Annotated in this window: 100 protein-coding genes, 6 tRNA genes, 2 pseudogenes and 1 riboswitch (2 of these 109 running past the window's edge); of the genes and pseudogenes, 78 read left to right on the top strand and 30 right to left on the bottom strand. The window is 46.4% G+C overall.

All coding sequences use genetic code 11. From position 1 onward, the window contains the following. From N774_RS0104190 to tnpC, 6 genes are all read left to right on the top strand, one after another. On the top strand, window positions 1-5 hold the 3' end of the coding sequence (locus N774_RS0104190) for a hypothetical protein (protein WP_024860033.1). The gene continues 337 nt to the left of window position 1, outside the view; the window shows 5 of its 342 coding nt (coding positions 338-342); its start codon lies beyond the left edge, outside the window; it ends in the stop codon at window positions 3-5. Further along, window positions 2-709 carry a hypothetical protein gene (locus N774_RS0104185; protein ID WP_024860032.1) on the top strand — a complete coding sequence of 236 codons (708 nt, stop codon included), beginning with the start codon at window positions 2-4 and terminating at the stop codon, window positions 707-709. The genes N774_RS0104190 and N774_RS0104185 overlap by 4 nt, the downstream gene beginning before the upstream one ends. A gap of 106 nt (window positions 710-815) precedes the next feature. Then, the gene (locus N774_RS19095; RefSeq protein ID WP_155250342.1) at window positions 816-959 is read left to right on the top strand and encodes a hypothetical protein; all 144 of its coding nucleotides are present in this window, start codon (window positions 816-818) and stop codon (window positions 957-959) included. A gap of 85 nt (window positions 960-1,044) precedes the next feature. Further along, complete coding sequence (gene tnpA / locus N774_RS0104175; RefSeq protein ID WP_024860031.1) at window positions 1,045-1,440, top strand: IS66 family insertion sequence element accessory protein TnpA; 396 nt, start codon at window positions 1,045-1,047, stop codon at window positions 1,438-1,440. Continuing rightward, a complete protein-coding gene (tnpB, locus tag N774_RS0104170) occupies window positions 1,434-1,790 on the top strand; it encodes an IS66 family insertion sequence element accessory protein TnpB (RefSeq protein ID WP_024860030.1) in 357 nt (118 codons plus the stop codon). The genes tnpA and tnpB overlap by 7 nt, the downstream gene beginning before the upstream one ends. A gap of 139 nt (window positions 1,791-1,929) precedes the next feature. Further along, a complete protein-coding gene (gene tnpC, locus N774_RS0104165; RefSeq protein WP_024860029.1) occupies window positions 1,930-3,543 on the top strand; it encodes an IS66 family transposase in 1,614 nt (537 codons plus the stop codon). Between the two features lie 127 nt (window positions 3,544-3,670). Here the strand turns inward: tnpC and N774_RS0104160 are convergent, their stop codons facing one another. Beyond that, complete coding sequence (locus N774_RS0104160) at window positions 3,671-4,930, bottom strand: ABC transporter substrate-binding protein (RefSeq protein WP_024860028.1); 1,260 nt, start codon at window positions 4,928-4,930, stop codon at window positions 3,671-3,673. A gap of 19 nt (window positions 4,931-4,949) precedes the next feature. After that, window positions 4,950-6,422, bottom strand: a complete 1,473-nt coding sequence (locus N774_RS0104155; RefSeq protein WP_024860027.1) for a diguanylate cyclase domain-containing protein — start codon at window positions 6,420-6,422, stop codon at window positions 4,950-4,952. An 804-nt stretch (window positions 6,423-7,226) separates the two neighbouring features. Between N774_RS0104155 and N774_RS0104150 the strand changes: the two genes are divergently transcribed. Both N774_RS0104150 and N774_RS19090 read left to right on the top strand, forming a co-directional pair. Then, window positions 7,227-8,873 carry a sensor domain-containing diguanylate cyclase gene (locus tag N774_RS0104150; RefSeq protein WP_024860026.1) on the top strand — a complete coding sequence of 549 codons (1,647 nt, stop codon included), beginning with the start codon at window positions 7,227-7,229 and terminating at the stop codon, window positions 8,871-8,873. Next, on the top strand, window positions 8,839-9,003 hold the full coding sequence (locus N774_RS19090; protein ID WP_155250341.1) for a hypothetical protein: 165 nt from the start codon (window positions 8,839-8,841) through the stop codon (window positions 9,001-9,003). Before N774_RS0104150 ends, N774_RS19090 begins: the two co-directional genes overlap by 35 nt. Window positions 9,004-9,499: 496 nt before the next feature. Here the strand turns inward: N774_RS19090 and N774_RS0104135 are convergent, their stop codons facing one another. Beyond that, complete coding sequence (locus tag N774_RS0104135) at window positions 9,500-9,955, bottom strand: hypothetical protein (protein WP_207640546.1); 456 nt, start codon at window positions 9,953-9,955, stop codon at window positions 9,500-9,502. Between N774_RS0104135 and N774_RS16785 the strand changes: the two genes are divergently transcribed. Next, window positions 9,950-10,684 (top strand): tyrosine-type recombinase/integrase, encoded by a 735-nt coding sequence (locus tag N774_RS16785; protein ID WP_051463368.1) that lies wholly within the window; start codon window positions 9,950-9,952, stop codon window positions 10,682-10,684. The genes N774_RS0104135 and N774_RS16785 overlap by 6 nt on opposite strands. Before the next feature lie 359 nt (window positions 10,685-11,043). After that, entirely contained in the window at window positions 11,044-13,098 is a 2,055-nt protein-coding gene (locus N774_RS0104125; RefSeq protein WP_196231523.1) for a glycoside hydrolase family 11 protein, read from the top strand. Between the two features lie 199 nt (window positions 13,099-13,297). On the opposite strand, the pseudogene N774_RS0104120 reads toward N774_RS0104125, so the two are convergent. Together N774_RS0104120 and N774_RS0104115 are read right to left on the bottom strand one after the other, a co-directional pair. Further along, window positions 13,298-13,597, bottom strand: a pseudogene (locus N774_RS0104120) (DUF4368 domain-containing protein); the annotation flags it as partial. Between the two features lie 256 nt (window positions 13,598-13,853). Further along, complete coding sequence (locus tag N774_RS0104115) at window positions 13,854-14,174, bottom strand: MBL fold metallo-hydrolase (protein ID WP_024860021.1); 321 nt, start codon at window positions 14,172-14,174, stop codon at window positions 13,854-13,856. Between the two features lie 1,159 nt (window positions 14,175-15,333). On the opposite strand from N774_RS0104115, the gene N774_RS0104110 reads away from it, so the two are divergent. From N774_RS0104110 to N774_RS0104100, 3 genes are all read left to right on the top strand, one after another. Continuing rightward, window positions 15,334-17,328, top strand: a complete 1,995-nt coding sequence (locus N774_RS0104110) for a calcium-binding protein (RefSeq protein WP_207640545.1) — start codon at window positions 15,334-15,336, stop codon at window positions 17,326-17,328. 566 nt (window positions 17,329-17,894) lie between these two features. After that, a complete protein-coding gene (locus tag N774_RS0104105; protein WP_024860019.1) occupies window positions 17,895-19,076 on the top strand; it encodes a hypothetical protein in 1,182 nt (393 codons plus the stop codon). Between the two features lie 747 nt (window positions 19,077-19,823). Continuing rightward, on the top strand, window positions 19,824-21,071 hold the full coding sequence (locus N774_RS0104100) for an IS4 family transposase (protein ID WP_155250330.1): 1,248 nt from the start codon (window positions 19,824-19,826) through the stop codon (window positions 21,069-21,071). A gap of 321 nt (window positions 21,072-21,392) precedes the next feature. Here the strand turns inward: N774_RS0104100 and N774_RS0104095 are convergent, their stop codons facing one another. After that, complete coding sequence (locus tag N774_RS0104095; protein ID WP_024860018.1) at window positions 21,393-21,812, bottom strand: pyridoxamine 5'-phosphate oxidase family protein; 420 nt, start codon at window positions 21,810-21,812, stop codon at window positions 21,393-21,395. A gap of 52 nt (window positions 21,813-21,864) precedes the next feature. Next, complete coding sequence (locus tag N774_RS0104090; protein ID WP_024860017.1) at window positions 21,865-22,485, bottom strand: MBL fold metallo-hydrolase; 621 nt, start codon at window positions 22,483-22,485, stop codon at window positions 21,865-21,867. Between the two features lie 193 nt (window positions 22,486-22,678). Between N774_RS0104090 and N774_RS0104085 the strand changes: the two genes are divergently transcribed. Continuing rightward, entirely contained in the window at window positions 22,679-23,152 is a 474-nt protein-coding gene (locus N774_RS0104085; RefSeq protein WP_024860016.1) for a GNAT family N-acetyltransferase, read from the top strand. Between the two features lie 62 nt (window positions 23,153-23,214). On the opposite strand, the gene N774_RS0104080 is transcribed toward N774_RS0104085, so the two are convergent. The 5 genes from N774_RS0104080 to N774_RS0104055 form a co-directional block, all read right to left on the bottom strand. Then, window positions 23,215-24,084: an AraC family transcriptional regulator gene (locus N774_RS0104080; RefSeq protein WP_024860015.1), complete on the bottom strand. Its 870-nt coding sequence runs from the start codon at window positions 24,082-24,084 to the stop codon at window positions 23,215-23,217. Between the two features lie 126 nt (window positions 24,085-24,210). Further along, window positions 24,211-24,669 carry an SMI1/KNR4 family protein gene (locus N774_RS0104075; protein ID WP_024860014.1) on the bottom strand — a complete coding sequence of 153 codons (459 nt, stop codon included), beginning with the start codon at window positions 24,667-24,669 and terminating at the stop codon, window positions 24,211-24,213. Window positions 24,670-24,727: 58 nt separating this feature from the next. Continuing rightward, window positions 24,728-25,453, bottom strand: coding sequence for an AAA family ATPase (locus N774_RS0104070; RefSeq protein WP_024860013.1), 726 nt, complete (start codon window positions 25,451-25,453; stop codon window positions 24,728-24,730). A 467-nt stretch (window positions 25,454-25,920) separates the two neighbouring features. Then, window positions 25,921-26,556, bottom strand: coding sequence for a hypothetical protein (locus N774_RS0104060; RefSeq protein WP_024860011.1), 636 nt, complete (start codon window positions 26,554-26,556; stop codon window positions 25,921-25,923). Then, window positions 26,553-27,065 (bottom strand): AAA family ATPase, encoded by a 513-nt coding sequence (locus tag N774_RS0104055; RefSeq protein WP_024860010.1) that lies wholly within the window; start codon window positions 27,063-27,065, stop codon window positions 26,553-26,555. Before N774_RS0104055 ends, N774_RS0104060 begins: the two co-directional genes overlap by 4 nt. 132 nt (window positions 27,066-27,197) lie before the next feature. On the opposite strand from N774_RS0104055, the gene N774_RS0104050 reads away from it, so the two are divergent. From N774_RS0104050 to N774_RS0104015, 7 genes are all read left to right on the top strand, one after another. Next, on the top strand, window positions 27,198-27,386 hold the full coding sequence (locus tag N774_RS0104050; protein WP_024860009.1) for a hypothetical protein: 189 nt from the start codon (window positions 27,198-27,200) through the stop codon (window positions 27,384-27,386). A 399-nt stretch (window positions 27,387-27,785) separates the two neighbouring features. Beyond that, a complete protein-coding gene (locus tag N774_RS0104040) occupies window positions 27,786-28,010 on the top strand; it encodes a helix-turn-helix domain-containing protein (protein ID WP_024860008.1) in 225 nt (74 codons plus the stop codon). A gap of 12 nt (window positions 28,011-28,022) precedes the next feature. Continuing rightward, window positions 28,023-28,099 (top strand) — tRNA-Glu (locus N774_RS0104035). A 1-nt stretch (window position 28,100) separates the two neighbouring features. Next, window positions 28,101-28,174 (top strand) — tRNA-His (locus N774_RS0104030). Between the two features lie 3 nt (window positions 28,175-28,177). Continuing rightward, window positions 28,178-28,263, top strand: a tRNA-Tyr gene (locus N774_RS0104025). A 4-nt stretch (window positions 28,264-28,267) separates the two neighbouring features. Continuing rightward, window positions 28,268-28,344: transfer RNA gene (locus N774_RS0104020), tRNA-Glu, on the top strand. 2 nt (window positions 28,345-28,346) lie between these two features. Continuing rightward, window positions 28,347-28,441, top strand: a tRNA-Ser gene (locus N774_RS0104015). 487 nt (window positions 28,442-28,928) lie between these two features. Here the strand turns inward: N774_RS0104015 and N774_RS0104010 are convergent. Next, the gene (locus N774_RS0104010) at window positions 28,929-30,401 is read right to left on the bottom strand and encodes an EAL domain-containing protein (protein ID WP_196231521.1); all 1,473 of its coding nucleotides are present in this window, start codon (window positions 30,399-30,401) and stop codon (window positions 28,929-28,931) included. A gap of 1,150 nt (window positions 30,402-31,551) precedes the next feature. On the opposite strand from N774_RS0104010, the gene N774_RS0104005 reads away from it, so the two are divergent. The 39 genes and pseudogenes from N774_RS0104005 to N774_RS0103810 all read left to right on the top strand — a co-directional run bounded on the left by N774_RS0104005 (window position 31,552) and on the right by N774_RS0103810 (window position 81,643). Next, on the top strand, window positions 31,552-31,830 hold the full coding sequence (locus tag N774_RS0104005) for a hypothetical protein (RefSeq protein WP_037280123.1): 279 nt from the start codon (window positions 31,552-31,554) through the stop codon (window positions 31,828-31,830). A gap of 72 nt (window positions 31,831-31,902) precedes the next feature. Next, complete coding sequence (locus N774_RS0104000) at window positions 31,903-33,396, top strand: recombinase family protein (protein ID WP_024860005.1); 1,494 nt, start codon at window positions 31,903-31,905, stop codon at window positions 33,394-33,396. A 573-nt stretch (window positions 33,397-33,969) separates the two neighbouring features. Then, window positions 33,970-34,833, top strand: a complete 864-nt coding sequence (locus tag N774_RS0103990; protein WP_024860003.1) for a leucine-rich repeat domain-containing protein — start codon at window positions 33,970-33,972, stop codon at window positions 34,831-34,833. A gap of 267 nt (window positions 34,834-35,100) precedes the next feature. Next, on the top strand, window positions 35,101-37,044 hold the full coding sequence (locus tag N774_RS16780) for a glycosyl hydrolase (RefSeq protein ID WP_080770546.1): 1,944 nt from the start codon (window positions 35,101-35,103) through the stop codon (window positions 37,042-37,044). A 41-nt stretch (window positions 37,045-37,085) separates the two neighbouring features. Beyond that, entirely contained in the window at window positions 37,086-39,815 is a 2,730-nt protein-coding gene (locus tag N774_RS0103980) for a glycoside hydrolase family 9 protein (RefSeq protein ID WP_024860001.1), read from the top strand. A 117-nt stretch (window positions 39,816-39,932) separates the two neighbouring features. Continuing rightward, window positions 39,933-41,375, top strand: coding sequence for an ATP-dependent zinc metalloprotease FtsH (ftsH, locus tag N774_RS0103975; protein WP_024860000.1), 1,443 nt, complete (start codon window positions 39,933-39,935; stop codon window positions 41,373-41,375). A 12-nt stretch (window positions 41,376-41,387) separates the two neighbouring features. Further along, window positions 41,388-42,086: a stage II sporulation protein R gene (locus N774_RS0103970; protein ID WP_051463367.1), complete on the top strand. Its 699-nt coding sequence runs from the start codon at window positions 41,388-41,390 to the stop codon at window positions 42,084-42,086. 201 nt (window positions 42,087-42,287) lie between these two features. Next, window positions 42,288-42,812, top strand: coding sequence for a translation initiation factor IF-3 (gene infC, locus N774_RS0103965; protein WP_024859998.1), 525 nt, complete (start codon window positions 42,288-42,290; stop codon window positions 42,810-42,812). Between the two features lie 13 nt (window positions 42,813-42,825). Further along, complete coding sequence (rpmI, locus tag N774_RS0103960; protein ID WP_019678115.1) at window positions 42,826-43,029, top strand: 50S ribosomal protein L35; 204 nt, start codon at window positions 42,826-42,828, stop codon at window positions 43,027-43,029. A 67-nt stretch (window positions 43,030-43,096) separates the two neighbouring features. Continuing rightward, on the top strand, window positions 43,097-43,450 hold the full coding sequence (gene rplT, locus N774_RS0103955) for a 50S ribosomal protein L20 (RefSeq protein WP_019678114.1): 354 nt from the start codon (window positions 43,097-43,099) through the stop codon (window positions 43,448-43,450). 127 nt (window positions 43,451-43,577) lie between these two features. Beyond that, window positions 43,578-44,366 (top strand): TrmH family RNA methyltransferase, encoded by a 789-nt coding sequence (locus tag N774_RS0103950; RefSeq protein WP_024859997.1) that lies wholly within the window; start codon window positions 43,578-43,580, stop codon window positions 44,364-44,366. A 36-nt stretch (window positions 44,367-44,402) separates the two neighbouring features. Next, the gene (gene dprA / locus N774_RS0103945; RefSeq protein WP_024859996.1) at window positions 44,403-45,617 is read left to right on the top strand and encodes a DNA-processing protein DprA; all 1,215 of its coding nucleotides are present in this window, start codon (window positions 44,403-44,405) and stop codon (window positions 45,615-45,617) included. A 12-nt stretch (window positions 45,618-45,629) separates the two neighbouring features. After that, the gene (gene topA / locus N774_RS0103940; protein ID WP_024859995.1) at window positions 45,630-47,711 is read left to right on the top strand and encodes a type I DNA topoisomerase; all 2,082 of its coding nucleotides are present in this window, start codon (window positions 45,630-45,632) and stop codon (window positions 47,709-47,711) included. Further along, window positions 47,708-49,030, top strand: coding sequence for a methylenetetrahydrofolate--tRNA-(uracil(54)-C(5))-methyltransferase (FADH(2)-oxidizing) TrmFO (gene trmFO / locus N774_RS0103935; RefSeq protein WP_024859994.1), 1,323 nt, complete (start codon window positions 47,708-47,710; stop codon window positions 49,028-49,030). Before topA ends, trmFO begins: the two co-directional genes overlap by 4 nt. Further along, window positions 49,008-50,015, top strand: coding sequence for a phosphate acyltransferase PlsX (gene plsX / locus N774_RS0103930; protein ID WP_024859993.1), 1,008 nt, complete (start codon window positions 49,008-49,010; stop codon window positions 50,013-50,015). Before trmFO ends, plsX begins: the two co-directional genes overlap by 23 nt. A gap of 5 nt (window positions 50,016-50,020) precedes the next feature. Continuing rightward, complete coding sequence (gene rnc, locus N774_RS0103925) at window positions 50,021-50,710, top strand: ribonuclease III (RefSeq protein ID WP_024859992.1); 690 nt, start codon at window positions 50,021-50,023, stop codon at window positions 50,708-50,710. Then, window positions 50,697-51,695, top strand: coding sequence for an elongator complex protein 3 (locus tag N774_RS0103920; RefSeq protein WP_024859991.1), 999 nt, complete (start codon window positions 50,697-50,699; stop codon window positions 51,693-51,695). Before rnc ends, N774_RS0103920 begins: the two co-directional genes overlap by 14 nt. 4 nt (window positions 51,696-51,699) lie before the next feature. After that, entirely contained in the window at window positions 51,700-55,272 is a 3,573-nt protein-coding gene (gene smc / locus N774_RS0103915; protein WP_024859990.1) for a chromosome segregation protein SMC, read from the top strand. Between the two features lie 60 nt (window positions 55,273-55,332). Then, window positions 55,333-56,232 (top strand): annotated as a pseudogene (gene ftsY, locus N774_RS16775) (signal recognition particle-docking protein FtsY); the annotation flags it as partial. 472 nt (window positions 56,233-56,704) lie between these two features. Further along, complete coding sequence (rdgB, locus tag N774_RS0103905; RefSeq protein WP_037280118.1) at window positions 56,705-57,283, top strand: RdgB/HAM1 family non-canonical purine NTP pyrophosphatase; 579 nt, start codon at window positions 56,705-56,707, stop codon at window positions 57,281-57,283. A gap of 116 nt (window positions 57,284-57,399) precedes the next feature. After that, window positions 57,400-57,702, top strand: a complete 303-nt coding sequence (locus N774_RS0103900) for a YhbY family RNA-binding protein (RefSeq protein WP_024859987.1) — start codon at window positions 57,400-57,402, stop codon at window positions 57,700-57,702. Beyond that, window positions 57,703-58,398, top strand: coding sequence for an NAD(P)H-dependent oxidoreductase (locus N774_RS0103895; protein ID WP_024859986.1), 696 nt, complete (start codon window positions 57,703-57,705; stop codon window positions 58,396-58,398). Window positions 58,399-58,411: 13 nt separating this feature from the next. After that, entirely contained in the window at window positions 58,412-59,602 is a 1,191-nt protein-coding gene (locus tag N774_RS18690; protein WP_024859985.1) for a nicotinate-nucleotide adenylyltransferase, read from the top strand. 30 nt (window positions 59,603-59,632) lie between these two features. Further along, on the top strand, window positions 59,633-61,120 hold the full coding sequence (locus N774_RS0103885; protein ID WP_024859984.1) for an LCP family protein: 1,488 nt from the start codon (window positions 59,633-59,635) through the stop codon (window positions 61,118-61,120). Further along, the gene (gene rsfS / locus N774_RS0103880; protein WP_024859983.1) at window positions 61,121-61,480 is read left to right on the top strand and encodes a ribosome silencing factor; all 360 of its coding nucleotides are present in this window, start codon (window positions 61,121-61,123) and stop codon (window positions 61,478-61,480) included. A gap of 5 nt (window positions 61,481-61,485) precedes the next feature. Beyond that, entirely contained in the window at window positions 61,486-61,830 is a 345-nt protein-coding gene (locus N774_RS0103875) for a hypothetical protein (protein ID WP_024859982.1), read from the top strand. Window positions 61,831-61,851: 21 nt separating this feature from the next. Further along, on the top strand, window positions 61,852-64,284 hold the full coding sequence (gene leuS, locus N774_RS0103870; protein WP_024859981.1) for a leucine--tRNA ligase: 2,433 nt from the start codon (window positions 61,852-61,854) through the stop codon (window positions 64,282-64,284). A 192-nt stretch (window positions 64,285-64,476) separates the two neighbouring features. After that, window positions 64,477-64,650, top strand: coding sequence for a 30S ribosomal protein S21 (rpsU, locus tag N774_RS0103865; protein ID WP_009984057.1), 174 nt, complete (start codon window positions 64,477-64,479; stop codon window positions 64,648-64,650). Between the two features lie 77 nt (window positions 64,651-64,727). Continuing rightward, entirely contained in the window at window positions 64,728-65,261 is a 534-nt protein-coding gene (locus N774_RS0103860) for a YqeG family HAD IIIA-type phosphatase (protein ID WP_024859980.1), read from the top strand. Then, window positions 65,258-65,689 carry a type II 3-dehydroquinate dehydratase gene (aroQ, locus tag N774_RS0103855; protein WP_037280116.1) on the top strand — a complete coding sequence of 144 codons (432 nt, stop codon included), beginning with the start codon at window positions 65,258-65,260 and terminating at the stop codon, window positions 65,687-65,689. The genes N774_RS0103860 and aroQ overlap by 4 nt, the downstream gene beginning before the upstream one ends. A gap of 10 nt (window positions 65,690-65,699) precedes the next feature. Continuing rightward, window positions 65,700-66,764, top strand: coding sequence for an aminopeptidase P family protein (locus N774_RS0103850; protein WP_024859978.1), 1,065 nt, complete (start codon window positions 65,700-65,702; stop codon window positions 66,762-66,764). 87 nt (window positions 66,765-66,851) lie between these two features. Then, window positions 66,852-67,409, top strand: coding sequence for an elongation factor P (efp, locus tag N774_RS0103845; protein WP_024859977.1), 558 nt, complete (start codon window positions 66,852-66,854; stop codon window positions 67,407-67,409). A gap of 48 nt (window positions 67,410-67,457) precedes the next feature. Then, entirely contained in the window at window positions 67,458-67,943 is a 486-nt protein-coding gene (locus tag N774_RS0103840; RefSeq protein ID WP_024859976.1) for a CD1247 N-terminal domain-containing protein, read from the top strand. A 357-nt stretch (window positions 67,944-68,300) separates the two neighbouring features. Further along, entirely contained in the window at window positions 68,301-71,756 is a 3,456-nt protein-coding gene (locus tag N774_RS17985) for a family 43 glycosylhydrolase (protein ID WP_024859975.1), read from the top strand. Between the two features lie 277 nt (window positions 71,757-72,033). Continuing rightward, complete coding sequence (locus N774_RS0103830) at window positions 72,034-74,877, top strand: carbohydrate-binding protein (protein WP_155250433.1); 2,844 nt, start codon at window positions 72,034-72,036, stop codon at window positions 74,875-74,877. 157 nt (window positions 74,878-75,034) lie between these two features. Beyond that, a complete protein-coding gene (locus N774_RS0103825; protein WP_080770418.1) occupies window positions 75,035-76,171 on the top strand; it encodes an SLC13 family permease in 1,137 nt (378 codons plus the stop codon). A 212-nt stretch (window positions 76,172-76,383) separates the two neighbouring features. Next, window positions 76,384-78,426, top strand: a complete 2,043-nt coding sequence (locus N774_RS0103820; RefSeq protein ID WP_024859972.1) for a M13 family metallopeptidase — start codon at window positions 76,384-76,386, stop codon at window positions 78,424-78,426. 3 nt (window positions 78,427-78,429) lie between these two features. Next, complete coding sequence (locus tag N774_RS0103815; RefSeq protein WP_024859971.1) at window positions 78,430-80,883, top strand: ABC transporter permease; 2,454 nt, start codon at window positions 78,430-78,432, stop codon at window positions 80,881-80,883. Between the two features lie 13 nt (window positions 80,884-80,896). Continuing rightward, complete coding sequence (locus tag N774_RS0103810; protein WP_024859970.1) at window positions 80,897-81,643, top strand: ABC transporter ATP-binding protein; 747 nt, start codon at window positions 80,897-80,899, stop codon at window positions 81,641-81,643. A 36-nt stretch (window positions 81,644-81,679) separates the two neighbouring features. Here N774_RS0103810 and N774_RS0103805 read toward each other — a convergent pair whose 3' ends face one another. Further along, a complete protein-coding gene (locus N774_RS0103805; protein WP_024859969.1) occupies window positions 81,680-82,231 on the bottom strand; it encodes a TetR/AcrR family transcriptional regulator in 552 nt (183 codons plus the stop codon). Between the two features lie 125 nt (window positions 82,232-82,356). Between N774_RS0103805 and N774_RS0103800 the strand changes: the two genes are divergently transcribed. Further along, window positions 82,357-82,557 (top strand): DUF1858 domain-containing protein, encoded by a 201-nt coding sequence (locus N774_RS0103800; RefSeq protein ID WP_024859968.1) that lies wholly within the window; start codon window positions 82,357-82,359, stop codon window positions 82,555-82,557. 44 nt (window positions 82,558-82,601) lie between these two features. Here N774_RS0103800 and N774_RS0103795 read toward each other — a convergent pair whose 3' ends face one another. The 6 genes from N774_RS0103795 to thiD form a co-directional block, all read right to left on the bottom strand. Next, window positions 82,602-84,599 carry a hypothetical protein gene (locus N774_RS0103795; protein WP_024859967.1) on the bottom strand — a complete coding sequence of 666 codons (1,998 nt, stop codon included), beginning with the start codon at window positions 84,597-84,599 and terminating at the stop codon, window positions 82,602-82,604. A 61-nt stretch (window positions 84,600-84,660) separates the two neighbouring features. Further along, the gene (locus N774_RS0103790) at window positions 84,661-85,137 is read right to left on the bottom strand and encodes a GtrA family protein (RefSeq protein ID WP_024859966.1); all 477 of its coding nucleotides are present in this window, start codon (window positions 85,135-85,137) and stop codon (window positions 84,661-84,663) included. Next, entirely contained in the window at window positions 85,137-86,696 is a 1,560-nt protein-coding gene (locus tag N774_RS0103785; RefSeq protein ID WP_024859965.1) for an NAD(P)/FAD-dependent oxidoreductase, read from the bottom strand. Before N774_RS0103785 ends, N774_RS0103790 begins: the two co-directional genes overlap by 1 nt. Window positions 86,697-87,182: 486 nt before the next feature. Next, window positions 87,183-88,496 (bottom strand): phosphomethylpyrimidine synthase ThiC, encoded by a 1,314-nt coding sequence (gene thiC / locus N774_RS0103780; RefSeq protein WP_024859964.1) that lies wholly within the window; start codon window positions 88,494-88,496, stop codon window positions 87,183-87,185. Between the two features lie 21 nt (window positions 88,497-88,517). Further along, entirely contained in the window at window positions 88,518-89,711 is a 1,194-nt protein-coding gene (gene cytX / locus N774_RS0103775) for a putative hydroxymethylpyrimidine transporter CytX (protein ID WP_024859963.1), read from the bottom strand. Beyond that, the gene (gene thiD, locus N774_RS0103770; RefSeq protein WP_024859962.1) at window positions 89,711-90,517 is read right to left on the bottom strand and encodes a bifunctional hydroxymethylpyrimidine kinase/phosphomethylpyrimidine kinase; all 807 of its coding nucleotides are present in this window, start codon (window positions 90,515-90,517) and stop codon (window positions 89,711-89,713) included. The genes cytX and thiD overlap by 1 nt, the downstream gene beginning before the upstream one ends. A 295-nt stretch (window positions 90,518-90,812) precedes the next feature. Beyond that, a riboswitch (TPP riboswitch) is annotated at window positions 90,813-90,916 on the bottom strand. A 192-nt stretch (window positions 90,917-91,108) separates the two neighbouring features. Between thiD and rbr the strand changes: the two genes are divergently transcribed. The 4 genes from rbr to N774_RS18685 all read left to right on the top strand — a co-directional run bounded on the left by rbr (window position 91,109) and on the right by N774_RS18685 (window position 94,230). Continuing rightward, on the top strand, window positions 91,109-92,440 hold the full coding sequence (gene rbr / locus N774_RS19915) for a rubrerythrin (RefSeq protein WP_024859961.1): 1,332 nt from the start codon (window positions 91,109-91,111) through the stop codon (window positions 92,438-92,440). 32 nt (window positions 92,441-92,472) lie between these two features. Further along, window positions 92,473-93,225 carry an EFR1 family ferrodoxin gene (locus N774_RS0103760; RefSeq protein ID WP_024859960.1) on the top strand — a complete coding sequence of 251 codons (753 nt, stop codon included), beginning with the start codon at window positions 92,473-92,475 and terminating at the stop codon, window positions 93,223-93,225. A 297-nt stretch (window positions 93,226-93,522) separates the two neighbouring features. Further along, the gene (locus N774_RS0103755; RefSeq protein WP_024859959.1) at window positions 93,523-93,798 is read left to right on the top strand and encodes an HU family DNA-binding protein; all 276 of its coding nucleotides are present in this window, start codon (window positions 93,523-93,525) and stop codon (window positions 93,796-93,798) included. Between the two features lie 18 nt (window positions 93,799-93,816). Then, window positions 93,817-94,230 carry a DUF6465 family protein gene (locus N774_RS18685; protein ID WP_024859958.1) on the top strand — a complete coding sequence of 138 codons (414 nt, stop codon included), beginning with the start codon at window positions 93,817-93,819 and terminating at the stop codon, window positions 94,228-94,230. Window positions 94,231-94,319: 89 nt separating this feature from the next. Here the strand turns inward: N774_RS18685 and N774_RS0103745 are convergent, their stop codons facing one another. Continuing rightward, window positions 94,320-95,327 carry a dockerin type I repeat-containing protein gene (locus N774_RS0103745; RefSeq protein ID WP_024859957.1) on the bottom strand — a complete coding sequence of 336 codons (1,008 nt, stop codon included), beginning with the start codon at window positions 95,325-95,327 and terminating at the stop codon, window positions 94,320-94,322. A gap of 315 nt (window positions 95,328-95,642) precedes the next feature. On the opposite strand from N774_RS0103745, the gene N774_RS17975 reads away from it, so the two are divergent. Both N774_RS17975 and N774_RS0103735 read left to right on the top strand, forming a co-directional pair. Next, window positions 95,643-99,068: a dockerin type I domain-containing protein gene (locus tag N774_RS17975; protein ID WP_024859956.1), complete on the top strand. Its 3,426-nt coding sequence runs from the start codon at window positions 95,643-95,645 to the stop codon at window positions 99,066-99,068. Between the two features lie 205 nt (window positions 99,069-99,273). After that, window positions 99,274-101,427 carry a glycosyl hydrolase gene (locus N774_RS0103735; RefSeq protein WP_024859955.1) on the top strand — a complete coding sequence of 718 codons (2,154 nt, stop codon included), beginning with the start codon at window positions 99,274-99,276 and terminating at the stop codon, window positions 101,425-101,427. Window positions 101,428-101,604: 177 nt separating this feature from the next. Here N774_RS0103735 and N774_RS0103730 read toward each other — a convergent pair whose 3' ends face one another. From N774_RS0103730 to rpmB, 8 genes are all read right to left on the bottom strand, one after another. Further along, the gene (locus N774_RS0103730) at window positions 101,605-102,357 is read right to left on the bottom strand and encodes a radical SAM protein (RefSeq protein ID WP_024859954.1); all 753 of its coding nucleotides are present in this window, start codon (window positions 102,355-102,357) and stop codon (window positions 101,605-101,607) included. 125 nt (window positions 102,358-102,482) lie between these two features. Next, entirely contained in the window at window positions 102,483-102,965 is a 483-nt protein-coding gene (locus tag N774_RS0103725; RefSeq protein WP_024859953.1) for a deoxycytidylate deaminase, read from the bottom strand. A 191-nt stretch (window positions 102,966-103,156) separates the two neighbouring features. After that, window positions 103,157-103,231, bottom strand: a tRNA-Gln gene (locus tag N774_RS0103720). Between the two features lie 57 nt (window positions 103,232-103,288). Beyond that, a complete protein-coding gene (locus tag N774_RS0103715; protein WP_024859952.1) occupies window positions 103,289-103,759 on the bottom strand; it encodes a GNAT family N-acetyltransferase in 471 nt (156 codons plus the stop codon). After that, on the bottom strand, window positions 103,731-104,516 hold the full coding sequence (locus tag N774_RS0103710; protein ID WP_024859951.1) for a tRNA threonylcarbamoyladenosine dehydratase: 786 nt from the start codon (window positions 104,514-104,516) through the stop codon (window positions 103,731-103,733). Before N774_RS0103710 ends, N774_RS0103715 begins: the two co-directional genes overlap by 29 nt. A gap of 13 nt (window positions 104,517-104,529) precedes the next feature. Next, on the bottom strand, window positions 104,530-105,495 hold the full coding sequence (locus N774_RS19715) for a GNAT family N-acetyltransferase (RefSeq protein ID WP_242836551.1): 966 nt from the start codon (window positions 105,493-105,495) through the stop codon (window positions 104,530-104,532). 1 nt (window position 105,496) lies between these two features. Continuing rightward, entirely contained in the window at window positions 105,497-105,748 is a 252-nt protein-coding gene (locus N774_RS0103695; protein ID WP_024859950.1) for a DUF3781 domain-containing protein, read from the bottom strand. 75 nt (window positions 105,749-105,823) lie between these two features. Beyond that, window positions 105,824-106,009 carry a 50S ribosomal protein L28 gene (gene rpmB / locus N774_RS0103690; protein WP_024859949.1) on the bottom strand — a complete coding sequence of 62 codons (186 nt, stop codon included), beginning with the start codon at window positions 106,007-106,009 and terminating at the stop codon, window positions 105,824-105,826. Window positions 106,010-106,224: 215 nt separating this feature from the next. Here rpmB and N774_RS0103685 point away from each other — a divergent pair, with 215 nt between their 5' ends. From N774_RS0103685 to N774_RS17970, 10 genes are read left to right on the top strand one after another with little or no spacing between them, the layout of a single operon-like run. Further along, a complete protein-coding gene (locus N774_RS0103685) occupies window positions 106,225-106,935 on the top strand; it encodes a site-2 protease family protein (RefSeq protein WP_024859948.1) in 711 nt (236 codons plus the stop codon). Window positions 106,936-106,956: 21 nt separating this feature from the next. Further along, window positions 106,957-107,712 (top strand): segregation and condensation protein A, encoded by a 756-nt coding sequence (locus tag N774_RS0103680; protein ID WP_024859947.1) that lies wholly within the window; start codon window positions 106,957-106,959, stop codon window positions 107,710-107,712. Continuing rightward, a complete protein-coding gene (gene scpB, locus N774_RS0103675) occupies window positions 107,682-108,260 on the top strand; it encodes an SMC-Scp complex subunit ScpB (protein ID WP_024859946.1) in 579 nt (192 codons plus the stop codon). Before N774_RS0103680 ends, scpB begins: the two co-directional genes overlap by 31 nt. Before the next feature lie 24 nt (window positions 108,261-108,284). Then, the gene (locus tag N774_RS0103670) at window positions 108,285-109,235 is read left to right on the top strand and encodes a hypothetical protein (RefSeq protein ID WP_024859945.1); all 951 of its coding nucleotides are present in this window, start codon (window positions 108,285-108,287) and stop codon (window positions 109,233-109,235) included. Window positions 109,236-109,245: 10 nt separating this feature from the next. Then, window positions 109,246-109,683, top strand: coding sequence for a GerW family sporulation protein (locus N774_RS0103665; RefSeq protein ID WP_024859944.1), 438 nt, complete (start codon window positions 109,246-109,248; stop codon window positions 109,681-109,683). A gap of 59 nt (window positions 109,684-109,742) precedes the next feature. Then, window positions 109,743-110,897: a D-alanyl-D-alanine carboxypeptidase family protein gene (locus N774_RS0103660; protein ID WP_024859943.1), complete on the top strand. Its 1,155-nt coding sequence runs from the start codon at window positions 109,743-109,745 to the stop codon at window positions 110,895-110,897. Between the two features lie 13 nt (window positions 110,898-110,910). Beyond that, window positions 110,911-111,642 (top strand): pseudouridine synthase, encoded by a 732-nt coding sequence (locus N774_RS0103655; protein WP_024859942.1) that lies wholly within the window; start codon window positions 110,911-110,913, stop codon window positions 111,640-111,642. A gap of 1 nt (window position 111,643) precedes the next feature. After that, window positions 111,644-112,030, top strand: coding sequence for a hypothetical protein (locus tag N774_RS0103650; protein WP_024859941.1), 387 nt, complete (start codon window positions 111,644-111,646; stop codon window positions 112,028-112,030). A 15-nt stretch (window positions 112,031-112,045) separates the two neighbouring features. Further along, window positions 112,046-112,993, top strand: coding sequence for a homoserine O-acetyltransferase MetA (metA, locus tag N774_RS0103645; RefSeq protein WP_024859940.1), 948 nt, complete (start codon window positions 112,046-112,048; stop codon window positions 112,991-112,993). Window positions 112,994-113,007: 14 nt separating this feature from the next. Continuing rightward, window positions 113,008-113,628, top strand: a complete 621-nt coding sequence (locus N774_RS17970) for a DUF4190 domain-containing protein (protein WP_024859939.1) — start codon at window positions 113,008-113,010, stop codon at window positions 113,626-113,628. 21 nt (window positions 113,629-113,649) lie between these two features. On the opposite strand, the gene N774_RS0103635 is transcribed toward N774_RS17970, so the two are convergent. Further along, window positions 113,650-114,528, bottom strand: coding sequence for a polysaccharide deacetylase family protein (locus N774_RS0103635; protein WP_024859938.1), 879 nt, complete (start codon window positions 114,526-114,528; stop codon window positions 113,650-113,652). 117 nt (window positions 114,529-114,645) lie between these two features. Between N774_RS0103635 and spoIIP the strand changes: the two genes are divergently transcribed. Then, a protein-coding gene (spoIIP, locus tag N774_RS16745) for a stage II sporulation protein P (RefSeq protein ID WP_024859937.1) crosses the window boundary here: on the top strand, window positions 114,646-115,343 show its 5' portion. 466 nt of this gene lie beyond the right edge of the window; the window shows 698 of its 1,164 coding nt (coding positions 1-698); its start codon is at window positions 114,646-114,648; the stop codon falls past the right edge of the window.

The following is a 115,343-nucleotide window of genomic DNA, read 5'->3' as shown; positions in this document are numbered from 1 at the left end:
TATGAAAAATACGGCAACAAAAACAATCGCGCTTCTTATATCCGCAGCGTGTTTCGCAGGTTTCACGGCATGTGGAGTAGGCACGGGCAGTAAGGATAATGAAGAAGATACCGCAGCAGCGATCTGCGCCGAAAATGTCAATAAAAAAGCTGTAAAAGCCTTTAAGGAGGCCAAACTCATCAAGGTCGGCGAGCATACTTATTATCCTGATTATCTTTTTGAATCCGACGACAGAGATAAGAAGTTTAAAGATTATATTCTGTCTGTTCTCGAGAAATGCGACAAGGACCTTCATGATAACATTTTCGTTTACGTCATCATGGAAGCCGAGACAAAGGATGAATTCAGGTTTTCTGCCAAAATTATTATGGACGACGTGATTCTTGAAGAAGGGGAGATGATGAACTGGTACACACCTGAGACAGGCTATGTCTGGGATTACGATTACTCTAAGTTCAGAAGATGCGACTTCACCAAGAGCAATCTCGTTTCGATAGAGGAAGCAAGTACAACAGCTTATGAAGATGCGAAAGCGAATTCCCAAAAGCTCTATAATGGCAACAAAATTTCAGGCACATATCTTCTTAAGGCAGACGCTCAGGGAAACCTTTACTATGAATTCACCGTAAACATCTACAGTTTAGTTACAATTGATGCAAAGACCGGTTCTATAATCAAAGCGCACTACTGGGACGGCGAATACACATAACATAAATAACAAACCATTCATAGAAAAAAGCTCCCTGTGTAAAATAACACAGGGAGCAATGAGTTATGTAAACAGAATTAACATGAAGAAAAGTCGATATAATGTTATGAAAGAATCAGCTCCCTTACAAGGGAGCTGGTTTTCTTATAAAAAATATATTGTTTCCATGTTGACTGCTTGGAGTTCCGCTTCAACTATGTATGAAACAAAATTATTTATTGCTTTATGGAAATTAGCTGTTTTACCGTAAGCGACAACCATTCCCAGCACTTCCGTAGCAATGAATAAAATGCTAAAATAGTTCCAGAGGAAAATATCCGAAAGGAGCTACGAATATGCCAACAGCAAAAGAAGTACAGAGAGAACTGTGCCGCAGAGAATGGGCAGAGCGGATCGCAGAATGCGAAAGCAGTAATATGTCGGTCAGGGAATGGTGTGCAGCTAATGGGTTGAATGTAAATACGTACTATGGACGTGTCGCTGCGCTGAAAAAGGATACAGCTAAAACTAAAAAAACGTCTACGCAGGATATTGTCCCTCTGAGTGCAGTAAAAGAAAAGCCTGATGTGCCAAGTGTTGTCAACTCCGAAACTGTTGCAGTTCCAATACGCAAGCCTGTTCATGAAAAAGAGAGAGTTATTCTCCGCAAGGAAGGTATCGATATCGTACTTCCACCTGATATATCTGAGAGTATGATACTTTTGCTGCTCAGAGGTCTGAAAGAATGCTGAAAAATTTGTCCGCTGATAACATATACATCGTATGCGGTCATACGGATATGCGGAAATCTATCGACGGACTGGCAGCAATAGTGCAGCAGCAATATCAGCTTGATCTTTTCAATAACAGTGCTTTCCTTTTCTGCGGACGGCGCAGAGATCGCCTGAAAGTGCTGTTATGGGAGGATGACGGTTTCCTTTTGCTGTATAAGCGGCTTGAAGGCGGTAAATTCAACTGGCCTCGCAGTAAACAGGAAGTCCGTAATCTGACTCATGAACAATATATATGGCTTATGCAGGGATTATCTATAGATCAGCCCAAAGCAATTAAAAAGCTTGAAGGCGGCGTTGATATATGCTGAGTTTTGCACAGCGGATATGCACATAAACGTGGAAGATATTTCTCAATTGAAATACGCTCTTTTCCTTGAAAAATCGGGCGATTTGTGATATAATCTAAGTATCATAAATCACCTAATACAAGGAAAGGAGCGTTTCATTATGAATTATGCTGAGCTGAAAAAAGCATATGATCTGGTAATACAGAAATGCTCCGCCCTTGAAAAAGAAGTTGATGAATTAAAGAAATCCAATGAGGATAAAGACCTCCGTATCGAACATCTGACCGAGCTTGTTGTGAAGCGCAATAAGATGCTGTTCGGACAAAAGAGTGAGAAATCGAAATTTATCAACAATGGACAGCTTGCTTTTGATGGAGTTTTCAATGAAGCCGAAGCAGAAGCTGATACTTCTGCTCCTGAGCCTACAGCTGAAACAATTGCTCCGAAATCTAAGAAAACAGGACAGCATCGTGGCAGAAAAGAGATAAGAGCTGACCTTGAAACTAAAAAAATAGTATATGAACTTCCGCAGGAACAGCCGATATGTGAAGTGTGCGGAGGATCTCTGACCGAATATGCAGAGGAATACATTACTACAAGACTTGCTGTAATACCAGAAAAGGTGTATAAAATCGAGTATTACCGCAAGGTCTACAAATGCGTAAACTGCGATAAAAACGGTACAAAGGCTAATATCATAGCAGCTGAAAACAAAACCCCTGCCTGTATTATCAAAAAAGGGCTTCCCGACGCAAGCCTTGTTGCAGATATTATGCAGAGAAAATATCAGCTTGGAGAACCGCTTTACCGTCAGGAGCAGTATTGGAAGCTGCGAGGTATTTATCTGAACCGAACATCACTGGCTAATTGGGTAATAAAAGGCGCAGCATGGTTTGAACCTGTTATCAAAAGGCTCAGATACCATGCTTTCTTTGAACCTGTTCTTAATGCTGATGAAACTCCGACACGGGTATTGAAAAAGGATGGTAAGCCTACCAATAAGAAAGGTCAGATGTGGATAGTATGCACGGGTGCATCTGCTTCAAAAAAGATAGCACTGTATACGTATCGTGACAGCCGCAGCAAAACAGTTGCAGAGGAGTTGCTGAAAGGATATACAGGTGTGGTTCAGACGGACGGTTTTCAATCATACGGCAGCGGAGATTATGAAAATGCAGGCTTCTGGGCTCATTATCGCCGTAAATTCTATGATTGTATTCCTGAAGGCGATAATACCTGTCAATCCGCTCAGATTGTTGCCATAATAGATAAGGCAGCTGCATATGAAGCCTGTGCGAGAGAAGCCAAATATACTGATAAACAAATATTGACAATGAGGCAGGATATAATAAAACCTCTGTTGGATGAGGCTTATGAGATAATAATCAGTTTAAGACCGAGCAAGGGCTCTGCCCTTGGCACGGCGGTTACTTATGCCTTAAAGCAGAAAGGGAAACTGTATCTGTTCCTGAGCAATCCTAAAGTCGAAATGACCAATAATCTTGCTGAGCGAACAGTAAAGCCCTATGTTATCAACCGTAAAAACTTCCTGTTCAGCGATACCGAAAAAGGTGCTGATGCAAGTGCAGCAGTAATGAGTATCATAGAAACAGCTAAGAGAAATACCCTCGATGTCTACGGTTATCTGCTATATCTTCTGACAATTCTGCCAGAAATGGGCAATGATCCTACAGAAACACAGCTCGAAGCTGTCATGCCTTGGAGTATGACGTTGCCTGCATATTGCAGGCAGATGTATAGTGAGATACATTAAAAAAATATGTCATTCAAAAATATAATCTTTTATTGTAAAACAATTAAATTACTTAAAACAGTGATATTTGGCGCTTTCGAAAAGGCACTTCCGATTACTCGGAAGTGCCTTTAAACAGCGATCAATGTCAGAAGTACTCCTTCTTCGCCTTTTCAACGAAAGAAGAAGCTGCACTGTCAAGATCGGTCTTATCATAGATATAATCAGTTGCAGCCGCAAAGAAATCGTCTATCAGCTTGCCGTTTTCCAGAACAGGTGAAAGCTGCGGAAGGGTATGCTCTGCCATTTTCTCCGAAGCCTCAAACTGTATGCCCTGAAGCATTCCCTGCTCATTGAGGACTTCCCTTGCAGAGGCGCTTAATGGGATACCCTTTTCTATTCCCTGAAGCTCAGCCATTTCTCTGCTGTTGAGCAGAAAATCAAGGAGCATTCCTGCTTCGGCAGGGCGGTCAGTGGTCTTGCTGACAGCGTACATAGTGGCAGGCTTAGCATACCAGCCCTCACCTGTATTATTTCCGCTGATCGAGGTCTGATCTGCAACTACTATCTCTCTTTCTTTGCTGATAGCATCGCCGAAATAGCTTTCAGCGTCGCTCACCCATGCAACAGAACCTGCGTAATTTTCGTTATCCAGCCTGATACGCTCATAATGCTCAACAAGGGGCATTACCTTGCTGTCTACAAGCTTTTTGTAGAAATCCATCATTACGGCAAAATCTTCCTCATTAAAGTTCAGATTGCCGTCCTGATCAAGGATATTTCTGTCTTGTGCCTGTTCTGCATATGATATGAGATACAGCCACATTGACTTGCTTGAAGCACTGAGCGGATAGATATTTGCAGACTTCATCGCATCTGCTGCTCTGAACAGATCGTCCCATGTTTTGGGCACATCGACACCGTATCTGTCGTATATAGTCTTATTGATATATACCGTCTCGGAATTCATAGCTATGGGAAGGGCATTGAGAACGCCGTTTCTCGTGCCGTAGCTCAGCTGTTCTTCAGTGAAATTCGATAGAGCAATATACTTTGAAAGAGCGTTGAGATCATAATATCCCATACCATCAGCTGAATAATCCGTGAGCCAGCCGTAGTTTATCTGCATAACATCGGCTTCTGTATCCGACGCCATCCAAATCTTATTTCTTTTTTCATAGCCTGACCATTCGGAATAGCTGCACTTGACTCTTATTTCAGGGTGCAGCTCCTCGAACAATTCCACAGCTTTAAGGGTATATCTGTTTCTTGCGTCATTTCCCCACCATGAAAACTCTATTTCAACCTGTGTTTTCTGACTCGACATAGTAGTCTTTTCAGAGCAGCCTGTAGAGAATACCATTGCAGCACCAAGCATGAGCGCTGCTGTTCTTCTGAATATCTTCATAAACATCGTCCCTCCGTTCTCACATCACACTTGATACATTGTGACCGATTTTAACGGAAGCACAAAGCGCCGTATATGCTTTATAGTAGGCCTCGCGGAAATCGCCTTTTCCGATTGCGGCGGCGGAATCCGCAGTAAGCTCAAGAAGTCCCATAGTACTTGTGTACTCGGATTGTCTGAACTTGTCACAGACATCCTTTGCTCTGCTCTCGGAAAGGATACGGAAAGCCTCTTCATCCTTTCCGCTGTTTTTAAGAAGTACGGAAAACGAATTCTCACCGACTCTTCCGATACATTCAGCGTCGCTGAAGACCTCTTTCAATATGGTTATCATTCTGCCCTTCTGCTTTTCCGGGAACGAGGGGTAGAACTTCTCAATGATGTCATCGAAATTATTGATGGCAACAAGCACCACTCCATAGGTCTGGTCGGAATTCTTCTTCATAAGGTTATCCGCCTTGTCGCGGAAAAATCTTCTTCCCAGTATATTCTCGAATCCGTCCTCGCTTATCTCATCGGAAAGGCCTGAGGTAACTGTACCTATAGGATCAGCCATACGCCTTACGAAAAGCGCACCTGCACAGACTGCTATCAGTGCCACCAGTCCTGCAAAGAGATAGATATATTTTCTAATATCTATTGCTTCCTTCAGGATGACCTTTGTAGGTATGGAGCATACGATATACCAGTCGCCGTTTGTGGCATTTACGGTAGAAAGGTTCTCACTTCCGTTTATGACCACCATGTCCTTGTTCTTGATGTCATCGAGAAGATTTTTGGGAATAACCGTGCCGCTGTTATCGCCCTTTACAGATGAGTATATCATCTTGTAATTTCTGTCCGTCAGACGTATCTCCATGTCGCTGAGATTCTCGGGGTTCTCAAAGACTGTGTCAAGCTCTGCGGTGTAGAACGAGATGAGGAAGATAACATTATCGTTCATCTGTTTTACATAGTAGATACGCTCATAGTCTCCCTTGTAGCCCGTGAACCAGCCGTCATGAGTACGGGAACTTGTGATCATCGTGGAAAGCTCGGTGTAAAGCTTGTCGCCGAAAAGCTTTATAGTACCGTTTGATACCTTTCCGATCGTTTTGTTGTTTGCATAAACGATGCCATAGTCAACGAAGTTCTCCATAAGGCACAGACTGCTGAGATCAGAAGCGATCTGCTTTTCTGTATTTATGGCTTCGTATTCATCGTTTGAGGGGTCGGAAGCATCGTAGCTGTAGGCATTATCAACTGAATAAGCCAGAGTACCGATAGTTTCCATTCTGCTGAGATACGCTTCAAGATTCAGCTTGAGCTGAACATTCAGCGTTGAAGTCATCGAGCTGACCTTTTCCTTTGTCAGCTCATCGTATTTTGTGACAATAAAGGCTGTAATGCCAATGATCGCCGCAATAACGATAGCAGCGTAGCCTATTATCATAAGCACGCTCATTTTTTTGATCTTCTCAAGACCAATAGTCTGAATTTGATCTCTTGTCATTTTTTCCTCCTGTTTTTTAATATCCCTTTTTGTCTGTAACGCTCCAAAGCACAAAGGACGTCCGAAAAATCGGCGCATGATCTGGAATCCATTATGTAAGCAGATTTATTTTACCATATATTTTTTACTTTGTCCATACATTTATATAAATAAATCTTTTTTGCACATTATGTTACCTTTTCATCGGGTATTTACTGCAAATCCTTGACATGGATAACTGTCTGGGGTGCGGGCGTGGTGTCCCAACCGGATTCCCGTTAGTCTAATCACTGCTTTCATTATAACTTAGGTTTCGAGTGTGTGTAAACCATGCCTGGCTTGTCATGGATTTATACGACTGTAATTATTATAGTACAGTAACTCACTGCAATTCATTGTGATGAACCGAATACGGGATTTGAGCCGAGGTTGATCTTGGCTCATTTTTTTGCCCGCTGGTCTGGTTGGCGGTTACGAATTATCATGAAGAAAAGTCGATATGATGTTATGAAAGAACCAGCTCCCTTACAAGGGAGCTGGTTTTCTTATAAAAAATATATTGTTTCCATGTTGACTGCTTGGAGTTCCGCTTCAACTATGCATGAAACAAATTATTTATTTAGTGCTTTATGGAAATCGGCTGTTTTACTATATTATATTTATAGGCGTTGACGTTTTGTGTAATATATGGTATGATATATATATCATACATTATATATATAATAATCAGGTGATCCAATGTGACTGCCTGTTTCTGTATATTGGATATTACTTGTATTTTGAGAAAATAGAGAAATAATCAAAACGAAATAGGGAGACTTTTTTATGAAGCTGAATCCCAAAATATTATCACACTCATTAAGGACAAGAATTACTATAACAATGCTTGGTGTGATACTTGCGGCTCTTGCAGTTACCACCCTGCTTAGTGCTGTCTTTATCCGTACAACAGAGAGTCAAAAATCCGATCAATTACTGCGAATGCTTTGTGAGACAGGAGAACGTAGTCTCGATTATTACTTTGACAGCGTACAGAACACGGTGTCAAAGGTAACATCCTATGCAGAAGAAGATCTTGAAGACGTGGACAATGATGAAGAATTTGCGGCACATATGGAGAGAATACGTGAGTATTTCAGCATGATGGCTTCTAAGACCAAAGGTGTCATGACCTATTATTATCGCATTGACCCTTCAGTTTCCGCAGACGTAAAAGGATTCTGGTACACAGATCTGACTGGTGATGGCTTCGTGGAACATGAAGTGACTGATATTACCATGTATGATGTGGAGGATACCTCAAAACTCGTATGGTTTACCGTTCCAAAGCATGAAGGCAAGCCCATCTGGCTGCGGCCATATATCACGGATAATCTCGATGTTCGTGTCATATCCTACGATGCGCCTGTTTACTGGAAGGATAGGTTTATTGGTGTTGTAGGCATCGAAGTAGACTACTCAACAATGGCAGAAGAGATCAACAGTCTTCGTCCATATGATAACGGCTATGCATTCCTGAGCTATGCTGATGGGAATCTGTTCTATCATCCATATCTTGACGTGGCAGATCTGCCATCCGAATCCACATTTGAGATCTCTTTTCATGAGACTGACGAAAACGATGTGATCAGGTATACTTATCACGGAGAGAAAAAAGTAGCAGTCTGGCGCTTGTTGAGCAATGGGATGCGTCTGACTGTCACAGTTCCCGTTTCTGAAACCAAGGGTGATTGGAAAGGTCTCATTCTGAATATTATAAAGGGCGTCGCCGTTGTACTCTTTTTATCAAGTTTGTTTCTGATGTACCACACAAGGCGCATCACCAGACCTCTCGAACAACTTACCAAGGCGGCTGAACAGGTAGATCAGGGAAATTATGATTTTGTCCTGACATACGACAGGGAGGATGAAATTGGTAGGCTCACAAGGTCGTTCAAAATGCTTTCGGGCAATGTAAAGGCGCAGATCAGCAATCTGAACGGACAGGTATTTATTGATGCGCTGACTCATGTAAAAAACAAGAGAGCACTGTCAAATATCTTTGATGAAATGCAGAAAGAGATCGACAGCGGGGCTAAGGAGCAGGAATTTGCAATTGGTGTATTCGACTGCGATAATCTGAAACTTATCAATGACCAATATGGACATGATAAGGGAGACATTTACCTGAAGACAGCTGTCAGCGTTATATGCGAGGTGTTCAAGCACAGTCCTGTTTTCAGAATTGGCGGAGATGAGTTTGCCGTTATTCTGAAAAATGAGGACTACAATAATCGTGATGCACTTTTTGAACAGTTTGACGCAACCGCTTATGAGATTAACGCCGCTGCTGCTGAACCATGGAAACAGGTGCAGATTTCAAAAGGTGGCGCTGTTTTCAATTCATCAGAGGATAGTGCCGTTACAGATGTGATGCGGCGAGCAGATAAGCTCATGTATGAGAATAAACGAATCAGAAAAAATAATACATAAGAGTCACGTTTATCATGTTGCAGATGACGAATTAATTGTTATGATTGAAAATAAATCAAGATTTGACATGGAGGATCTGTTTAAGAAGTTTGACGAAGAGTTAAAGGCTTATAATGCCGAAAACGTTTAGCAGGATAATCTTGCTGTCGCAAAAGTATCCGTCACATTTGAGCCTAAAAAGCACAAGAATTATTGTCAGCTGTTTATTGAAATGGAGAAAGCTTGTTTCAAAGACAAAGATGCTTATTACAACAGATTTACATCTACTCACTAAATTAAACGAATAAGTTTTAAAGCAAATACCATAGTTGCAGAGGTATAGTATGTTTAGTCATATTATTAATGTACTTATCATAATTGGAAGTGTGCTGATGATTGTTAATATCAGCGGTTTTGTAAAATACGCCGTCTTTATAAAGGGAAGGCAGAAACTGAACAAAGAAAGGGGTATCTTGTACGCGCCAATAATTCTTCTTTGTTTGTTCTTTTGCGGATATGTAACTGTAGGTTTCATGGATATGTCACTAATTCAATGACTATTGAAATTACAAAAAGCTCCGACCGAATCGGCGGAGCTTTTATGTTAGAAATTACTTTACGAGACCAATGCCACAGATAGTAAAGCTTCAGCTTCCGCTTATGGAAACATTAAGTTCGCCTGAGGTCTCCGGATAGTAGCCAAGCTCTGCATCGGGACCGCCCCATGTGTACTGCTTGTTGCCGTTTACCTTAGTAGTTTTGCCGTTTACAGTAACATCGATGCTGCCCATACCTGAGCTGTTAGCCTTGAATACGATGATAAGTCCCTTGCCCTCTGTCTTGAATGTCATCGTGCTACCGCCATTGAGTGTGTATGAGTAGTTGAGACAGGGGGTATTGTTGTAACCGCCGCCTGACTTCCATGAGTCTGCGTTGAAGTTTGTGAGGTTCTTAGGATCAACATTCACACAGTTAGCGTACTCAGCGCCGTAAACATACTTGGTAGGCTGTGTATAGCTTGCTGACTGGTTCTCGCTCTTGAGTGCCTGACGTACATAGTATACGGTATTCTCCGCAGGAATCGCTTGTAGAGTCTTATGCACCTCGATATTCACGAAGTTAACAGCTTCAATGTCCAGCAAGCTATAAGTGAAGATGCTGCAAAGGTTGGAGCCAAAACGATCAAAGAAGGCGTACATCTTGTGTGTGCAGCACTAAAGCTCTATGACATAAGACCTGTTCTTAGTGTCACTTTCCCGGCAAGAAAGCCTAAGTTGAAGGAGCTTCCCACAGCGGAGCAGGTAATGAATATGGTTCGCGGTACAGATATTGAGCTGCCGTGCCTGCTTGCGATGTGGCTTTCACTTCGCATGAGTGAAGTAAGGGGATTGCAGTTCCGTGACCTAAAGGGAAATGTACTTACTGTCTGCCGCAGTAATATCTACTTCGACGGCAGCAACAACGTCCGAGATATGAATAAGACCTTCAAGTCAGCTCGAAGGCTGACCATACCCGACTACATAAAGAGCCTCATAGAAGCCGATCCTCATGAGAAGGACGATGACTTTATTGTTCAGATGGAATACCAGACACTACGTAGCAAGTTCTATAAGCTTCTCGCTGTGTACGGCTATCATATGACCTTCCATGATCTGCGTCTTTTATCAGCGAGCGTTATGCTCATGCTCAATATCCCTGATAAATATGCAATGGAGAGGGGAGGGTGGTCCACAAGCTCAACGTTGAAGTCGGTATATCAGCATGCATTTTCAGATGAGCGTAAGAAGGTAGATGAGTACTTCAATAGTATACTTGATGATATTGATAAATAATAGAGTATCATGGCAGTATCACTTTTATTACTTATACAGGTTATATATCGAAGTTAAGCTGGCTCTTAACATAGAGAGATGATAAGTCGGCTAATTTTATGTATAATATTCGCAATAAAGGCTTTGACTTATGATGAAATAAATGATAGTATTAATACAGGAGATGTTATATCCGCTTTTAGATGTTATGTTTTGTTTGCGGCAGTTATACTGCCGACATGAGGTTTCAGTGAGGAGGAAAAATTATGCCAAAGTTGTTCACAAAAACACTATCCGCTCTGACGGCCGGACTTTGTATGCTCAGTGCCGTTAGCCTGCCGTCCGTGATCCCATCGGCTCAGGTATATGCAGTTGATTTTATGGAGAGTGATACTGTAGACGGTTATTACTACGAATTTTGGAATCAGAATTGCACAGGAGAGTTTGAATACGAAAACACTGAAAATAACGGTTTTACTATGAACTGGAGTGGTATTGAGAACTCTTTAGCGATGAAAGGCGATAAATTTGAAAGAAAAAATGTATATGCTTCGCAGATAAAAGAATATACCGTTACATATGACGAAGATGTTGACTATATGGACGGTAACGGCTTTTCAGGCGTTTATGGCTGGATGGAGGACTCCAATGCCTATTATGAGTTTTATATAGTAGACAGCTGGGGCAGCTGGCGCCCTGTCATGGAAAATGCTCTCGGTTCATTTGAATCCAATGGTATAACTTATGATATCTACAATGGCAGGTTATCTTCGATGACGGACTATTGGGGGGGGAATATACCTCCCACTACATATATCTATTACAGTGTGGCACGTGATAATCTTGCTGAAAAGACAAATGGTGTCTGCAATATAAAGAATACTATCAATGTCGCAGATCACTTTAGGAAATGGCAGAATTCAGGCCTTAATTTGGGATTTGTGTACGATGTGGGATTCAGCGTTCATGCGTACAGAAGTGCTGGCAGTGCCAGGATAAACTCTATTGAAATAAGCAAGGAGATAACAGAGGAAAACAACTACGGACCGCAGTTTATATATAATAAGCATGATCCTCTTCCGACAGATGAAGAGGGCAGGAAAGTATTCGTGGATTTTGAGACCGAGAACGAAAGGGCGGGAGCGCCTTTCGAGGGGACGGAAGCTTTATATGATACCGATCATTCGTTCAGCGGTGAACATTCTTTGCTGATATCGGGAGAGGATCAAGCCAAACGCGCCTTTGAGTTCAAGATCGATCCATATGACTTTGACGGCCGTGAGCTCCTTGCAGGTTTGAAACTATATCAAAACAGCGGCAAAAATATCAAGTTCATATTTCAGTTAATCGACCTTAACTCCAAATCCAATTATTCCAACGACATGTATTCAAGAATCATCCCATCCGGCGTATGGACGGATGTGGAAGATCTTCAGTTTTTGCTGTTCAACGATAATTTCGCAGATGGTGTCCTTCGCATAGTCCCCGAAGAGCCTGTAGATTTCTGTGTTGACGATTTTTACTTAGCTGACAGCATTGATATCAGGGATAAGCTCGCCAAAAAAGAGCACGCTGTCCCCGGCGATGTGAATGGAGATGGTTCGGTTGATATTTATGACGTGATCGTAGTCAGAAGACTGCTTCTCATGACTGATGAATATAATGTTAACTTTTATCAAGACGTAAACGGCGATTGTAAGCTGAATATCAGCGACCTTGTAGCGCTTACCCAGTTTGTGCTCGGAAAAACAAAACAGCTACCTGAACCCGAAAAAGAGAGAGTATATTTTGCGGATGTTTTTAACGAGACCGTAGGCAACACAGAATTCAATGCACACAGTGTAGAAGACAATGTTGGTGAGATAAAATCAGCATTATGCAGTGATGGCTCATTCATTACTCAGTGGAGTGAGAAGATTTATTACAATTTTGAAAGCCGTCAGAAACTGGAAAACTATGACGAACTCACTTTGAAGTATTCCGGAACTGCTAAGGCTGATTCGTGTTATTTAAACCGGAAAGCAAGCAGTATAGAAATAACCGTTGAGGCAGAATTTAAAAATGATTACGATAAAGTGAGATTCATTATCGAATACGGCGCCAGTGAAAATGAGAGATTAAGGTGGAACACTGATCCCGATGATATGAAGCTTGTTGAAATAGGCGGCAAAGAGTATTATATTGACAAAAATGAGGATCTTCCGGATGAGATAGAAACCGATAGGTTTATATATCTTTATCCAAAGGAGGACAGCATTAAGAACGATGAGGTCTGCAATTTTGACGTAGAGATAGATTTCTCTGAGCTGCTGAAATACTTCGGCAAGGAGGAGTTCAAACCGGATTTAGTAGAATGCTGTCTTAAGACAGAGGCTACCAAAGGCTTTTTTGAGTTAGAAGAGCTATCCTGTACTGATAAGAGCAAAGCCGACTGAAAGCAGATGTCGCCAAGCTCTCGGAAAAAAACAACCGCAAGGAACAGAATAAAAGCGATATAATGAGTTTTATGAGTATCGTCGAAAAGTATTGGATTGTCACACTTAGTTTTGGAAGCAAAAAAAGCCTGCAGCATAAAGACGGGTACTCATAAAGAAGTTTTTATGATTTGAAGATAAGGTTGCGTAACCTTGGTGGTTACGCAGCCTTTCTCTTTTTGTCGTACTTCATGCTGTCAGCAACAGCAGTCGCTACGGCAACATCGAAATGATAGTGAATCTCGATTTCCTGAGTGCGGTGACCGCTGCTTTTGTCAGGAGCATGGACAGCGATCTTTTCAATCAGTTCGTGCATGATTTCAGGTGTAAGCTCCGTGATACGCTCATACTTCTGTACCGCCCTTATGAATGCTGTCACGTCGGCTGACTTTTGCTCTGCATTATCAATATAGACGTACAGCTCGGCAACAGTCGCCCTGAGTTTTTTCTGTTCGTCCTCGTTCTCCCTAACAAAAGAAATCATCTTAAAAGGCAGTAGAAGAATCAGCTCCTGCGAGGGAGCTGGTCTTTTTATATTTGATAAATTGAACATACCCAGTGAGTTGTTGAGCTTTTTAATAATATTCAAAAAACGTAGATATATCGTCATTTAAGGTAATTGTTTGCGTATTGAATTATCGTGTTATTTCATGCTTTTTTGAGATAATAATGAACAAATCAAGAACAAGAAAACGCAGTATACCTTTCCATTATTATTACAAATAACAAAATCGGGAACAGCTACACAAGCCGTTCTCGATATTTTTATTCTTTCCATAGTGTATAGGTATCGCATATTTCGGCCGGATAGTGTTTACAAGCTTGGCTGCCTGTACCGCATCGGTAGTGAACGTGCCACCTGCGGGAATGAGAGCAATGTCGCACTTCACCTGCTTGTTGTCTGGAGTAATGTCTGTATCGCCTGCGATGTAAATACGTCCGTGGTCGGGACTGTCGATGATATATCCAAGCCAGCCGTTGGACTGAGGGTGAAATGGCTTGCCGATATTGTACGCAAAAACAGTCTCGAGTCTCACACCGAGGACTTCAATGAGATTATTGATAATAACAGGAGACCAATATGGAACACCTTGAGAATACGGAAGACAACTCAGTCTGTCAACAAAATCGACCGTATTTTTTCAACCCCCGAACGAAAAAATGTTGCAATAATTGACTTGACATTTTGGAGTGTTTGTGATAAGATGCAATCGTACAAGTTTAAATTGTACCCAAATATACGTTTTGTATATATTAAGCATATCCCGAAAATCGGGAGGCGACATAGAAAGGAATGGCGTATTCATGAAGAAACGATTTTTCAACTGCCTGACTGCTGCGGTCATGCTGTCCACCTCGGTTCTGCCCGCTAATGCGGCGGACATTGTGGACACAGAAACGCAGGAGACACAGGCACCGACTGTGGCAGAGCGTGTTGCGGACGGTCTTGCTGTTTATAAGCGTGAGCTTGCACATTGCGAGAATGTCAAGCAGGTCTCTGTGGACGACACCGTTGCACTCTGGAATGATTACATCAAAACATTCAACGAGCAGTACCGGAATGCATTAGATAAAAATGAGCCTTTGAAAAAGCTGCTGTTTTCGTATCTGGAATCTCCATATCATCCAACCGGTCCTGCCGCATATCCGTTTGAGATGCCGGAAGGAAACTTTTATAAAGGCGTTTACGATGTCGTAGTCAGTGCGGATTATATTAGCGAGGAATCCAGAAAGGAAGTCGAAGGCAAGATGCCGGCTGACAAATTTGCAGAAATGACAAAGGATGAAGGCTGCTATCATTTGTATTATATTGACGGCTCCATTGGCGTAATCCGAAATAATCAGCATACAGGTGATCGTTTTATTGACAATGCGCAGCTTGTGACGGATCTTTTCCAGTTGCAGGGGTCGACCTCGATCGATTTGAACTTAGACGCGCCGATTAATGAGGAAATCAGAGAAAAACTGACCGGTGACCTTTGCGAAACCCTCTTCCTTACCAATGCGAAAAACCATGAATTAGCATACATGGACTATGAGCTAAGTTCGGGCGGCCTCTGGGGAGGCAGTGATGAAGAAGTTTATATTCCGTATTCTGCTGCACCGGCGAAAGTGCAGACCGAGGAGACAGCTGATGAAGATACAAATTCGGGGTATGCGAAGTTTAAGGATGTCGTCAGTGGCTTGTTGGACGACATGCCGTGGCTGATTTATGACCGCGGAATCGGCAATGATACCTATCACGTTGTGGATCAGAAAGAGCCGGTATTCGGCATTGTATCAGAGCAGCCCGGCGGATACCCCGGAGAAGCTGATACATTGTCTCTTGATTATAACGTCAATCCGGATGATCTGGAGTTTATCCGTTTGGACGGCGATCTTCTGCTGAATGATCCCGTGCATGAGGTTTACATCATGCTCAAGAGTGAGTTCTCCGATCCGGGCAAGCGTATTGAATACATCAAATATGGCGATACTACAATGGATTACGAGGCACTCTGCTGCCAGACGAATCTGTTTGTCGGCACAGAAAAACAGGACACCCTGACCGGCTACCCGGAAACCAACTATATGTGGGGCAAGGGCGACAATGACACGATAACAGGAAATGACGCAACTAATTATATGCTTGGCTATGACGGCGACGATACAATAACGCTGACTGATGCGTGCTTCGGGCTGTTTCATGGAAAAGGCGGCGACAACTATGTTTATGGCATGGATGGCAATGATACGATTAGGTTGAGCAGCGGTAATGATTTCATTTGGGGCGGCAAGGGTGACGATGTCATTAAGAGCGGTTCCGGCGATGACATCATTTACTATGAGCTAGGTGATGGCAATGATATCATCGATGATACAAATGGAAAGGGTTTTCAGCCGGCTGATGGCTACGATGTGCTCTGGCTCGGTGAGGGAATTGAGCCGAAGGATGTACACGTCTCGCTTGCTGACGGTTACTATGAATTTGTCCTTACCATTACAAAGACCGGCGAGACAATTTCCATGCCCGGCAACATTTATTCCGTTCGCTCTCCGGTTTTCCCGATTGAAGAGATACATTTTGCAGACGGTACCACATGGAACCGCGTGAGTATGCTGGAGCAGTCCTGCTTCCTCTACGGTACGGACGGAGACGATGAACTTACATTCCGAGCAGACGTTGACGCTCGGTCTAGAAAAGACTATATTGCTAATGCCACGATTTACGGGTATGACGGCAATGATACTCTGATTGGCGGCGACGGCAGTGACAGCATCTATGGCGGCAAAGGGGATGATACCATCCGTGGCGGAAACGGTGATGACACGATTTACTACGGGCTCGGCGACGGAAATGACCTGATTAATATGGGTAACGGCAGATCCTCACAACCACAGGGCGGATACAATGTGCTTGTGCTGGGCGAAGGCATTTTGCCGGATGAAGTAACCGTCGAACGCTCTTCCGACAAATACAGCTTTACACTCCATATCAACAAGACTGGTGAGTCTGTTACGATGACAGGTAATGTCATTTCCGGTGTTTCAAATCTTTTCCCGATCAAGGAGATTCGCTTTGCAGACGGAACCGTCTGGACGATTGACAATCTGTCTGCCAATGCAACAACAACCAAGTCAACGACTGCTACTACAAAAGTGACGACCACTAATTCAACAACTGCTACTACAAAAGTGACGACCACTAATGCAACAACTGCTACTACAAAAGTGACGACCACTAATTCAACAACTGCTACTACAAAAGTCACGACCGCTAATGCAACAACTGCTACTACAAAAGTGACAACGGCTAATGCAACAACTGCTACTACAAAAACGACAACGGCTAATGCAACAACTGCTACTACAAAAGTGACAACCGCTAAGACGACAGCAGCTACCGTGGAAACCACAACAACATCCACGACACACCCCGCTGCCACAACTACAACGACTACAGCACCAGTTACAGCGCTGACTTACGGTGATGCAAACTGCGACGGTGCAGTTGACATGGCAGATGCAGTTCTTATCATGCAGGCTCTCGCAAATCCTAACAAGTACGGTATTAATGGTACCGACAGCAGGCATCTTACAGATCAGGGTTCTATAAATGCAGATGTTGACACATCAACAGCAGGCATTACAGGAAATGACGCGTTAAAAATACAGAAATTTCTTCTTAAGATCATAAGCAGTCTTGATTAAAGCGAATAAACATGTGGAGATTATTAATACTTCAATAATTGAAATAGAACAGCTAAAGCAGAAATTGTTTTTAATCTGAATAATTATATTCCACTTAATTATTCCACACAAAAAATATAAAATGCTATAAATAGACAAAAGCGGGCCATTACAAATATTCGAATCCATCTCTGTCCGCTCTTTTAAAGAAGCCTGTATTTCGAGAAGAACATCGAAATACAGGCTCTTCTGTTACTTACAGAAAGCAGTTTGAAATGCATTTTTGCAGTTCCATGTGCAGAAAAAACAGGTGAAATACACACGAAATGCACATGAAATGCACACGATTGAAAGGTAGTATAACGATACGAAAGAAGCAGCTCCCGTGTGAGGGTAATGTCATTAAGCTAGCGTAAACTGATGAGTCGCAACTTATACTTCCCGAATTTTCGAGAAGTAGTTTTTATTTATTAAAAAAGCTTTCACTGAAAATCAATATAATAACATAGATTTCATGCTTTTTTTATGATATGATTGTATAAGGAAAAGTATATCCGCCTTCTGATTTATATTAAGGGGGAATTTATATGAAAAAAATCCTTTCCGTAATCATTTCATTACTGACATTTATTTCCTTCTCCTCCTTCAGCGTATCTGCCGAAGATAAGCTCTATCCTGATACTTCAGATGATTCTGTATTAAATATCTCGCAAACACGATATTTAGCCGATATAAACAACGATGAAGAACTCAATGTTGGTGATCTGGTAACCATGATGCTGTTTCTTCGCGGTTCCGAAGGATACAAAGATACAATAGTTTATGCTGACGAATTAAATTATCTCGACATCAATTTAGACGGCAACGCAGACATTTTCGACCTTGTAGAGTTAAGGAAAGCAGTTATAGCACCAGATACAGCCTATAAACAAGTAAGCAGCGTTGATATTCTTAAAACAGCAGATAAGACTGAATTAGAATCAGCTTTCATAAGTTCAACTGATGAGCTCACAGCTTACCTTGCAAATATCGGCACAGATAATGATGAGATACAGAAATACACTGATATCTATGATGATAACTTTTTCAAAGGAAGTGACGTTATATTCGGTACACTTGAACAGGAATACGGTGAGGGAGTTCATTTCATACCACCCGTATGTGATTATCTGCAAGGTAAATTCCTTGATATAGTCGAAAGAGAGGAAATCAACGAATATTATGGAATAGATCCGGAGATAATAAGAAAATCTAATATTTACTGTCTTTATACTTATCAGCAGTATAAATCTCACCCTATGGTATATAAAAAGAAAAAGAATATCCTTCTGTTCCAGGTAACTGTTCCCAAAACGGTTAGAGAAACAACAAACGATATATGCTTATTATTTGATTTTGAATTATTCACACCTGATTACTATGCCCATCAATATGATTCTCCCGATGGCAATTACAAGCTATATATCACTGTAGCGGAAGATCATTTTATGGACGATACCTGTCAGTATGTGTTCTATGAGATAGAAAATGATGGTTCTTATGCTTATCTCGGAGAATACTATGACGGATATGCATTTGATGGTGATGCTTTCAAACAAAAATATACTGAGATACGCGAAGGCGAATATAGCACATATGTTTTCAGCGATTTATGTAAAATCATATGGCAAAAAAACAGCTTCGACATTCAATTCAAAACATATGTCTTCAACGAAAAGATTAATGACTGGGAATTTAACTGGGAAAGTATCTTCAAAAACCATAGTTAAGTGTAACGACAAAACAAAGCAAGCTTATCTGGAATATCCTGATGGGTAGAATTGAATATATCAATTAACAATACACTTCAAACTTGAATCCGTTTTATTTTTTAAGAAAAGCTATATCAAGCCATTAATATGAGTAAACCGGTCTACTGTCCTCAGTGCCGGTTTTCTTATATGTGTGCTAATAATATTTCAATAATTGAAAGGAAATAGATATATCAGAAAGAGTTTTGAATAAGAATAATTCGATTCCACTCATTTATTCCACACAAAAAATATAAAATGCTATAAATAGACAAAAGCGGGCCATTACAAATATTCGAATCCATCTCTGTCCGCTCTTTTAAAGAAGCCTGTATTTCGAGAAGAACATCGAAATACAGGCTTTTCCTTTTACCTACACAAAACAGTTTCAAATGAAAAATTGCAGTTCCGTGTGCACAAAAAACAGGTGAAATGCACATGAAATGCACACGGAATGCACACGACTGAAAGGTTGTATAACGATACGAAAGAAGCAGCTCCCTCGCGGGTAATGTCATTAAGCTAAGGAAAAGTAAAATAATCACAGGAATCAAAGATCCTGTGATTATTTTTTATGTATATAATGTAAATTTTTGCAAAAAGGTATTGACAAAAAGCCAAAAATGTGCGGCGCAGCTAATCAGATATACACATCTGATTGGAGGTTTTACCGTGCAAAAATACTGTAATATCGTCAAAAACAAGCTTAATACTCTTATCAGCAACATGGAGAAAAATAACTCTGATTTCGTAGTTGATCCTAAGAGAGATTTTGTTCGTAAAAGTGAGCTATCTTTCTCAAAAACATTGAGATTCATTCTCGGAATGGGCAGCCAGACACTTGGCAAGGAGCTTGTAGAATTCTATGATTATGATTCAAAAATGGTATCTGTGTCTGCTATCGTTCAGAGAAGAGCTAAAATACTTCCTGCTGCTTTTCAGTATCTGTTCCATAAATTCAATGAAACATTTTCTCAAACCAATTTCTTTCACGGCTACAGGCTTTATGCTGTGGACGGTTCTGATATACATATTCCTACTGATCCTGATGATAAGGATACTTTTTATCGTGCAAATAATGATGTAAAAGGCTATAACCTCATGCATCTGAATGCTTTGTATGACATTATGAACCGTAGATATATCGATGCTGTATTACAGGACAGTCGCAATGAAAATGAGCATTCTGCTCTCATAAGTATGCTTGAAAATATCGGACATGAGTCCATTATCGTTGCGGATAGAGGATATGAATCCTACAACACGATCGCTCATCTTGAAAATAACGGCTTGAAATATGTGATGCGCATCAAGACAAGCGGTGGAATTGCTCATAAATTCAACATTCCCCATAATGAGGAAGCTGATTTTGCTGCAAATATTATTATTACAAGAAGACAAACTAATGAAGTTAAGGCTAATCCTGAACTTTATCGTTATCTTCCGCACTCTTCAAATTTCGACTTCCTTCCGAAAGAATCGAAAGATACATATCCTCTTAAATTCAGGATAATAAGGCTCAAGATATCTGAAGATAACTATGAAACCATTGTTACCAATCTCTGTGATGATGAGTTCTCTGCCGAAGATATAAAGATGATATACAAAATGCGCTGGGGGATCGAGACTTCATTCAGAGAACTGAAGTACCAGGTTGGTCTTATTGCTTTCCATTCAAAGAAAAAGGACTGCGTGATACAGGAAATCTTTGCAAGTCTTATCATGTATAACTTATCTATGCTGATTACCGAAAATATCACCATAGATGACGATAAGCATAATGATTACCGCTATAAAATCAATTATGCTTTTGCTATACATATCTGCATCAAATTCTTTCGCTCTGCACACGCAAATCCTTTTCTTTTGGAAGAGCTGATAGCAAGAAACAAGTGCCCTGTCAGACCTGATCGTATTGCTGATAGGAAAACTCGATATCATTCTGCTATTCCCTTCAACTACAGACTATCATAATTCTTCGATTATGTCAATCTTTTTTCAGGCAGATCTCGGATCTGTCTTTTCGTCATGCATTTTTTGCGAATGTAACAGCAGGAGTATGTCTGGTCATATTCCAAACATACTCCTGTTCTTTTTCGTATTTGATTAGCTTAATGACATTACCCTCGCGGGAGCTGTTGTTCTCTTTTAAGATTGCTTATAATCAGATATTGAACCCAAAGTATTGGTCAATTGAACAAATAAAGAACAAGAAAACGTAGGATACCTTTCCGTTATTATTACAAATAGCAAAATCGAGAACAGCTACACAAGCCGTTCTCGATATTTTTATTCTTAGCAGAGCTTTATAGGTTGCTTTGGCTCAAAATTAGTTGCCATAGTCCATGTAACGGCGGTGCAGTTCTTCATCACGAACACCTTCAGAAGGTTGTCGATGCCGTTGTCCTTCCATGCTTGCAGAAACTTTCTGGACGGGTGGTTGAATATCTCCTCACGGAGCGTAGGATCCTCGTTGAGTTCAAGTGTTCCTGTAACTCTGATCTGAACATCACCGCAGGCGAAGCACATCTCTGCCTTTGGGTTAGCCATTATCTGGCTGAAAACGTCCTTCGTGGAGGCTGTGTGGAACACAAAACCGTTCTCGTCGGCGCGGAACATGAGCATACCTCTTACTCGCGGCTGGTCGCCGTCCATAGTAGCAAGGTGGAATACGGGGTGTTTGTTGATAAGGTCAAAAATCTCATTGGCTGTCATTTTCATCATCCTTTCTGAATTTATGTTATCCCTTTCAGGATATAAGCTTGAATCATAGTTTTATAACTACCTCAATACCATTGTCAACAGCCTTGCGGAACTTCTCTCCGTCATCGGGTGAGCCTGCGACTGTTCCGTAATGTATCGGGATAGCGTACTTGGGACGGATAGTATTTGCAAGCTCCGCCGCCTGCACCGCATCGGTTGTGAACGTGCCGCCCGCGGGAATGAGGGCAATGTCGCACTTCACCTGCTTGTTGTCGGGAGTAATATCCGTATCCCCTGCGATGTAAATGCGTCCGTGGTCGGGACTGTCGATGATATAGCCCAGCCAGCCGCTGGACTGAGGGTGGAATGGCTTGCCGATGTTGTACGCAGGGACAGCCTCAAATCTCACACCGAGGACTTCAAGCTTCTCGCCTGCGGTGACCTGCTTCACGGTCAGACCAAGCTCCTGCGGCTCGATCATGGAGGACGGACAGACGATAACAGTGTCTGACTTCGTCACCTTGCGTATATCATCAGGGGAGTAGTGGTCGAAGTGGCTGTGTGTGATGAGGATAATGTCAGCGTCGTGAGCAGAGTTCTTGATGTTATACGGATCGGAGTATATGATCTTTCCATCTTCAATGCGGATACTGCTGTGTTCGTTTATGGTTATGAAATCAAGCATGGTGTGACCTCCCTATCGTTTTTTTAAATTATAGCACATTTCATAGTGAATAGCAAGTGATTTCCTGATGTTCATATAAACCTGTGCTCTCAGGAATTCTGCGCTGTCTAAGTAATTGCGTTTTATTGACATGGCAGTGATGCTATGCTATAATTGTTATTAATACAATCGTAGTTTGAGGAGCTGACAAACTGTGACAATAGAATACAGAAAAGCTGAAACAGAAGATGCAGAAATGCTGATAAATATCTACAATGCTTCATTTTACAGTGATTACAGGAGATTTGGCAAGTGTCCCGGTTATGGTAAAACGATAGAAATGATGGAAGCTTCAATAAGAGATAATCCGAAATATATCATACTATGCGATAATAAACCTGTTGGATGTGTTTCTTGTAAAATGCAGGAAAAGAGAGTGTATGAGATCACTTGCCTGTGCATTGTTCCTGAGTATCAGGACAAAGGAATAGGTACACAAGCAGTTCAGTTTGTAAAGGCTCTTTATGAGGATTGGGAGAAGATAACTTTAGTAACCCCTGTGGATAAGAAAGAGAATGTTAAGTTCTACACTGAAAAATGCGGATTTCATATAGTATCCACTGAAACAGACGGTAATGTTGAGCTTGCTCGGTTCGTTCTGGAAAAGCAGATATTAACAGCAGAATAAAACACAATGCCCCTGAGCGTTTATTGAAACGTTCAGGGGCAAAACCGTATGGGTATGTTTTTTTACTCACTCACAATGGGTATCCATATCTGGCTCTTGTAGTCAGGCGAAGTCATATCGCCGTCGGGATAAGCCTCGATGTCCATTTCGTAGGTGGGAGTATAGTCCGAGGTGGGGAAGAACTCCGAACAGAGCTCGTGCCAGAGCTGCTGTATAGCGTCGGGCATTGCGCCTGTACACTCGGCAACTACCCACTTTCTTGCAGGGATAGTGTTCACACGGAAGCCCTCTGGAGCCACCGTATCGGGAGCGCACTCCACGGCGATACCATAGTCAAATGTCTCGGAGTTTGTGTGACCGTTGCCGTAGCAGGTACCGTAGATAAACGTCTTGTCCGAGGCATATCTGAGTAATGTGTCAATAGTGCCGTCGGAGTGGGCTCTGCCCCAGAATTTGGGGATAGAATTCAGATTTTGCTCGCCTACAACAGTGTGCTGCTCAACCTTTTCGAGAACTGTAAACGCCTCTTTAGTAACGATGTTATAATTCATAGAATTACCGCCTTTCAAAATGATCTGCACCTTGAAACGAGAAAATGAACGGAGCCTGCCGCCCTCGCGCTTAGCCTCCGTAGGGGTTACGCCGTGGAAGCGCGTAAACGCTCTTGTGAAGCTCTCGGGCGACTCGTAGCCGTATTTCAGAGCCGTGTCGATGACCTTGACGTCCGCCTTCATCAGCTCACTGCCGGCAAGTGTGAGCCGTCTGCTGCGGATATATTCGCCTACGGTGATACCGCAAAGTATGCCGAATATCTTCTGGAAATAGTACGGTGAGCACGCCGCCTGCCTTGCGACCTCGGAGAGATCGAGCTCGTCTGTGATGTGCTCCTCGATGTAGTCGATAGCTTTCTGAATACCTGTGGCTAAGTTCATTTGTTTTCACTTCCTTTTCTTGGTGTAATTCTATTATAGCATTTGAAAGACACGGTGTCCTGATATTTTGTGGCTTTTTGTGTCAGATTTTTTCTTGTGCTCGTTTATATATTAATATTTTAGTATTTAAAATGCCCCTATTATTTCTTCAGTATTAATACGAATTTTTTTTATAGGTCGCTTAAAAAATTCTTTTAAATCGATATAACGCCGTTCTTTACCTTCAAATAATCGAATAAATTGTTGATCTTTTTTTGAGATGCATAATACTTCGCCATCACCTATTATTTTACCTATGATAATATAATCATCAGGGAATGTAGAAATTTGAAGTGACTTTACTTCTGAAATATTAAAGAAAACAATGTATTCATCTGCAATATCTGCGCCATTTGAAAAACGCATAAAGTCTTTGTATGATTCCGGAAAAGTAGTGTTGAAGTATTTTTCTAAATCTAATAGTTCGTCATCAGTTGCAGGCTGATTAAATTCAAAAAACATTTTATGTTCAGTTTTCTTTGCAATATAAACTATTTCATTGATTTCGTCAGATAAGCTATTATTCGGTATTTCTGGTATGTACATAAAATCATCCTTTCTTTTGAAAATACGACCTCACAGGTGGCTTGTTGTGTCAGGTGGTTTATTCTTCAAATAAGTGCCGCAATATCTGCCTGCGGTCATTGATGAACATCTTTGTTATCTGGTAGCTCTGCGTATCCTCATAGCTTATGGACTGAATTCTTTCATCGTCAAAGCTGAGAATATCTGCGTTCGGATAGCCGAGCAGTATGGGCGAATGTGTAACTATGATGAACTGCGAATCGTTCTTCACACATTTGGATATTTCAAGCAGCAGTGTCAGCTGTCTCTGTGGAGACAGAGCAGCTTCGGGCTCATCGAGGATATATAGACCGTTCTGATCGAAGTTCTTTTGTATGACCGAAAGGAAGCTCTCGCCGTGGGACTTTTCATGGTAGTGCTGAGGTATACCTTGTATTTTAGAATACTCTTCCTCGGCAGTCGCCACATTGTAAAAGCTCTCCGCTCTGAGAAAATATCCCCACTTGGCTTTGTTGAAGCTCCTTATCAGCCTGACAGCGTCGTGAAGCTCGGAATGAGAGTCGTAGGTGGAGAAGCTGTAATTCAGCGTACCGCCCTCGGGATTGAAGCCATAAGCGACAGCGATAGCCTCTAAAAGAGTGGACTTTCCGCTGCCGTTTTCGCCTACAAAAAAGGTCACAGGCGATTTGATGGTCAGCTCGTCAAGAGATTTGATAGCGGATATTTTTCGGAGATAGCTATCGCGCCCTATCTTGTCCCATTTTATTTTCAGTCCTGTGAGATATAATTCGTTGGGTTCAAGCATTGCTGCACCTCGTTTTTCTTAAACATTTATTACTATGTTTTATCATCATGATCAGTACAGATGTATCCCATGAATAGTTTCTTCTAGATTCTGAATGATCAATTTTTCGTAGTTACGGCTTATCATTCCTAATTCTGAATTATCATATATCCTGATATGACGTGCTGACTCTAAAACAAGAGATATCATTTTCTTGATCTCGTCAGAGTCGGTGATTACAGTTTCTATTATGTCTATATTCCATATTATACGAGAGTAGATACATCCTCCACGCAGACAATATCTGTGATCATTATAATCTGCAATCAAACAAAACATCCAATGTGGTCCCGGTGTATTCAGAACATATATAGTCAGTTCATCAGTGTACAAGATACCCCAAAGACTACATCTTCTTTTGTTACTTTGCGCTCCGAGTTGTTCTAAGATTCTTTTTCGTTCTTTATCATCTGTGACTTTGACATATCTCATTGTATCACCTCGGTTTTCCTGTAATCCAACCTCACCAACGCCTTACCGTTTGGCAGTGGACAGGACTCCTGCAAAATCAGCGAGTAGCCTGTCTCGTTTATGGCAGCCGTCAGTGCCGCTTCTTCCATTTGGTGGTGAATCTCGTCCAGCCTGTCGAAAGCGTGGAGATACGGTGACTCCGACACCCACAGTTCCGCGTCTGTGTTTATCTGTATCACGCAGGACACATATTCGGGAGCGGTCTGCAAAACGGCTCGCTGAAACGCTCCGTAGCCGATGTACTCGATAAGCAGGTTTGCTATCAGGAGCTGTGACTTCGGGAGCTTTTCCGCCTCGTTTATAAGGTCAAGTTGCAGGCAATCCAGTACGCCCGAAAGCTCAGTATATCGCTGAGCAACTGCACGAAGATAGTCCGCATTTATGTCCACGCCGTAGACCTTGCGGAACTTATCGGGACTGACGTGTTCAAGACCATTTCCGCCTGCGATACCGAGCACCGTTGCTGTATCGACAGGATACGCCGCAAACTGCTCCTTCATTATGGCGTTCATCGCCTGAAGCTGCCGTACGGAGTCAAGGCTCATGTGTTTTTCGTAGTCGTCAAGACTTATTTCTTCCCATGGGTTGCTCATATGCAGTACCTTTCCAAGTCGTACTCATCATCTATCAGGAAATAATCAAGTCCGTACCTGAGACAGCCGCGGAGATATTCCTGATTGTCCTGTATTATTTCATCCATATTGGGGGCGTTGGAGAGCCTTTTCTCGATAACGTTCCCGAAGTTAACAATATCGCTGAAATGGCTGTTTATGTACTTTTCACTCATTATAAGGCAGATGTATTTTATCTGCGCCAGGTAGTCGGCGTCAAAGCTGTTCTTCCAGTCAAAGGGGATATAACAGCCCTCGACAATGAGGTTTTGATCGTTCTCAATGGCAGTCTTTATCATCTCTTTCAGAATGTCCCAGAGATATGCTGTCAGTTTATCGTCATCATAAGGAGTCAGCTCGGTTTGACCGCTTCTTATCAGCCCCATTTTCAGTTGGTCGATAGACAGGTAAGGGTACTTGTATTTTTCGAGCAGTTTCTGTGCGAGAAGTGTCTTCCCCGTGTGTGAAGCGCCTGTTATCAGTATTATCATAGACAGCCGCAGCTCCTTTCCGATGTTTTTCATTATTATACCATATTAGGAGAGCTTTTTCAATCAGAATAGTGGACAAAGCGGCTAAGGTGTGATATACTCAAATTATAAATATCGCAAGGAGTGATTAACATGGATAATCTGACAAAAACTAAATTAGAAGCGATAGATCTTTTCCTTAAAGAATTGCATAAAAAAGGATCGTCAAATGTTACATGTCCAATTTGCAAGACAAAACTTGAATTCGTTGAAAATGGCAGTTCCTATACGGTAAAATGTCAGACACAAAATTGTCTTGAAGAATACTTCAGGGGAATATAATTACATTGCAAAATGAACAATTTTTAATTGTGATTTTTCTGAGCACAGAAATAATATACCTGTGGTTTACTTGATTTTTGCAAAAAGCTATGATATAATACAGATAAAGTCAGAACAGGAACGGTCGAAAAAGACCTCTGTAACAAGAATAATTACGAAAGGAGCTACCCGAAATGAAACAGTTTACTATGATCTATCTGTATAGCGAACACTATGAAGAAAGTTTCTATCACGAGAGTGAAGAGGCTCTATTTGTGCTGCATACAGATAAACGTAGTGGATAGTCATTTCGGAGAACACTTTCTTTGTGTTGTGATCCATACAAATGATAAACACCGTCTGTATGTAAGCAGGCGGTGTTTTTGTTTTATCATAATATAGAGAAAGGAGTTGCTCACGATGCCTATAATCGATGTGAAAGCAACAGGTAATAACATAAAGAATATCATCAAATCCAAAGGCTTCAAGATATCCGATGTACAGGCAAGATGCGGTTTCAATACTCCGCAGGCTATATTCAAGTGGATGCGCGGTGACGCTGTGCCTACTATCGACAATCTGATAATACTGGCAGATATGTTTGATATTCCGATAGATAAAATAATAATCGTCACTCGAATATGAGTGACGAAATATGGCGGATTCGTCTAATAGGTCAGGACAAGAGGCTTTCAATCTCTAAATAGTGGGTTCGATCCCCCTATCCGTCACCAGGTAGTCGTCGTCTAATGGAAGGACATCAGATTGTGGCTCTGAGAATAAGAGTTCGATTCTCTTCGATTACCCCACATGGGCAAGTATGCATAGTGGCGATTGCAGCGGACTGTAAATCCGTGACTTTGATACACCGTAGGTTCGACTCCTACCTTGCCCACCAATATGGCGGATTCGTCTAACAGGTCAGGACGAGAGGCTCTCAATCTCTAAATGTCGGGTTCGAATCCCACATCCGTCACCAATGGTCGCATAAGCCTAACTGGTAAGGCAGCAGTTTGCTAAACTGTGAGTAATCGGAATATTCCGATGTCTGAGTTCAAGTCTCAGTACGACCGCCAAAAAGAATGCTCCGTCTGATAATTGGTCAGGCGGAGCTTTTTTGCATAAGAAAAGAATCAGCTCCCGTAAGGGAGCTGTTCGTCCTTTCCGTGATAGATCAAAGCTTATGAAAATGATACAGAAAGTCCCCGCGAGTGCGGGGACTTATAGTTTTACGTTTTAACATTAATCTTGTGGCAGTAGAGTTATCAGCCCGATGAAAGATAGAACTTTATATTTCTTTTTATATGAAATTGATATGCAGTTGATTTTGCAAGTATCGTCAAAAAGTGTAGGAAAAGTGTAGGAAAATACCGAAAAAAGCACTTCCGATTTCTCGAAAGTGCCTATTTCATGAGGGTGGGAGATGGGATTCGAACCCACGGTCTTCGGGACCACAATCCGAAATCACCGAGATTTCAGTATAATTGAGATGTTTAATCAAATTCCTGAAATGGCTTGATTTCACTGAATAGTCATTATATGATATTAGAATTCCTTGGATGATCATCCTACAAATCTCTTACAATAGGCAATAAACTCAATGTCAGAGAGCGGCTTTGAGAAGTAGTAGCCTTGTATCAGATTACCGCCGAAGGACGTAATAATATCCAGTTGTTCCTTAGTCTCAACGCCCTCCTGAAGCACTTGGAGCTTAATGGATTTGAGCTGATTGACCGTGATCATCAGAAAATCCATGCCAGCCTTGTCAGTTGCCTTCCAGAGCAATGACTTGTCTATCTTCACAGTCTTGTAGTTATTGGACATAAGGTTAGCTAAATTAGAATAACCAGTACCATAATCATCCATGGAAAATGTAAAGCCAAAATCTTTCAGCTGTTTCAGCGTATCATTAAATATGCTATTACGGAATACATCCACTGTTTCTGTCAGCTCCAGATTGATGAAAGAGACAGGGACATTATATTTATGTAGTAATCCGGCAAATTTCTGTACAATATTCGCATCTCCGAGCTGATAAGGCGAAACATTCAGTTCAATCCACTCGATGCCATACTGTTCGGGGTGATGGTTTGCATAGAACTCACAGACCTTTTCAAGTACGATCTCGCCAAGATTTGAAATCAGACCATATTCTTCTGCTGCGCTGATAAACTCATCTGGAGGGATAAATCCAAGCTCGTCATCATCCATTCTGACAAGTGCCTCAGCAGAAACAAACGACTGTGAATCTACTGACCATATCGGCTGATAGTACACAAGGAATGACCTGTTTTCACAGGCTCGACGTACAGCGTTGAGCATTCTTGTGCGCTTGCGGATAATATCTACATCCTTGTTATTGCGCAGGATCATATTTGAATCGATAAAGTTAAGATCTCTGCCTCTGTGAAATGCGGAATCAAGAGTAACATTCTCCGTATCTTCAGGGAGATGGAGCACAGTCACAAGTGCATTTAAATAGATTTTCTTATTCCCAATCGTCCAACTCTGATTAAACATTGCTTCCAGTGCTATAAGGTAATCGTTTTCGGCAATATTATAGTTTTCTATTTTGTTCCTGTCCAGCATGATCGCATATTTTTCCGTAGTATAGGCATAAACATTGTTTTGTCCAACCATTTTTGAAATCTTTTCGCAGACAGTGCGGAATGCGACAGTCTTTTCTTCGGAAGAAAGAGTGCTGAGTAGCTGTTCTGTATTTACAAGTGAAACTGCGATAAGTGTCATTTTACTCTTCATATCGCAGGCCGTTTTATAAAATTCAAGGAACACTTTACGTTTATATATATTCAGGTCATTATCGACTTCTAAGCTGGCATTTTCAAATACTATCGTCATCAATGAGAGCATGACTGCTTCTGTAAAAAGCTGTATCTGCAACTGGCGGAACAGTATCTGTATGACTATGCCTGTAATAACGAACCCAAATCCTGAGAACAGATAAAGGATCTTTTGCTTTTGTATGAACGCAGCATTCCTGAGAAGTACATAGATCGTATATCCGAGATAGATCATTACAAGAGCATGAAAAATAAGGAATAATTCTTTTCGGATATAATTGCAGTCAGCATCGTAATAGAACAAGAAATGTAAGAAAAAGTTGGATGCTATCAGGAAAAATGCAATTGCTGCAGGAATGCTGTACAGCACATAAAACTTTTTACGTCGGTTTATAAGATGTCCGCTTATACATTGGACATACAATCCGAATACATACATTGTCAGCACATTGACAAGAAAGTATAAACTGATAGATATGTTTGCCGCCAGATTGATTTTTGATTCAGCAAAATAACCTGCCGAAATATTGCTGAGACCGCCGGAAAGAACACAAGCACAGAGGGCTGCATACAGCATGTGCTTCAAGTGACGTATACGTTTGGACATTATGAAGTAAAATATACAGCATACGCAAAGCATAACAGCAGCAATATCGTAAGAATTATTATAGATCGTGCTCGTCATGTTTATCATCCCCTTTGATAAAATGCGAAACGGCATAACAACAAGCTTTTTGTACTAATATTTTCCGAATATCTATGTGTGAGTGAACAGCTACCTATTTACTTTAATTATATAAGATAAGTTCGAATTATTCAATAGATAAAATGTAAAGTTTTGAATTGATTTAGTCAAGTTCAAAGCTTAGGATTACTATATAAACCAAACATTTAATTATGTAATTGGAGCGTAGACAATTAATATATCAATAATGGAAATGGAACGGCTAAAAACGGTCAAAAACAATGCATAACAAATATCCGAATTTCTCTCTGATCGTTCTTTAAAAAAGCCTGTATTTCGAGAAAGATTCCGGGATACAGGCTTTTTTGTTACCTACAGAAAGCAGTTTTAACTGCAATTTCTCAGTCGCGTGTGACCAATTTACAGTTAAAAATCACACGAAAATTATAGGTAGTACAAAGCTATGAAAATAAACAGCTCCCGTGAGGAAGCTGTTGTTCTTATATATCATAATTCTTATCATGTGTCAACTGTTATTGCAGATCAAATCTGTATTTTTTTCTATGTGTCAGTTAATAAATTTGCCTTAATTAATATAGAAGAGGTTTCGTTTTTAGGGCTATTTTATGAAAACCTTTAATATATGTAGTGATTAGTAATTAAAGGAAAAGCTTTTTGCTGAAAAGCTAATCATTAGTTGTTGGATTCTAAATATAAAATTGAACAAAAGCTTACTGAAAATGCTTTTGCAGTATTTAGACAAGCAATGACCGATAGAATATATTTGGAGGTGAAGCACATGAATGAGTTCAGTAAAGCAGGTTATCATTCAGCGCAAAAGACGGTTGCGATAGGGAAGAGTCATTTTATTATTGAAAATCTTTCTCCTGACAAAACGGATGAGTGTGTTATAAAAGCTGCTGAAGAGGAGCTGTATGATGTATTTTCAAAATACAAAAAACATCTAGACAAAGAATGAAATATATGATATACTGTTTACGGTGGAGTGTGATGCACTCTGCCGTCGGCAGCTCTGAAAGGAGCTGATATTGTGATTGCGATTTACGCAAGACAGTCTGTTGATCGTGCGGACAGTATCTCAATCGAGCAACAGATAGAATTATGCAAATATGAAACGAGAGGGGAACCTTTCAAGACCTACATCGACAAAGGCTACAGTGGAAAGAATACAAACCGTCCTGAGTTCACACAGATGATGAGCGACATCAGGGAAGGCTTCATAAATACGGTCATCGTTTACAAGCTGGACAGAATAAGCCGTTCCATACTGGATTTTTCAAACATGATTGAGATGTTCAGTAAACGCAAAGTGCAGTTTATTTCTGCCACTGAAAAGTTTGACACCTCGTCGCCTATGGGAAATGCAATGCTCAACATCTGTATAGTGTTTGCTCAGCTTGAGCGTGAGACTATACAGAAGCGAGTAGCGGACGCATACTTCTCGAGAAGTCATAGGAGCTTTTTCATGGGCGGAAGTATACCGTATGGCTATCGGACAGTACCTACCGTTATAGACGGTATACATACTTCGATGTACGAGCCTGTTCCCGAGGAAGCAAATGTCGTTCGTATGATCTATGAGATGTATTCTCAGCCGCAGACATCTTACGGAGATATCATTGACAGGATAAATGAACTCGGTATAAAGAAGCGCGGTAAAGTCTGGGTAAGGCAAAGAATAAGGGAGATAATCAGTAATCCCATATATGTTAAGGCTGACCTTGATGTGTATAATTTCTTCAAGGATCACGATGCTGAACTTGTTAATCCGCCATCGGACTTCATAGGTGAGAATGGCTGCTATAGTTACAAGAGCCGTGAAGCTGAAAGGAAAGACATTTCTAAGATCGAAGGAACTCAGATAGTGCTTGCACCTCACAAAGGAATAATCGAGTCTTCTGTATGGCTCAGATGCCGTGAGAAATGTCTGGGCAGGAAGCAGATGATACCTGTGCAGAAAGCCAAACATACATGGCTCAGCGGTAAGATCAAGTGCGGAGTATGCGGATATGCAGTTACTGCTAAAGAGTTTGACGGCGGGCGGAGACGTTATCTCAGGTGTTCTAACAGGCTCAATTCAAAGACCTGCAAGGGTACGGGAACTCTGTATACAAATGAAGTCGAAAGCGTTGTATATAATGAAATGAAAGAAAAGCTGGCGCAGTTTCGTCACCTGTCTCCTTCGGAGAATGAAGTCCCGAATATTGAGCAGACTCAGCTTGAAAACGAGCTGGCTGTGATAGATAAGGAGATATCGGAGCTTCTCAAAAAGGTGAAAGATTCGGACAATGCTCTGTTTCGGTACATAAATGAGAGGATAAATGCTCTTGATGTCAGGAAGGACGAGATAAATGAGCGCATCAAGGAACTCAGCCGCAAGAATGAAATCCCTGTTGATGAGATTGACAATCACCTTACTATGTGGGAAGAACTGAGTTTTGATGACAAGCGCAGAGTGGTCGATACGCTGATAAAAGTCATATATGCAACAAGTGAAAAAATAACCATTAAATGGCGATTTTAAGCCATCTTGCATGATGTGGTGAAGCGCTTAGGATAGCACAGGAAAAGCTTAACTCCAAGAACTTCTATGCCTGCAATCCCTCTTTTGATAAAAAATGCGGTAAAGCATGATAGCAAAATGTAATACTCAGCAGTCGGTTTACTTGAAGTATAAAAGCTTATTTTTTGTTTCGTTATAATATCTAAAAAGCAGAGCACAAATTAGTTGAAACAGCGGAATAATGCAAAAATCTCCGATTTGTGCTTGACTTACTGAGAGTAATATGCTATAATGTATACAAGAAAAGTACTTGATTTATCCGATACCTGAACATCGGAGTGAAAAGTATAGATGGGGAATCGAAAGAGGATATCGAAGCTGTCGGCGTATGTCGGCAGCTTCGTGCGTTTACGACGGCTTTCTCGGAAATATTTCGGGAGAAGCCGTCTTTTTGCGTCAGAAAAAGCTGTTTCGGACTGCCGAGAAAGAGAGAATCCTCAAAAATCAAAAGAAAAAACAGCGGAAAATGTCGAGAAAAAACTCTTTGCGCAAGGTCTCAGGGCTGATATACTTGCTTTAAAAGGAGTGAACGCAATGTTTAGAGCGGTTTGCGGCGTTATTGCCGCTGTTTTTTTATTTTTTGCGGCAGCTTTCAGCGCTTTCGGAGCAGAAAAGACTGACCTGAAATATTCCATTATCGACGGCGAAGCGGTCATAACAGGCTTTACGGGTGAGCCGACGGAGCTTGAAATCCCCGAATTTATCAGCTGCTACCCCGTTACTGAGATACGTGACAACGCATTCTGTAATTGCAGCACTTTGAAGTGCATCAGTCTGCCGAGCACGCTCGCAAAGCTGGGACACCACAGCTTCTACGCCTGCGATTCTCTGGAGAACATAGCTCTTCCCGAGGGACTTGCCGAGATAGGCGAAGGCAGCTTCTGCGGCTGTTCAGAGCTTGCCGCCGCGGAGCTTCCCGATACTTTGGAGCAGCTTCCCGATTCCTGTTTCCGTGCCTGTACAACGCTGAAAGAGATAACGCTGCCGAGCAGTCTTAAAACCATGGGAGCATTCTGCTTTGCAGGCTGCACAGACCTTGAAATGGCGGAGACAGGGGAGCTTCTTGAGTCAATGGGAGACAGAGCTTTTTTTATGTGTGACAGACTGAACAGCTTTGATGTGCCGTCAGCCTGCACGGCGATAGGTACACAGGCGCTTGGATATACCTGTGACGGCAATATGGAACTGTGTAAGCGGGATATGGTCATTAAGGGCACCAAGGGTTCAGCGGCAGAGCTTTACGCAGCGGACAACGGTCTGCGATTTTATATGTCAGAGAACGCTGCGGACGGTAACGGAAGTAAAGCAGCTTTTCTGGGACTGACAGTATTTCTGATACTCACATTGTTACTTCTGAGAATTGTTTTGACTGATTGGTCTGACCAAAAGCTTAAATAATTAACACTGTTTTCAACGCTGACCATAAATTGCGCTTTGTAAAATGCTTACCAATTTGAGGAATATTTGCAGAAACAGCTTGCTTTTTCTGTAAAAATATGCTATGATATATATGTGTGTATGCGTTAAGTCCGATGATTAAGATTAGGCACTTAAATTATCGGTTTAATAAATATTATACAATGATCTGGAGGGATCAAATTGAAGAAAGAAATACTAAAGCGGTCCGCGAGCACTGTAGCGGCTGCTGTCATCGCCGCGGCGGCGATGAGCCTTCCCTCTGCTGCACCGAGATCTCTTTCGGGAGTATCGGCTGCCGACAATGTCCTCAAATACGAATTCGAGGACGGCAAGACAAGTGGAGGAAAGATCCACGCAAACGGAGTTTCAGACGTGAAGCTTGGCGACTTCCCCGAAGATACCGACCTCAGCGGATACTCGGGAAAGGGCTTTGCTTACCTCGACCAGAAGGGCACTACCCTCAGCGTTGAGGTCGATGTGCCCCAGGACGGTCTCTATGAGCTGACCATATGCTACTGTGAGCCCAGCGACCCCAACAAGAAGGTGCAGTACCTCAACGTCAACGGCGTCAATCAGGGAGAGCTGACCTGTCCCTACACCAACAAGTTCGCGGAGACCTCGGGTGGCGTGGTGAATCTGAAAAAGGGCAGGAACACCATTGAGCTGAAAGCTTACTGGGGCTATACCTTTTTCGATTACCTTACTCTGAAGCCTGCTTCCGAGAAGCTCACCAATCTCTCGCCAACGAGAGAGCTTTGCAATCCAAAGGCTTCCGAGACCACAAAGAGGCTTTACAGCTATCTCTGTGACGTCTACGGAGAGCATGTCATCTCAGGTCAGCAGGAATACTGCGGCGACCACAACTACAATTTATGGAACAGTCCCGATGTGTTCATCAAGGACAACGAGGCGGAGTTCGAGTACATACTTGAAAAGACAGGCAAGCAGCCTGCTATCCGCGGTATCGACTTCCTTGCCTACAACACTTCCTCGGACTGGCGAGACCACGCTCCCGAGCGCGTTATCGAGTGGGTAAACAAGTACCACGGTATCGCAACAGTATCATGGCACTGGAATGTGCCCTGTGAAAAGGGAAGCGAAGATGTTGCGTTCTACGTTGAGTCGGCAAATCCCAAGTTTACCACATTCAGTATTTCCAAGGCTCTTGAGGAGGGCACATGGGAAAACGAGGTCATAATGAAGGATATCGAGCTCATCGCAGGCGAGTTCAAAAAGCTCAAGGACGCCGATGTACCTGTTCTGTTCAGACCTCTCCATGAGGCTGAGGGAGCATGGTTCTGGTGGGGAGCTGAGGGTGCCGAGCCCTGCAAGAAGCTCTACCGTCTGCTCTATGACAAGCTGACCAACGAGTACGGTCTGGACAATATCATCTGGGTGTGGACGAGCTCCACTTCACCTGCCGCAAAGGATTGGTATCCCGGCGACGATGTTGTTGATATACTGGGCTGCGACAAGTACAACTGTGCGGACGGCGTGGCAAATCTAAGCTCCATAGCGTCCACATTCTACAGCATGGTTCAGATAACCGACGGTCAGAAAATGGTGACCATGTCCGAGAACGACTCCATACCCTCACTTGAAAACCTCGTAAATGACAAGGCTGCATGGCTTTACTTCTGTCCGTGGTATATGAACTACCTCACAAGCGAGCAGAACAACCCTGTGGACAACCTTATTGAGATATATCAGAGCGACTACTGCATAACTCTCGACGAGCTTCCCGACCTGAAAACATACCCCATAAACGGCGGCGGTGAGACAGTTGTGACAGGCACTACCACAAAGCCTGCCGTTACAACAACGACGGCTGCGACAACAACTACAACTGCTGTCAGTAGTACAACAACTGCAGCAACTTCTTCCTCAACAACTTCTAAGCCTGCTGCAACAACTTCTGTTACGACTTCCGTTACAACAGTGAAGCCCCCTGACGGCAAGAACAAAAAGGGCGACGCCAACTGCGACGGCTCAGTTGATATGGCAGATGTGGTGCTGATAATGCAGGCTCTTGCAAATCCAAATAAATACGGCACAAGCGGTTCCGACCCCAAGCACATCACTGCACAGGGCTCGGAAAACGCAGATGTGGACACTTCAAGCAAAGGACTCACTTCAAACGACGCACTGGAGATACAGAAGCATCTCCTCGGTCTTTCAAAGTGGGATTAAAAAAAATATAAAGATTCACATTATAAAAGGGAGGAATTATGATGAATCACAAAAAACTGACCGCAGCGATTGTGAGTATGGTCACTGCGGCAACTTCAATGTGTACGATGCTGTCGCCTGTACAGGCGGTAGACGCCGACACTGAGGAGCAGCAGTTCTGCGCTCCCATAAGCGAGGTCGTAAATGACTCGGGTCTTGATATCGACTACGCCCGTGCACTTCAGTATTCACTTTATTTCTATGACGCAAATATGTGCGGAGATACTGTTGATCGGGACAGCCGTCTCTCATGGCGCGGAAACTGTCATACCTATGACGCTCACGTTCCTATGATACCATGGGACAAGGAGACCAACAAGCAGAGCAAGGGCGGTACTAACCTTTCTGCTTCATTCATGGAAAAGTACAAGGATGTCCTCGACCCTGACGGCGACGGCACTATCGACGTTGCAGGCGGCTTCCACGACGCAGGTGACCACGTTGAGTTCGGTATGCCCGAGAACTACTCGGCAGCTACCCTCGGCTGGGATTACTATGAGTTCCGCGATGTATTCAAGAAGCTGGAACAGGACGACCATATGGAGACTATTCTCCGTCACTTCAACGATTACCTCATGAAATGTACCTTCCTTGATGACAGCGGCAAGGTAGTTGCTCACTGCTATCAGGTCGGTGACGGTAATATAGATCACGCTATCTGGAACAGCCCCGAGGTAGATACAATGCCTCGTCCCGCTTTCTTCCTTACTGCTGACAAGCCGCAGATCGACTACGCTGTTTCAGCCTGTGCTGCACTGTCTATCAACTACCTTAACTTCAAGGATACAGATGAGGAATATGCAGCAAAGTCACTGAAATACGCAAAGGCTCTCTGGGACTTCACAAACGACGCTATCGACCGTATCGGCGATTCAACTGAGCTCCTTTCTGATAACGCAGACGGTCCGGGTGCATTCTACGGCTCTACAAAGTGGGAGGACGACTATTGCTGGGCTGCTGCATGGATGTATCTTGCAACAGGCGACGAGAAGTCCTTTGACTACGCTGTAAAGATATTCGATTACTATGCTCCTTCGGGCTGGTGCTACTGCTGGAACGATATGTGGAGCGGCGCAGGCGTTATGTGGGCTGCTATCAATCAGGAGCACCCCGATCTCGACCTTGTCCAGAAGATAAGAGACGCACAGGGCAAGAACCAGTACGTATTTGACGATTTCTGGGACAATGACTGTGTGGGCAAGTGCCTTAAAACATGGCAGCAGCTTGAGACAAAGGGCGGCTTTGCATACCTCAATCAGTGGGGCAGCTGCCGTTACAATACCGCTATGCAGATGATATGCCTTGTTTACGACAAGTACAAGAACAACGGCAAGCCAAGCGAGTGGAGTGAATGGGCTAAGAAGCAGATGGACTACGTTCTCGGTAAGAACGAGATAACCTATAAGGAAAACTCCAAGCAGACCGTTCTTGCAGGCAAAAACGGCTCAAGCGGTCCGAGAGCGTTCATCGTTGGCTATAACGATAACGCTGTAAAGAATCCTCATCACCGTGCTGCATCAGGACTCCTTATGGCTGAGGATCCCCGTGAGCAGAAGCACATCCTCTGGGGCGCTCTTGCAGGCGGTCCTGACGGAAGCGACGGCCACAGCGACAGCACAAACGACTGGGTAGAGAACGAGGTAACTATCGACTATAACGCTTGTCTCCCGGGCGCAGCAGCAGGTCTCTACGCACTTTACGGCACACCTGAAATGGCTGTTACTCCTGACTTCCCGCCTGCTGACGAGAAGAGAGTTTACGGCAGCGGTGCAGGCGGCGAAGGCGGCAGCGGCTACTGGATCGAGGCTGTGGCAGTTGACAAGCCTAACAAGAACGGTGACGGCGCAGGTACTACACAGGTATCCTTCAAGGTACTCTCAGGCGAGAGCAAGCCTTCAAAGAAGATATCAGTACGTTACTTCTTCAATATAAGCGAAATGTCCAAGGGCATAGACGGCCTCGGCGAGGTTCGTGAGCTCTATGACCAGTCAAGCACAGAGGACGGCGCTGTAGGCGCTGACGGTGTTCTCACAGGCCCATTCAAGTATGACAAGGCAGCTGATACCTACTATGTAGAGGTCACATGGGACGGCTATGTAATAGCAAACTCAGGCAAGAAGTATCAGTTCGACCTCGGTATGTACTACGGTGACGTATGGGATCCGAGCAACGACTGGAGCTATCAGGATCTCAAGATCGGTGACAGCAACGACTTCTTTGCAGTTGATGATCCGCCCGAGCAGCGTACAGATTACATCTGTATCTACGATGACGGCGTGCTCGTAGGCGGTATCGAGCCTGACGGCACAAAGCCTGAACCCAAGGAGGACGACAAGACAACAACTACTACCAAGCCTGTTACAACAACCACAAAGAAAACCACAACTGTGACAACAATGGTAGATCCTTCCAAGAGAACTACAACTACTACAGCAGGTCCGACTACAGTAACAGCTACAGGAACCGGCGATCCGTTCTCACATGGCAGTGCGAACACTGTCACAAAGGCAGGCGACGCTAACTGCGACGGTCAGGTAGATATGTCTGATGTTGTTCTCATAATGCAGTCACTTGCAAATCCAAACAAGTACGGCATCGGCGGTACTGATAAGAAGGCGCTTACCGAGCAGGGCTCTGCAAATGCAGATGTTGATACAAAGGTAAAGGGCGTTACATCAAACGACGCACTTATGATACAGGAATTCCTTCTCGGCAAGGTAAAGTCACTTTAATAACAATGAAAAGCTGCACTGAAAAGTGCAGCTTTTTTTATGCCATTATTTACTTGTTGTTTTCGCATTTTTGCTGTGTTATAATTTTATCGTACTTGAAAAAGGAGATGAAACTTCATGGGCAATAAAAGGTTCGGAATGTTCAAGGGCTTCGGGAGGGCCATGTCTTTCGGGAAAAGCAGTGCGAAAGTATACGTAAAGGCGCTTACGGGCAAGACCTTTGCCGACGTTGCGGGACAGGACGAAGCAAAGGAGGCTCTTGCGGAAATAGTGGACTTTCTGCACTGTCCCGAGAAGTATGCTGAAATAGGCGCCAAGCTGCCAAAGGGAGCTCTCCTTGTGGGACCGCCCGGGACGGGAAAAACTCTCCTTGCACAGGCTGTGGCGGGTGAGGCAGATGTACCCTTTTTCTCCATATCAGGCTCTGAGTTCGTGGAGATGTTTGTAGGAGTAGGAGCCGCAAAGGTTCGGGACTTATTCAGACAGGCTGCGGAAAAGGCTCCCTGCATAGTCTTTATTGACGAGATAGACACCATAGGCAAGAAGCGCGAGGGACAGACGGGAAGCAGCGACGAACGGGAGCAGACTCTGAATCAGCTCCTGACAGAAATGGACGGCTTCGACGGGAACAAGGGCGTTGTGATACTTGCAGCCACCAACCGTCCCGACTCTCTTGACCCTGCGCTGCTTCGTCCCGGGCGTTTCGACAGGCGCATCCCTGTGGAGCTCCCCGACCTTTCAGGCAGGGAAGCCATACTTCATGTTCACGCCCAAAAGGTAAAGCTGGACAGCGATATCGACTTCAATGCAATTGCAAGGGCTACGGCGGGGGCGTCGGGAGCGGAGCTTGCAAACATTATAAATGAAGCGGCACTGATAGCTGTCCGTGACGGGCGCAGCTTCGTGGAGCAAAAGGATATAGAGGAGAGTGTTGAGGTAGTCATCGCGGGCTATCAGCGCAGGAATGCGGTCATTTCGCCGAAAGAAAAGGAGCTCATAGCCTACCACGAGATAGGACACGCTCTTGTGGCAGCTGTACAGGCTGATTCTGCACCTATACATAAGATAACCATAGTGCCCCGCACGTCGGGAGCTCTCGGCTATACCATGCAGATAGACGAGAACGAGAAGCACCTGCTCTCAAAGGAAGAAGTCCTTGCAAAAATAACAGTCCTTACAGGGGGACGCTCCGCAGAGGAGCTGGTTTTCGGCACCTGCACTACGGGAGCTGCAAACGACATCGAAAAGGCGACCAAGCTTGCCCGTGCAATGGTGACCCGCTACGGAATGAGCAGCAGCTTTGACATGACAGCTCTTGAAACGGTGAACAACAGGTATCTGGGCGGAGATGCGTCCCTTATCTGCTCGGCGGAAACGGCTGCAAGGGTGGACGAGGAAGTCTGCTGCATAATAAAGAGCGCACACGATAAAGCTTTGAAGATACTGTCCGACAACAGGGATAAGCTTCATGAGCTGGCGTTTTTTCTCCTTGAAAGAGAGACCATAACGGGGGAGGAGTTCAGAGCCATACTTGACAAAAAAGCTGCACATGCTGTATAATTGAGACGATATATGCCAATGATAGCTGCTGAGGTGATGTTTATGAGAAAGCCAAACGGCGTTATCATGGCGGCAGGTCTTATCCTGACTATACTTATATCCAATATGAGCAGCTTCATCAGCGACGGTCGTAAGCTTGACGACCTCCGCGGCAGTGTACTGCGGCTCCATATCCTTGCAAACTCCGACAGCGACCGCGACCAGCAGCTGAAGCTGAAAGTGCGTGACAGACTGCTTGAAAGCGGTATATTCAAGTCTGCGGAGAGCCTTTCCGAAGCTGAGTCAATAGCCGAAGCGAGTATGGATAAGATAACGGATATAGCGGAGGGAGTTCTCCGCGAGAACGGCTGCGCGGACAAAGTCACTGCGGAGCTTGCTGACGTGGATTTCGGCGACAGGACATACGGGGACATCACTATGCCCTCGGGAAGGTACCGCGCTCTGCGCATTAAAATAGGAAGCGCCGAGGGCCATAACTGGTGGTGCGTCATGTATCCGCCCCTGTGTCTGCCTGCTGCATGTGATACCGAAGCTGACGGGGGTACAGATGTTGCTGAGGATAAGTCCGCAGAAGAGCATTTTGACGCAAAAGAGCTTGATATGCTGCGGAAACCGAGAAAATACAAGGTGAGATTTGCAATTTGGGACAAAATAAAAAGCGTTATCAGCGATGATGATGTGCAAAATGACAAAAATGCTCAGGCGGCTTGACAATTACAGGAAAATCGTATATAATATTTGAGTAAACAAAGCAGAACTATGCGTTCTCACCGTCGGGCTATGCTGAAACGGTCAATATGTATCGGTTTATCGTGCTGTTCTTGCGGCAGTGTGGTATTTTCAGAGACTATTGGTGAGTGCGGATAATTTCTGCACTCATTTTTGTTTTTAAATTATATTGCTTGGAGGTGCTTGACTATTAGCAAACAGGAACTGCAGATCAACGAAGAGATAAGAGACAAGGAAGTACTCGTAATCGACGCTGACGGAAAAAAGCTCGGCGTATTGTCCGCCAAAGAAGCTCAGCAGATAGCTTTCGATCAGGATCTGGATCTCGTAAAGATCGCTCCGCAGGCAACACCGCCCGTATGCCGAATCATGGACTACGGTAAGTATTGCTTCGAGCAGGCTAAGCGTGAGAAGGAAGCAAGAAAAAATCAGAAGGTCGTTTCGATCAAGGAGATCAGAATGTTCTCCACTATCGACACTCACGATTTTGAGACGAAGGTAAATCAGGCTGTCAAATTTTTAGAGGGCGGCGACAAGCTCAAGGTATCGGTAAGATTCCGTAAAAGAGCTATTGCACATCCCGAACTTGGCAACGAACTTCTTGATCGTTTCAAGGAAGCAGTTTCTGCGGCAGGCACTGTGGATAAGCCGGCTAAAATGGAGGGACGCAGCATAGTAATGTTCGTTTCCCCAAAGGCCGCTAAGTAAGGAGGATAATATAATGGCAAAGGTAAAGGTTAAAACTCACTCTGGCGCTAAGAAGCGTTTTAAGATTACAGGAAGCGGTAAGGTAAAGTACCAGCACACCAACAAGAGACACAGACTTACTCAGAAGGATACAAAGCGCAAGAGAATCGCTCGTAACGCAGGTGTGGCTGACTGCACAAATGCACCTACAATCAAGAAGCTCGTTCCTTATATGTGATCTGAGCGGATCACCGCAAAGCTTTTGAACGAATTCCCGTAATTTTAATATTTGGAGGTAAAAGACTATGGCACGTATTAAAGGTGCAATGATGACTCGTAAGAGAAGAAACAAGACTTTAAAGCTTGCTAAGGGCTACTGGGGTTCAAAGAGCAAGCACTTCAAGATGGCTAAGCAGGCCGTAATGAAGTCAGGCAACTATGCATACATCGGCAGAAAGCAGAAGAAGAGACAGTTCAGACAGCTCTGGATCACAAGAATCTCTGCTGCTGCTAAGCTCAACGGCATGAATTATTCTACATTCATGAACGGCTGCAAGAAGGCTGGTATCTCTCTCAACAGAAAGATGCTCTCCGAGATCGCTATCAACGATGCAGCAGGTTTCACAGCAATTGCTGACAAGGCAAAGGCTGCTCTTTAATCAAGAAAATAAACACGCTTCTTATTAATTTAAGAGCGTGTTTTTGTTAATTCGTAATTCGTAATGCGCAGTCATAGGCTCAGCCTTACATTGCGCATTATGGATATATACAGGCGGTGTTGTGCTATTGGAAAACATCATCACTTCAAAAGATAATCCAACTGTCAAGCTGTATCAGAAGCTTTCCAACTCGAAAAAAGAGAGGCTTCAGTACGGCTTATTCGTGTTGGAGGGACTCAGGATAGTTACTGACGCTCTCAGTGAGGACAGCGGCATTACTCAGCTGATACTTACCCAGAAAGCGCAGGAGCGCTTCGGGGAGGAGCTTTTGCAGGCTGATTTGAGAAACACAAGGACGATTGTCATTTCAAATGAGCTTGGCAACAAAATCGCTTCAACCGATACGACTCAGGGAGTATTTGCCATGTGCAGGATACCTGCACAGCGAAGCGTGAGGAGTATAATGAAAAGCGGCGGAAAGTATCTGGTGCTTTTCGGACTTCAGGACCCCGGCAATGTGGGAATGATGATAAGAACAGCCGACGCTCTCGGCATTGACGGAGTTATAATGTCGGGCAGCTGCGACCTTTACAGTCCAAAGGTAATACGCTCAACTATGGGCTCGGTGTTCAGAATGGATATCGCAATTGAAAACGACGCAGATGTGCTCTTTGCACAGCTTGACGAAGCAGGAGCGCTTACATCTGCCGCAGTAATAGACAAGGACGCACAGCCTGTTACGGAGTGCAGCTTTGACGGCACTCAGGCAGTATTCATCGGCAACGAGGGCAACGGACTTCCTGCCGATATCGCACAGCGCTGCACTCGCCGTGTCATAATACCAATGCACGGAAATATCAACTCCCTCAACGCGGCAATGGCTGCGGGTATACTTATGTGGGAGCTCAGCAAGTAAAACAACATTGACTTTTGGCTAAAGGGGGGCTTGGCTATGGAGGAGACAAAATACTGGGTGTGGCTGAATATGGTATTCGACACGGGAAATCATCGCATATGGGAGGTAATGAGCTTTTTCAGAACTGCTGAAAAGGCGTACCTTTCCCTTAGCTCGGACAGCTCTGTAGTGAGCCTTAACGAAGCCGAAAACAAAAATGTACATTCGGTACAGCTCCATACTGCAGAGAGCTTTCTTGTCAGCTGCTCAAAGCGCGGTATAGGAGTAATTGCCATAACAAGTCCCGAATATCCCGAGCAGCTGCGGCATATATATAATCCGCCGTCGGTGCTTTATTACAAGGGCAATATCGCCTGCTTGCAGAATGAGCTTACGGTGACTGCTGTGGGAACGCGAAAAGCCACAGCCTACAGCCTGAAAGCCGCAAAGGAGATATGCTCGGAGCTCTCTGCACGGGGAGCTGTCATAATCAGCGGCTTTGCAGTAGGCATTGACCTTGCGTGCAGCATGGCTGCCGTTGATATGGGACGTCCTACGGTCTGCGTAATGGGCTGCGGAGTTGACGTTGACTACCCGAAACAGAACTTCATCTACAGGGACGCTGTCATATCCGCAGGAGGAGTGTTCCTCTCGGAATTCCCGCCTGCAACTCCGCCGAATTCGCCTAATTTCCCCAAGAGGAACCGTATACTCGCTGCTCTCGGAAAGGCTGCTGTAGTCTTTCAGGCAGGAGCCAAAAGCGGCTCGCTCATAACGGCAAATCTTGCCGCAGGACAGGGGAGAGATGTTCTCTGCCTGCCTCCTGCCGACATATTCAGCGGCGAGTTCGCAGGCAATATCAAGCTGCTGCGTGACGGTGCCATACCGATGTATGACGCCTCGGACGTTATGGAATGTATAACGGGCAGAAAAGCTCAGCCCGAGACAGCAGTCAAAAGAGGAAAGGATGTATTTGCCGAGGTGCCAAAGCTTTCCGACGATGAAATACGGTCAGCCTTTATGGTGCTTAACGGCATAGATAACAATGAGCAGGAAAGTCCTGCCCAAAATGATGGATACGAGCTGCCGAATGATCTTTCTGAACAGCAGATGCGCATTTCGGAAGCTCTTCTGGACGGTGCAAAGCATGCCGACGAGCTTGCACAGCATCTTGAAATAGACCCTTCGGAGCTTATGACGGAACTGACCGAGCTTGAGATATTCGGTATAGTGCGTTCACTTCCGGGAAAAATGTATGAACTTATCAGATAAGGGGAACTTTAAATGTCAGATTTAGTCATAGTAGAGTCGCCTGCAAAGGCAAAAACTATTCAGAAATACCTTGGTACAGGCTATGAGGTAATAGCCTCCATGGGACACGTCCGCGATCTTCCGAAGTCAAAAATGGGCGTGGACAAGGATAACGACTTCAAGCCTCAGTATACGGATATGAAAGGCAAGGAGGACGTTATCAGAGAACTGAAAAAGCGCGCCAAGAAGTGCGATAAGATATATCTCGCTACCGACCCCGACCGCGAGGGAGAAGCTATATCATGGCATATAGCTCAGATGCTGAAGCTTGATATGAACGAGGATAACCGCGTGGCGTTCAATGAGATCACCAAGACAGGCGTCAAGAACGGTATGAGCAATCCTCACAAGATCGACGTTGATCTTGTAAACGCTCAGCAGGCACGCCGTATCCTTGACCGTCTTGTGGGTTACGAGCTCAGTCCGTTCCTGTGGAAAAAGGTTAAGAGAGGACTGTCAGCAGGAAGAGTTCAGTCCGTTGCGGTACGCCTTGTAGTTGACCGCGAGAACGAGATAAGAGCATTCGTGCCAAAGGAGTACTGGTCTATCGATGCCAAGTTCACAGCTCCGTCGTCAAGAAAGGTTTTCGACGCAGCTCTTGTAGCCGTTGACGGCGAAAAGCTTGAAATAGCAAATCAGGCAGAGGCAGACGGACTTCTGAAAAGACTGGAGAACGCCGAGTATACAGTTACATCTGTAAAGAAGCGCGTTACTAAGAAGCAGCCCGCACCTCCGTTTATTACCTCCACCTTGCAGCAGGAAGCTTCACGCAAGCTCAGCTTCAGTGCAAAGCGCACCATGAAGGCTGCACAGGAGCTTTACGAAGGTGTTGACGTACAGGGCGTGGGCGCAGTAGGTCTTATCACATACATGAGAACAGACAGCCTGCGTATATCCGACGAAGCGAAAAAAGCTGCCGCTGATTATATCGGAACAGTTTACGGCAAGGACTACCTGCCCCCTGAGCCAAGAAACTTCAAGACCAAGAGCAACGCTCAGGACGCTCACGAAGCTATACGTCCGTCAACTCCCGAGCTCACTCCCGAGAGAGTAAAGTCAAGCCTCAGCGCCGACCAGTATAAGCTCTATAAGCTCATATGGGAGCGCTTCATCGCAAGCCAGATGGCAAACGCTCTCCTTGATACCGTTTCCGCTGATATCGACGCAAACGGCTGTACATTCAGAGCTTCGGGCTATTCCGTAAAGTTCGACGGCTTCATGGCTCTTTATGTTGAGTCAACAGATTCCGAGGACGGCACAAAGAAAATGCTTCCCGAGCTTAAAGCTGAGGATAAGCTGAAGCTGAAATCCATTGCAGGCAACCAGCACTTCACACAGCCGCCTCCGCGCTATACGGAAGCTTCCCTTATAAAGGCTCTTGAAGAAAACGGCATAGGCAGACCAAGTACCTATGCTCCTACTATAACCACTATAACCTCACGCCGTTACGTTGAGCATGAGGGCAAGGCTTTGAAGCCCACAAATCTGGGCGAGGTCATCACAGAGCTGATGAAGGACCACTTCAAGAAGATAGTTGACGCAAAGTTCACCGCTGAAATGGAAAACAACCTCGACGAGGTGGAGCACGGTGAAAAGGACTGGGTAAGCACCCTCCGCGAGTTCTACGACGATTTCTCCGAGACGCTCAAAAAGGCAGAGGAAGCTATGGACGGCAAGCGCGTCAAGGTCCCCGACGAGGAGACCGACGTGGTCTGTGAGCTCTGCGGCAGGAATATGGTAATAAAGTACAGCAAGTACGGAAAATTCCTTGCATGTCCGGGCTTCCCGGAGTGCAAGAACACAAAGAAGATAGTTACCGAGACCGAGGGCAGCTGCCCCAGATGCGGCAGGAAAATGCTGCTGAAAAAGTCCAAGAAGGGCAGGAGCTTCTACGGCTGCGAGGGCTTCCCCGAGTGCAGCTTCATGACATGGAACGTCCCCACAAAGGAGCTTTGTCCACAGTGCGGCAAGAGCCTGTTCATGAAGGGCGGCAAGTCGGGCAAGCTGGTCTGCGAGAACGAGGGCTGCGGCTATGAAAGAGAGCTGAAAAAATGATAGTAAACGTTATCGGTGCAGGACTTGCAGGCTGCGAGGCTGCATGGGCTGTTGCCGAAGCAGGCATAAAAGTAAGGCTTTTTGAGATGAAGCCCGAGAAGTTTTCACCTGCTCATAAATACGGCGGATTTGCGGAGCTTGTCTGCTCCAATTCGCTGAAAGCTGCAAGACTTGAATCTGCTGCGGGACTTCTCAAATACGAAATGGAAATGCTTGGCTCACTGACTGTGCCCTGCGCAAAGGCAAATTCCGTTGAAGCAGGCGGCGCTCTTGCAGTTGACCGCGAGAAGTTCTCCGACGCAGTTACGGAAAAGATAAAGAGCCACCCCCTTATCGAGGTCATAGGCGGCGAGGTGACAGAGCTTCCCGAGGGCACGACAATAATCGCCACAGGTCCTCTCACACAGGGAGCTATGGCTGATATCATAAAGGAGTTATGCGGCGAGGGACTGAGCTTTTATGATGCAGCTGCGCCTATTGTGACTGCCGAGAGCATAGATATGGAAAGAGCCTTCTATGCTTCGCGCTATGACAGAGGGGACGCAGATTACGTAAACTGTCCCATGAACAAGGAGGAGTACCTTGCTTTTTACGAAGCGCTCATCGCTGCTGAAAAGGTGCAGCTGAAAGACTTTGAGACCCACCCCTTCAGCGTATACGAGGGCTGTATGCCTATCGAGGAACTTGCCTCCCGAGGTGTGGACACCATGCGCTTCGGACCTATGAAGCCTGTGGGTATCGACAACCCACGCACAGGCAGGCGTCCCTACGCAGTTGTACAGCTCAGAAAAGAGAACCGCGAGGGTACGCTTTTCAACCTTGTGGGCTTCCAGACAAACCTGAAATTCGGCGAGCAGAAGCGTGTATTCTCAATGATAACTGGACTTGAAAATGCCGAGTTCATGCGCTACGGAGTAATGCACAGAAATACCTTTATCAACAGTCCAGAGCTGCTCAACTCCGACTTCTCCATGAGAAGCCGTCCCGAGATATACTTTGCCGGACAGATAACGGGAGTTGAGGGCTATATGGAGTCAGCGGCAAGCGGTCTCATGGCGGGCATTGCTGCTGCAAGAAAAATAAAGGGACTTGAGCCCATGAAGCTGCCATTGGATACCATGACGGGAGCTCTTTCACACTATATAAGCGACCCCTTCAACAGCGGAAGCTTTCAGCCAATGGGCGCAAATATGGGAATACTTCCCGACATCGGTGTTAAGATAAGAGACAAAAAGGAACGCTACGGCGCATATGCGCAGCGTGCGGTAAACTCGCTGAGAGGAGAGCTTGATAGAATTGGCTGTAAAAGTTATAGTTGACGCTTTCGGAGGAGACAATGCTCCTCTGGAGGTGCTCAGAGGATGTGCAAGAGCAGTCAGCGAGCTGGGCGTGAGCATAATCCTCACAGGCAGAGAGCCTGAGATAAAAAGCTGCGCCGAGAAGAACGGCATAAGCCTTGACGGCATGGAGATAGTCCATACCGATGATGTTTTTGATATACATGAGGAACCGAAGGAAATAATCAAGTCAGGGAAGAATACTTCCATGGGGCTTGGTCTGACCATGCTGGCTGAGGGTAAGGGCGACGCCTTTGTATCCGCAGGCAGCACGGGCGCTCTCGTTATGGGAGCTTCCTTCATCGTCAAGCGTATCAAAGGTATCAAGCGTATAGCTCCGTCACCTGTTATGCCTGCTGACAAGGGCAGCTTTGTGCTTGTGGACGCAGGCGCCAATACGGAATGCCGTTCCGAGATGCTGCTCCAGTTTGCAATTATGGGAAGCGCCTACATGGAAAAAGTCATGGGCGTGAAAAGTCCAAAGGTAGCCCTGCTGAATATCGGCGCTGAGGAGACAAAGGGCAGAGAGCTTGAAATAGAAGCATATAAGCTCCTTGAAGCCTCGGAGCTCAACTTCGTTGGCAATATCGAAGCAAGAGATATGCCAAAGGGCGAGGTGCAGGTAGTGGTCACTGACGGCTTCACAGGCAATATCGCACTGAAGCTCTACGAGGGCATGGGCAGCTTCTTCTCAAAGAAGCTCAGATGGTTCTTCTCGGGAGCAGGCAAGATAGGCGCTCTTTTTGCAATGAAGAAGATAAACACATTCCGCAAACAGATGGATTACAAGGAAGTGGGCGGCTCTGCGCTTTTAGGCGTGAGAAAGCCCGTTATAAAAGCACACGGCAGCTCTGACGGAACGGCGTTCTTCAATGCCGTAAGACAGGCTAAACGCTGCGTGGACGGCAATGTCGCAGGCGTCATAGAGGGCTATGTGGCCCGTATGTCAGCCGCAGACAAGGAGTGATTACAATGAAAGACCTTTCAAGTTTTGAAGAAATATTAGGCTATAAATTCAAGGACACAGAACTGCTGAAACAAGCACTCTCTCACTCGTCATACGCAAATGAAAAGAAACGCCCCAACGGCAGCAACGAGCGTCTCGAATTTCTGGGAGACAGCGTGCTGTCAATAGTGGTGTCGGACTTTTTATACAAGAACCTCAACGTGGCAGAGGGGGAGCTCACCAAGATGAGAGCCTCTCTGGTATGCGAGAAATCCCTGCATATATTTGCGCAGCAGATTGGCTTGGGAGATTACCTTCTCCTTGGCAAGGGCGAGGAAAACACAGGCGGACGCCAGCGCCCGTCCATACTTGCCGACGCCTTTGAGGCAGTTATCGCAGCCATATACCTTGACGGCGGTATGGAGCCTGCTGCAAAGCATATACTCCGTTTCATGCCCAAGGATATACAGCATGCAAAGAAGCCTGTTTTCAACGACTTCAAGACTGTTTTACAGGAGATAGTCCAGCAGAATCCTGAGGAAAAGGTAGAGTACGTCCTCATTGGAGAGGAGGGACCAGACCACAACAAGAGCTTTGTAGTTGAGGTCTGTCTCAACGATCAGGTCATAGGCAAGGGCAAGGGCAAGAGCAAGAAAGAAGCCGAGCAGCTTGCTGCAAAGGAAGCACTTGAGCTTATGGGCTATGAAGCACAGTAATATTTCCATATTCATTCCCCATATCGGCTGCCCTCATATGTGCAGTTTCTGCGACCAGCGTACCATCAGCGGAGCGCAGCACGCTCCCACAGGCGATGAGGTCAGGGAGATATGCGAGAGGGCGCTTGCAGAGGTAAGGGAGCCCGAAAATGCCGAGATAGCTTTTTTTGGCGGAAGTTTTACTGCCATATCCCGTGACTATATGACAGAGCTTCTCGAAGCAGCCCATGACTTCGTGGGCGAGGGTAAGTTCAGTGGCATACGCTGCTCTACACGTCCCGACTGCATTGATTTTGAGATATTGCAGCTCCTGAAAGAATACGGCGTTACCGCCATAGAGCTTGGTGCCCAGTCACTGGACGACGAGGTGCTGAAACTCAACGAGCGGGGACACACCGCACAGGACGTTGAGGACGCCTGTGAGCTTATCAGAGCATTCGGCTTTGAGCTTGGCTTGCAGATGATGATAGGGCTTTACGGCAGCACTCCCGAAAAGGAATGGGCGACCATAGAGCGTATGGCAGCTCTGCACCCCGATACCGTGAGGATATACCCAGTGGTGGTTCTGAAAAACACCCGTCTTGGAGAGCTTCTGATGTCGGGAGAATACAAGCCTTTCAGCTTTGATAAGGCTGTGGAGATAGCCGCTTCCGCAATGGCAATGTTCGAGGACAGCGGCATAAGAGTCATAAAGTGCGGACTTCACGCCAGTGAGTTCGTGGAGCGCGACATGGTAGGCGGCTTTTATCACCCTGCATTCCGCGAGCTGTGCGAGGGACTGATATATCGCCATAATATGGAATTTGAGCTGAAAAGCGAGGGCGAAATGCCGCAGACAGCGGTCATTGCGGTACACCCGTCGTGTATCAGCAAGGCAACAGGACAGAAGAGATCAAATATCATCTATTTCAAGGAGCTTGGAACAGATGTGAAAATAATCGGGGACGATAGCGTCCCCAAATACAGATGCATGCTGAGGAGGTGAGCGAATGTACCTGAAATCATTGGAAATACAGGGCTTTAAGTCCTTTCCCGATAGAATAAGTCTGACCTTTGATAAGGGACTTACCGCAGTTGTCGGTCCTAACGGAAGCGGCAAGAGCAATATAGGCGACTCGGTGCGCTGGGTACTGGGCGAGCAGTCCACAAAGACGCTCCGAGGCAACAAAATGGAGGACGTTATATTCTCGGGTACAGTTGCGAGAAAGCCCATGGGCTTTGCGCAGGTAACGCTGAATATCGACAATTCGGATAAGACTCTCCCCGACATGGATGACGAGGTGGCTATCACCCGTAAGCTCTACCGCAGCGGCGAGAGCGAGTACATGATATGCGGCAAGCCATGCCGTCTGAAGGACATCAATGAGCTGTTCATGGACACAGGATTGGGACGTGACGGCTACTCCATTATCGGACAGGGACGTATCGCAGAGATAGTGGGCGCCAAGAGCTCCGAGCGCCGCGATATCTTTGAGGAAGCGGCAGGAATCTCAAAGTTCCGCTACAAGAAATTAGAGGCTGAGAGAAAGCTCACAGCCGCACAGGAAAACCTCCTTCGTCTGACGGATATACTGTCAGAATTAGAGAGCAGAGTAGAGCCCCTGCGCATACAGTCCCAGAAAGCAGAGAAGTTCATAAAGCTTGCCGAGGAGCGCAAAAAGCTGGAGATATCCGTATGGGTGACAAAGCTTGACGAGATGAAGGTAAAGCTCGATGAGATAGAGAGCAAGATACTCGTCAGCAAGAACGAGTACGAGAACATAGAGAACGACATACAGCGCGAGGAGCAGAAGATAGCCGACGGTATCAGAAAGATGCAGGAGAGCACCATGCGTGCTGACGAGCTCCGCCGCAAGATGCTGGAGGAGGAGCAGACCTCATCTGAGATGAAGTCGGGCATCGCCGTTCTTGAAAACGACATAAAGCACTGCAATGAGGCGGTTGAAGCTGCTCAGAAGAACATCGACAGCTCCGAGGAAGCAAAGAAAGCACTGGAGCAGGAGCGCAAGGCAGTTCTTGACGGACTGGCAGAGCTTGAAGCTCAGCAAAAGGCTCTGGAAGCCGATATAAAGGCTGCCGAGGAGAGCTTCGAGAAAGCCGAGAGCGAGAGTTCAAAGCTTGGAGACTCCGTTGACAAGGCTGGCAGCGAGATAAACGCCATGTATATCAGGCAGAGCGAGCACCGCTTCACTATCGAGTCCTCAAAGGCGACCATAGAGGAGCAGACCGCCCGTCTTGCCGAGCTCCGTGAGAGCAGCGGCGATATAAGCCGCAAGCTCAGCGAATATGAAAGTCAGGAAGCCGAGATAAAGGCTGAGTCCGAGAAGAATGCATCAAGAGCAGAGGAGCTCCGCAACAAGCTCAGCGGACTTGAAAGGCTTTACAAATCACGCCGTGAGGGCTTTGAGCAGGCAAAGCAAGACTTCGAGAGAGCTCTCTATGAACTGAAAGACAAGCAGCAGCGCCGAAAGATACTCACCGACCTTGAAAACAACATGGAGGGCTTTGCTGGCAGCGTAAAGCAGGTGCTGAAAGCCTCCAAGCAGGGACGCATCGGCGGAGTTATGGGAACTGTTGCTCAGAATATAGGCGTTGAGCCAAAGTACGCAGTTGCAGTTGAGACTGCACTGGGCGGCGCTATGCAGAATATCATCGTTGAAAACGAGGACATTGCCAAGCGCTGTATCCGATTCCTTAAAGAGCAGAAGGGCGGACGTGCCACATTTCTGCCCATTACATCAGTCAAGGGCAATGAGCTCCGCGAGCAGGGACTTGAAAACTGCGAGGGCTTTGTTGCAAACGCAAACAAGATAGTTACCTACGACCCTAAGTTCAGCGGCATTATCGCTTCGCTTCTGGGACGTATAGTTATAGCCGAGGACATCGACACAGCTACACTTATCGCCAAGAAGTACGGCTACAAGTTCAGGATAGTAACTCTTGACGGACAGGTAATCAACGCAGGCGGTTCATTCACGGGCGGTTCGGCGCAGCGCTCGGGCGGTATCATAACCCGCAAGAATGAGATAGACACTCTTGACGCCGAGATAGTAAAGCTGGAAGCCGAGCGTGATACTCTCCGCGAAAAGGCTGAGAAGCTCCGTGCAGAAGCCGAGAAGCTCCGCTATGACACAGAGGCTGCCAAGGATGAGCAGGCGCAGTGCGAGGCTGACAGAGTCCGCATAGGAGCAGAGCTCAACAGTCTTGCTTCCCTTTCGGAGCAGTTCCGTACACAGTCCGAGAACTCCGAGAAGCTTGCTGCGGAGACCGAGCAGCGCATAGCTGCCGCAAAGCAGAGTATAGCTGACTCCGAAAAAGCACTTGCCGACACCGAAGCCGAGATAAAGGCAGCAGAGGAAAAGCTTGCACAGGGACAGGATACCCGCGACAAGCTGAGAGCACAGCGCGAGGAGCTGTCCGATAAGCTGTCCGAGCTGAAAATAAAGAGCATGGAGCTTGCAAAGGACGTACAGGCTCAGGAGCTTGAACTCACGCGTATCGACCGCAGAGAGGAAGAGCTGAAACACGGCGCTCACCGGTTTGAGGAGGAGATATCCCGTCAGAAGGAGCTCATTTCTCAGAAAGAAGCCGAGATAGCCGAGCTGAAGCAGAAGCTCTCCGAATTCAAGGACAATACAGCATCCTACAATGCAGAGATACAGCGCTGTCATGCAACTCATACAGAGCAGAACCGCCTTGTAAACGAGATGCAGAACGGCTTGAAGACTATCAACGATGCCAAGGAAAAGCTCTCCGCAGAGATAACACGTCTTGAAGAGCGCAAGGAGACTGTCACCCGCGATACGGACAATATCATCAGGCAGCTAATGGAGGTCTATGAGCTTACACGCTCCGAGGCTGTTGCAATGGCTGAGAAGATAGACGACATGATAGCCGCACAGGCAGAGCTCACAACAATCAAGAACAAGATACGCGCTCTCGGAAGCGTAAATGTAGACGCTATCGAGGAGTACAAGGAAGTATCCGAGCGCTATGAGTTCATGTCGGAGCAGATAGCCGACGTGCAGAAGTCCAAGACAGAGCTTGAAAAGATAATCACAGACCTTACGTCGGAGATGTGCAGGATATTCTCAGAGAGCTTTGAGATAATAAACTCAAACTTCAAGAGCATATTCGTGGAGCTCTTCGGCGGCGGAAAGGCTGAGCTCATACTCACAGACCCCGAGAACGTTCTGGAATCGGGTATCGAGATAAGCGTTGCCCCTCCCGGAAAGGTCATCAAGAACCTTATCTCACTGTCAGGCGGCGAGCAGTCATTCGTAGCTATAGCGATATACTTCGCAATACTGAAGCTGAGACCTGCACCGTTTTGTATACTCGATGAGATCGACGCGGCTCTCGATGAAGTCAACGTAAGAAAGTACGCTCAGTACCTGAAAAAATTCACGGATACTACTCAGTTCGTGCTTGTTACCCACAGACGAAGCGCTATGGAGGAAGCAAACGTGCTCTACGGCGTCACCATGCAGGAGGACGGTATTTCCAAGCTTCTCAAAATGGAGCAGGTGGATTTCCAGGAGGACGTTGCTGATATCCAGTAATTATGTCACAGTTTTGCATTTAATTTCGTTTATTAATATGGACCATGTTTGGAGGATATAATGGGACTTTTTTCTAAAATTGCCAGCGGTCTCAAAAAGACCAAGGACTTTCTTTTCGGCGGTATCCAGAGAGTTCTGAACCAGTTTACCGTCATAGATGAAGACCTCTTCGACCAACTCGAGGAGCAGATGATAATGAGCGATATCGGAGTTGAGACCTCCGAGGAGATATGCGACAGGCTCCGCAAGAAGATAAAGGAGCGCGGCATCACCGATCCCAAGGAGATAATGGGACTTATCCATGAGGTGATCTCTGAGATAATGGGCGATGATACAGGACTTGACCTGACAGTATCTCCCGCAGTTATCATGGTCATTGGTGTAAACGGCGCAGGCAAGACCACAACTATAGGAAAGCTCTGCCACCAGTTCAAGCAGGAGGGCAAGAAGGTCCTTGTTGCCGCTGCCGATACATTCCGTGCAGCTGCTATAGACCAGCTTGAGGTATGGACTCAGAGGGCAGGTGTAGAGATAGTAAAGCATGCAGAGGGCTCCGACCCGGGTGCGGTAGTATATGACGCTCTTGAAGCCGCAAAGGCAAGAGACTGCGACGTGGTAGTTATCGACACCGCAGGACGTCTCCACAACAAGAAGAACCTTATGGAGGAGCTAAAAAAGATAAACCGTATCATCGACAGCAAGGCAGGAGAGTGCTCACGTGAGATACTCCTTGTGCTTGATGCCACAACAGGACAGAATGCGGTAAATCAGGCGAAGCTTTTCAGCGAAACAGCGCCTATCACAGGTATAGTTCTCACAAAGCTTGACGGTACGGCAAAGGGCGGTATCGTTATCTCAATAAAGAACGAGCTGGGCATTCCTGTCAAGCTCATTGGCGTAGGCGAGAAGATAGACGACCTCCAGCCATTTGACAGCAATATGTTCGTTGACGCTCTCTTTGCAAGTCCCGAGCAGATCGAGGAGCTTGCCGAGGCTGAGGACGCAGAGGAGGACGAGTCCGAGGGATATGCCGAGGATGCCGAGTACGAAGAGGACGACGATACTGTTGAGGTAGACGGCGTTAAGGGCTATTATAACGAGTACGGCGCATTCGTTGCCTATGAAGAGGAAGAAGAGCCCGAGTACGAGGAAGACGAGGACTACGAGGAAGAGTCCGACGACGAAGAATACGAGGAAGAAGCTGAGACTGACGATGAGTCAGAGGATACTTCCGATGAAGATACAGACACTGAGGACAGTGAGCTGACCGAGGAAGAAAACGAAGACGACTCCGACGAGGAGGACTCAGACGATGAAGAGGCTTCCGACGAGGCTGAGGACGAGGCAGCAGAGGAAGAAACAGAAGCTGCTCCCGAGCCCGAAAAGAAGAAAAAGCGCGGCTTCTTCAGCAGACTGTTCGGAGGTAAGGACGATGATTAAGCAGCTTGTAATGGCTACAAACAATGCAAACAAGCTCCGCGAAGCCCGTGAGATACTTGCACCTCTCGGAATAGAGGTGCTCTCTCAGCGTGAAGCGGGAGCAAACTGCGCCCCCGAGGAAAACGGTACTACCTTTGCCGAGAACGCTCTTATCAAGGCAAAGGCTGTATACGAAGCCGTAAAGCTGCCTACTATCGCCGACGACAGCGGTCTCTGCGTGGACGCTATGGACGGCAGACCGGGAGTATACTCTGCGAGATACGCTCCCGAGGGACAGCACTGTGCCAAGCTCCTTGAGGAGATGAAATACGTTCCCGATGATAAGCGCGGAGCTGCTTTCGAGTGCACTATCGCTTACATCGATGAAAGCGGCAGCCATACCATGACAGGTGAGTGCAGAGGCGCTATCGGATATGAACAGCGGGGCACAAACGGCTTCGGCTACGACCCCGTATTCATGGTGGGAGACCGCACAATGGCTGAACTCACAGCTGATGAAAAGAATGCCATTAGTCACAGAGGTGCGGCTCTCAGAGAGCTGTACAAGTATCTGAAAGAAAAATGCTTTTGAGCCATTAGCGATAGTGTTCGTTTAAATATGTCGCCGAAGGCGACATATTAGCTAAAGGCTAACGGCTAAGGGCTAAAGGCTCCAACGTAAATATTGCAAATATAAAGGAGTAAATTATGCTTACAAGCAAGCAGAGAGCGTACCTGCGCGGTATCGCTTCAAACTATGAGACCATATATCAGGTGGGCAAGGGCGGAGTTACCGAAGCTATGTGCAAGGATATCGAAGCTGCTCTAACAAAGAGAGAGCTCATAAAGCTGAGAGTTCTTGACAATTCGGGATGGACAGCAAGAGAAGCTGCCGACGCTATCGCCGAGCAGACAGGCGCCGATGTGGTACAGGTCATCGGCAGCAAGTTCGTGCTTTTCAAGCGCAATGAGAAAGAGCCTGTTATCGAGAATATCCCCAAGGCAAAGTAAATGAAGGTACTGATGATCAGCGGTACGAACCACAAGGGCTCTACCTACAATATCGGGCGTATAGTTGCTGAGAAGATAACCTCAGCGGAGAATATCAGCGAGGTATTCCTGCCACGAGATTTTGACGAGTTCTGTCTCGGCTGCACAACCTGTTTCAGCAAGTCGGCGGATAAATGTCCCCACTATGAAAAGCTGAAGCCCATAACGGAGCTCATTGACGCGGCAGATGTACTGATACTGACCTCTCCTGTGTACGTTTACCACTGCACGGGACAGATGAAAGCGCTTCTTGACCACTACGGCTGGCGCTGGATGGCGCACCGTCCCGACGAGAGAATGTTCAAAAAGCAGGCGGTAGTAGTGGCAACAGCTGCGGGAGCAGGCATGAAGTCAACTATGAAAGATATGGCTGACAGCTGCTTCTTCTGGGGCATACCTCAGACCTATAAGCTTGGTGCGGCAGTTGCTGCAACCGATTGGCAGAGCGTAAAGCAGAAAAAGAAGGACAGTATCAATGCCAAAGCCGATAGTATCGCAAAAAAGATACTGAAAAGGGAGAAAAATGTCCCTGTGAGCATTAAAACAAAGGCATTTTTCAAGATAATGAGCCTTTTGCAGCGCAACGGCTGGAACAAGGCGGATATGGACTACTGGAAGGAAAAGGGCTGGACAGGCAGCAAGCGCCCGTGGAAATGAATGGAGTGAGATAATGCGGATAGGTATATACGGCGGAAGCTTCAATCCCGTACATAATGGACATATACATCTTGCGCAGACAGCGCTGCGTGAGTTTTCTCTTGACAGGCTGTATATGCTGCCGTCAAAGAAATCTCCCCACCGTTCAATGGCAGAGTACGCTCCTGACGAGGACAGACTGGAAATGCTTCGGCTTGCCTGCAATAAAGACGACAAGCTGTGTGTCAGCGATTTTGAGATAAAAAGCGACCGCGTGAGCTATACTATATACACGGTAGAGCATTTCCGCAGGGAATTTCCCGATGCGGAGCTGTTTCTCCTTGTGGGCAGCGATATGCTGCTGTGCTTTGATACATGGCACCGCTTTGAGGAGATACTTGCGCAGGTGACCTTGTGTGTCGTCTCCCGTGAGAGCGGCGACCTGCCCGCTCTGAGAGCCAAGGCGGAGGAACTGAGCAAATTCGGCAAAATACTGGTGTCCGAGGCGGCTCCCACAGTGATTTCAAGCACGGAGATCAGAAAAAAAATTGCAAAAAATAAGGATTTCGCTTGCTATCTTGACGAAAATGTAGTACAATATATTAGATCGAAAGGATTATATTCTGTCAGAGGTGAAGGTAAATTGCATTACGATGCAGACGACAAAAAGAAATACCTTAAAGCAAATTTATCGGTAAAAAGGTATACACATTCTCTGAATGTTGCCGACGAGTGCAGAAAGCTTGCGGACAAATACGGCGAGGACCCCGAAAAGGCTTATTTTGCAGGGCTTCTCCATGACATCTGCAAGGAAATGCCCGACGATCAGCAGAGAGCTCTTGTAGAGGAGAGCGGCTACACGGTATGCCGCGAGGAGCTTGAAACACGCTCACTGCTGCATGGTATCGCAGGAGCATACTTCATAAAAAAAGAGTTTGGGATCGAGGATATAGATATACTCAATTCCATCAGATTTCATACAGTGGGACGTGCAGGAATGTCCCGTCTCGAGGAAATAGTCTACATCGGCGACCTTATTTCAGCCGAAAGAGACTACAAGGACGTGGATAAAATGCGCAAGCTGGCATATGCCGACCTCAATGCGGCAATGCTGGAGGCTTTTGCATTCTCCATGAAGTCGGTGATAAAAAAGGGCGGAGTAATACCTATTTGTACCGCCGAGGGATATAATTTTTACACACGGCTGACAAAAGAAAAAATATAAAAATACTGGGAATTTGAAAAGAGGACTCAAATGAACCGAGAAGAACGTAACGAGGAGTTAAACAACAGCAATTACGGAGTTCCGAGGCAGGCAAAACCTCTTCGCAAGCTCAAAAGAGTTGATAACAACAGACCAAAAGAGCCCGAGTATCGCGGATTACACGAGGCTCCTTCAATAGATATAAGGATCGAGGGCGAAGAGCCCCCGAGACCTCAGATAAAAGAGCAGCAGTATCACGGACTTCACGAGAAGGGCAGAGACAAGCTGGTAGAATCGGCTGATTACGACGACTTCGATAATGAGCCGAAAAAGAAAAAGAGCGTAAAGGACGGACTCATAAAGCTTACGTCCATACTGCTGAGTATAGCGGCTATCATAGCTCTGTTCCTTAATATGCCCATACTTTGGTATAAAAAGAGCGGTCAGCCCGACGAGAGAGTGTCCATAATGACATATTTCAAGCGCTGGCAGCCTACGGCAGATATTGAGGGCGAGCTTGAAAAGCCCACAATGGATCTTGCTCTGGATACCGATATCGTGAACGATGACTTTACCGACGGACTTGACCTGCCTCAGCTTGTTGAGGGACAGTACACAGTTCTCTTCCTCGGATTTGACGAGGACGTTGAGAATACCGACGTTATATGGATATGCCAGTTCGATATTGCAGGCGGACAGCTCCATATCTTACAGGTGCCCCGTGACTGCGCTGTGCCTAACTATACAAGCAACGAGACCACTAAGATAAACAGCGTTTATATGTGCGGTGATCCCGAGGTCAACAAGATACAGCGTGTGGTAAACTGCGTGCAGGATAATTTCGGGATCCCGATAGATGCATATGTTACCACAGCCTGCTTCGATATCGTTGATATCGTTGACCTTATCGGCGGTATCCCAATACACCTTGACAACGAGATAATCTACGAGGCTGACAAGAGAATACCTGCGGGAGATATTACTCTTACAGGAGAGCAGTCCGAGTGGTTCGTCCGTTTCCGTCACGAATGGCTCCAGGGCGACATCGGACGTGTACAGAACCAGCGCCGCTTTATGCAGGCAGCTATGAAAAAGATACTGGATATCGTCAAGAATGACGGAAAAATGAAGCTTTACAGCTACCTCAATACAATATACAAGAACAAGTGGATAGCTACCAATATGAGCGTCGAGGACCTCAGCAAGCTTGCCGACTTCGGCTCCACCCTCACTAAGGAAAATGTGATCGTAAATATGGTTCCGGGTGAGGACGCGAAGTATTATTACAGCAGCGAAGAGTTCTACTGGATATACTCTATCCACAAGAGAGCTACCATAGATATGCTCAATGAGTATTTCAGACCCTATCAGAGACCTATGCTCCTCTCGGAGAGCAATATCATTGAATATGTAAGCGAATACGAATATCAGTATGAAGACTATGATGATACGGGAGTCACCTTTGAGGAGCTTGAAACAGCTACCGAGCCTCTGAGAGACCCCGAAATGAGACCTGCATGGAAGGAGTATGAAGAATAAATGACCGAACAGGAAAAACTTGAACTTATCATAAAAACTCTCGACAGCAAAAGAGGCGAGGATATTCAGGCAATAAAAATATCCGACCTTACCATACTTGCAGATTATTTCGTAATAGTAAACGGTACCAGCAATACCCATGCAAGGACCCTTGCGGATGAAGTGGAGTTCGTCCTTTCACAGAAGGGCATAGAGCCCCAGCGCCGTGAGGCTGATACGGGCAATACATGGATAATCCTTGATTATGCCGATATAATCGTTCATGTGTTCTACAAGGAAACACGAAACTTCTACAAGCTTGAAGGCTTATGGGCTGACGGCGAGCAGATTGACATCAGCAGCCTTATAACCAAGGAGTGAACAGTTTGTTTGATCAGAAGGAACGAGGAAAAAAGATATGCATAGCCATGGCAGTATACATTATTTTAAAAGCATTGCTGAACATGGCGCTTGCAAAATATTTCGCACTTATCACATTGCTTGTGGCGCTTGCTGAGGCGGCTGTGCTGTTTGTCAAATTCAAGTATGTCAACTACTTGCTTGCCGCAGTCATTGTACTTGTTGCCGTGGCATACCTGCCCCAGAACATAGTAAATATAAGTTCTAACTGGATTTACCTTTTAGAGGGCGTTATTGACATCGGCTGTGCAGCACTGCTCTGCTTTAACCGCGATGTCAAGAGCAGATTTTACAGATCACTAAATTATTAATTATAAAGGAATGATATTACGATGAGCAGATATGATTTCACATCTGTTGAAGCCAAATGGCAGAAATACTGGGAAGAACACGAGACCTTCAAGACCGATGTATGGGATTTCAGCAAGCCTAAGTTCTATGCGCTGGATATGTTCCCTTATCCGTCGGGAGTAGGTCTCCACGCAGGCCACCCCGAGGGCTATACAGCTACTGATATAGTTTCACGTATGAAGCGTATGCAGGGCTATAATGTTCTCCACCCAATGGGCTACGACTCATTCGGACTTCCCGCAGAGCAGTATGCTGTAAATACAGGAAATCACCCCAACGGCTTTACTCAGGAGAATATCAAGACCTTTTCAAAGCAGCTCAAGGAGCTGGGCTTTGACTATGACTGGTCAAAGATGATAGCTACATCAGACCCTGAGTTCTACAAGTGGACTCAGTGGATATTCAAGCAGCTCTACAAGGACGGCTACGCTAAGTACATCGATATGCCCGTTAACTGGTGCGAGGTGCTGGGAACAGTTCTCTCCAACGACGAGGTAATCGACGGCAAGTCCGAGCGCGGCGGCTTCCCCGTAGTAAGAAAGAACATGAAGCAGTGGGTAATCGACCAGCCTGCATTTGCCGAGAAGCTCCTTGAGGGACTTGACGAGATCGACTGGCCAGAGTCCACAAAGGCTATACAGCGCAACTGGATAGGCAAGTCCACAGGTGTTGAGGTAGAATTCGACATTGTAGGCGGCGGAAAGTTCTCTATCTTCACTACATGTATCGAGACTATCTATGGTATCACATTCATGGTTCTCGCTCCCGACGGAGCTATCACAGAGAGCCTTCTCGACCGTGTTCAGAACAGGGAAGAGGTTGAGGCTTATATTGCCGAGACAAAGAAGAAGAACGACATGGACCGCACCGAGCTCAACAAGACCAAGTCAGGCTGCGAGCTCAAGGGCGTAACATGTATAAATCCCGTAAACGGCAAGGAAGTCCGCATGTTCATCGGAGACTTCGTACTTGCGAGCTACGGTACAGGTGCAGTTATGGCAGTTCCAAGCCACGACCAGCGTGACTTTGAGTATGCCGTAGCTCATAACATAGACATGATACAGGTAATCGACGGCAAGGACGGTCACATCGACGTTTCCGAAGCCGCTATGGAAAAGACCGAGTACCTCGGCAAGGGCTATAAGCTCGTAAACTCCGAGGAGTTCACAGGTCTTACCGTTGAGGAAGCAAAGGAAGCTATCACACAGAAGCTTGAAAAAATGGGCAGAGCAAAGCGCACTGTCAACTATCACTTCCGTGAGTGGATATTCGCACGTCAGCGCTACTGGGGCGAGCCCGTTCCGATAGTTCACGGTGAGGACGGCGAGATACATGCTCTCGACGACAGCGAGCTCCCGCTGATACTCCCCGAGCTTGATGACTACAAGGGCAAGAACGGCAAGGCTCCTCTTGAAAATGCTACAGAGTGGAAGAAGTACGACAAGAACGGCATCAAGGGCACACGCGAGACTTCGACTATGCCCGGAAGCGCAGGTTCAAGCTGGTACTACTTCAGATATATCGATCCGCACAACGACAAGGAGTTCGCAAATCAGGAGCTCCTGAAGCACTGGATGCCTGTAGACCTCTACATCGGCGGTCCCGAGCACGCAGTAGGACACCTTATCTACTCACGTATCTGGAACAGATACCTTTACGATAAGGGCTTGGCACCTACAAAGGAGCCTTTCAAGAAGCTTGTACATCAGGGCATGATACTCGGTGAGAACGGCATCAAAATGGGCAAGCGTTTCCCGGAGTTCGTTGTAAACCCGTCTGATATCGTAAGAGATTACGGTGCAGATACTCTCCGTCTTTACGAGATGTTCATGGGACCTCTCGAGGTAAGCAAGCCATGGAGCAAGAACGGTGTTGAGGGTGCAAAGAGATTTATCCAGAGAGTATGGAACTTCTTCACTGAGGCTGAGAACCTTACCGCCGACAACGACGGTGCTCTCACAAAGGTATACCACCAGACAGTCAAGAAGGTAACAAACGACTTTGAGAAGCTGGCATTCAATACAGCTATCAGCCAGATGATGATATTCGTAAACGAGGTATACAAGAACGGTAAGTGCCCGAGAGAGTATGCCGAGGGACTTATCAAGATGCTGTCATGCATCACACCTCACATGGGCGAGGAGATATGGAGCATCTTGGGTCACAGCGATACAATTGCATTTGAGAGCTGGCCTGTATACGACGAGGAGCTCTGCAAGGAGGATACTATCGAGATCGTCGTACAGGTAAACGGCAAGGTAAAGGCAAAGCTCAATATCGTTGCCGATGAGGACAAGGACAAGGTTATGGAAATGGCTATGTCCGATGACAAGGTCAAGGAGTCTATCGACGGCAAGACTATAGTCAAGCAGATATATGTACCAAATAAACTTGTTAATATTGTTGCAAAATAACGAATTTTTAAGTAAAAGAAAAAATGCTTGACAACGGGCAGAAAATGTGGTAAACTTATACTATATTCTTTTATATTAATTTAAGTAATCTGCTATATGGTGGGGTATATGATGACTAACACCTTTAGGGTGCTTAGTATAGAGCTTTGGGGCACAGCTCCGAGCAACCTCTGAACAAGGGAGGGAAATTTAGTGGCAGAAGTTCGTGTTGGCAAAAACGAGTCTTTAGATACAGCTCTTAAAAGATTTAAGAGATCATGTGCAAAGGACGGCGTAATTGCTGAGGTTCGTAAGAGAGAACACTACGAGAAGCCTTCGGTAAAGCGTAAGAAGAAGTCTGAGGCAGCTCGTAAGCGTAAGTATTGATCTTACGGAATTATTATTGTTGATAAAAGCGGGCTGCGGCTCGCTTTTTCATTTGTTGAACGGAGTTGACAAAAAGCTTGGGAATCAGACACAAAATTACAAAGACCGACGTGGATTTTGCGTTCAGGAAAACAGTGAATATCTCTCCTGAATTTCTGAAAAAGCAGGGCATAAAGGGACTCATACTCGATGTTGACAATACGCTCACAACTCACGACCACCCTGTGCCTGCAAAGGGCATAAGGGAGTGGCTGGACAAAATGAAGAAAAACGGCATAAAGCTTATAATAGTATCGAATAACAACGCTGAGCGAGTAAAGCCCTTTGCGGCCCCGCTGGGACTGGACTTCGTAAGCGACAGCGGCAAGCCGCTGAAAAGGGGATACAAGGCAGCCATGAAGAAAATGGGGCTTTCCTCCGCGGAGACAGCCGCAGTGGGCGACCAGCTCTTTACGGATGTGTGGGGAGCCAACTTCGCAGGAGTGAAGATGCTCTACGTTGAGCCTATGGAGCCCGAGCCGAAGAGCAAGCGGTTCATACGCTTCAAGAGAGTGCTTGAAAAGCCCTTTCTTCCGAAAAAATTTGTCGACGATACAAAGGAGAAATTATGATAAAGAAAATACTTGTAATACACGGTCCGAACCTTAATCTGCTGGGAGAGCGCGAGCCCGGTATATACGGCGACGCTAACATTGATACTCTCAACAGCAATATCATCGACCGCGCAAAGGCAGAGGGGCTGGAGTGCGAGATATTCCAGTCCAACCATGAGGGAGCTATCATTGACAAGCTCCACGCAGCAAGAAAGACATTTGACGGCGTTATCATCAACGCAGGAGCTTACACACACTACAGCTACGCTATCCGCGACGCTATCGCAGCTATCAAGATACCCGTTATAGAAGTACATATCAGCAACGTTTTCGCACGCGACGAATTCCGCTCCAACTCCGTTATCGCTCCCGTATGCAAGGGAAGTATAAGCGGCTTTGGCTTCGGAAGCTACTATCTTGCAGTTCAGGCTCTTGCAGAGCTGTGAGAGGTGCGCAATGACCAGATTAGAAAAGCTTTTTGAGGTGTTTGACGGGGCGGACTGCGTCCTCATAACATCTGACATAAACCGCAGATATTTCACGGGCATGAAGTCCTCGGCGGGAGTAGTCCTTGCCTTTCCTGAAAAGGCATATCTGCTTATAGACTTCCGCTATATCGAAAAGGCGAGGGCTACAGTCAAGGACGCTGAGGTGATCGAGATGAAGAAGCTCTATCCTCAGATAATGGAGCTGCTGAATAAGCACGGCGCAAAGACTATCGCCATTGAGTCCGAGACCATGACAGTCAAGGAGCTCCACGCTTACGAGCATTTCTTCACTCAGCATGAGTTCATACATAACGATTCTCTCAGCAACGCTATTGCGACACTGAGAATGACCAAGGACGCTGAGGAGATAGAGTACATCAGCAAGGCTCAGGCGATTGCAGAGAAAGCCTTTGATGAGCTTCTTGGTTTTATCAAGGTGGGCGTCACCGAGCGTGAGATAGCTCTTGAGCTGAACCGTCTGCTGTATGCCTACGGTGCGGAGGACTTGTCATTTGACACTATAGTTCTTGCAGGAGCTAATACGTCCATGCCTCACGGTGTGCCCTCGGAAAAAAAGGTGGAGAGCGGCGAGTTCGTACTCATGGACTTCGGCGCGGTATATAACGGCTACCACAGCGATATGACCAGAACGGTCTGCGTGGGTGAGCCCACTGACGAGATGAAGCAGGTCTACGATATCGTATTGCAGGCTCAGCTGGCAGGCATTGAAGCAGCTAAGGCAGGTGTTATGGGAAATGACCTTGACAAGGTGTCCCGCGATATCATTGAGCAGGCAGGCTACGGCAGCTGCTTCGGACACTCTCTCGGTCACGGCGTCGGCATGGAGATACACGAAAAACCCAATGCATCGCCCAATTACAAGCTGCCTCTCAATGAGGGAGCTGTCGTTACAGTTGAGCCGGGTATCTACATTGCAGGCAAGTTTGGTGTGAGAATAGAAGATTTTGTCATTTTAACTGAAAACGGCTGTAAAAACTTGACAAAAACTGCAAAAAATCTCATATCTTTATAATAAAATCACATTAGGTATTGCAAAAATCACGTAAATGTGATAAAATAAAGTATCATATTAAATTGAGAAAATACGGAGGTATTTATAATGATTTCAGCAGGAGATTTCAGAAACGGCGTTACCTTTGAGCTTGACGGACAGGTAGTTCAGGTTATTGAATTCCAGCACGTTAAGCCAGGTAAGGGAGCTGCTTTTGTAAGAACAAAATATAAGAATGTTATCACAGGTTCAGTTGTTGAAACTTCTTTCAACCCAACAGCTAAGTTCCCTACAGCTTACGTTGAGAGAAAGGATATGCAGTACAGCTACAACGACGGTGACCTTTATTACTTCATGGACCTTGAGACATATGAGCAGGTTCCGATAAGCGCTTCTATCCTCGGCGACAGCTTCAAGTTCGTTAAGGAAGAAATGATCTGTAAGATCCTTTCATACAAGGGCAACGTATTCGGCGTTGAGCCGCCTAACTTCGTTGAGCTGAAGGTCACACAGACAGACCCCGGCTTCAAGGGCGATACAGCTACAAACGCTACAAAGCCTGCTACACTTGAGACAGGTGCAGAGATCAAGGTTCCTCTCTTCATCGACGAGGGCGAGGTTATCCAGGTCGACACAAGAACAGGCGAGTATATGTCAAGAGCATAAGCTCGGACTATCAAGCCAATACTTATATATCGAGAGGAGGAGCTTGCTATGAAGCTTACCGAGAAAATGTCATATTTACAGGGACTTATCGACGGTCTTGAGATCGATTCTTCCACTAAGGAGGGAAAGGCTCTTATCCAGATGTCAGAGGTAATGTCAGAGCTGGTGCTCTACGTTGAGGACCTCCAGTCACAGGTGGACGAGCTCACAGAGCTTTGCGATATACTTGACGAGGATCTGGGAGCAGTTGAGGACGACTTCTATGACGAGGACTATGACTGCGACGACTGTGATGAGTGTGACGATGATGATTGGGACGACGAGGACGATGAGTTCGACTTCGACGATGATGACGATGAGCTTTATGAGATCACATGTCCTACCTGCGGAGATACCATTCTCCTTGACGAGGGCATGATCGAAGAGGGTTCCATGAACTGCCCTAACTGTGATGAGCTCCTTGAGTTTGATTACGACGATCTTACTATCGAGGACTTCGAGGACAAGGCAGAAGAAGAGCCTGAAAAGAAGTAATAGTTAAAAAGCAGAGGCTGCGGAATTGACCGCAGCCTTTTTTTATTAATTTGTACAGCTCTTTTTCGCGGAATGGAGCATTATTTTTTAAATTATTGTTTATATGTAAAATGATGCCGTAAATTCAAGAAAAATAAAAAAATAATGCTATGAATCATTATTTTTGCGCTATAATGTTTGTTTTGTCCACCTAATCTACATATTTTCGGTTGAAGATTTTTGCGCAAAATGATACAATAAATTAAAATTGGAGTAGTAGAATACGTTAATTATGACGTATTGAGAAAAAACTTTTTTGTAAATGTGTACAAAATCGTATTGAAAAAGTGGGATATTAAAATTGAAGGAGGAATTTTTATGAAAAAATTCAACCCAAGGAGAGCTGCGGCTTCAATTCTTGTAGCTGCGGCAGTTGCGCTGCCTTCGCTGACTGCTTCCGTAACCCCTCTCGTAAGCACACCGGCAGCGGCTGCGTCAACTGTCAACAATCCTATCATCTGGGCGGACGTTCCCGATGATGACATCATCAGAGTAGGAGATACCTACTATATGGTCAGCACGACCATGTTCTTCAGCCCGGGTGCTCCCATTATGAAGTCAAAGGATCTGGCTAACTGGGAGATATGCAACTACGTCTTCGACACTTACGCTAACGGCGATGTGCAGAACCTGAAGAACGGCAAGCACGACTACTCTCACGGACAGTGGGCTACAAGCCTTCGCTACAATGAGAAGAAGGGCAAGTACTATGCTTTCTTCGGAAGCTACGGCTCTAACAAGTCCTATATCTGCTCAACTGACGATATAGAGCACGGCGAGTGGTCACGGGTTGAGCTCAACGGTATGTACCACGACGCTTCCATGCTCTTTGACGACGACGGAAGAAACTACCTTGTTTACGGTGCAGGCGGTACCTGTAACATCAAGGAGTTCAACTCCGATATGACAGGCTGGGCAGCAGGAGCTACCGAAAGACGTCTTTTCAAGACCAATTTTGACAACCTCGCAGGCGAGGGCTGGCATATCCATAAGATAAACGGCTATTACTATATACTCGGTATTGCATGGCCGTCAGGCCACGGCAGACTTGAATTCTGCTACCGTTCAAAGAGCCTTAACGGCAACTGGGAGAACAAGACTCTTCTCGATTCAGGTCTTGGTTCATACGGCAGCGGCTGCGCACAGGGCGGTATCGTTGATACTCCCGACGGCAAATGGTACGGACTCATGTTCCAGGATCACGGTGCTGTAGGCCGTATCCCTGTACTTGTTCCCGTTAACTGGCAGAACGACTGGCCAATGATGGGGGTAAACGGCAAGGCTCCTATCACACTGGATCTTGGCGCAACTCAGGGTACAGACGTAGCAGGCGATGACAGCTTCGACTATACAACAAACGACCTTGCTCTGGAGTGGTCATGGAACCACAACCCCGACAATTCGGCATGGTCTGTTACAGAGCGTCCCGGCTGGCTCCGTCTGAAGAACAAGAACATGGCTTCACATCTGCTCAACGCAAGAAATACTCTTACAATGCGTACAGAGGGTCCTGCGTGCAGCAGCTACATAAAGCTTGATGCTTCCAACATGAAGGCAGGCGACTATGCAGGTCTTTCAGCATTCCAGCTCAAATACGGCTGTATCGGTGTCTATGTTACAGACAGCGGTCAGAAAAAGGTATACATGTCCGTTAACGGCGGAAACGATGTAGGAACCTCCTCCAACAAGATAGTTGCCGAGCAGAATATGAGCGGCGATGAGGTTTACCTCAAGGTGGACTTCAAGTTTGCTAACGTAAACTCTGACGGAAGCTCCTCAAACAACATAGACAAGGCTAACTTCTACTATTCATTTGACGGTCAGAACTGGTCAAAGCTTGGTCAGGAGCTCTCAATGACTTACGACCTCAAGCTGTTCACAGGCTACCGCAGCGGTATCTACAGCTATCCTACAAAGTCAACAGGCGGATATGCTGATATCGACTTCTTTGAGTATGACCGTACCACATGGAACGGCTGTAACGGAAGCAAGGTCCTCAGCGGCACTCCTGTTATTATAGAGCCCGATGAGAACGGCTATTACTTCCATAATACATTCGAGAGCGGCACAGATTCATGGACAGGCAGAGGCTCTGCAAGCGTTACCTCAAATAAGACAGAGGCTTATGACGGTTCAGGCTCGATTGCCTGCACAGGCAGAGAAGCAAGCTGGAACGGCGCTTCCAAGTCGCTTTCTTCAAGCGTATTCAAGGCAGGCGAGGAGTACAGCTTCAGCACAGTCGTAAAGTACGACGAGGGACCTGCAACACAGAAGTTCTACCTCACTCTACAGTATGAGGCTGACGGCGAAGTCCAGTACGACAAGATCGCTACAATTGACGAGCTGCCAAAGGGCGAGTGGGTACAGCTTGCAAATACCAACTACAAGATACCCGAGGGAGCTTCAAGCTTGCAGATGTACGTTGAGACAGATACCGACAAGTACAGCTTCTATGTTGACGAGGCTATCGGTGCTGTTGCAGGCACAAAGATAGACGGACCAAAGGCAGCTGTGACTACAACTACTACAGCACCTCCTGTTGTTACAACAACCACAACAACAGCGCCTGTACAGGATCTTAAGGATGTACTCAATTCCAAGGTCTCCAAGTGGGGCGACGCTAACGGCGACGGCGGCGTAGATATGGCTGACGTAGTAATCATCATGCAGTCACTTGCAAATCCTAACAAGTATACTCTTACCGAGCCCGGTATCTTCAATGCTGATGTAAGCGAAGCAGGCGGCGGTATCACTGCAAATGACGCTCTTGCTATCCAGAAGTATCTCTTAGGTACACTTGATAAACTTCCCGAGAGCTACTCTGACAATATCAAGACAGTTACCACAGAGGCAATGACTACCAAGGCTACAACTACATCGACAACAACGACCACTACTACAACTACAACAACTGCGCCTAAGTCAAACTTCAATTACAACGCAAACCTTTCCTACCGCGCTAACGATCAGTATCTTAATCAGTGCTCACAGGCCGGTAAGATAGTCAAGGAGAGCTACAACGGCATCAACGGCAACAAGTCGCTGAATGTTTATCTCCCATACGGCTACGACGCAAACAAGCAGTATAACATCTTCTACCTCATGCACGGCGGCGGAGAGAACGAGAATACAATATTCAGCAACGATGTCAAGATGCAGAATATCCTTGACAATATGATCAAGAACGGCGAGCTGGAGCCAATGATCGTTGTAACGCCTACATTCAACGGCTGTCCCGCTCCTGACGGAAATATGGGCGCAGGCACAGTATGGAACGAGATGCGCCAGAGCATTATCCCATTCGTTGAGGGCAAGTACTCCACATATGCAGGAAAGGATACTTCACTTGACAGCCTGAAGGCTTCAAGATATCACCGTGCATACGGCGGATTCTCAATGGGCGGCGGTTCTACATGGAACATGCTTATAAATAACCTTGACATCTGCGCATACTATATGCCGCTGTCAGGTCACTGCTGGGGCGGTGTAGAGGGCATTCAGAAAGCTATCGACAAGTCAGGTCTCAGCCAGAGAGAGTATTTCGTACTTGCAGCTACAGGCGACAAGGATCTTGCATACAACAATATGCTGGGACTTATCAATCCGTTAAAGCAGGATACAAAGCACTTCACATACAGCTCTGACTTCTCAAAGGGCAACTTCTACTTCCTCGTTGCAAGCAGCAACGACGGTATCGAAAAGACCCATTGGTGGGGTTATGTAAGATGGTACATCTACGATGCACTTCCGTATTTCTTCCATGAGGGTCAGTAAGCTATAAGACTAAAAACAGCCCCTCACAAAGGGGCTGTTATTTAATATGACTTAGATGAAATGGTAGTATATTACCATAAAGATCATAATTCTTGTATTATTAATTATGACGATATAATATAATGAAAGTATATAAAAATAGTCTATCATGCACAAATGAGGTGAATGATAGCAGGGGAATTAAAATTGGCTTTTCGGATTCAGCCTTAACAGTAAAAAACAGTCTTTCAGGCAAAGGCTGAGTTTGTTGAGCCGAAAAGGAGGAATACTTATGAACATGATCAAACGAGCAGCAGCTCTCGCCATAAGCATGGCGTCAGTAATGTCGGCGGTCAACATCAGCGTACCGCAGAGTACGGTCACAGCGGCTGATGCGCAGGCTGTATTCTATGTTGCTCCAGACGGAAGCGACAGCGGCGACGGCTCTATCGGTTCGCCTTTTGCAACACTTGAAAAGGCGCGTGACGAGGTGCGCAAGATAAACGGCTCCATGACAGGCGACATCGTTGTTTATCTTCGCGGCGGCGACTACCGTATCACCAAGCCTGTGGAGTTCGACACAAGGGACTCGGGCAAGGGAGAGTACACTGTAAGATATGAGGCTTATAAGGGCGAAACTCCCGTTATCAACGGCGCTGTCAAGGTAACAGGCTGGAAAAAGTACAACGACAAGCTTTGGGCAGCACCGCTCGACCGTGACGAAAAGCTCCGCAACCTTTATGTAAACGATCGCCGTGCCAATATGGGCAGTGTACAGGTGCAGGCTAAGGGCGGCTACGGTGATTACTACATAACAGCAGGACAGGCTGACTGGGCTTGGGATTCGGGCAAGAAGAGCGACGGTATCAAGTACGACGCAGGCTCTATGCCGAGGATAACCTCCAACTTCGATGACCTTGAAGTTGTAAACGGCACTACATGGAACGAAAATATCGTCTGCTCCCGTGATATCAAGTACGACGGCGGAAGCATGATACTACTTATGCAGCAGCCCTACGGCGCTATTGCTCAGACTCCGGGCTGGGGCGCAGGCTTCACTACGGGCGGCACCCATACCATATACAATGCATTCTCATTCGTTGACAGCGAGGGCGAATTCTTCTTCGACAAGACTGACAAGGTGCTGTACTACTATCCGCGCAGCGGCGAGGATATGACTACAGCGGTCGTTGAAGCTCCCGTTGCTGACGGACTTATAAAGATAGCAGGCAAGTCCACATCTGAGCGTGTGGAGAACATCAGCTTCAGCGGCATAACCTTTGCCAATACTGATTATCAGCTCACCGAGGTGGCAGGCTCTCACGGAAAGACCACCTGTCAGGCAGCTCAGTCATATATGGCTTTTGCCGATTCCAACTGGCATTCCAAGAAGTACGAAATGGTAGATACGCTTCCTGCGGCTATACATATCACAAGCAGTGATAATATAAAGCTCACAGGCAATGTGGTAAAGCACACAGGTGCTGACGGTATCTCCATGACAAACGATGTTATAAACTCAGAGGTGCGCGGCAATTTCGTTACCGATATCACCTCCAGCGGTATCACAGTGGGTCACCCCCAGCATATCTACATCGACGATGCAGCTCCCAACAACCGCGAGAAGTTCCCAAAGGGCGTTGAGGGACTGTGCAAAAATGATACTATCAGCGAGAATCTTCTCTATGATATAAGCGTTGTACACGGCTTCGGCGGCTGTGCAGCCATTACAGCCTACTTCGTTGACTCTGTGAAGATACTCAACAACACTATCGAAAAGACAGCATACAACGGTATCCACCTTGGCTGGGGCTGGTGCAACTTCAAGGACAGCACCACCTGCCGCGATAACCAGATATGCTGCAACAGAGTTATTAACTCCCTTAACCGTCTCCACGACAGCGGAGGTATCTACACTATCGGTCAGATGCCGGGAACTATCATCAACGAGAACTACGTACAGGGTATCCCTGCAGGCGGTCCCGGCTGGCCTACATACGGTCTGCACAATGACGAGGGCACAGCTTACATCAAGGAGCTTGACAACGTCCTTGAAATAAGCCCTAACGTTACCTATACCATCAACTGTGAGGACTATGGTCAGAAGCATGACCTCACTATCAAGCGAACATATGCAACGGTCAATAAAATGGGTAAGAATCCTCCCACAAGTGATATTGATACTCCTATCGTTGTTTCCGATAACGTATGGCCATTTGCACAGTATAAGATTTGCCTTAACTCGGGTATCGGCGACGACTACCGCAAGATGATGCCGACATGGCTGAAATCGGCTGCGGACTATGCTTTCCCTGCAAGCTGCGCAACTACCTGCGGCAGCAAGCTCCCCATCAGAAAGGTTGACGGTACAGTATGGATAGCTCCCGACGGAACAACGAACTTTACCGCAGGAGCTGACATGACCAAGGCTAAGGGCACAGCAGGCTCTATCAAGACACCGTCCAAGGAGGGCGAGTACAAGATATATGTTCTTGACGCAAGCAGCAAGGTGCTGAGCAAGTCAGAGCATCTGCTCCGTCTTAAAGGCACAGGCAGCGCAGAGGTTGAGGGCGTTATCGAGGCTGAGGACTGCAATTATAAGTCAGGCATTGAAACAGAGAACTGCTCAGAGGGCGGACTTGACGTCGGCTTCATTGAAAACGGTGACTACATCGGCTTCAAGAACGTAGACCTTACAGGTGCAAACGACGCTGATTTCAGAGTAGCTTCAAACGGCTCAGGCGGTGCTATCGAGATAAGACTTGACAGCGCTGACGGAAAGCTCATAGGCAAGGCAGAGGTTGCAAGCACAGGCGGCTGGCAGGACTGGACAACCAAGACCTGCACCATAGAGCCTGCAACAGGCAAGCATGATGTATATCTGGTATTCACAGGCGGAGAGAGCTACCTATTCAATCTGAACTGGTGGAAGCCAAATACTCCTGCCGAGGAATACATTCTTGGCGACCTCAACGGCGACGGAGCTGTTGACAGCTTCGATATGTGCCGTATGAGAAAAGCGGCAGTGGACGGCGACGCAGAACGCTTCGAGGCGGCTGATATCAATGCTGACGACGTTATCGACGAAGAGGATCTCATACTGCTGAAAAAGTTTATAATGGGTGAGATAAAGTCATTCTAATAAAAACTGTATTGCAGGGACGGATAAAATCCGTCCCTGCATTTTGCTTCTTTATAAGACACGGACTGCCAAAGGCAGCCCCTACAGCTAAGGGCTAACGGCTAAAGGCTTAATAAATTGTTGACGTCCGTCGAAAAAAGTGGTATAATCAGTAGGCATGAAAATTTGGAAGGACGGTTTTATGGAGAAGGTCTGGAAGTTTATAAAGGCGCAGCCCGTACTGGTCATCGCATTCATACTGGCAGTGGCTACAATGTTTATCGTGCCACCCGACAAGGAGTACATGGGCTACTGCAACAGGACAGTGCTTATTGAGCTTTTCGCGCTTATGGCAGCTGTAGCAGGGCTGCGGAGTATAGGCATATTTGATGCGGCAACGCGGTTCATACTGCAAAAAACGGGTAACATACGCAAGCTTGGAGCAGTAATGATACTCATATGCTTTTTCAGTGCCATGCTGGTCACCAACGATGTGGCGCTCATTACGTTCGTACCCCTGACCATGCTTATCTACAGCGGGATAGACGACGACAGGAGCCTTATACTGACAATAGTTCTTGAATCAGCGGCAGCCAATCTGGGCAGCATGATGACGCCCGTAGGCAATCCTCAGAATCTTTTCCTCTATGATAAATACGGACTTACAGCTATGACCTTCATCAGGACCATGCTTCCTGTAGGAGCACTGGGACTTGCGCTTGTGCTGCTTATGACGCTGTTTCTGCCTAAGGATAAATGCGAAGCTCCCAAGCGCACGGACAAGAAGATACCTGTCATAAAGACTGCCGTATATTTCGGAGTATTTTTACTGTGCATAGCAGCTGTATTCAGGCTCGTACCCGACTGGGTTTGTCTTATAGCCGCAATAGCGGCTGCGCTGATTTGCGACGTGAAGCTGCTTCTTAAAGTGGATTACATACTTCTTGCCACCTTTGTGTGCTTCTTTGTCTTTGTGGGAAATATCGCCCGTGTGGGAGCTGTCAGCGACTTCTTTTCCAATATACTCACAGGCAGGGAGCTTATAGTCTCTGCGCTGCTGTCACAGCTCATTAGCAACGTGCCTGCGGCTGTGATGCTTGCAGAGTTTACGGATAACGGCACACAGCTTCTTCTCGGTGTGGACATAGGCGGCTTCGGAACTATCATAGCGTCCATGGCAAGCCTCATCGCATTCCAGATATACCGCGGCTCGGAGAGGGCTCACACGGGACGTTATATGAAGGTATTTACACTGGTCAACATTACGCTTCTGGTGATCCTGCTTGGAACGCAGCTCCTGATAGCTCATATTTAACAGTATCTGACGGGAAACTCAAAGGGTTTCCCGTTTTTTTGATTTTTTTTTTGTTAAAGGCTTGACAAATATGTTGTTAATGTGTATAATGTATATATACATTCGCGTGGCAAAAAATGGTGTGTAATAATTGACATTTGCCGCGGTATGATGTATAATTAGTATTGCTGTATATGATATTTATATGTGGCAATAATTATTGGAGGATGAAAATGCAGAAAAAACACAAGCTGCTCTCGCTCTTGCTTGCGGGAATGCTGTCAGTGAATGTCTGCGGCTGCACTATGCAGGCTAATGATGATTCGTCAGGCAGCAGTAAAACAGAAGCAGGGGATTCTGACGGAGCAAAAGACGAAAAATCCGACGGGGAAAAGTCGGACAGCAAGGATACGGAAAGACGCCCTCAGGACGACTTTTACGACTACATCAACTATGATGCGCTGATGAACATGGAGATACCATACGGTGAATCGGCTGCATCACGTTTTGCAGGTGAAAGTGTCAACGATGTCATTGAGGACATGATAAAGGAAATAGGAAATTCCAATGAGAAATTTCCTGACGGTTCCAACGAACAGCTTATCCATGACCTTTACAGGCAGGCTATTGACTACAAGGAATGCGATGCCGTTGTAAACGAGATAATGGGCAACTGCGACAGGATACTTGCCGCCAAGGATATTCAGGAGCTCTTTGTGATATGGGGCGACCTTGTCCGCAACTACGGTGCTCAGTCTGTGTTCAATTTCAATATTGCAAGAGACTACCATGACGGAACACGCTACTGTATCGAGCTTTACAGCCTTGATACTTTCCTTGGCACCTCTATGAAGAAGATCAAGGAGCTTTCAAAGAACTGTACTGCCGCAAACAATATTGCAAGGGATATGCACAGAGTAATGGGCGATGACTATGAGACTGCCGACGAAAAGGGCAAGCAGATGGTATATCTTGCTATAGATATTGCCAACGCCACAGATACCGAGAACAGCATGACTCTTGAAAAGATGATCGCAACAGAAAAGACCTCCTTTGCTGATCTTGACAGCATAATGAGCAATGTTGACGGCTCTGTTGTGGAGATGTTCATCGGCGACGTAATAAACAAGACTGACGGTGTATACATATACGATCCCGACCAGCTCAAGGCTATCAACGATCTTATAACCGATGAAAACCTTGAAAAATGGCGGTCATATATCTTCGCGTCCTATTTAAAGGAAATGGGCGCATATATCCCCGAGAGCAACGATATTCTCAGGGACTATAATCCCGAGAGCAAGGAAGCTGAAGATAAGCTTGCAGCAATGATAGTGCAAATGAATCTCGGCACTGCTGTCAGCGAGCTCTATGCAGAGCGTTATTATACTCCCGAGCTTGACAAGGGGATACATGACCTTTTCGATGAGATCATAGACAGCTACGACGACCTTATCAACAAGGCTGACTGGCTTACTGCCGATACAAGAAAGCATCTTTTGAAGAAGCTTCACGGTATAAGACTTCTTACCACACCTACTCCACATAAGCAGGATCCAAAGGACGCAAAACTCATAGGAGCTGATCTTTATGAAACTACTATCAATATAATGAAAAAGAAAACTGCTGACAAGATCGCCAAGCTTCCCGAAAAGGTAAGCCTTGACGAGGTGGATATGTCTGCGGCTGATTTCAATGCACAGTACCTGCCCACCAACTGCATAAATATCACAGTTGCTATCATGCAGAAGCCCATGTTTGATCCAAACGGTGACAATGCCGAGAATCTCGGTGCTCTCGGAAGCATAGTTGGACATGAGATAGGTCATGCTTTTGACTCTACCTGCATAAACTACGATCCCGACGGAAAGTACGACCCGAGCTGGATAAACGAGGCCGATAAACAGGTGCTGAAGGAGCGTGCAGATGCACTTTCAAAGTATTACAGCAACTATACCATTATGGAGGTCTACCACGTAGACGGCGAGCTTACCAACGGCGAGAACTATGCCGACCTCAGCGGTATCGAATGTGTTACAAATCTCATCGATGACGAGGAGGAGCTGAAAAAGCTCTTCAAGAGCTATGCTGAGTCATGGTGTACACTGGAAGTTGATACCGATGCTATCTCCATGCTGAAGCTTGATCCCCACAGTCCTGCCAAGACCAGAGTAAATGCTGTACTTGCCTCAAACAAGAAGTTCAATGAGGTGTACGATCTGAAAGAGGGCGACGGAATGTATGTTGCTCCCGAGGAAAGGGTAAGCAGGTGGTAAGCGATGAGACTGATATTCAAGCATTTATTCAAGAATATATGGGCGCATAAGCTCAGAACGTTCCTGCTCATACTCATCATTGCTATATGCAGCTTTACTGCTATGATAAGCTTTGATATAAGCGGCTCCCTCAACGGAATGATAAAGAGCGTAGTTTCCAATACACTGGGAACGGCTGATATTGAGGTAGAGACCAAATCACCTGTAGACGACAGCTTTGCAGACGGCGCTCCCGACTGCAATGTGCTGAAAATGTCTGTAATGGCAAGCGCTTTTGACAGACACATAGACTTCGACAGCTCATATGTAAACCGTTCACAGCTTACTGTATTCGGACTTGATCCCGAAACAGCCAAGAAGATGAATCTTCTCCTTGGTGATACCAAGCTTGGTGATAAGAAGGCTGCTATTGCAGAAAGCTTTGCAGAGGAATTCGGATACAAGGTGGGCGACAAGATAGTATTCCACGGCGAGCAGGACAAGCCTGTGGAATTTACAGTAGGAAGCATCGAGAAGAAGCAGGGTATCTTCAATAACGGCGAGCTTGCTGTTATCAGCCTTGAGGATATGAAGGAGCTCACCCTCAGCGGCGAGCTTGAAATAACAGACGTCCTCATCGATGTCAAGGACGACAGCAAGGTCGACGACGCCGAGAAGTTCTTCAAGGAGAAGTATCCTACAGCAGAAGTGACCAATTTCCTTGAGAGCAAGGAGGTCAAGGACGCTATCAAGAGCGTAACGAGATTATTCTTGGTTCTCTTTGCGGTATGTATGCTTCTTGTAATATTCGTTACTATCTCCGTATCGGAGCGTATGATCGTGGATAAGATGTCAGTGGTAGGAACATTCCGAAGCCTCGGTATCTCTTCCAAAAAGACCACCTTTGCACTCATGTTCGAGAACGCGATGTACGGTCTGCTGGGAAGTATCATCGGCGTACTCATATACTGCCTTATCAAGAAGCCTTTCTTTGACAATGCATTTGTTATAGGCGACGCAGACGCTATCAAGCCCCCTGTTGAGATGCCAAAGGCTTACATTGTCGCAGCAGTTATCATCGGCGCGATGCTTATTGAGTGTCTGTGCCCCATAAAGGAAGCTATAAAGGCTATAAAGACTCCTATCCGTGATATCATATTCAACACAAAGGAAACGGAATACCGTCCAAGCAAGATATTTACAGTACTGGGCGTTATACTCCTTGCAGTTGCAGTTGTCTCTTTCTTCTTCAAGGACAGCTTTGTACTCAATATGACCTGCTTTGTATGCTTCATTGCAGGCGTTGCCATGCTTTTCAACTATGTGGAGCGTTTCATTGCCAAGCTTCTTGCAGGACTGTTTGAAAAGCTTGGTTTCCCCATTGCCCACCTTGCAGCAGTAGAAGCGGGCAACAAAAAGAGCACCGTAGGAAGCTCGGTACTCTGTGTAACAGCTGCTGCACTTGCTATCGTAATCTACATTTTCTCGAATTCACTTGCTTCCATGTACGACCATGCAGCTTTCAAGTGTGATGTTATATGTGCGCTTGGCGGCTGCAAATCGGACATGGTATCCTACGTTGAGCAGCTTGACGGCGCTGAAAAGGTAGAGTTCTTCTACTACACCCTTGATAACCTGAAGCTGAACGACGAGGAAGTTGACTGCTATGTATACGGCTTTAACGATGAAGCAGAGCTTCTCTCGGCATACGATGTGGACGTTGACCACCTTGAAAAGGACGAGGTCTGCATAGACAGGATGCTAATGAGGAAGTACGGCTTCAACGAGGGCGACAGGATAAAGATAACCTTTTCCGTAAAGGGCTATCTCCCCATAGAGAGAGAGTTCACCATAAAGGCAAAAGTCAAGATAGACTATATGGCAGCAACAGGCAATTCCGTTATCGTAAGCGAGGAAGTGTACAAGGAATTATACAATGATTTCCCGGGATTTATGCTTGTAAAGGGCGATGACCCCAAGGCTCTCAAAAAGACCATACAGGATCATTCTGCTGATTTTGTTCAGGTAGCGTACACCAAGAGTGAATACGACCTTAATATGGCTCTCGCAAGAGCGTCAATATCATTGATACTCAATGTGCTCATAATAATAGGCGTTGGACTTACCTTCATCGGCGTAGTGAGCAACCAGCTTATCGGACTTGAGGGAAGAAAGCGTGAGTGCGCAGTAATGACCTCAGTTGCTATGCCGCGAAAGAAGCTTTCAAAAATGTTCCTTATCGAGAATATGATCTCAGCGGGAGCAGCCCTATTTTTCGCGGTGCCTGTGGGAATGTTCATGTCCTATATATTCGGAAGGATAATGGACGTACTGGGACAGGTAATGCCGCTGCAGATACCTGCTGCGAAGTGCGTGATCTATGCTATATTCCTCTTTGGCATATTCACACTGGTATCACTTTTCCCAATAAGAGCACTGAAGAAAATGGACGTAGTTTCACAGCTGAAATACGAATAAAGGAGAGAGTACAATGGCTAATGTAATAGAAGTAAATAATGTATATAAAGCATTCGGCAAGGGCGAGAGCATGACAAAGGTATTGTCGGGTGCCTCCCTCAGCGTAGGCAAGGGCGAGTTCGTATCACTTATGGGTGCATCGGGAAGCGGTAAATCAACGCTTCTTTACCTCATAGGCGGACTTGACAGATACTTCAACGGCAATATCAATGTATGCGGATACGACATTGCAAAGATGAAGGAGAAAGACCTTTCAAAGATGAGACTTGACAAGATAGGTTTTATTTTCCAGTTCTACAATCTTGTTCAGAATCTGAACGTTGAGGACAATATCCTGCTTCCGTCAAGTGTAAAGGGCAAGAGCAAGGCTGAGATGAAAGCTCAGCTTGACGAGATACTCCGCATCACAGGACTTACAGAAAAGCGCAAGGCAAAGCCCTCAGAGCTTTCGGGCGGTCAGCAGCAGAGAGTTGCTATCGCAAGAGCAGTTATCGGCAATCCCGAGATAATACTTGCAGACGAGCCCACAGGTAACCTTGACTCAAATGCAGGCGCAGAGATAATGAAGCTGTTCTCTGAGATAAACAAGCAGAAGGGTATAACTATCCTACAGGTAACACATTCCCACAAGTGCGCATCATACGGTGACAGAGTTGTTGAACTCGTAAACGGCAGGACCGATATGCAGGAGGCTGAGGCAGCTGCCGCAGCACCAGCACAGACAGCTGCGCCGGTACAGGAAGCAGCTGACTCACAGTAAATACATAAAAGAAAGGACACTCTCGGGTGTCCTTTTTTATCTGTAATTCTTGAAGTACAAGCCTCCGAAGAGGCTGAACATAAGCTTTGTGAGGAAGGCTACGTCCGCCTTGCTGCCCTGAAGTACATAGTTCTTGGCAATACTGTTCATGCCGCTGGCTATGAAGTCAACGATGAATACACGGTCGTCGTCGGAAACGTCACCGATGAAATGCTCACATTCAAGGAGAGAGCGGTACTGCACATCATAGAGAAAATGTATCATGTCGTTTCGCACAAGGAGCTCGATGATATGGCTGTTAGCCACTATGTATCTGCTGTAGCCCTCGCAGAATGAGCGAAATGCCGCCGAATGACAGGAGGGAGAACTCTCGTCGGGAAGAAAGCAGCAGTTATGGCTGAGCTCATATATCACCACGTTTTCCTTTGTGCCGAAAAGGGAGTAGAACGTCTGACGGGAGACCTGAGCTTCGCGGCAGAGGTCGCTGACGCTTATATCATTGAATGGCATTGACTCGAGAAGCCGCAGAAGCGCATCGGAAATAAGCTTCTGAGACAACAGAGCGGATTTATTGCTGCCTTTATACATGGACAAAATACCTCGCTTTGTAAAAGTTGACGTGACCTCCTTGACAAATGTCAAAGACTATGATAATATTATAACAACGGGCTGGACATTTGTCAAGCCCTGAATAAAAAAACGGAGGTCAAAGTATGGCACAGGTTACAAAGGAAACAAAGATAGGCGAGCTTCTCCAGCTTGACAAGGACGTATCACCAATTCTTTTCAGTATCGGTATGCACTGCCTCGGATGTCCTGCATCACAGGGCGAATCAATTGAGGAAGCTGCAATGGTTCACGGAGTAAACGCAGACGAGCTTGTAAACGCTATCAATCAGAAGCTTGCTGAATAATATCAGATAAAATCAATGGCACCCTTTCGGGTGCCATTTTTCGTTTATGGAGCTGCGATATTGTGGTCATATACCAGCAGTGTGAATTCAGTTCCGTTGATGTTTCTCTGAGCGGTGCGTATGGGTTCGTTATTGATCGGGAAGTCAGAGAGATTCATCTGTTCAAGTTCATAGCTTGAAAGGAGCAGGAAGTATTCAGCCTGCTGCGGGTCAGTAACGTACCATGTCTTTGATGACTGATAAGGACGCATGAACACGCCTCTTTCGCTTACATCAACGTCGCTTACCTTGATGCTCTCGCCTGTGATAACAGTTACCGAGTTAGCGTTCCAGAATGTGGCGTAGCCCTTTGAAACGCCCTCGTCCTCGAGGAAGTCAGCAAGCATATACTGAGTTGAGCGCTTGTATTCGTCCTTCTTCATCTTTCTGACGTCATTGCAGTGGAGATAGCCTGCCATAAAGATAGGAACGAAGAGGATAACGGTTATCCTTGAAATGTCTGCATTTTTGGTGATGGACCAGCAGAGGAAGAGTATGCTCACTATGAGGGAAGTGCCTATCATAGGGATTATACGCCAGTCTGCTGCGGCGAGAACGCCGAATACATAGCCCATGATATTTACGGCTGTAACAGCCCAGTGCATCCATATCCATATACGGAGCATCTTTGCTCTTCTGTCGGTGCCAAGCTTCTTGTAATTGCAGGTAGCGATTATTGGGATAACAGCAATGAGTATGGAAGCCATGAGGAATATCATGTTTGGGATACCCTCTTCGCTGGCAAACTTGACATACTGTAAGCTCTTGACGCCAAGGAGTCTCATCCATGCGAACGGCAGATTATGGAAGTGCTCCAGCCATTCCTCCATGGGAGAGAAGTTTGAGTTGGCTTCCTGATAGCCTGCTGTCATGTCACCGAGGAGCTTGTTGTTTATCATGTTTCCGATGACAGCCATAATGAGGAAAACGATACATCTGAAAGCAACAAGAGCAGTCTTGCCGCTGAGGATCTTGTACTTTGTGTTCACGAACTGCTCGGCGAAGATAGCTCCTGCGAATGGGAGAGCGAACAGTGTGAAGCCTGTAATGCCGTCCATACCTGTAAAGAGGACGAACAGGCAGATACAGAGGAAGATGATGAGCTTGTGGATAACAGTCTTTTTATTGTTCTTTCCCTCTTTTTTCAGAGCTATGGACTTTCCTCTCACGGTGAGGAAGCGGAAGTACATGAACGCGCCTATTACAAGGAAAAGGATACCGAGACTGTAGTATATGGTATGTCCCCAGAATATCTCTCTCATTTTCTGAGTGGAGAGTGTTATGGAGAGGAATATGCCCGTGCCCACAAGGGATATGGGATAGCTGCCTGTTACCTCATGTATCATGAATACGAGGAATATCGTCAGCAGTAGGAAGAAGCACATCATACCAATGATATGTGCAGTCATGGACAGTCCGAAGAAATGGAGCAGGGGAACCATGATAGTGCTTGTACTGAACGGCAGGAAGCAGGCGTAGCTGAACTCCTTATCGTACATATGACCGCTTTCCGCAGTGGCATTAGCCCACATGATAGTATCTGTGCAGTCGGCGTGGAACTCTGCCTTTGAAGCTGTGGTGACATAGTAGGTCGTTATCCATACAGCTCCGATGAAGATGACTGCGGCAACTACCCAGATGATTATCTTGCTGAGCAGGTCAAAATGATACTTCTCGCGTATGGAAACAGGAGCTTCCTCTGCTTTTTCACTTTCGTCAGCTTTTTCGGAAGTGTTGCCGTTTTCTTCTGTTTTTTCAGCAGCTTCGTCAGCAGCTTTTGCTTCCTCGGCTTCGGTATTATCATCGGAGTCCTCGGTAAGGTCCAGCACGTTTTCTGTAGCTTCTGCTGCATTTTCTGTAAGGTCAATAGTATCCGCAGCAGCTTCTTTTGCGGCTTCAACAGTCTCGGCAGCCTCTGCTTTGACCTCCTCAGCCGTTTCGGAAGCCTTTTTAACAGCCTCTGAGGCAGACTCTGCGGCACTGTTAGTGTTTTTCTTTGACATTGTTTTCAGCTCCTTTAAGTAGCTTAGAATTATAAGGGCGGATATTATCCGCCCTTAAATTTTATTTTTCTTCCTTTTTTGTGTAAAGGAGAATCTTTCTTGCGAAGAAATTCCAGAGGAATGATACCGCAGTTGAAACTATCTTTGCGATCATCTGATAAGCGCTTGTCTTGTCCTCAAGCCATACCTTGAAGCCCCATGTTATCACCATGGTGAGAAGAAGTCCCACAACGCCGATAGCAGCGAAGCCGAGGAATTCCACCAGTTTATTCTTGACATTTGAGGTCTTGAATATCCAGAATGTGCTTATGAGGTAGTTGACAACGAGACCTGCGACGAATGAGAGGGAATTGGCTGCAACAGCAAATCTCTCACCGAAAACGAACTTAAAGAGTACGAATGAGAGTCCCCAGTCAACAACAGTGGCAAGTCCGCCGACGAAAAGATAGCGGAAGAACTGTATCAGCGTATTATCAGTATCACCCACAAACAGCTTCTTGAACTGCTTGTCGCGGAATATCTGCTTAATCTCGTCCATTACTTCTGCTTCTCCTCGTGGTATTCCTTTTCGGTATTAACGTTCCAGATAGCAGACTTGTCGGAGCTGCCGCTCTTGATAGCCTTTACAGCCTCGAATGAAGTAACCATTGAGTGGTCGATGTTGTTGTATCTGTGCTGACCGTTACGTCCTACACAGTAGAGGTTGGGGATAGTATCAAGGTAGCTGATGAGCTTGTCCATTTCCTCGTATGTGTCGAAGTAAGCAGGATAAGCCTTCTTTACCTTTTCCATGTGGGTATCGATTACCTCGTCTGCGCTGTCGATAAGACCAAGCTTTACCATTTCCTTTACGCAGAAGTCTGAGAACTGTTCCTCAGTCATGTTCCAGAACTTGTCACCCTCTGTTACGAAGTACTCAAGACCTAGCCATACGGTATGACCGAGATCCTTTACCATGTAAGGAGACCAGTTGTTATAGATCTGGAAACGACCCATTTTAACACGTCTGTCCTGAACGTATACCCAGCAGTCAGGCACGATATTGCCGACGGTCTTCATAGTGGTCTTGTTCTTGAGCTTGAGCTTTGGAACGAGAACACCGAGGGTCATATAATCACGGTAGGGAAGACCTGCTGCGATGCGTGAAGCGTCCTCGGGAACGTCGTTCATGCCTGCAACAAGATCCTTGACAGGCATTGAGGAGATAACGCAGTCGCCGCTGAGCTCTACCTCCTGACCGTCCTTGATATAAGTAACTCCTGTGAGAACATTGTCTGAGTTCTTGTGGAGCTTCTTTACAGCAGCCTCCATGATGATGTGACCGCCAAGCTTCTGTACCTCATCGGCTGTAACCTCCCAGAGCTGTCCGGGACCAAGCTTAGGGTACTTGAACTCCTCGATAAGGGAAGTATTTACCTTACGGTTCTTTACCTTGAAGAGCTTTCCGAAGAAGTCCTTGATGATGCCTACGATAGACAGACCCTTTGTACGCTGAGCGCCCCATGAAGCGTCGATCTCGCTGGGGTGTCTGCCCCAGAGGTTCTCGGTGTAGTACTCGAAGAACATTGAGTAGAGCTCCTTACCGAAGCAGTTGATGTAGAAGTTTTCAAGATTAGTTTCGGGACGCTTGTGGATAGCAGCCTTCAGGTAGCTGAAGCCTACCTTCATAGTTGTAAGGAAACCGAAGTTCTTGATAGTTTCGGGCTTCAGTGATACAGGGTAATCGTAGAACTTATCGTTGAAAAGGATACGGGAAACTCTGCGTCTCTTGAGCATTACGCGGTTTTCCTTCTGAGGGTCGGGGCCGCCTGCTTCAACGTTTACATGTCTCTTGAGATATTTGTCGTCCGATGAAGGCGAGCCCTGCATTGGGAGCATCTCGCTCCACCACTGATTTACCTCGGGTATCTTGGAGAAGAAGCGGTGACCGCCCATATCCATACGGTTGCCCTTGTAGTTTACAGTTTTGGAGATACCGCCGATAGCGGTAGTTTCCTCGAGGACGGTGACGTCGTACTCGCCCGAGCCGTCTCTGAGAAGCTCATATGCAGCAGTAAGACCTGCAGGTCCTGCGCCGATGATAATGACTTTTTTCATGATGTATTACCTTTTCCCTTCCACGGAGCGGAAAGCTCCGAAAAATGCTTTATAATAATTAGACGTATGCTGTGAATAAATCTCTCACATCAGCGAGAAATTTTTATTTTTTACTCAAATAAGTAAAAATAGCCATACTATAAAATACATTATACCATATATAAAAATAATAATCAAGTGAAACAATGAAATTTTGCAATATAAAATCAATTACAGTGCATGTCTGACAAAAACGAACAGTTAATTTTGTACGTCTGTACGAAAATCAGCCTTTAGCCAATAGCCGTTAGCCCTTAGCTTGTAGGGGCGAACAGTGTTCGCCCGCTTGATTCATAATTGTATGGGCGGCGTTCCGCCGCCCGTGTATGCCTTACGCAATAAATAACATGAAAGCTCTGCAGGGCTGCCTTACATTAAAATTAGCATTAACATGATACGTTTTGTAGTGGCAAAAAAACGGACGGATAAGCTCCGTCCGTTGATATATTATTTCTCAGTGCAGAATTCGACCTTTTCGCCGTTGAGTATCATGTTTGTAGTTCTTACAGCACACATCTTGCCGCACATTGAGCAGGTGTGTCTGTCGGCGGGGGGAGTGCTCTCGAAGTAAGCCCTTGCTTTTTCGCCGTCAACAGCTATCTCGAACATCTTCTCCCAGTCAACTTCGTGACGTGCCTCAGCCATAGCGTTGTCGCGGTCTGTGGCGTGGGGGATCCCCTTTGCGATATCAGCAGCATGAGCAGCGATAAGGCTTGCGATGATCCCCTCCTTAACGTCATTGGTATCGGGAAGACGGAGATGCTCCGCAGGGGTAACATAGCAGAGGAAGTCTGCACCGCTGGCAGCAGCTATAGCTCCGCCGATAGCAGATGTGATATGGTCGTATCCGGGGAATATGTCGGTAACAAGAGGTCCGAGTACGTAGAAAGGAGCATTGTGGCAGATACGCTTCTGTATCTTCATGTTAGCAGCTATCTCGTTCATAGCCATATGTCCGGGACCCTCTACCATTACCTGAACGTCCTTTTCCCATGCTCTTGTGGTGAGAGCGCCAAGCTCGATGAGCTCGGAGATCTGACCTGCGTCTGTGGAGTCGTCGATACAGCCGGGACGGAGAGCGTCACCGAGGGAGATGGTGCAGTCATACTCGCGCAGAATGTCCAGCACCTCATCGTAATGCTCGTAGAATGGGTTCTCGTTGCCTGTCATCATCATCCATGCAAAGAGCAGGGAGCCGCCGCGTGAAACGATGTTCATTTTGCGTCCCTCTCTGCGGAAAGCCTCAACAGCACGGCGGTTGATGCCTGCGTGGATAGTCATGAAATCAACGCCCTCCTCTGCGTGAGCACGGACAACTCTGAGGAAGTCCTCAGCGGTTATTTCAAGGAGGTCCTTTTCAAGGTAGCCGATAGCGTCGTACATAGGAACAGTTCCTATCATAGCGGGGGACTTCTCGATAAGAGCCTTGCGGAATGTGTTGGTCTTGCCGTAGTTGGACAGGTCCATGATAGCCTCAGCACCGAATTTCAGCGCCATATCTACCTTTTCCATTTCCACGTCGTAGTTCTTTGCGTCGCCTGAGATACCCAGGTTCACGTTTATCTTTGTGCGCATTTTGGTACCGATACCCTCGGGGGATATGGATTTGTGATTGATATTGCAGGGGATACAAACCTCTCCCTTTGCAACCAGAGCGCGAAGCTCCTCAGCGCCGATATATTCCTTCTTAGCGACAATTTCCATTTCGGGAGTGATTATGCCCTTTTTAGCCGCTTCCATCTGTGTATGATAATTTCTCATTATATTTCTCCTGTTAAGTAGTTATTCTGTTTTTGCTTTCAGTGATTTTGTATTGCCTGCAAATATCTTCTTTGCAGCAACGCATAATACAATAGTTACAGCCATATCGGGGAGAGTATTTCCCACGGGGATATCCTTTGTCATAAGGAATCTGTACAGCGCAAAGCCCAGTACCCATACGATACAGCTTATTACGTCAAAGCTCTTGTCGGAGCTGTCCTTTTTGAGTATGAAGTAGTCCGCTATCTGAACAGCTATCATGGGAGCAAATACCGAGCCGATAAGATAGAGGAAGTTTGTGATGTCGTCCATGGGGAAGAGTATGGCTCCGGCAGTACCTATAACGGCAGCCGCAACAGCCACCCATTTGCCCTTGAGCTTGGCAAATATGGATTCGCCCGAGATACCTGCAGAGTATGCGTCAAGGAATGTAGTTGTAACAGTTGAGAATACAACGATAAGAAGTCCTGCAATGCCGAGACCTGCCTTAACCATTATCTGAGCGATGTCGGATTCGGCAGTGAATATAGCCGCACCCATGCCGATGGCATACATCCAGCAGCTTATGATACCGTAGACTAAAGCGCTGACAGCTGTAGCAGCCACAGGCTTTTCGGCTTCTCTTGTGTAGTCGCTGATAAGGGGCAGCCATGAAAGCGGCATTGCTACGGAAAGCTCAACAGCTGCGCCGAAGCTCATGCTCTCCTCGGATATGGGGAGCTCGCTGCCGTCAAAGAAGATGACCTTACAGAGAATGAGGGTTAGTATGAAAAGTGCAGCCATTGCAACAGTGTTTATTTTTCCGAGGTTCTTGATACCGATGAGTATCCAGAGTATGATGAGTCCGCCTATAACAAGGCTCCACACCCATTTTCCTGCGCCGAAAATGCCGTTTGCGGCAAGTGCACCGTCGTATATCATGATAGCAGTCCAGCCAACGAGCTGAAGCACGTTGAGTATAGAGAAGAAGATACCGCCCTTGCTGCCGAAGCTCATTTTAACGGTCTCCATAGCACTTCTGCGGGCTTTTCCACCGATAAGACCTGCAAGGAAAAGCATAGCGCAGCCGATGATGTGACCGGTTATAACAGCGAGAAGTCCCTTGCCGAAGCCGAGAGGTGCGAAATAAGTACCTGTGATTATCTCGGCAATGGAAACACCTGCGCCGAACCAGATAAGTCCGTTTTCATAAACGGAAGTGCGTTTCTGTTCCATTATTCCGCCTCCTTTGCGAACTCTCCCGAGAGAGCGAAGGCGTGATTCATTGGACCGCTGCCCTTACCGAGGTCAAGCATTGCTGCGAGAGCCCCCGAGATGTAGTCCTTTGCGCGTTCCACGGACTTCTCAAGAGTGAAGCCCTTTGCAAGATTGGAAGCGATAGCGCTTGACAGGGTACAGCCCGTACCGTGGGTATTTGGGTTATCTATGCGCTTGCCGTTGAACCATTTTTTGCTGCCGCTGTTCCAGAGCAGGTCGTTAGCGTCACTGAGGCTGTGACCGCCCTTGCAGAGCACGGCGCAGCTGTATTTCTCGCCGATGATCTGAGCAGCCTTTACCATGTCGTCCTGTGAGGTTATCTTCATATCCGCAAGTATCTCAGCCTCGGGGATATTGGGGGTTACGACAGTCGCAATGAGAAGGAGCTCGGCTTTTAGAGTTTCCACGGCCTCGTCGGCAATGAGCTTTGCGCCGCTTGTAGCCACCATAACGGGGTCCACAACGATGTTCTCCGCCTTGTATTCGCGGAGCTTTGCAGCGATAGTTTTTATAAGCTTGTCAGAGGATACCATGCCTGTCTTTACTGCGTCGGGACGAATGTCCGCAAACACAGCGTCAAGCTGCATGGCTAAGAATTCAGGCGTTACCTCCATAATACCTGTTACGCCGGTCGTGTTCTGTGCGGTGAGAGCGGTTATCGCGCTCATAGCGAAAACACCATTCATGGTCATGGTCTTCATGTCCGCCTGAATGCCGGCGCCTCCGCAGGAGTCGCTTCCTGCGATCGTTAATGCTGTTCTCATGTTCATTTCTCCTTTGCAGTGGTTTCGGGCTTATGCCCCAGCATTAATTTTGTATAGCGAGACAAGGTGGTGCCCCCGATGTCCCGCTTTGCAAAGCGAAGCTTTGCGAAGTTGAGAGTTGAGAATTGAGAGTTGAAAGTCAAATTGTAGGGGCTGCCTTTGGCAGTCCGCGAATTACGCATAAACTCCAAATGACACATTGTAGGGAACGCCGCCCTCGGCGTTCCTCAAGAAAACTCTCAACTTTTCAAGCGGAGCTTGAAAATAAAAAGGTGTGCCCGCAGAGAGACACACCTATCTTACATAAGTATTTCCCTACGTTGGCATTATCCAAATCAGGTAAGGTCGGAGTTATGAACTCCCTCTCAGCCTGTTACACAAGCTCCCTTTTTCGTGTCATATTATAGCACACTTTAATGCTGAATGCAAGCTTTTGGAGCCGATTTCGGGAGAATATTTTCAGGAGTTCGGGATAATGAATGAATGTTTACAAAATATACTTGATATGCAAGAAAAGTTTTGGTAAAATTATAGTATGAAATGCTGCGGTTACTCAGCAAATATACTTTTATATAATTGGAGGTATCTACTATGGACAAGAAAGCAATGTACAAAATAAGCTACGGACTATTCGTCGTTACAGCCAATCGTGACGGCAAGGATAACGGCTGTATCACAAATACCCTTGCGCAGGTGACTTCATCTCCCAACAGAGTGAGCCTTACTGTTGCAAAGACCAACTATACTCACGATATGATAATGGACACAGGAAAATTCACGGCTTCCGTAATAGGTACCGATGCTGACTTTTCGCTTTTCAAGCATTTCGGATTTCAGTCGGGACGCGACGTGGACAAGTTTGCGGACTTCACCGACTGCAAACGTGCTGAAAACGGCACTCTTATCATAACAAAGGGCACTAATGCTTTTATATCATGCTCTGTATGGCACAGCATCGACCTTGGCTCACATACAATGTTCATAGCCGATGTTACGGATATGGAAGTCCTCAGCGATACTCCTTCCGCAACCTATGAATACTACCAGAGCAATATCAAGCCAAAGCCCGAAGCAGTTGGAAAGACTCCCGACGGTCAGACCATATGGAGATGTGTTATCTGCGGCTATGAGTACGTTGGCGAGGAGCTGCCCGACGACTTTGTCTGTCCTATATGCAAGCACGGCAAGGCAGATTTTGAAAAGGTTACCAAGAATGACGCCGTACCCGTTGGCAAGACAGACAGCGGCGAGACTATATGGAGATGTACAGTCTGCGGCTATGAGTACATCGGCGACGAGCTCCCTGCGGACTTTGAATGTCCTCTCTGCGGAGTTGGTGCAGACCAGTTTGAGCTTATAAGCTCCGCACCAGCCAAGAGCAGCGGCGGCAACAAATATGCAGGCACAAAGACCGAGAAGAATCTTCTTGAAGCATTTGCAGGCGAATCGCAGGCGCGAAACAAGTACACATACTATGCTTCCGTTGCAAAGAAGAACGGTTACGAGCAGATAGCTGCACTGTTCCTGCAAACTGCCGAAAACGAAAAGGAACATGCAAAGCTGTGGTTCAAGGCGCTTGGCGGAATAGGTGATACTGCCGAGAATCTGCTCCATGCAGCCGAGGGCGAGAACTTCGAGTGGACTGACATGTATGAAAGAATGGCTAAGGAAGCCGACGAAGAGGGCTTCCACGACCTTGCGGAGCAGTTCCGCGGCGTAGGAGCTATCGAGAAGCATCATGAGGAGCGTTACCGCGCTCTGCTCCATAACGTTGAGGCTATGGAAGTGTTCAAAAAGAGCGGCGTTACCATGTGGGAGTGCCGAAACTGCGGACATATAGTAATAGGCACTGAGGCTCCCGAGGTATGTCCCGTATGCTTCCACCCGCAGAGCTATTTTGAGGTGCGCAGGGAAAACTATTGATGTGACATAATAATATGTAAGGGGATGTACATATGATCGTTTATTTTTCGGCAACAGGAAACAGCAAGTATGCGGCGCAGCGCATAGCTGACGCTCTCGGAGAAAAGACCATGTCTATCGAGGAGGGCTGCTGTGACATCACGCTTGAGGAGGACGAGTGCTTCGGCATAGTTACGCCTACTCACTGGTGGGCGCTGCCAATTCCTGTGAGAGCCTTTCTGAAAAAGCTCAGCTTAAAGAGAAGCGGCAGGCATTATGTCTTTGTTGCTTCAACCTACGGAACAACTCCGGGATGCAGCGGCGAGGAGACACGGCAGCTGCTGAAAGAAAAGGGGATAAGGCTGAGTGCGGCTTACAGCATAAAAATGCCCGACAACTGGACTGTTACCTTTGACCTGTCAGACCCTGCAAAGGTGGCAAAGCAGAATCAAAAGGCTGAGGTAAATATCGACAGGACTATTGCAAAGATACTGCACAGGAAAAAGGGCAACTACATGGCGCTGAAAACTCCATACATTATATATCCTTATACGGACAAGGTTTTTGCCAAGGTGAGAAGCACAAAGAACCTGACTGTTGAGGACAGCTGTATCGGCTGCGGTCTGTGCGCGGAAAAATGTCCCGTAAAGGCTATCAGGATAAGAGACGGCAAGCCTGTATGGGTCAGGGACAGATGCGCCCTGTGTTTCAGATGTATCCACCAATGTCCTAAGTTTGCTATCCAGTTCTGGAACGGCGCTACAAAAAAACACGGACAATACACTAATCCCAATGTGAAAATTTAAATTAAGAAAAAAGTCTGAAAAAATGAAAAAAGTCGTTTTTTCAGACTTTTTTATGCTCGGAAAAAGTTCTATTTTTCGGAATAAAACGGCAATATTATACTACATGTAATATAAATTAGTCGGACCTTCTGCTCGTTTGAACGGAAAATAGCCTAAAACTATGGCGGTTTTGTATAAAAACGAGCCCGCAAATGCCGTAATATACGTCGATTTGTCATTTTTTCGGAAATTTCTTGACAAATTGTTATAAAGGGTATATAATTCAATTGTAAAATCTATTTTATGGAGGATAAAACTATGACAAAGACCGAATTAATCAGTGCAGTTGCTGAAAAGGCAGACTTCACAAAGAAGAATGCAGAGACTGCTGTAAATGCTATCATTGCAACAATCACAGACGCTCTCGCAAGCGGTGAGAAGGTTTCAATCGTTGGCTTTGGTACTTTTGAAGTTCGTGACCGTAAGGCTAAGCAGGTTATCAACCCTCAGACAAAGAAGATGATGACTGCTCCTGCATCTAAGGCTCCTGCTTTCAAGGCTGGTCAGGCTCTCAAGAACGCTGTAAACAAGTAATTCAAGGAGGATACGATCATGCCGGAAAAGAAGACTGCAGAAAATAAAGTAGTTGAGACAGCTGCTGCTCCTGCTGAGGAGAAAAAGGCTGCTGCAAAGAAGGCTCCTGCTGCTAAGAAGCCTGCTGAGAAAAAGGCTGCTGCTGCTAAGAAGCCCGCTGAGAAAAAGGCTACAGCTGCTAAGAAGCCCGCTGAGAAGAAGGCTGCTGCTAAGAAGCCCGCTGCTAAGAAAACAGCTGCAGCTGCTGTAGACAGCAAGGTAGTTATTCAGGCTATGGGTTCAGAGGTAAACACAGCTGAGCTTATTGCAAAGGCTACAAAGGCTTCAGGCGCAAAGACTGTTAAGAAGGTCGACGTTTATGTAAGACCTGAGGTAAACAAGGTTTACTATGTTGTCAACGGCGATATTCTTGGCGATTTTGATCTTTTCTAAGAATTATGAAAGCTCCGCTGTATGCGGAGCTTTTTTTGTTGCACGAAAAGGCTCTCCGTGCGGAGAGCCTTTTTCTATATCATGACAGACTATTCGAGTCCGAGAAGCTTTTCCTGTATGAGCTGTGCGTCCTGTACTGTAACGCCTTCGCCGTTCAGATCGGCAAGACGCAGACCTCTTCCGCTTATCCTTGTATCTTCTGTTCCTTCAAGACCGTATCTGTTCGGATTGGAGAGAGACTGCATTACAAGCACAACGTCTGACATATCTACTGTTCCGTCGCAGTTGGCGTCGCCGTTTCCGAGGGCAGGCTTTACAACATAAAGATCGCCGAATTCCACATAGTTTGTGTCAGGGTCAACGCTGAGAGCTCCCGATACTATATCGCCCTCTATAATATTTTCGTCGATATCATAGTTCATGTACTTATAGGTTTTACTGTCAGCGGTGAAATCGCCCATGTCCTTTATGCATATCTTCTCGGCGCAGGTATAGGCGGTTATCTCTTTATTGTCTATCTGAATGAATCGGCTTTTTCTTTTGGGATCGTCGGTATAGATGACGAAGCTGACATCATAAGTATTTTTCACATCATGTATCACATCGGGAGTGTCAGGCTCGGAGAATCTAAGATCTCCGTCACGATCAATGAGAGTGACATAGTATTTATCGTTTTCAACGTAATAGGGCGGTTCGCCGTAAGTTGGGTCGTTGAAAAAGTACAGATCGCAGTCATTGCTTCCGAAATCTATGCAGTCATTATCGATACTGCCTATCTCATATTCGTGACGGGTAATTTGGCTGTAGCCTGATATAGCGTCTACGCGGGTGTATACGTCCTCGTCCACGTAAATTACAAGTCCGCTGAGATCGAGGTCGGACATGTGCTCAAAGGTACTGTAGACCCGCTTTGCAGGAGGAGTTTTTATGCCTGCGCATCGCTCTGTTGTAGTTATGATAGGGTAGTCTGAATAGTATTCGGCGTATCCTCTGCCAATGGCAGCAGCTGACGGCAGCTTTTTATTCGAGGTCTGTCCTGCAAAAGAAAAAGTCAGTGCGGCTGAAAGGAATATGGATAAGAGTTTTTGGGTGTTCATATGATACCTCCTTGAGCATTTATGTTTCAATTATTAGACGTTTGATGCTGTGATTTCTCTCGTTTTTTTATTTAGCTTTGTAGGAATAACTAAATGAGATGCAGTATATTACTCTGTAATTCACATATTTGTTTTTATACAGACTTAATTGACCGATTGTGTATGACGTATTGAGTATAATAGCATAAAGTATCATCTTATTAGTACTATATGTCATTGAAAAGCATCAGCGGCGGATATATAATATAGTCAGTAAGAGTAAAGGCGCACATTAGGTGCGCTTTTCAGAGGATATTAAAATCTGGAGGGATCACTATGAAAAAAACTGTGATGAAACTTAGAGCAGCTTCTGTTGCAGCTGCTGCAATGATGACTGTTTCCGCCGCTGTGGGAACATCGTCCTCAGTGCTTGGCACGGCACTGAGTCCGTCAGTCATCACTGCGTTTGCAGCTGAAAGCAGTGTAAAGGTGCTCAGCAGCGCAGGCTTCGGCGAGGGTATGTATGCCACATGGTCTTCTGTTTCGGGAGCTTCGGGCTACAATGTCTATGTGGACGGCACAAAGATAGACTCAATGCTTATCAGACAGTACAGCGGCTATATGAGAGCAGACGCTGTAGGTCTCAAAGCAGGCAGCCACACTATGAAGATAGTTCCCGTTATCGGCGGCAGCGAGGACAGCTCCAAGGCTGCCGAGGCAAAGGCAAATGCCTATGCCCATGACAGAAGCGGATTCGGCTTCGTGAACGGAAACTCCAATGGCGCTTATAATGCCGACGGAACCCTCAAAAGCAATGCCATTGTCGTATACGTTACAAACACAAACAAAGACAGCGTTACGGCAAGTATAGATGCCACAGGTAAAGGTGCAGAGACTCTTACAGGTGTGCAGAACATCATCACAGGCTACAAGAAAGGCAAGGAATCCAGACCTCTCAATATCAGATTCATCGGCAATATCACCGATCCCTCTGTTCTGACAAAGGGCGACCTCATGGTGGATACAGTTACAGCAGGCTGTACTATCGAGGGTATCGGAAATGATGCAACTCTCAACGGCTTCGGTCTCGTTATGAAAAACTGCTCCAATGTGGAGGTGAGAAATCTCGGCTTCATGAACTGCAACAGCAATGAGGGCGATAACTGCGGACTCCAGCAGAACAACAACCATATCTGGGTACATAACTGTGATTTCTTCTATGGCGATGCAGGCTCCGACGCCGATCAGGTAAAGGGCGACGGCGCACTTGATACCAAGACCTCCACTTATATTACTCACTCTTACAATCACTTCTGGGACAACGGAAAATGCAATCTGCAGGGCATGAAGTCTGAGTCAACAGAGAACTATATAACATACCACCATAACTGGTACGATCACTCAGACTCACGCCACCCCAGAATAAGGACCTGCTCAGTCCACTGCTACAACAACTATTTTGACGGCAACGCCAAGTACGGCGTTGGTGTAACAATGGGCGCTTCATGCTTCGTGGAGAACAACTACTTCCGCAACTGCAAGTATCCTATGCTCATATCCATGCAGGGCTCGGACGATATCACAGGCGGCACATTCTCAGGTGAAGCAGGCGGCGTTATAAAGTCCTACGGCAACTGCATGACAGGTCAGAAAGCATATACAACTTATCAGCAGAACAATACAGATTTCGACGCTTATGAGGCTTCTTCAAGAACAGAGAAGATAGGCTCCAATGTCAAGGCTAAGAGCGGCGGAACTGCTTACAATAACTTTGATACCTCAAGCGTGATGTACAGCTATACTCCCGATAAGGCTGAGGACGTTCCCGCTATAGTTACTGCAAAGGCAGGACGTGTAGACGGCGGTGACTTCAAGTGGCGGTTCGACAACTCCGTTGACGACGAGAGCTATGCTGTAAATCAGGCACTGAAATCCGCACTTGTTGCTTACAAGGGCACAGTTACAGCTATCGGCAGCGGCTTCAAGGAGGACAATACTCCTGCGCCCACAGTTACAACTACCACTGTAACTCAGCCAATTGCTACAGATATAACTACGACAACTACAACGGGAGCAGCTCCTGTTGTGACAACAACTACAGCTGCTCCTGTCCTCACTCCAATAACAGGCGCAAAGGTGATATACGCTTCGCCTGACGGCGGCGGCGACGGAAAGTCGGAGAGCTCGCCTACAGACGTGCTCACAGCTATAAAGTCAGTGCCTGCTGGCGGAACTATTTTCCTCCTCAGCGGTACATACAAGTATACCTCAACTATCATGATAGAGGAGAGCAACTCGGGCAGCGCAGGGGCTTACAAGACCATTGCGGCAGCTCCCAATGCAGAAGTTAAATTCGACTTTACGGGACAGGCTGTTGACGGTGCAAACCGCGGCTTCGTACTGGACGGCTCCTACTGGCACTTCTACGGCTTCACCATAGCCAATGCAGGCGACAATGGTATGCTCCTCTCAGGCGACAACAATATCATCGAAATGATGGTGTTTGAGCGCAATCAGGACACAGGACTTCAGATATCAAGGTATAACGGCTCATATAACACAATTGCTCAGTGGCCTACCAACAATCTTGTGAAGAACTGCACCTCACGGAACAACTGCGACGACGCAACTATGGAGAACGCCGACGGCTTTGCTGCTAAGCTCACCTGCGGCGAGGGAAATATCTTCGACGGCTGTATGGCATACTGCAATTCCGATGACGGCTGGGACCTCTACGCCAAAGAGGCTACAGGTCCAATCGGCAAGGTCACTATCAGGAACAGTATCGCATTCCGCAACGGCTTCACCGAGGACGGCAAGGGCTACGGCGACTGCGACGGCAATGGCTTCAAGCTTGGCGGCGGCGGTGTAGGTACACGTCACACCGTTGAGAACTGCCTTGCATTCGAGAACCTCAACTGCGGCTTCACTGACAATAACAATCCAAAGTTCGGCGATATGAAGAACTGCACAGCCTACAACAATGGTATCGGCGGCAAGGGCAAGGCAAACTATATGGTATACCGCTGTGATACATCAGCTACCTTTAACGGCATGATGTCCTATATCAATACTGGCAGGGTATCAAAGACAAACGCGGCTGGTATCAAGGTCTCCAACGACAAGTTCGTGGGAAATATGACCAATTCTGTTTACTACAACAGCAAGTACTACTACGCAAAGTCAAATACGACTATGACAAACGGTGCTAAGCTGGGGGATATCATCACTCCTGCTGACAGCGACTTCATAAGCCTCAATGTAGGCGCAATGGGTACTGATTTCCACAAGACATGGAGAAATGCAGACGGCTCTCCTAAGCCAAACGGCTTTGCGGAGACCTCAGGTTCAAGTGCTTACAAGAGCATTGGATATCATATGAGCAGCGGAGTTTCTCAGGTATCAACTCCCGATCCATATGCAGTGGATACAACTCCCGTTGAAACTACATCTTCAACCACAACTGCTACTACAACAACGACTTCGACTACAACTACAACAACTGTAGTAACTACAACATCTACAACTACAGCTCCGATTCCTGTGGGCAAGGCAGGCGACGCAAACGGCGACGATCAGGTGGATATGTCAGACGTTGTACTCATCATGCAGTCACTTGCAAATCCCGACAAGTACCAGATAGCTCCCGAAAACCGCGACAAGGCGGACGTTGAGAGCAAGGGCAACGGTATAACCACTGCCGATGCACTCTCAATACAGAGATATCTCCTCGGACTCGTGCCAGCTCTCCCTGAATCCTAAGGATTCAGATTCTCTCTAATATAATGACGTGGAAAAAGGAACTATGCCCCCCCATAGGTTCCTTTTTTCATTATTTAAGCAATGTGCTTAAATAATCACAAATTATTTACATATTAAATGCCTTGATATTCTTGACATCGGGCTTAAAAGATTGTATAATAAAGTCGGTAATTTATTGGCTTATCCATTAAAGGAGGATAAAAACATGAAGAATAAGCTAAAAAAGGCATTGTCACTGGCTGCTGCGGGCGTTATGGCAGCCGTGCAGTGCAGCTCACTGAGCTTTTTCAGCTCATTTGCAGCAGGTGAGGCGTCTGCTGCAACACAGTTCCCTTACACTATCGAAGGCGAGGATATGGAGGGAGCAGAGCTCTGGACAAGTATCTATCAGACAGAGATACCCGGATACTCGGGAAAGGGCTTCTACTACCTTACAGCCAAGCCAGGTTCATTTGAGGTCAATGTTCCCGAGGACGGTATGTATTCTATCACCGTTCACGGCGCACAGATACTCAATCAGGAGGGCAGACAGCAGGCTATAAAGATAAACGGTGTGAAGTACACCACACAGGCTGCTTACTCCGATAAGTGGATCGACTACGACTTCGGAATGGTGCGTATGAATAAGGGAGTAAATACTATCGAATTCATCAACGAGTACGGCTATATGGCAATAGATACCGTAACAGTTGACCACGCCTCTTTCCCTGACCTCTCAAAGGCAAGCGGCACACCCATAGATAAGGACGCTACTCCCGAGACAAAGGCTCTTATGAAGTACCTCAAGAGCGTTTACGGAAAGAATATCCTCTCAGGTCAGCAGGAGATATACGGCGGCGGTCACTCTGTGGAGACTACTATCCGCTATGACGCCAATGCCAATAAGTGCGTAGATCAGGACGGCAAGGAGTACGTCATCGACGAGGAGAGCTGGGACAAGACCGAGCAGGGCGAGAAGTTCCCGTGGCACTGCACTGGTGCTGACGGACAGGTCTATACCTACAGCACTCAGAACCGCAACTACACCTATAACGACTACGATTACGAAGTAAGATACATCAAGGAGCTCACAGGGGAGGAGCCTGCTATCCGCGGATTCGACTTCGGAAGCTACTGCCCCTGTTATGCGTGGGACGACGGTGTTGCACAGCGTATGATAGACTGGGCGACTAAGAAAAACGGAATCTGTACGGCTTCATGGCACGTAAATGTTCCCACTCAGAAGGCTGACTATACCCTCGGTGAGCCTCTTGACTTTGCAAAGACAACATATACCCAGAATACGGACTTCGTTACCGCAAACTGCATGGTAAAGGGCACTATGGAGTATGACTACTTCCAGCTTTGCATGAAGAATCTTGCAGCCGAGCTGAAAAAGCTTCAGGACGCAGGCGTACCCGTTATCTTCCGTCCCTTCCATGAAGCTGAGGGCAACCCCAGCCATACCGAGGACCCTATCGACGGCTCGGGAGCATGGTTCTGGTGGTCTAAGGAGGGCGCTGTAGTCTACAACAAGCTCTGGGCATTTTTACAGGACACTCTTACAAACGAATACGGTCTCCATAACCTTATCTGGGAGCAGAACCTCTATGCATGGTCTGACAACTCCGCTAAGTGGTACTCAGGAGACGACAAGGTGGATATAGTCGGCTTTGATAAGTACAACTGCCAGTACAACCGTCATGACGGCAAGCAGCAGGGCGTACCCAACGAGGACGCTGAGGCAGGCATATTCTATACCCTCAATAAGTTCGTAAAGGGCAATAAAATGGTATCCATGCCCGAGAACGACTCTATCCCGGGGCTTAACAATATGCAGGTGGAGCATGCTTACTGGCTGTATTTCTGTCCGTGGTATGACTCGGAGCAGGCACACTTCCTCTGCGGCAAGGAATATCAGGACGCAGACGCAGTAAAGGCACTTTACAACAGTGATTTCTGTATTGCGCTTTCTGAGCTCCCAAAGGACCTTTACAAGAGCAGCTCTGAGCCATCAACAGGCTCCACAACTACAACAAAGCCCACAGTCACAACTACGACAACTACAGCTACAACAACCGCAACAAAGCCTGCGGCAACTACTACAACTACCACAGCACCTGTTCCTACAGATGTGAAGTACGGTGACGCAAACTGCGACGGTGGTGTGGATATGTCGGACGTTGTTCTCATTATGCAGAGCCTTGCAAATCCCAACAAGTACGGTCTGAGCGGCACTGACAAGAGTCACATCACCGCAAAGGGACAGCTCAACGGCGATGTTGATGCCGACGTAAAGGGCATCACCTCCAACGACGCTCTGAGAATTCAGGAGTTCCTTCTCGGTAAGATAAAGGAGCTTGCACCAAGTGCAAAATAAACTTTAACTTATGACGTAACTGACGGAAAAACGCGATTTTATATAAATATTATATATTTCTTATTTTCTTATAAGAGAAGTAAGAAAATGATGATTATCCGTCAGTTATGTCATTTTTATATTATCTGTGCAGACATTCATAGCAATGAAAAAAGCGGTCAAAATGACCGCTTTTTCTTATGGTTTGTAGTTCCTGATTATATCCATAATATCCGTATCACAGATATTTCCGCCCAGAACGCTGCCGTCGGGTTCAAAGCAAAGTGAATGGATATCCCGAGGGTCGTCCTCATAGGGGTTTGCCATATCAGTTTCACCGTCGAAGTACTCAGCAAGAAGCACCTTTGCATTGCCCTGCGGAAATATGATATTACCGTCAGCAACTCCGAAGCTCTTGTCAGTGAATATTTTCAGCAGCCTGCGGGTCTCATTGTTGTACGGGTTATCATGGTGGGGACTTTTCAGCCATGCAGGACTTAGCTCAATGAGAACTCCCGTATCTTTCACAGCTTCCGCGAAGCATATCACAGGTTCAAGAGGGATAGTCTCCTGATGAAAGGCGTCAACGGAGAGCAGGACGCGGTTCACGCCGCTGTCCGCCAGCATTTTTGCAACTTCTTTTATCCTTGAACTGTCCTTGCTGAAATAGCCGTTGGTGATTATCTCACGCAGAGGTATTCCCGCAGCCTTTGCAGCCCTGTGGATAGCGCAGACGGTCTCGGTGTAGAGCAGAGGCTCGCCGCCAAAGGTCATGAGGGACTTTATGGCATAGTATCCGCAGACCTCGGTAACCGCCTTTGCTGCAAGCTCACCGTCTATGTGTTCGCCGCCGAAATCATGGCTGCCCTCGCTGCAATGCCTGCACCTGCCTGTGCAGCCCATTGTAACTATAAATTCTATTCTGCTTAAATTTTTAGTGTATTCGTTCATAATAACTGCTCCTTAATAATTAATTGTAAAATTACGGCGCAGTACGGGAACAATTCTTACTCGGTGGGACGTTCCCTTTTTACTGCACCGAGCAGTTAATTCGTTTTATCACCATTATGTTCACCTCAGACTGAAAGCGTTATATCCTTGCCGCTAGGCTTGTATTCCTCGGTCTTGACTCCGCACTTGTCGAAAAGAATGCAGGAAGCCTTTACTCCGTCGGTGTCGGCGTACTTGTTGCTGTAGTAGACCACCCGCTTGATACCCGACTGTATGATAGCCTTTGCGCACTCGTTGCAGGGGAAAAGTGTAACGTAGAGAGTGCAGCCGCTGAGGCTTCCGAAGCTGCTGTTGAGGATAGCATTGAGCTCAGCGTGACATACGAAGGGGTACTTTGTATCGAGAGGGGACTCGGCACTGCGCTCCCACGGCATATCATCGTCGTCGCAGCCTGTGGGCATACCGTTGTAGCCTACGGAAACTATCTTGTGCTGGTCATTGACGATACAGGCACCTACCTGTGTGGAGTTGTCCTTGCTGCGCTGTGCGGAGAGCATGGCAATGCCCATGAAGTACTCGTCCCAGCTTATATAATCGGTTCTTTTCATTGTATTCACCTCGGAAATTCACGTAATTGATAATTTATAATAGCATATCTGCGGAGAATTGTCAATCTTTGGGCTGATAGTGAGTAGTGCTTAGTTTTAGAACCTGATAACTATTCACTAATCACTATGCACTAAAAAGTAATCAATACTCACTAAAAACTAAGCCCCCCGGCATTGCCGAGGGGCGTTTCTGGTTGGGGCAGCGGGATTTGAACCCACGAGTGCAGGAGTCAAAGTCCTGTGCCTTACCGCTTGGCTATGCCCCAAAAACTCACTAAAACATTATAGCAAAAAATTGAACATAAATCAAGTCTTTGGGATATTTATTTTTGTTTTAACATTGCCTTCTCCATATTGTCAAAGCACAGATAATCGCCGTTTTCGGTCTTAATTGCGCAGTATTCCTTGAAGCTATAGCCCTTTTTCAGATATATAGCCTTTGCAGGCAGAGACACGGACAGCTCCGCCTTGTCGTAGTTCTCGGCGATACGCTCCTCGGCAAAGCGCAGGAGAGCTCCGCCGAAGCCCTGTCCCTGATACTGAGGAAGCACGAACAGTCGGTTTATCTCGTTCTTTTCCGTGGTGACAGTGCCTGCCGCCTGTCCGTCATCGGTGAGAAGCAGAAAAACATCACCGTTTTGTATATCCCGCATGATATTTTCGTCGCTGTGGTGAGCGAGGAAGAAGTCCACTGCGCCCTTGGGATAGTAGTGGGGATAGACCGCATTTATGGTGCTCTGAGTGATGTCCTTAACGGTGCCGAAGTCAGCCTCTCTGGCATTGATTATCTTCATTATCGTTCTCCTTTGGAGCTTTTTTTACTAAGTCCTTGATGACCTCACCTGCGATGATAAGTCCCACCACTGAGGGCACAAACGCCACAGAAGCAGGCGTGGAGCGCCTTGCAGTACCCGTTCTCATATCTGTATTGCCCGAGTCGTCATCAACAGCCTGTCCCCGTGGAGTAAGGGGCTCCTCCTTGGAGTACACCACCTTGAGCTTTTTCACTCCGCGGCGTTTCAGCTGATAGCGCATGACCTTGGCAAGTGGACACACCGAGGTCTTGTAAATATCCGCCACCTCAAATCGTGTTGGGTCAAGCTTATTTCCTGCGCCCATGGAGCTTATAACTGGAACTCCCGCATTTTTAGCCTGCATGATGATCTCTATCTTGCCCGTTACGGTGTCGATAGCGTCGATGACGTAGTCGTACTGTGAAAGGTCGAGTTTGTCGGCAGTTTCGGGCATATAGAACATCTTGTGGCAGGTAACCTTGCAGTCGGGATTGATATCGCGGACACGCTCAGCCGCCGCGTCCACCTTGTACATACCCACGGTGCTGCCGAGAGCGATTATCTGGCGGTTGATATTGGTCACGCACACCTTGTCATCGTCGATGAGGTCAAGTGCTCCCACACCTGAGCGTGCGAGAGCTTCAACGGTATATCCGCCTACACCGCCTATGCCGAAAACGGCGACACGGGATCTTGCCAGTATATCCATAGCTTCATCACCCATGAGAAGCTGAGTTCTTGAAAAAATATCAGACATAATATGCTCCTTATTACAGTGATTTTTCCATATAGCCGCAGGTGAATGGGAAGAAGTCGAACTTTTTCGTGCCAACGTGTACAGCTCCGTTCTTCTCGTACCATTTGCGCAGCTTCACATTTTCTTCAACTATGCCGAAAACCATTTTCACGCAGCCCATAGCCTTTGCTTTTTCGCAGGCGTGGCTGAAAAGCTTGCTTCCGATGTTATTGTGTCTGTAGTTCGGGAGTACGCAGAGGTTATTCAGCTCGCACTCGTTGTTTTCAAGTTTTTGCAGTGAATAGTAGCCGATGATCTTACCATCTTCGGAAAAGTATGCATACATTGGACGATGCTCATTGTCAAGCTGCGAGAAAAGCTTTTCATCAGTCGTTGAAAAAGCAACAAATCGCGGTGCATTTTCAGCAGTAAAACCGAATTCCGCTGCAACTGTCATAAAGCTTTCTTTTATGACCTTTACACATTCGGGGATATCGTTCCTGTCTATCTTCTTTATGCCGTATTTGCCGATATCTCGGAACTTTTCAAGGCGATAAAGGTTCTCCTCGTCAAGCTCCGCAATACCGTTTTTGTAATCGTAGCCGAACTTCCTGTAAAACTGGCAGCCTGTAATAGACGAGGGTATCTCTATACGCTTGGCACGGAGGAAGTACTCGTCCTTTTCAAGAGTTTCCATAATGAGCCGTCCCACGCCCTTGCCCTGATATTCGGGGAGCACAAATATAGTGAACAGACCGCTTTCGTCCTCCTTGCCCCAGTAAGGACCTATTGAGCCGCAGCCGATGATAGTATCGTTATCCTCTACTACATAGAAGTGCGTCCAGCCGGCGCGTTCGAGGATATTCTGCGGCTGCTGGGACTTTACAAGCTCCTCCATAAGCTCGGCAGGGTAGTCCTTAACGTTGGATATTCTTATAGTTTTTATGACAAGAGCCGAAACAGCATCTGCGTCTTTGGCTTCAAATCGTCTTATGTTCATATCAATGCTCCTTTCTGAGTTTATGTGCAGTTATTATAGTGAAGCTGTATGCATTCACAGTGATGATACAGCCGTCAATGGTTATGTACCAGTTCTTGCCTTTGCGCTCTATGGCAGCTTCGGGGGAGACTATCCTGTCCCTGCACCATGCAGCTGCGTCCACGCAGTCAAGGCTGAGATTTCTCTTTATGCGCATAGCTCCAAGCTCGGTCGTGTGGAGCTTATCAATATTATTCGTCAGTTCGTTATCCATGGCGGCTCCTTAAAGTGTAAAAATTTAAAAAAAGAGCGCTCCGTAAAGGAACGCTCTTAATTTACCGTTACATGATCAAGCTCTCTCGATCTTGCCTGAACGCAGACATCTTGAGCAAGCATAGATATGACAAGGAGTACCCTTGACGATAGCCTTTACGCGCTTTACGTTAGGCTTCCATGTTCTGTTTGAACGTCTGTGTGAGTGGGAAACCTTGATACCAAAGGTTACGCCCTTTCCGCAGATATCACATTTTGCCATTAGGTTGCACCTCCTTAACTAACCTGTAAAAATACAACATGATTATTCTAACACATAATCAGAAAAAAAGCAAGTGTTTTTTGAAAAAAAATGAAAAAATTTTTTTGCGGCACTTAATTCGCTTTTTTTACTTGAAATAAATACCTATATGTTGTATAATATATATTGTATAACTATGTCAAGGCAGTTTTGCTTTACATTCTGAAAGGATAAATATGTTTGAATCGGATTTTATAACTACAGCTCTTATACTCCTTATTGTGGTAAGACTGGCTGTCTTTATGCTTATCGTACCAATTCACGAATCTGCCCACGGTCTTATGGCGCACTGGTTCGGAGACGATACTGCCAAGGACGCGGGAAGGATAACCCTTAATCCATTTGCACATCTTGATATCGCAGGCTTTGTGCTTATGCTGTTTCTGGGAGTGGGCTGGGCTAAGCCCGTCCCTGTGAATCCCTCAAAGTTTAAGAAAAGGCGTCTCGGTATGGCTATGGTATCCCTTGCAGGACCGCTTTCCAATCTCATTGCAGCTTTTCTCGGAGCGGCTGTGTGTGCGGTAATCGTAAGCGTGTCGTCAGCGTCGGATTACACTGTCCTTGAACTGAAAGAGGGCATGTCGGCTGCTCAGATAGCTGCTATGATACTGTATGTCTTTGTAGAGATCAACGTCAGCCTTGCTGTCTTCAATCTCATACCGCTTCCGCCGCTGGACGGCTTCAATATACTTCGCTCGTTCATGCCTGTGAAGTTCGATATGTGGGTGTTCAAAAACTACAGGGCGATAAACACAGCGTTTATCATACTTCTTATTCTTTCAACACATATCTACGAATTACAGCTGCCTTATCTGTATGCAAGAGGGATAGCTGAGACGCTTATATGGCTGTCGGTATCGTGGATACCAAGTCTTTTCGGTTTTTAATTTCGATCATCAGAGGATAATATGGAAAGTATTTCATTCAAGCTGGAGGTCTTTGAGGGACCTCTCGACCTGCTGCTGAGCCTTATTGCCAAGCATAAGCTGAATATCTGCGATATTGAGATATCCAAGCTGCTGGAGCAGTACCTGCTCTATATCGATCAGGCTCATGAGCAGAATCTGGAGCTTGCAGGCGAATTCCTTGAAATGGCTGCAAGGCTCATATATATAAAGACAGCCTTTCTGCTGCCGCAGCCCGAGGAGGCTGAGCAGATGAAGCGTGAGCTGGAGGGAGCTCTTATAGAGTACTCCCTGTGTAAGGTAGCAGCTCAGAGACTGGCGTATTCCTACGTCGGCGGAGATATATTCGTGCGCAGTCCCATGAAGATCAAGGCAGATATGACCTATACCCTTGTACACGACCCCGAGAGACTTGCTATGGCGTACAGCGCTATATCACTGAAAAGCATAAAGTCAGAGCACGCAAAGCTCCACGTTGAGAACAAGATAAACTCTGTAGTTAAGCGGCGCATAGTCTCGGTCATGACAAAGGTAGTCCATATCCTGAGAGAGCTTTATGAGTCTGGCGAGGTCTATATGGATAAGCTCTATGAGGGAGTGACGGACCGCTCGTCGAGAGTGGCTACATTCCTTGCGGTGCTGGAGCTTACAAGACACGGCCGTATCACCATAAGCGACGATAATATGATCATCTACTTCAAAGGAAGTAAGAACGGAGTGAGAAAAACTTGGAGATCAAAGAAAAGCTCGGAGCAATAGAGGCTATACTCTTTGCAAGCGGCGAGCCTATCGAGATATACCGCCTTTCCGAAGCAAGCGGCGTTGACGCAGGCACTCTGCCGTCAATGATAAGACTGCTCAATGAGCGCTATGATGACTATAACAGCGGTATCTGCATCAAAAAGTTCGACAGCAGCTATCAGATGTGTACCCGTGAGGAGTTCGGCGAGCAGGTGAGAGCGGCACTGGAGACCAAAAGGTCTGCCCCACTGTCAAATGCGGCTATGGAGGCTCTTACCATAATTGCCTATAATCAGCCCGTATCAAAGGGCTTCGTGGAGAATGTCCGCGGAATAGACAGCTCCTCTGTCATAAACAATCTTGTGGAAAAGGGACTTGTTGAGGAAGCAGGACGTCTTGACGTTCCGGGTAAGCCCATTGTCTACAGGACAACATCGGTGTTCCTGAGAAGCTTCGGGCTCAGTTCTACTGCCGATCTTCCGCCTCTTCCCGGACATGATGAATTAGTTCTGGAGACTGAGGACGAGTTTGTGAAAAGAGAGCTTGCTGAATCTCAGCAGGAATAAAATAAACGTAAAGGAGCGGCAGGAATGATAGTTCTGAAAATTCTGCTGTATATACTTCTTGCCGTTCTGGCATTGATACTGCTGGTGCTCATAACTCCCGCAGGGGGCGAGTTCAGCTACATCGACGGCAAATTCAGATATAAGGTAAGGCTCTGGATAATAAACCTAATGGACTCCGAGGGCGGAGGCCTTTACGGCTGGTGGAAAAAGCGCAAAGCCAATAAAAAGGATAAGCCCGAGAACCCCCAAAAAGCCAAAAAGCCAAAGCCTGTCAAGGAAAAGAAGTCCAAAAAGAAGAAAAAGCAGCGCGAAAAATACGAGTGGGAAAAGGAACTGGACGATATCCCCGTAAATGACCCCGAGGCGGACATGCCGCCTGCGGTCAAGGACGATACGGACAGCGAAGCTCATACATCAGCAGGCGAGGGCTTCTCAGACGATACAGTGCAGGCTGACGAACATGATGAAGCTGACCATAAAAAGGACAAAAAGAAGAAAAAGGACGAGTCCGACGACGATCCTTTCGAGCTTGATGATGATAATAAAGAAGAGGCTGAGGAAAAGAAGTCCCTCAGCGACAAGGTGGAGTTCCTTGTGGGAGTATGGGAGAGCGCTCAGCGCCCCATGCTGAAAATATTCAAGGGCTTCAAACTGAAAGACTTCTATATCGACTTTCTTATTGCAGACGAGGACGCCTGTGACTGCGCCCTTAAATATGGAAAATACTCAACGCTGATATTCAGCGGCATAGCATTTTTCAGCCAGCTTATCACAGTAAGGCTGAAAACTATTGATGTGCGTCCCGCATTCGGATTATCCAAGGGGCGCTGGGATACGTCGGGAAAGGTTTCCTTCCGACTCGGTACAGCAGTCATTGCAGGAGCATGGTTCCTGCTGACATATTTCTTCAGGACATTTTTACCTGATAGACTAAGAAAACGCAAAATGAAAAAAACAGCCGCAAGGCAGAAGTGAGGTATATAACATGAGTGCAAACAACACACCTGTAAGCGAACTTTTAGGAATATCCATTGAGAAGATCAAGGAGATGGCAGACGTCAACGCTATTATCGGCGAGCCTATAAAGCTTCCCGACGGCACAACGATCATTCCCGTTTCAAAGGTAAGCTACGGCTTTGCTTCGGGCGGCTCGGATCTGCCATCCAAGTACGATAAGGATCTTTTCGGCGGCGGAGCAGGAGCAGGCGTTTCCATAAAGCCCGAGGGCTTCCTCGTTATCTCTCCCGACGGCTCTGCAAAGATGGTCAATATGGAGGGTGCTAACGACCCCATCAGCAATGCTATCGAGAAAATGCCTGCAATTATCGATAAGGTAAGCGGCTTCATCAACAAGAAGAAAAACGTCGGCTCAACTGACATCAGCGACGGCGGCATCACAGATGGCTCCGTGTCCATAAACTGAGAATAAAACCTGATATTTCGGCATATCCTTTAGCATAGCTTTTGTGCGGAGGTGTGCCTGTGAAAGGTCTTGTTGCAGTATTTTCGTCATTCATCATAGTGTGGGGAGCTCTTGGCGGTCTGACTGCCTTTGGAGCTGAACCGCCCGAAATTTCAGCAAAGGCGGCGGTGGTCATCTCTGCTGATACGGGAGAGGTCATCTACGCTCATAATGCAGCTGAAAAGCTGCCAATGGCAAGCACCACCAAGATAATGACAACTCTCCTGTGCCTTGAAAGCGGCGGACTTTACGACGAATTCACCGTGGACAGCGAAGCCATAAAGGTGGAGGGCTCATCCATGGGACTTCGAGAGGGAGATATCGTCACCAAGTACGCCCTGTGCTGCGGTATGCTGCTTCCGTCGGGAAACGACGCTGCAAATGCGGCGGCTGTTAAGATATCGGGCAGTATCGAGAAATTCGCGGAGCTTATGAACGACCGCGCCCGTGAAATGGGACTCTCCAAGACCTATTTCGTCACGCCCTCGGGACTTGAGGGTGAGGGACACGGCTCATCGGCTGCGGACATGGCTCTCCTTGCCCGTGAAGCGCTGAAAAACGATATATTCCGCGATATATGCTCAAAATCAAGCATAAAGCTCAGGTTCGGCGCTCCGCCATATGAGCGGTGGCTGAAAAATACAAATAAGCTGCTGACCATGTACGACGGAGTTTACGGTGTAAAAACAGGCTTTACCGACGAAGCGGGGCGGTGTCTCGTGTCCGCTTGTGAGCGTGACGGCAAGGACCTTATCTGCGTGACCCTCAATGACCGCAATGACTGGAACGACCACATGGCTTTGTACGACTATGGCTTTCAGACAGCAAGGCTCATGGAAGTGCCCCTGCCTGCGGATATTACCGCGGATATAGTGGGCGGCAGTTCAGAGAAGATTCGGCTTGCTCCGAAAGAGAGTACAGTTTCCGTGACAACGGCGGCAGGAGTTGTGAACGACTTTGAGTTCACAGTCATAGGACAGCCGTTCCTGTATGCTCCCATAAAGTCAGGTGAGGAAGCAGGAAAGCTTCGCATAAGCTATCTTGGGGGAGAAGTGGAGACAGTTCCACTTTATGCAGCCGAGGATATTGCATATAAAAACATAAGGTCCGAGAGCAGCGAAAAAGGTCTGCTCGCCAGAATAAAAGAAACTCTTGGGAGATCATTCTCCCGTTAAGGATAGGATAATAGTGGAAAAAATAAGAATTCAGAAAATGATAGCCGACTGCGGAGTTTGCTCCCGCAGAAAGGCTGAGGAGCTCATAACGCAGGGCAGAGTAAAGCTCAACGGTCACCCCGTGAAGCTGGGCGATAAGTGCGGCTTCAAGGACCTCATCACCATTGACGGTGAGCGTATCGCCATGCCCCGCAAGAGGAGCTTCGTATACCTTATGATGAACAAGCCCCGCGGCTATGTTACAACGGTTTCCGACGAGCTGGAAAGGCGCTGCGTCATGGATCTGCTCACCGATGTTGAGGAGAGAGTATATCCCGTAGGCCGCCTTGACAGGAACTCTGAGGGACTTCTTCTCTTTACAAACGACGGTGAATTTGCCAACAGCATAATGCACCCCAGCCGCCATATTTCCAAGACCTACCGCGTTACGGTGCGTCCCGATATCAACGACGAACAGCTGGTAAAGCTGTCCGAGGGCGTGGAAATAGACGGCAGGAAAACTCTTCCTGCCACGGTAGTTGTCAAGGACAAGGCTGAGGGCAGGGTAGTTCTGCTTATTACAATCAAAGAGGGCAGGAACCGCCAGATACGCAAGATGTGCGAGGCTGTCGGACTTGAAGTTGCAAGACTTCGCCGTATCAGCATAGGTCCGCTGAAGCTTGGCATGCTGAAGCCCGGCTCCTACCGCGACCTGACTGCCGAGGAGCTTCGCGCTATCCGCAACGCTATCGGCAAGGAGAAGTAATATGCTGGAGATACAGGAACGGTTCGATACTGTAGGCTATGAGAAGCTTGCGGAGCGTGCAGGGAACGCAGAGCTCCACATCACCGAGGCGCTGGACAGGGGAGAGGTCATAGGCTTCATCGCCTATTCCTACGGAACTGAAAAGACTGTTGTATATGACTATGACGACGGCGGGGATCTTATGCTCTGCGACGGAATGGTGCGCTCTGTCATGCTGAAAAGCGTCCTGAAAGGCATAAAGCATATGCTTTTCGAGCTCTCCGACGACAGTAAATTTGAACCGCTGAAAAAGCTGCGCTTCATAAGCGGAGACAGCAGACAGTGCGGCGGCCTTGAAAGCTTTATGAACGGCTGCCAGAGCTGTAAGAATAAGAAAGATAATGTATGAAAGGAAGGATTTTGAGTGCCGATAAGGATACCGTCCGAGCTACCAGCATTCAAGACTCTTGGAGAAGAAAATATTTTCGTAATGTCCAAGGAAAGGGCGGAGCATCAGGATATCCGTCCGCTTAAAGTCGTTATACTCAATATAATGCCTAAAAAGATAGAAACTGAGAGCCAGCTCATGAGACTGCTGAGTAATACGCCGTTACAGGTCGATGTGGAGCTGCTTCAAATGGCTTCTCACGTTTCAAGAAACACATCAAGTCATCATCTTGGGGCTTTTTACAAGACCTTTGACGAGATAAGTGACAACCGCTATGACGGAATGATAATCACAGGTGCTCCCGTGGAGCTCCTTGATTTCGAGCAGGTGGACTACTGGAAGGAAATAACCAATATCATGGAGTGGTCTAAGACTCATGTTTTTTCCACCTTATATATATGCTGGGGAGCTCAGGCAGGACTTTACTATCACTACGGTATACCCAAATATACCCTTGAGCATAAGATGTTCGGCATATTCCCACACAGGGCTGAGGTCAGCAACTGTCAGCTGCTCAGAGGCTTTGACGATGTATTCTATGTGCCACATTCGCGTCATACCGAGGTGCGCAGAGAGGATATAGAGCGTATCCCTCAGCTTGAAGTGCTTACCTCATCGGATATAGCAGGCGTCCACATCGTTGCAAACAAGAACGGCAGACAGTACTTTATCACAGGCCATTCCGAATACGACAGGGACACTATTGCCAATGAGTACAGACGAGACGTTGAAAAGGGGCTGGATATACAGATACCCTACAATTATTTCCCCAATGACGACCCGAATAATATGCCTGTATTCTCATGGAGATGCACAGCAAATCTTATGTTTTCAAACTGGCTCAACTATTGCGTTTACCAGAAGACACCTTATAATCTTGACGAGCTTGAGGTTCGCAACTGGAACTGGGAAACAAGTCTTTAAAGGAGATATACAAAATGGACAATAACTATAACAACTATAATAACAACAATTACGGCGGTTATCAGAGCAATGATCAGTACGGCGGCTATGACAGCAATTACGACATGCCCCACGACGAGCGCAGGGGTCCCGGATTTGCTATTGCTTCTTTTGTGCTTGCACTTGTGAATATCATACCATGCTGTACCTGCCTCAGTATCGTCACAGTACCTCTGTGTCTGATCTTCTCAATAATTTCTCTCGTTCAGAAAAGAAAGGGCAAGGGCTTTGCCATTACAGGCATCGTTCTTTCCGTACTTGCAGGAATTCTCTTTGCATACTACGGCTTCATCATTTATAAGGTAATGCCTGACTATATGTACTTTATTGAGAATCAGCAGCAGATAGTCGAGGACTACGACAGAGACGGAACGATCCCCGAAAGATATGAGAAGTATCGCGATCCAAAATATGACAAGTACTGGAAAAAAGACGGTTATGACTCATTTGACGATTTCTTTGACAAGTTCATTGAAAGCTATAAGTCAGGATTGAATTCGGCAGGCGGCGGCAGAAGCTCCGCAGATACATCTTCAAAAAAGACATCGGACAATACAAGCGATGCTGCATTTGTATTCAGACCCGTATTGACATAACGACCATCATCTCCCCGAGGTTTAAGCTTCGGGGAGTTCTTTTGTTATGCGTTCCATGTATTCCTCTGTGGAGAGAAGACCGCTTCTGTTATAGCGGAATATGCCGTAAAGGCAGTCAGGATCGCGTGTAATGGTGTTCATGCCCTCACGGCAGGTGAGGGTCATGAGTATGCCGCTGTCACGCAGCACGGGAAGGCTTTCTTTGCTGAGAGCTCCGAAGGGGTAGGCGAACACTGCAGGTACAATGCCGCAGTTCTCATGGAGCTCGGTTCGCAGCAGACCGATATCAATTCGGAGCAGAAAAGCATATTCCTCGGCAGTCTCCTCGGGGAGCTTTGCACAGCCCTGCCTGCTGCCATTGCGTGAGTGCATATCGTAGGTATGGCTGCCTATCTCCACTCGTCCCGATGCGGCAAGCTCAGAAATATCAGACCATGTGAGATATGAGTAGCAGTCCGCATGAGGGTCGGCGGATGCATAATCGTCGGTGTACCTGCCAACAATAGATACGACGGCGCACATATCGTGCTTTTCGAGTATAGGCAGAGCAAGGGAAAGATTATTGTAGAAGCCGTCATCAAAGGTTATGAGTACAGGCTTTTTCGGCAGTCTGCCTTTGCCGCAGGTGTAGTCTATGAGCTGCTGTGCGCTGACGGCAGTGAATCCGCGGGCTGACAGCCAGTCAAGGTCTGCGTCAAGCTGTGAGGGTGAAACTATATAATCCGCAGGCTCTTTTTCGCATACGCTGTGGTACATTATCACAGGCAGGGGTACGGGAGCTTCGCGGCTTTTTTCGGCAGCTGCCTGTGAAAGCTCAGAGCCGATGACAAAAAATCCTATGAGAAATCCTGCTTCCAGCAGCCGCCTCAGCAGCTTTCCCAGCCGCAGACATCTGTACATGAATATCACCTCACTGCATAATATGCGGAATAACAGCGAAAAATGACGGTATTCTGCGGACATACCGAGGCAGATCATGGAATATACTTATCTCAGATGAAAAAGTGAGGTGAGTGTATGAAACGTCATAAGCGCAGAAGATCAAAGACAACTGTAAGGTGTATAGCGGCGGTGATGCTGCCCGTTGCAGCTGCGGCAGCAGTCCACGGAGCTTTCGGCATCAGGGACAGTCTGTTTTCGGCAGATGACCTTACCGTCAGCCATTCCGAAAAAGCGGCAGCTCCCCATAATACTGACAGTGAGACAATAAGCCGTATCGTCCGTGAAGATGAGCTCCTTGAAGGGAAGATGACGCTGTCAGAGGGCTACGGAGTGTGTGACGAGAGACCCGAGAATCAGGAGTACCTGCGGCTGGCTGACCCAAGGGATATGCGTGCCGACGACGCAGGAGCAAAGCCATATCCAAAGAGCTGGGGCTCTGACGGCGAGATAATACGGACCACCTACGGGGAATACAGCGGCAGTTCATTCTTTGACCTTGAGGGCGGCGGACAGGTAAACAACAAGACCGATATCCCCAACGAGACCCTTATCCGTGAAAGCGGCTTCCTGCCGAACTTCACCGTAAAGGATACCGACGAGCCTCTGGTGCTCATATATCATACTCATACCACGGAGAGCTTTGAGCCATTTGTACGTGACAATTACGATACTGCGTTCAATTACAGGACCACCGATCCAACAAAAAATGTTGTCATGGTAGGGGACGCCATACAGGCGGAGCTTGAAGCCCAGGGCATAGGCGTTATCCATAC

Origin of the sequence: Ruminococcus flavefaciens AE3010 (assembly GCF_000526795.1) — a bacterium.
Lineage (GTDB): Bacteria > Bacillota > Clostridia > Oscillospirales > Ruminococcaceae > Ruminococcus > Ruminococcus flavefaciens_D.
Note: the sequence above shows the minus strand (reverse complement) of the source record. Positions and strands in the feature narration are given on the sequence as shown.

Bases quoted from the DNA above. Each gene is read 5' to 3' on its own strand.
- N774_RS0103840 (WP_024859976.1), top strand. From the start codon at position 67,458: ATGAAGCTTACCGAGAAAATGTCATATTTACAGGGACTTATCGACGGT.
- N774_RS16785 (WP_051463368.1), top strand. From the start codon at position 9,950: ATGCACCTCGATATTCACGAAGTTAACAGCTTCAATGTCCAGCAAGCT.
- N774_RS0103650 (WP_024859941.1), top strand. From the start codon at position 111,644: ATGCTGGAGATACAGGAACGGTTCGATACTGTAGGCTATGAGAAGCTT.
- N774_RS0103735 (WP_024859955.1), top strand. From the start codon at position 99,274: ATGAAGAATAAGCTAAAAAAGGCATTGTCACTGGCTGCTGCGGGCGTT.
- N774_RS19095 (WP_155250342.1), top strand. From the start codon at position 816: ATGAAAGAATCAGCTCCCTTACAAGGGAGCTGGTTTTCTTATAAAAAA.
- N774_RS0103670 (WP_024859945.1), top strand. From the start codon at position 108,285: ATGATAGTTCTGAAAATTCTGCTGTATATACTTCTTGCCGTTCTGGCA.
- rbr (WP_024859961.1), top strand. From the start codon at position 91,109: ATGGACAAGAAAGCAATGTACAAAATAAGCTACGGACTATTCGTCGTT.
- N774_RS0104100 (WP_155250330.1), top strand. From the start codon at position 19,824: ATGGAGAAAAATAACTCTGATTTCGTAGTTGATCCTAAGAGAGATTTT.
- N774_RS0103885 (WP_024859984.1), top strand. From the start codon at position 59,633: ATGAACCGAGAAGAACGTAACGAGGAGTTAAACAACAGCAATTACGGA.
- N774_RS0103805 (WP_024859969.1), bottom strand. From the start codon at position 82,231: ATGTATAAAGGCAGCAATAAATCCGCTCTGTTGTCTCAGAAGCTTATT.
- N774_RS0103820 (WP_024859972.1), top strand. From the start codon at position 76,384: ATGCAGAAAAAACACAAGCTGCTCTCGCTCTTGCTTGCGGGAATGCTG.
- N774_RS0104095 (WP_024860018.1), bottom strand. From the start codon at position 21,812: ATGACAGCCAATGAGATTTTTGACCTTATCAACAAACACCCCGTATTC.
- leuS (WP_024859981.1), top strand. From the start codon at position 61,852: ATGAGCAGATATGATTTCACATCTGTTGAAGCCAAATGGCAGAAATAC.
- N774_RS0103900 (WP_024859987.1), top strand. From the start codon at position 57,400: ATGCTTACAAGCAAGCAGAGAGCGTACCTGCGCGGTATCGCTTCAAAC.
- N774_RS0103825 (WP_080770418.1), top strand. From the start codon at position 75,035: ATGAAAATTTGGAAGGACGGTTTTATGGAGAAGGTCTGGAAGTTTATA.
- aroQ (WP_037280116.1), top strand. From the start codon at position 65,258: ATGATAAAGAAAATACTTGTAATACACGGTCCGAACCTTAATCTGCTG.
- N774_RS0103685 (WP_024859948.1), top strand. From the start codon at position 106,225: ATGTTTGAATCGGATTTTATAACTACAGCTCTTATACTCCTTATTGTG.
- N774_RS17975 (WP_024859956.1), top strand. From the start codon at position 95,643: ATGAAAAAAACTGTGATGAAACTTAGAGCAGCTTCTGTTGCAGCTGCT.
- rpmB (WP_024859949.1), bottom strand. From the start codon at position 106,009: ATGGCAAAATGTGATATCTGCGGAAAGGGCGTAACCTTTGGTATCAAG.
- N774_RS0103730 (WP_024859954.1), bottom strand. From the start codon at position 102,357: ATGAACGAATACACTAAAAATTTAAGCAGAATAGAATTTATAGTTACA.
- smc (WP_024859990.1), top strand. From the start codon at position 51,700: ATGTACCTGAAATCATTGGAAATACAGGGCTTTAAGTCCTTTCCCGAT.
- N774_RS0103760 (WP_024859960.1), top strand. From the start codon at position 92,473: ATGATCGTTTATTTTTCGGCAACAGGAAACAGCAAGTATGCGGCGCAG.
- tnpA (WP_024860031.1), top strand. From the start codon at position 1,045: ATGCCAACAGCAAAAGAAGTACAGAGAGAACTGTGCCGCAGAGAATGG.
- N774_RS16780 (WP_080770546.1), top strand. From the start codon at position 35,101: ATGAGCCTTCCCTCTGCTGCACCGAGATCTCTTTCGGGAGTATCGGCT.
- N774_RS0103970 (WP_051463367.1), top strand. From the start codon at position 41,388: ATGCCAATGATAGCTGCTGAGGTGATGTTTATGAGAAAGCCAAACGGC.
- N774_RS0103745 (WP_024859957.1), bottom strand. From the start codon at position 95,327: ATGAACACCCAAAAACTCTTATCCATATTCCTTTCAGCCGCACTGACT.
- N774_RS17985 (WP_024859975.1), top strand. From the start codon at position 68,301: ATGAAAAAATTCAACCCAAGGAGAGCTGCGGCTTCAATTCTTGTAGCT.
- rdgB (WP_037280118.1), top strand. From the start codon at position 56,705: ATGATTAAGCAGCTTGTAATGGCTACAAACAATGCAAACAAGCTCCGC.
- N774_RS0103830 (WP_155250433.1), top strand. From the start codon at position 72,034: ATGATCAAACGAGCAGCAGCTCTCGCCATAAGCATGGCGTCAGTAATG.
- N774_RS0104125 (WP_196231523.1), top strand. From the start codon at position 11,044: ATGGAGAGTGATACTGTAGACGGTTATTACTACGAATTTTGGAATCAG.
- rnc (WP_024859992.1), top strand. From the start codon at position 50,021: ATGAAAGACCTTTCAAGTTTTGAAGAAATATTAGGCTATAAATTCAAG.
- N774_RS18690 (WP_024859985.1), top strand. From the start codon at position 58,412: ATGCGGATAGGTATATACGGCGGAAGCTTCAATCCCGTACATAATGGA.
- N774_RS17970 (WP_024859939.1), top strand. From the start codon at position 113,008: ATGGACAATAACTATAACAACTATAATAACAACAATTACGGCGGTTAT.
- N774_RS0103715 (WP_024859952.1), bottom strand. From the start codon at position 103,759: ATGAAGATAATCAATGCCAGAGAGGCTGACTTCGGCACCGTTAAGGAC.
- N774_RS0103920 (WP_024859991.1), top strand. From the start codon at position 50,697: ATGAAGCACAGTAATATTTCCATATTCATTCCCCATATCGGCTGCCCT.
- trmFO (WP_024859994.1), top strand. From the start codon at position 47,708: ATGATAGTAAACGTTATCGGTGCAGGACTTGCAGGCTGCGAGGCTGCA.
- thiC (WP_024859964.1), bottom strand. From the start codon at position 88,496: ATGAGAAATTATCATACACAGATGGAAGCGGCTAAAAAGGGCATAATC.
- N774_RS0104050 (WP_024860009.1), top strand. From the start codon at position 27,198: ATGGATAATCTGACAAAAACTAAATTAGAAGCGATAGATCTTTTCCTT.
- topA (WP_024859995.1), top strand. From the start codon at position 45,630: ATGTCAGATTTAGTCATAGTAGAGTCGCCTGCAAAGGCAAAAACTATT.
- thiD (WP_024859962.1), bottom strand. From the start codon at position 90,517: ATGAGAACAGCATTAACGATCGCAGGAAGCGACTCCTGCGGAGGCGCC.
- N774_RS0103810 (WP_024859970.1), top strand. From the start codon at position 80,897: ATGGCTAATGTAATAGAAGTAAATAATGTATATAAAGCATTCGGCAAG.
- N774_RS0103695 (WP_024859950.1), bottom strand. From the start codon at position 105,748: ATGGATAACGAACTGACGAATAATATTGATAAGCTCCACACGACCGAG.
- N774_RS0104075 (WP_024860014.1), bottom strand. From the start codon at position 24,669: ATGTACATACCAGAAATACCGAATAATAGCTTATCTGACGAAATCAAT.
- N774_RS0103800 (WP_024859968.1), top strand. From the start codon at position 82,357: ATGGCACAGGTTACAAAGGAAACAAAGATAGGCGAGCTTCTCCAGCTT.
- N774_RS0103815 (WP_024859971.1), top strand. From the start codon at position 78,430: ATGAGACTGATATTCAAGCATTTATTCAAGAATATATGGGCGCATAAG.
- N774_RS0104040 (WP_024860008.1), top strand. From the start codon at position 27,786: ATGCCTATAATCGATGTGAAAGCAACAGGTAATAACATAAAGAATATC.
- N774_RS0104090 (WP_024860017.1), bottom strand. From the start codon at position 22,485: ATGCTTGATTTCATAACCATAAACGAACACAGCAGTATCCGCATTGAA.
- N774_RS19090 (WP_155250341.1), top strand. From the start codon at position 8,839: ATGAGAATAAACGAATCAGAAAAAATAATACATAAGAGTCACGTTTAT.
- N774_RS0103635 (WP_024859938.1), bottom strand. From the start codon at position 114,528: ATGTACAGATGTCTGCGGCTGGGAAAGCTGCTGAGGCGGCTGCTGGAA.
- N774_RS0103710 (WP_024859951.1), bottom strand. From the start codon at position 104,516: ATGTCTGATATTTTTTCAAGAACTCAGCTTCTCATGGGTGATGAAGCT.
- N774_RS0103680 (WP_024859947.1), top strand. From the start codon at position 106,957: ATGGAAAGTATTTCATTCAAGCTGGAGGTCTTTGAGGGACCTCTCGAC.
- N774_RS0103755 (WP_024859959.1), top strand. From the start codon at position 93,523: ATGACAAAGACCGAATTAATCAGTGCAGTTGCTGAAAAGGCAGACTTC.
- N774_RS0103795 (WP_024859967.1), bottom strand. From the start codon at position 84,599: ATGTCAAAGAAAAACACTAACAGTGCCGCAGAGTCTGCCTCAGAGGCT.
- tnpB (WP_024860030.1), top strand. From the start codon at position 1,434: ATGCTGAAAAATTTGTCCGCTGATAACATATACATCGTATGCGGTCAT.
- ftsH (WP_024860000.1), top strand. From the start codon at position 39,933: ATGGGCAATAAAAGGTTCGGAATGTTCAAGGGCTTCGGGAGGGCCATG.
- cytX (WP_024859963.1), bottom strand. From the start codon at position 89,711: ATGGAACAGAAACGCACTTCCGTTTATGAAAACGGACTTATCTGGTTC.
- N774_RS0103850 (WP_024859978.1), top strand. From the start codon at position 65,700: ATGACCAGATTAGAAAAGCTTTTTGAGGTGTTTGACGGGGCGGACTGC.
- N774_RS0104080 (WP_024860015.1), bottom strand. From the start codon at position 24,084: ATGAACTTAGCCACAGGTATTCAGAAAGCTATCGACTACATCGAGGAG.
- N774_RS0103980 (WP_024860001.1), top strand. From the start codon at position 37,086: ATGAATCACAAAAAACTGACCGCAGCGATTGTGAGTATGGTCACTGCG.
- efp (WP_024859977.1), top strand. From the start codon at position 66,852: ATGATTTCAGCAGGAGATTTCAGAAACGGCGTTACCTTTGAGCTTGAC.
- N774_RS0104160 (WP_024860028.1), bottom strand. From the start codon at position 4,930: ATGAAGATATTCAGAAGAACAGCAGCGCTCATGCTTGGTGCTGCAATG.
- N774_RS0104150 (WP_024860026.1), top strand. From the start codon at position 7,227: ATGAAGCTGAATCCCAAAATATTATCACACTCATTAAGGACAAGAATT.
- N774_RS19715 (WP_242836551.1), bottom strand. From the start codon at position 105,495: ATGAACATAAGACGATTTGAAGCCAAAGACGCAGATGCTGTTTCGGCT.
- N774_RS0104010 (WP_196231521.1), bottom strand. From the start codon at position 30,401: ATGATCTATCTCGGATATACGATCTATGTACTTCTCAGGAATGCTGCG.
- N774_RS0103725 (WP_024859953.1), bottom strand. From the start codon at position 102,965: ATGAAAAGAACCGATTATATAAGCTGGGACGAGTACTTCATGGGCATT.
- N774_RS0104055 (WP_024860010.1), bottom strand. From the start codon at position 27,065: ATGATAATACTGATAACAGGCGCTTCACACACGGGGAAGACACTTCTC.
- N774_RS0103895 (WP_024859986.1), top strand. From the start codon at position 57,703: ATGAAGGTACTGATGATCAGCGGTACGAACCACAAGGGCTCTACCTAC.
- rpmI (WP_019678115.1), top strand. From the start codon at position 42,826: ATGGCAAAGGTAAAGGTTAAAACTCACTCTGGCGCTAAGAAGCGTTTT.
- N774_RS0103785 (WP_024859965.1), bottom strand. From the start codon at position 86,696: ATGAAAAAAGTCATTATCATCGGCGCAGGACCTGCAGGTCTTACTGCT.
- rplT (WP_019678114.1), top strand. From the start codon at position 43,097: ATGGCACGTATTAAAGGTGCAATGATGACTCGTAAGAGAAGAAACAAG.
- N774_RS0104060 (WP_024860011.1), bottom strand. From the start codon at position 26,556: ATGAGCAACCCATGGGAAGAAATAAGTCTTGACGACTACGAAAAACAC.
- N774_RS18685 (WP_024859958.1), top strand. From the start codon at position 93,817: ATGCCGGAAAAGAAGACTGCAGAAAATAAAGTAGTTGAGACAGCTGCT.
- N774_RS0103990 (WP_024860003.1), top strand. From the start codon at position 33,970: ATGTTTAGAGCGGTTTGCGGCGTTATTGCCGCTGTTTTTTTATTTTTT.
- N774_RS0104070 (WP_024860013.1), bottom strand. From the start codon at position 25,453: ATGCTTGAACCCAACGAATTATATCTCACAGGACTGAAAATAAAATGG.
- N774_RS0104110 (WP_207640545.1), top strand. From the start codon at position 15,334: ATGCCGTGGCTGATTTATGACCGCGGAATCGGCAATGATACCTATCAC.
- N774_RS0104105 (WP_024860019.1), top strand. From the start codon at position 17,895: ATGAAAAAAATCCTTTCCGTAATCATTTCATTACTGACATTTATTTCC.
- dprA (WP_024859996.1), top strand. From the start codon at position 44,403: ATGGAGGAGACAAAATACTGGGTGTGGCTGAATATGGTATTCGACACG.
- N774_RS0104155 (WP_024860027.1), bottom strand. From the start codon at position 6,422: ATGACAAGAGATCAAATTCAGACTATTGGTCTTGAGAAGATCAAAAAA.
- N774_RS0103665 (WP_024859944.1), top strand. From the start codon at position 109,246: ATGAGTGCAAACAACACACCTGTAAGCGAACTTTTAGGAATATCCATT.
- N774_RS0103790 (WP_024859966.1), bottom strand. From the start codon at position 85,137: ATGGACGAGATTAAGCAGATATTCCGCGACAAGCAGTTCAAGAAGCTG.
- tnpC (WP_024860029.1), top strand. From the start codon at position 1,930: ATGAATTATGCTGAGCTGAAAAAAGCATATGATCTGGTAATACAGAAA.
- rsfS (WP_024859983.1), top strand. From the start codon at position 61,121: ATGACCGAACAGGAAAAACTTGAACTTATCATAAAAACTCTCGACAGC.
- N774_RS0104185 (WP_024860032.1), top strand. From the start codon at position 2: ATGAAAAATACGGCAACAAAAACAATCGCGCTTCTTATATCCGCAGCG.